This is a genomic window from Polaribacter filamentus (assembly GCF_002943715.1).
GTDB classification, from domain to species: Bacteria; Bacteroidota; Bacteroidia; order Flavobacteriales; family Flavobacteriaceae; genus Polaribacter; species Polaribacter filamentus.
Map to the genome: position 1 here is coordinate 115,343 of NZ_MQUA01000004.1, position 115,343 is coordinate 230,685.

The following is a 115,343-nucleotide window of genomic DNA, read 5'->3' on the forward strand; positions in this document are numbered from 1 at the left end:
TCTCACCAAATTCTAATTGATCGCAAGCATGCATTACTTTATTGAAATTTTCAGAGAAAATAGAGGACGTTAAACCAAATTCACTATCATTAGACAAAGCAATAGCTTCATCTAAAGTTCCAAATTTTAAAACAGGCAAAACAGGTCCAAAAACTTCTTCTTGTACGATTTGCATATACTGTTTAACATTTGTTAATAGTGTTGGTTGGTAATAAAACCCTTTATCAAAATTAGTTGAACGACCACCTCCAAGAACAACTTCAGCGCCTTCTTTCTTAGCAAATTCAACCATTTCTGCCACTTTATCTAATTGATCTTTTGAAACCATACTGCTCATATCTGGATTGTTTTTAGAAAAAGCATCTTCAACCTTAACTTCAGACATTTTTTTTGCAAGTTTATCTAGAAATTCGTCGTAAATTGAATCTTCAACATAAACACGTTCAGCACAATTACATACTTGTCCGCTATAAATAACTCTTGAAGAAACTATGGCATTTACCGCTAACTCCAAATTGGCATCTGCACAAACAATAGCCGGTGCCTTTCCTCCTAATTCTAAGGATACTTTAGTTATGTTTTCTGCAGCAGCTTCCATTATTTTTTGACCAGCAAAAACACTGCCTGTTAAGCTAATAATACCCGTAATTGGGCTTTTAGTTAAAGCATTCCCGACAATGGTTCCTTCTCCGCAAACAAAATTCAATACGCCAGGAGCCAATCCAATATTTTCAATCAATTTAGCAAATTCCATAATCGTATTAGGAGCAATACAGCTTGGTTTAATAACGCAAGTATTGCCGGTTACCAAAGACGGTGCTATTTTGCGAGCCGCCACAAAAAATGGAAAATTCCATGGGCAAATACCAACCGCTACGCCAATAGGGGCTTTATGTAAAAAAATATGTTCTTTTTTACGATCACTTTGAATTATTTCGCCTTCTATTCTTCTTGCCCATCCAGCATTATAATCAAAATAATCTGCTGTTACATCAATTTCTACTTGAGCTAAGCCTATTACTTTTGCCTGTTCTTTAGCTAAAGTTTCAGCTAAAAAAAACCTATTTTCTCTAATGATAGTAGCCATTTTATGTAAATAACTTGCTCTTTCTATGGCTGTTAAAGATTTCCAAGCGTGTTTTGCAGCTTGTGCAGCTTCTAAGGCATTATTTGCATCGGCAACAGAGCCTTTAGGAATAAGCGACAAAACTTCTTCGGTACATGGATTTAAAACCTCTGTCATTTCTGTAGATGTTGACTTAACAAACCTTCCGTTAATGTAATGGCTAAATTCTTTCATAATTAATGTTGTTAGTTTTTAGTACTTTCTCAACCAGTTGTAATAAAAACTACTGATTTAATTTTATAAATTCATATAGATTCAAAAACACTTATTCAAACTCTTAAAAGTGATAATGATTTTAATATAACAAATTTAAAGACTAAGGTGAAGATTGTATTTATCCATAACAACCTACTTTATGTATAATTCAAACACGAATGAATTTTTTTACAGTTTTTTGTAGAGCGCGCCGATACTAAAAAACATATTCAAACTCGATTGAATTATTTTTAACCAAACTAAATTATTAATAGAATACGGGAATAATTTTAAGTGAACTTTCCAGATTTATATACAGCCGGACTAACTTCAATAATAGATTTAAATACCCTTGAAAAATGATAACGGTCTGAAAAGCCTAACTTATCAGAAATATTCTCTATTGTTTCATTAGAATATTCCAATAACTCACAAGCTTTAGCTATTTTCTTTTTTTGAATGAAATTGTGTAAAGTAATGTTCATCTCCTCTTTAAAAAGCCTAGCGAATGAATTTGGAGCCATATTTACAATACCTGCTAACTCAGGATTACTCAATTTCTGATTGATCCTTGTTTCAATATAACGGTGAACGGTTAATACCCTATCATCAATATTTATTGTTTTCCATAATTCTGGTCCAATATTAGAAATAGCTTCTTTTATAAAAGATTGCAACTTTAAATTAAAAGTCATCTTAAAATCTTTATTTTCAATTTTCAATCTTTCGGTTAAGTATATTAATTGCTCTTTAAGATAATCTGTTACTTCAATTTTAAAAATTCCTGGCAACACATTGTCAAAATGAGTTCCAAGATTAAAGTGTGTAAAAAAATGCATTAAATAGTTATTATTATAATAGGCCTCATCATGTTTATCTGTTAAATTATTTCCAGAAACATGGATACCCGAATTATAATTATGATGTTTTGCAAATTGCGTAGAAAAAGAGGTGAAAGGAGAGATAATATATAAATAATCAGGAGTCATTTTATAAATTTCTTCTTTGAATTTTATCTCTCCTCCTTCATTTTTATTCCAATATAATCTCCAGAAAGGAAATACCATATCATGACAATCCCATAAGTTTAAATACCAATACCTACAACATAAAAACTTTAAGTTAATGTCAATAAAATTTTGCTTAAAAGAAGCTGGGTCACCTAATTCAAGAGAATTAACAAATTTCATTTTGATTTATATGTTTAAATTATACACAAATATAGAGATTTTAAATATCTCATTAAAAAACATAGCATCTATTTTTACAAAATAAAAAAATATAATATTTATGAGCAATCTTAAACTCTCTGCTGCGGTAGAAAAAGAGTTAAAAAAAATTTCTGAAGTTGCAGGCTATTTGTGGCAAAGAGAATGGGCAGAAAGAAATGCCGGAAATATATCCATGAACTTAACTTCTTACTTTAATATCGATGACGTAAAAAGTAAAACTAAAAATAGTAAATTCGTTTCATTTGATTTTCCGAAAGGCACAGGTGGATTTATTTTATTTATAACAGGCACAGGGTGTTACTTAAGAGGTTTAATAGATAACATTGAACACGCTTCATGTATTTTGTACATCAATGAAGACGCCACAGGGTACTCTATTATTTGGGGAGGTAAAAGCGCCAATTTTGGACCTACTTGCGAGTTAATTTCACATTCAAGTATTCACTTATTTAATAGCATTCACCACCCAGAAAATTTAGCAGTGGTGCACACACATCCTTTGGAATTAATTTGTATGAGCCATCATGAATTATTTGACAATGAAGAAGAATTAAACAGACAAATTTGGATGATGTGTCCAGAGGTAAAAGTATTTGTTCCAAAAGGAATTCACTGTACACCTTACGCTTTATCTAGTACAGCGGAGTTAGCTAAAGTAACTATTGAAGCTTTTAAAACAAGAAATGTTTCACTTTGGGAAAAACATGGAGCAACTTCTACAGCACCAGATGTTATGAAAGCGTGGGATTTTTTAGATGTGGCAAACAAAGGTGCAAAAATGTTAATGATGTGTTGGACAGCAGGTTTTAAACCTGCAGGATTATCTAATGAACAATTAACAGAATTAGAGCAATTTATTTAATAGAAAAAAATAAAGTTTATGAACAGACTTATAGGTAGATTACCAAAAGTAGGAATTCGTCCAGTAATTGATGGACGTGAAGCAGGTGTTAGAGAATCATTGGAAGACCAATGTATGGATATGGCTAGAGCTGCTGCCAAATTAATAGAAGAAACATTACGTTTTCCTAGTGGAGAAAAAGTAGAATGTGTCATTGCAGATACCACAATTGGTGGAGTTGCAGATGCTGCTGCTTGCGCAGATAAATTTAAAAGAGAAGGTGTGGAAGTTTCTTTAACGGTAACTCCTTGTTGGTGCTACGGAACCGAAGTTATGGACACAGACCCATTATTGCCAAAAGCGGTTTGGGGTTTTAATGGAACAGAAAGACCAGGTGCAGTTTATTTGGCTGCAGCTTTAGCAGGATATTCTCAAAAAGGATTGCCAGCTTTTGGAATTTATGGCAAAGAAGTTCAAGATGCTGGAGATATGAGTATTCCTGCAGATGTTGAAGAAAAATTATTACGTTTCACAAAAGCAGCGTTAGCAGTTGCTCAAATGAATGGTAAGTCATATTTATCAATAGGTTACAGTTCTATGGGAATTTCTGGTTCTATGGTAGATGTTAATTTTTTACAGGATTATTTTGGGATTAGAGCAGAATTTGTAGAATCTATTGAATTGTTGCGAAGAATAGATGAAGGCATTTATGATAAAGATGAATTTGAAAAAGCATTAGCATGGACCAAGGAAAACTGCAAAGAAGGTAAAGACTATAACAATCCTGAAGCTCAAAAATCTGCTGAAGTAAAAGAAAAAGAATGGGAAAAAGTGGTTAAAATGACGCTTATTTGTCGTGATTTAATGATTGGAAATTCTAAATTAAAAAAACTAGGTTTTGGTGAAGAATCTAAAGGACGTAATGCAATAATAGGAGGTTTCCAAGGGCAACGCCAATGGACAGATTACCAACCAAATGCCGATTTTACGGAATCTATTTTAAACTCATCTTTTGATTGGAACGGCATTCGTCAAGCCTTTGTTTTTGCAACAGAAAACGATTGTTTAAACGCTGTATCTATGTTGTTTGGGCATTTATTAACCAATACAGCCCAAATATTCTCGGATGTAAGAACGTATTGGAGTCCAGAATCTGTTGAACGTGTCACAGGAAAAAAATTAACAGGCATTGCTAAAGATGGTATCATTCATTTAATCAATTCTGGTTCTACCACATTAGATGCTACGGCACAACAATCTGATGCTAAAGGCAATCCAACTATGAAACCATATTGGGATATCACTGAAGATGAAGTTCAAAAATGTTTAGCCAATACAAAATGGCCAGCTGCCATTGGTGAATATTTTAGAGGTGGTGGTTTTTCATCTCAATTTAAAACCAAGGGTACCATGCCATTAACCATGTGCAGAATAAATCTTGTGAAAGGCATAGGCCCTGTATTGCAACTTGTTGAAGGATGGTCTGTAGAATTGCCAGAAGACATTCATACCATTTTAGACGAAAGAACAAACCCTACATGGCCAACAACATGGTTTGTGCCAAGACTAACTGGCCAAGGATTCTTTAAAGATGTGTATACGGTAATGGCGCAATGGGGAGCAAACCATGGTGCAATTTCTCACGGACATATTGGTGCCGATTTAATTTCATTAGCTTCAATTTTAAGAATTCCTGTAAACATGCATAATGTGTCTGATGAAGATGTTTTCCGTCCAAGCGCATGGTCTGCTTTTGGAGAAAATTTGGAATCTGCAGATTATAGAGCGTGTGCTACATATGGTCCACTTTACGGATTTAAACAGTAAAACATTATTATAGATTAGGATCAATGGAAGTTTTTGTTTGAGTTATCTTTTTATTGTTATTTAAATTCTTTTTTATAATAGCTTGATTTAGTTTTCCCTTAAATTGTTGTAAAACATAGAAAGGGAAGACTTTATCTTATCAATTTTTTTTAAGAAATGCAAAAAGTAATCGCTGTTTTTGATATTGGAAAAACCAATAAAAAGATATTTTTATTCAATAAGGATTTTGAGGTTGTATATACAAACTCCATTCGTTTTGAAGAAGTTTTAGATGATGATAATTACCCTTGTGATGATATAGAATCTATTGAAGCCTGGATAAAAAATGAAATTAAAACCATTCAAAAAAATAATGAATTTACCATAAAAGCCATTAACTTTTCTACTCATGGTGCTACTTTGGTCTATTTAGATAAAGAAGGTAATAGAATTACACCGCTTTATAATTACTTAAAACCATTGTATTTTGACTTCACACCATTTTACAATGCTCATGGTGGCATTGAAGAATTTTCCAGAAAAACAGCTTCGCCAGCATATGGAATGTTAAATGCCGGTTTACAAATGTATTGGTTGAAAAACAAAAAATCACATTTTTGGAAATCTGTAGCCTTCATTTTACATTACCCACAATATCTAAGTTATTTATTTACAAATAAAGTAACGGCCGATTTCACATCGATTGGTGCTCATACGGCTACTTGGGACTTTGATACTATGAATTACCATAGTTGGTTGGCCGAAGAAAATATTAGTTTACCCGAACCATCAAACGGGAAGGAAGCTATAATTGCGAATGTTAATGGTGAAGCTATCGCAATAGGTTCTGGTTTACACGATAGTTCTTCTTCAATAATACCATTGTTAAAAATAAATCATGGAAATGAGTTTATTTTGTTGTCTACAGGAACTTGGATTATCTGTATGAACCCATTCAGCAGGGAAACCTTAACATCTTATCAATTAAAAAATGATGTTCTTTGTTTTATGACACCAGATAAAAAACAAATAAAATCATCTATGCAATTTTTAGGACGTATTCATGAAGTTAATGCCATAGCTTTAAGCAAATACTTTGGCGTTGAAAAAAACCATTATTTAGAATTAAAGTTGAATAAAAAAAATTGCTCAGATATTTTATCGAAAAGTGAGTCAATATTTCTATCAAATACTAATGCTGAAGGTTTTAAAGGCAATTTAGAGAAGCTTGACAACTTTAAAAGTTATGAACTCGCCTATTATCAGCTTATTTTTGAGATTACAGAACGTGTTCATCAAGGCATGCATTGTATTTTAGATTCTAAAAATAATCTAAAGAATGTTTACATATCTGGTGGCTTCAATAAAAATGTTATTTTTATTGAATATCTGCGTCAAATGATGCCAAAACAAAACATTCAATTTCCAGAAGGAAAAAATGCCAGTGCTTTAGGCGCTGCTTTGTTAATGAAAGATTATTTAAAAGAGTAAAAAACCATATAAAATAAGTTATAATGTTAAAAGGTATATCCCCATTAGTTAGCCCAGAATTATTAAAAGTTTTATCCGAGATGGGCCATGGGGACGAAATTGTTTTTTCGGATGCACATTTTCCTGCAAAATCATTTAATGCTAATGTATTGCGCTTAGATGGTGTTAAGATTTCGGAATTACTATTAGGTGTTTTACCCTTATTTGAACTTGATAGCTATGACCCTGCTCCACTAATAATGATGGCAGCTGTTGAAGGTGACACCTTAGATCCTGCGGTTAAAGAAAGCTATTTAAAAAGTATACGCAAAATCTACCCAAATTATTCCCCTATAATAAATATAGACCGCAATACCTTTTATGAAAGAGCGACCAAAGCTTTTGCAATAGTCGTTACTGGAGAAACAGTTAAATATGGTAATATTATATTAAAAAAAGGTGTAACACCTATTTCTTGAAAATAATAATAGAATATTTAATGGTATATAAAAAAATCAATTTGCGAAGTAGAGAGAATTTCAGTAAACCAAAATTATAATTAACTAACTACTGATATTTATAAATTTAAATCCATTTTATCCAAATATTGATACAATTTAGGACATAGCGTTATGAATTTTTATAATAAAACATAAAAGTCATTATCTATTGTTCTAATTATTAAATATTTGAATTATACATAAAATAACCTGTTTTAAATATCTCATTATAATTCATATTTTCATTAATTTGTAAATAGAACGACTTAATTCATGTAAATCTAAATATTGCAAAACAAAAGAATTAATAATATTAAACAAATTAATTATGAATTTAAAATTATCTTTTCTCGATTTAAAAAAGCAATGGCTTATCCTAATATTGCTATTTGGTTTCTTTCAATTTTCATATTCTAATGATTTAACGTCTAAAAAATTAAGGCAGCAAAAAGATGTTCATGGTACCATAACAGATAGTAATAATGTGTCACATTGGACTCCAAAAGATCAACAACAATATACACATAGAGCTAATTATGTTTTTAATGGGCAAAAAGCTGATATATATGAAGGAGGGCATCATATACCATACATTGCAAAATGGCCTACAAAAATAAAGCCAGGTTCAAGTTCAAATCAGATTATGTGTACAACGGATCTTTTAGCAACGCTTTCTGGTATCACAGGGAAGTCATTAACAAAAGGTGCAAGAGAAGACAGTTATAATATGCTTCTGCTTATTTGAGTACCAATAATAATCAACAAATTCGCGATTATACCGTTCATCATTCATTAAATGGTTTTTTCTCCATCCGAAAAGGAAAATGGAAATTAACTACACAATTAGGATCTGGGGGCTTTAGTATACCTTCTGAAATATCTGTAGAAACAGTACAAACAATGGGGACTTTATTTGACATGAAAAACGATATTGAATAAATAAATAATCTATATAACGCAAATCCTAAAATTGTTAAGGAACTAACTAGTATACTAAATGAAGTGAAATTAACCAAGGACTAAATTTGATATTCTAAAAATAGAAACATTAATTAATAAATAATTTAATATTAGCAAATATACAAAACTTACTAAAAATAAATAGTTTGAAGAATAGAATAATTATACTTTTCAGCATCATTTCATTCCTTAGTTATACCAAGGAAAAAAGCAATCAGGACTTGAGACCGAACTTCGTAATCATAATGGCGGATGATTTGGGTTATGGAGATTTATCTTGTTACAATAGTGCTTCAAGTATTCATACTCCTAATTTAGATTTATTAGTAGCAGAAGGTATGATGTTTACAGATTTTCATTCTAATGGTAGCATTTGTAGCCCAACACGAGCAGCATTGATGACAGGGAAATACCAGCAGCGTACAGGTGTAGAGGGTGTGATTACTGCCAAAACACATAGGGATGTTGGATTAAGTTTAAGTGAAATTACAATAGCCGAGGAATTTAAGAGGCAGAATTACAACTGCGGAATGTTCGGAAAATGGCACTTGGGTTACTCGAAAAAGCACAACCCTATATTACAAGGGTTTGATACGTTTGAAGGATTTGTTAGTGGTAATATTGATTACCACGCTCACATTGACCAAGAAGGCTATCTTGACTGGTGGAAAGGGACTGAAATTCACAACGTAAAAGGGTATACAACCGATTTAATCACAGAAAATGGAGTAAAATACATCACGGAAAATAATCCTAAAAAAACAGGTAAGCCTTTCTTCTTATATCTAGCACATGAGGCGCCTCATTATCCCTATCAAAAACGAATTGATAAAATTTTAAGAGAAGTTGGTATCAGGGGCGGAACATCTGTTAATAAAGATAGTATCCGATCTATCTATAAGGAAATGGTCGAAGTAATGGATGAAGGAATAGGTAAAATAATACAAACTCTTAAAGAAACAGGGCAGTATAATAATACAGTGCTAATTTTCTTATCTGATAACGGATCCAGTAAATATGGAAGTAATGGCGGTTTAAGAGGGTTTAAAGGGGGCTTATGAAGGAGGGAGCCGTGTCCCTGCTATCATAAGTTACCCAAATAAGATAAAAAAAGGAGTGGTTAATAACCAAACTATACTTACAATGGATATTTTACCGACACTTCTTGATTTTATTGGTAAAAAGCCTAAAGGGGAAAACATAGATGGAATAAGTATAAAAAATAATTTATTACATCAAACTAACTTACCCAAAAGAGATGTGTTTTTCTCTTTTAAAAATCGCAGTTTTATAAGAAGTGGAAAGTGGAAAATGATTAGTATAAAAAATCAGGATAGATTTGAACTTTATGATTTATCTATTGATGTTAAAGAAAGTAATGACGTTTCGTTAGATAATGAGGATTTAATAAATGGGTTTAAGTCGAAACTAATATCGTGGGAAAAAGAAGTAAGAAAAGAGGTGGATATCATATCGAAATAGATCTGCTTTAATAAAAAACTGAGACTGTAAAATAAAGGATCATGATTAAAAGTTGTGTGAATTAATAACTACTTTATTAATGAGGTAAAGTAAAGAACAACGTTGCCAAATATTAAATAAATGAATAATGAAAGAAATAAAACAAAGTAATATGAGTTTTAGAATGATGATTCAATCGTTAATAATAGTTTTCTTTTTATCAGCATGTAATAAAGATAATCATGATGGCAAAAATCCGGACAATAATTTGTGGTATCAACAACCCGCTCAATCCTGGTTTGAAGCTTTACCCCTTGGAAATGGAAAAATTGGAGCCATGGTTCACGGGACTCCCGAAAAAGAAAAGCTTCAGTTAAATGAAGAAACTCTGTGGGCAGGTTACCCAGAGGAACCAATACCTGCCAATGCAAAGAAACATTATGCCAAATTTCAGCAACTTAGCTTAGAGGGTAAATTTGATCAAGCCAATGATTATGCTATGGAAAATCTTGCAATTTCTCCTACCGGCATAAGATCTTATCAGACACTGGGGATTTATTTATATCTTTTGATAAGCACCTTGATGTTGATGATTATAGACGAAACCTTAACCTTCAAACAGGTATTAACACGACACAATATACCATCAATGGCAAAAGGTTTATCAGAGAATCCTTTGTTTCTGTTGAGTACAACACTTTGTTCTATCATTTTAAAAGCCTGGATAATGAAACGGTTAGAAGTAAAATAAGTTTTGAAAGACCAAAAGATATTACCCAGCACCTTAATAACAATACACTAATTATAGATGGGCAGATTTTCGATGATGCCGAAGGCTATGATGACAATCCGGGAGGATCTGGCAAAGCAGGCTATCATATGAAGTTTGCTGCAAATATTTATGTAAAAAACACCTCAGGTGAGCTCAAATCAAAAGGGAATGAATTCATTATTAAGAATTCTGACGAATTTACAGTGATGCTAACAGCGGCTACCGACTACAATATAGATAGAATGAACTTTGATCGGCATATCAAGCCGTTAGATATTTGCGAACAGACAATTAAGAAGGTTTCAACATTGGATTATGAATCTGTTAAAGCTGAACATATTGCATCTCATTCTAAAATAATGAACAGGGTTAAGTTTGATATTACACCTAATAGTTTAAACATTATCCCAACGGATGTAAGAATATCAAACCTCAAAAACAAGAGAGAAGACAAACACTTAACAGAACTTTTTTTTCAATATGGAAGGTATTTGTTGCTCTCAAGTTCAGGAGGTAATTCGGTACTTCCAGCTAATTTACAAGGCATCTGGAATAAGGACATGTGGGCTGCATGGGAATCAGATTTTCATTTAAACATTAACCTGCAAATGAATTATTGGCCAGCCGATATTACTAACCTAAGTGAAACTGTTCAGCCATTGTCTGTTTTTATGAAAAACTTGGCAGAAAATGGACAAGTGACTGCTTCTGAGTTTATAAATACTGGGGGTTGGCTGGCACCTCATGCTACAAATGCATTTGGCAGAACAACGCCTAGCGGTTCTACCAAGCTTTCTCAGGTAAATAATGGCTATTATTTCCCTTTGGGTGGTGCCTGGATGTCTTTAACTTTATGGAGACATTATGAGTTTGTGCAAGACCAAACCTATCTAAAAAACGAAGCGTATCCATTAATAAGTGGAGCAGCAAGGTTTATACTGGATTTTTTGGTAGAAAATGAAAAGGGTGAATTGGTTACGGTTCCTTCCTATTCTCCAGAAAACAGTTACATCGACCCACAATCGGGGAAAAAATTGAGGAACACCGTAGCATCAGCTCTTGAAATACAAATCATACGAGATGTATTTCATGCCTGTTTAGAATCAGAAAAAATATTGAATCAAGAGACCGAACTGACAGCAATGATCACCGATGCTTTACAAAAACTCCCGGAAACTAAAATTGGAAAAAATGGCACGATTCAGGAATGGTATGAAGATTTTGAGGAAGTTGATGCTGGTCACAGACATATATCCCATCTTTACGCGTTATACCCATCAAATCAAATCAATGTGAATACGCCTAAACTTTTTGAAGCTGCCAAAAAAACACTTGAAAGACGTTTATCCTCAGGTGGGGGTCAAACAGGATGGAGCCGTGCCTGGATGATAAATTTCTACGCTCGCCTTCATAATGGTGATGAGTGTACTAAACATATTTCTCAGCTTATATCAGAACAAGTATCCCCCAACCTTTTTGATTTACACCCTCCTCGTATTTTCCAAATTGATGGTAACCTTGCTGCAACAGCAGGTATTGCTGAAATGCTTATACAAAGCCATACTGGGGAAATAATTTTATTGCCTGCTTTACCTTCTTCTTGGAATGATGGAGAAGTAAATGGATTACTTGCCAGAGGTGGCTTCGAGTTAAATATGAAGTGGGAAAAAGGAAAACTAATTAAAGCTTCTTTGTATTCAAAATCTGGAAATAAGGTTAAAGTAAGGTATGGAGACAAAGTGCTTGAATTAGAGACTATAAAAGGCGAAATGTATTCATTAGAGTTTTGATCTAATGCTGCGGAAGCTAGAGTTTGATGTATATGGTGAATCCAGATTTCTCTGCGAAAAGCCCTGAAAAAGGCAATAAAAACCTTGTAAATAGTTGATTTACAGGATTTTTAAGTTATTAGGCGAGTTACATAAGTTTTGATTTCGTTTCGCTGTCTGTCTATATTGACACAACGATCATTATCTGGAGTGGTATGAATATAAAACCGAAAAACACTAGAATTTAATTCTGAGTCAAAAACCTTATCTATATGTCTTCTGAACTCAGCGTGATTGCAATCAGGAGCTTCAATAACATTATGACCTGGAGCCAAAACGTTATTGATGTCTTCGTATGTGTTACCTGGTCCGTTGGCATCTAATATTACTTGACCTATCGTTAGTTGGGTAACTGAAAAAAACATTAAGAATGCAAAAAAAATATCTTTTCACAATTTTATTTAGTGTATTATAATTTGAAACATTTTTTAGTTGTAAAAAATCTATTAAATATAATCTATCGAACCCTAATTATATCAAACCGAACTGTCTCGGTAACCAGAGTGTCAATTCTGGGAAATATGTGATAATCAAAAGCACAACAATCATCACCAAAAATAATGGTAACAAGGGTTTGACTACTTGCTGAATTTTTAAACCCGCAACACTACAACCTACAAAGAGCACCGAGCCAACTGGCGGTGTGCACAAACCAATACACAAATTCATAATCATAACAATTCCGAAATGAATTGGATCCATTCCTAAACTGGTCACAATTGGTAAAAAGATAGGTGTAAATATTAAAACTGCTGGTGTCATGTCCATAAAAACACCTACAAACAATAATATTAAGTTGATAATTATTAAAATAACAATCGGGTTATCGCTGATTGATAATAACGTATTACTAATTTCTTGCGGAATGTTTTCATAACTCATCACCCAAGACATGGCAATAGAAGTCGCAATTAATAACAACACAATTGCCGAGGTTTTAATTGTTTCTAACAAGATTGGAGAAATATCTTTCATCGAAATTTCTTTATATGCAAAACCTAAAATTAAGGTATAAATTACAGCAATCGCAGATGCTTCTGTTGCTGTAAAGATACCAGCAACAATGCCACCAATAACAACCACCAACAGCATTAAACTAGGGAAAGCTGCAATAAATCTTCTAAAAAATTCTCTAAATCCAACTACTTTATCTGTTGGATATTTTTTGATGATAGAATAAATTAGAGCCACGACCATTAACGCAAAACCGATTAATAAACCTGGCACATAACCTGCAATAAATAAGGCTGCAATAGAAACACCACCACTTGCTAAAGAATAAACAATTAATACATTACTAGGTGGAATGATCAACCCTGTAGTTGCACTTGTAATATTTACCGCGGCACTAAAAGATTTATCATAACCGTCTTTTTCCATCATCGGGTTCATAAAGCCTCCAATTGCAGATGCTGCAGCAACTGCAGATCCAGAAATTGCGCCAAAAAGCATACAAGAAATAATGTTTACAAAAGCCAAACCTCCTGGAAGTGGACCAACGATTGCCTTCGCAAAATTAATTAATCGGACGGCGATTCCACCACGATTCATAATTTGACCTGCCAATATAAAAAACGGAATTGCAGACAGTGTAAAACTATCCAACGAAGTTGCCATTCTTTGCGCCAATGTAGTTACAGAAGGTAAAAAAGGCATGGCGCTTAATAAGGTAAATAATGCTGCTAAACCAATAGCATAAGCAATTGGCACTCTTAGTGATAAGAAAACTAAAAAGCTGGTAACTAAAATTAGTACTTCAATTAAATTCATAATTTTATGCTTTATGTAATTTTCTATTAGTGATAAAAGTGTCTAAACTGTAATAACAAATTAAAATTCCGGAAATAGGAAGTACCATATAAATAAATCCTAAAGGAATCTCTAATGTGGCTGATGTTTGCCCGAATTGAAAACTTAATTGACACAATCGTATTCCGCCAATAACCATCACTAAAAAAGCGAAAGCAGTTACTGATAAATAGACAATTCCATCAAATAAATTTTGTTTTTTTGCCACTACTTTTTCTGGGATGAGATCAATTGCTAAATGCAAATGTTGCCCTGTTGCGTAGGCTGCGCCTAACAAACCTAACCAAATTAATGAGAAACTTGAAATCTCATCAGTAATAGTACTTGGGTTTCTTATAATAAATCTTGAAAATACTTGCCAAATAACACTAAACAACATTAATACCAACACAAAAAGTACTGACTTTTCTAATATACTATCAATTTTCGCTCTCATTATTGTTTGTTTTTGATGGAAAGTATTAAAGACTGCATTACTTCATCATCTTTAAATAGATCTAAAATGCCTTTGGTTTGTTCTTCAAAAGGTTTTTTATCTGGATAAACCACGGTGACTCCTGCCTTTTTTACAGCTGCTAAAGATTCCGTTTCAGATGCAGCCCATAATTTTCTTTGCACAATTTTACTTTGTTCTACAGCTTCATTTAACCATTTCTTTTGTTGGTCATTTAATCTTGCATAAGTATCCGTTCCAATTAACAAAACATCGGGCACAGCTGTATGTTCGTCCAAACTATAATATTTACAAACCTCATAATGCTTTGAAGTAAAAAAACTTGGTGGGTTATTTTCTGCTCCGTCTACAACTCCTTGTTGCAACGCAGTGTATAATTCTCCAAATGAAATTGGCGTTGGTGATCCTCCTAAATCATTCACCATGGCAACTGCCATATTACTTTTTTGAACTCTTATTTTTTTTCCTTTTAAATCTGAAGGTGAATTAATCGGATTATCTTTCATGTAAAAACTTCTACTTCCAGCATCATAGAAAGTCAAACCCCTTAATCTAAATTTTTCTCCTTGAAGTAATAATTTTTCACCAATTTCACTATCAAAAACACTAAATGTATGTGCTTTGTTTCTAAACATATAAGGAATACTAAACACTTTATATTCAGGTATAAAGTTCTCTAAAACCGCAGCAGAAACTTTGGTAATGTCTAAACTACCAATTTGCAATAGCTCTAAACACTCTCTTTCTCCGCCTAATTGACTACTCGGATAAATATTTAAAAGTAACTTTCCGCCAGAGCGTTCTTTTAATTCTTCACTTAAAAGAACCATTGCTTTGTGTACGGGATGTTGGGTATCTAAACTGTGCCCTAATCGTAAAATTTTAGTGGTTTTTTCTGATGTACATCCCGATAAAAACAAGGCAAAAGTAATTGCAAAAACACTAAGAAATGGATACTTTTTTATCATTATATTTCTAAATTTAGTTTTGAGTTACTAGGAACGGATTTTTAATTTTGATTGCAAAATCTCTTAAATAAGATTCCCATTCTTGTTGTGATTTAAATTGGTTGCTTTTCTTCCAACCGAAACCTGCATAATAAATTACTTTATTATTTACAACGCGCAAGTTTGCATAGAAATTACTCTCATCTTTTTTAGAAGTAACATACTTTTCAGAACTCATAAAATAAGCATTATTTGCCACCAAACCTTGCCCTAATTCTGAATCATCAAAAGGTTCCCAATAACTAATCCAGTTTTTATCTTCAGATGTTATTCCATCTTTTTTATGCAATGTTAAACCTGCAGAAATAGTATCTGTCTCTGAAATATGGATTTCAAATCTTGATAAATTTTGTCCGTAATCTAAAGAAATATGTTTGCTTTCTTCAATTTGTTTGCCGTTCGCATCCCAAGCTTCATAATTTAAAACAAAACTTGTTCTAATAGGGCCATTTGTTATGGTTTTGTAATCAGTAAAATTTTTAGAATATTGATAGGTTGTATCTGTTTTTATAGCAATTCCACCAACCCCACGGCTAACGCCTACATGAAAATTATCTAAACCTTCGCCTGTATCTTCATGATAAGTACCTTTACCTTCCGTGGTTTCTTTATACCATTTATTGATAATTGGATATTCCACACGTTTTAACCAAGCATCCATTCCGCTTGATAAAGTACCGCCTTTTACGCCATCTTCCACCATTTTTTGTGCAACTGGTCCATACGTTCTAAACGCTACTCTATTATTTTCCCAGGCATAATCGTCTGTTCTTTCTGGCACAAAACGAGCATAACAATAAGTGGTTACTGAATCTTGTATTTTAGTTGAAATTGATAAATTATATTTATTTGTCGAATTTGCTTTAATTTTTGGTTGAAACAATAAAACATTATCTTTTCCATCTGAATTAGTATCAACCAATTGAAAAATGATTTTTTCTTCTGAATTTTCTTTAGAAATAACATAATTATCAGCTGTGAAATTTGAAACATCAATTTCTACAGTTTCAAATTCTCTATCCATATTTAGTGTGTTTCTCACTTCAATAGTGGAAAGGATTGCTACTTTTTTATCACAATTGATAAAACAGGTTGTGGTAAGAAAGAGGAAGATTATTTTTTTCATTTTGGTTGATTTGACTTTCTTTTCCTGCAAGGTCTGTTTTTGACCTTTCAGGTATGATTACTTATGTATACCTACAAAACTTTTGAAACCTTGCAGGATGTTTTGAAACTGAAACAAGCTCAACATATAAACCTTGCGAATTATTTATTTATTTATTCTTCATTTGAAGGTTTACCAATCGTTGCTAGAATTCCACCATCAACATATAAAATATGTCCGTTTACAAAATCACTTGCTTTAGAGGATAAGAAAATTGCTGCTCCTGCTAAATCATTTGGGTCTCCCCATTTTTTTGCTGGTGTTCTGTTCACAATAAAATCGTTAAATGGATGGCCTTCTACTCTAATTGGAGCTGTTTGTGAAGTTGCAAAATAACCAGGACCAATTCCGTTTACTTGAATATTAAAACGTGCCCATTCTGTTGCCATATTCTTGGTTAACATCACCAATCCTCCTTTTGCTGCTGCATACGCACCAACCGTATTTCTACCTAATTGGCTCATCATCGAACAAATATTGATGATTTTTCCTGATTTGCGCTCCATCATTCCTTTTACAACATGTTTTGACACAATAAAAGGACTTATCAAGTCGATATCAATCACTTGTTTAAAATCGGCAACTTCCATTTCCGCCAATGGCGTTCTTTTGATGATCCCTGCATTATTAATTAAAATATCAATCACACCAACTTCGTTTTCAATCTTTTTGATAGCAGCAATTACCTGCGCTTCATCAGCAACATTAAATTTATAACCAACAGCGTTAACTCCTTCCTTTTTATAAGCAGCAACTGCGTTGTCTATTTTTTCTTGTGATGAATTTCCGTTCACAACAATCGTTGCACCCGCTTTTCCCAGACCCATTGCCATAGACATTCCTAAACCATGGGTAGAACCCGTAACTAAAGCAACTTTTCCTTGAATATCAAATAATGTTTGTGACATATTTTTTATCTTAAATCTGTAATTTTTGCAACATCCATGTCGTTATAATCTAAATTCTCTCCTGCCATTCCCCAAATAAAGGTATAGCTTGAAGTTCCTGAACCCGAGTGAATTGACCAAGGTGGTGAAATTACAGCTTGATGATTGTGCATCCAAATATGACGCGTTTCTTGCGGTTGACCCATAAAATGACAAACTGCTTGTTCTTGTGGTATGTCTAAATAATAATACACTTCCATTCTTCTATCATGCACATGTGCAGGCATTGTGTTCCAAACAGAACCTGTTTTTAACTCTGTCATTCCCATTTGTAATTGACAAGTTGTTACAATTCCGCCAATAATCATTTGGTTTACAGTTCTATGATTGGCAGTTTCTAAACTTCCTAATTCAATTTTATTAGCAGCCTCTTTTGTAACATGTTTTGTTGGATATGCAGTATGCGCTGGGGCCGAATTGATATAAAATTTAGAAGGATTCTTTCCATCATCACTTGTAAAAACTACTTCTTTTGCACCTTTACCAATGTATAATGCATCTTTATGATTCATTTTAAAAATTGCACCATCCACAGAAATACTTCCACTTCCGCCAGCATTAATGATTCCCATTTCTCTTCTTTCTAAAAAATAATCTGCTTTTAAAGGAGCAATCGTTTCTAAAGTTAAAGGAGTCTTTGGTACAGCTCCTCCAGCAATATATCTATCATAATGTGTATAGGTCAATTTTATTTTTCCTGCTTCCATTAAGTCAGGAATTAAAAACTCATCTCTTAATTCTTGTGTATCTAATTTTTTAACTTCTTGCGGACTTGAAGCATATCTTGTTTCGAAACTTGTTGACATATTTTTTATTTTTGTTAATTTATAATGAACGTCTAATACCAAGCTCTAAACCCCGTAACTCGGCTAATCCCCGCAAACGTCCAATCCCTGAATATCCAGGATTTGTTTTCTTTTGTAAATCATCTAACATCTTGTGACCATGATCTGGTCTAAATGGCATTCTAAAATCTTGTCTTCCAGCAGCAATTCGTTTTTGCTGTTCTAAAACTAGTGCTTTCATTACGGAATACATATCCACATCACCATCTAAATGATCTGCTTCGTGGAAGTTCCCTTCTGCGTCACTTTTAGTACTGCGTAAATGTATAAAGTGAATTCGATCGCCTAAACGTTCTACCATTCCTGGTAAATCATTATCTGCTCTAACTCCAAAAGAACCAGTACAGAATGTTAATCCATTATTAGGACTTTTTACAGCCTCATACAAATCGACAATATCTTGTTCTGTACTCACAACTCTTGGCAAACCAAGAATTGGAAATGGTGGATCATCTGGATGTATACACATTAAAATTCCAGCCTTTTCAGCTGAAGGAATAATTTCCGAGAGAAATGAAAACAGGTTCGCTTTTAGTTCTTTAGGTCCTATGTTGTTATAGGTTGCTAAAACGGTATTGAATTCTTTTAGAGTATAGCCTTCTTCAGCACCAGGTAAACCAGCTATAATATTTTTTATTATTATTTTTTGTTCTAAATCTGATGTATTTTTTAAATAGTTTTTTGCGGCTTCTTTTTGTTCGTGCGTGTAATCATTTTCTGCATCGGTGCGCTTTAATAGTAACAAATCAAAAGCAGCAAATGCATTCGCTTCAAAACGTAATGCAGTAGATTTATCGTCGACCTCATAATCAAGATTAGTACGTGTCCAATCTAAAACTGGCATAAAGTTATAGCATACAATATCAATTCCACATTTTCCAAGATTAGTTAACGTTTGCTTGTAATTATCTATGTACAATTGACAATCTCCAGATTTCGTCTTAATATTTTCATGAATTGGCACAGATTCTACTACAGACCATGTTAATCCAATGTTTTCTATAATATCTTTTCTCTTTTGAATTTCTTCAACGGTCCAAATTTCTCCATTTGGAATATGATGTAACGCAGAAACTACACCCGTAGCGCCAGATTGTTTTACATCTAATAGGGAAACTGGATCTTTTGGTCCATACCAACGCCAAGTTTGTTCTAAATTTCCTCTCATTTTATTTCTTTTTTATACGCCACTATATGCTGCAAATCCACCATCAATTGGCACTACAACTCCTGTTACAAATTTTGCTCCTTCGCCACATAACCACAAAGTGGTACCTACTAAATCTTCTGGCTCTCCATAACGCCCCATAGGGGTTTGATCTATAATCTGTTGACCACGCTGGGTTAGACTGCTATCTTCATTTGTTAATAAAGTACGGTTCTGATCTGTTAAGAAAAAACCAGGCGCCAGAGCATTAACACGAATTCCTACTTTAGAAAAGTGAACGGCTAACCATTGTGTAAAATTAGAAACAGCTGCTTTTGCACCACTATAAGCTGGGATTTTAGTTAAAGGTGTGAACGCATTCATGGATGAAATATTTAAAATATTACATCCTTCTCTTCCAACCATATCTGTTGCAAAAACTTGCGTTGGCAACAAGGTCCCTATAAAATTTAAGTTGAATGTAAACTGAATTCCGTTTACATCTAAATCAAAAAAAGTTTTAAAACCTTCTGTTTTATTCGCTAAATCTGCAGCCTCTAAATACGGATTGGACGTTGTGCCTAAAGGATGGTTTCCTCCTGCGCCATTTACTAAAATATCAACCTTACCAAAAGCATCATTTATTACTTTTTTTGCTGCGAGTAAAGAGTCTTTTTCTAACACATTTGCAGCAACACCAATTGCTTGGCCGCCTGCTTTATTAATTTTATCTGCTACTTTATCTGCGGCATCTTTTCTTAAATCTAAAACAGCAACCTTGTTCCTTTGTTTTGCAAATGCCAGCGCTAAAGTGCTACATAAAACGCCTCCTGCTCCTGTTAATACGATTGTTTTATTCATAATTATAATACCTATTTTGTTAATTTCGTGTACGCAAACGTAAATATATAAATAAAAATAGTGTACGCACACTATTTTTATTTATTTTTATTGCTTTATTATTTTTCGAGTAAACTAAATAAATAACATGTTAAGAATAAAAGATATTGCCTTAGAAGCAAATGTATCTGAAGGAACGGTTGATAGAGTGCTACATAACAGAGGTGGTGTTTCGAAAAAAACGGAAGAAAAAATTAAGAAAATTTTACAAGAAAGAAATTTTATTCAAAATCCAGTTGCCAGTGCATTGGCGATGCAAACTAATTTTAGCATTGGCGTTTTAATTCCAGAATTTACAGACGAAGATATATTTTGGAAATCTCCATACTTTGGAATTCTAAAAGCAAGCAGTGAAGTTAAAAATACTGGTATACGGGTAGATCACTATTCGTTTAAACCATCTGAACCTAGTTCATATATTGATGCTTTTACTAAATTAATTGCTACAAAACCAAGCGCTGTTTTATTAGTTCCTTTTTTTATTGAAAAAACAAAAAAAATACTAAATCAATTAAAAGCATTAGACATTGAATGTTATTTTTTGAACATAGAACCTTTAGGCTTTGATGATGTTCGTTTTATAGGTCAAGATGCTTACAATGCTGGATTTATAGCTGGGAAATTAATGAATTTAAGCATTCCAGAAAACAGATCAACCTTAATAATTAAAACTAAAAATCAAGTAAAAAATCAAACAATTTCTTCTAGAATTCAAGGTTACGAAAACTATTTTACAGAAAATAAATTAAAGAATACCGTTACAAAATTAACGATAGATAATTTTGCGGATGTAAGTTCTAATAGAAAAATAATCAAAACTTTTTTAGAAAAAAACAAGTCTATAAAAGGTATTTTTGTGCCATCAAGTAGAATTTCGAAAATTGTAGCATGTTTCTCCGAAGAGCAATTAAAAGATTTAAAATTGATTGGTTTTGATAATATTGATAAAAATATTGAATTGCTAAAAGACGATTCTATTGCCTTTTTAATTTCTCAAAAACCTTTTGAACAAGGCTACGAAGCCATTCGTTTAATTGCAGATCAACTAAAGTTTAAAAAAAATATAGCTGCTAAAATTTACCTTCCTATTGATATTCTCATAAAAGAAAATGTAATTTATCCTGATTTAAATCAAAAGTTGTTTGAGAACGAAAACTATCCTAAATAATATAAAACAGACGATAGTAGACTTATTTTGAACTATAAGCACCTTCTTTATTTCTATTTTTACGCAGTACACACCTTTTAAATAAATAGAAATTAATCCATTATGAATTATAAAAAATCATTTCTTTTTACTGTACTAATTTTAAATTTCCTCGGCTTTTTAAACGCTCAAGAAATTCCAAAAATAATTTCTGAGAGAGAAACTATAACAAAAAATTATATGCCAGATTTTAGCTATGCTGGATATCAATTTGGGAAAAAGAAATTCCGGTTACTACTGGTAAAGTAATTTTAGCAACCGATTATGGAGTCATTGCTAATGATCTTTTAGATGATTCTAAAAATTTAATAAAAGCAATAAACGCAGCAAATAAAGTGGTAGGAAATGTAATTTTACAATTGCCAGTTGGTAGAATTATTTTAAGTGAAATTATTTATATAGAGAGAAGCAATTTTGTTTTACGCGGCGCTGGAACGGGTAAATTGGGTTCTGAAATTTATTTTCCAAGACCTTTAATGTATGCTAAAGATCCTAAAAGTTTACAAGAACTACGAGAATACTTGATTCAATTTGACAAAAGGCAACGTGAAAAAGAAAATAATATTGATTTGCCTTTTTCGCAATATGCTTGGTCTGGTGGTTTTATTTGGACGCGAATTCCTGGAGTTCGTGTAAAGTCTTATCTTCAAAAATATGAAAAGCCTTACAACGTTTTAGCCAATGTTTTAGAGGGTAAAAAAGGAGCATTTACATTGAAAGTTAAAAATGTAAAAGGACTTAAAAAAGGGGATGTTGTTGTGCTACAATTATTTAATAAAGATGGAGAAACTGCTGAAATTATTAAAGAGATGTACAAAGGTGCTGATGTGAAAATTGGTGCTCATCATTGGAATTTCCCGGATTTACCTTTGGTGAATCAACAAGTGGTCGTTACTTCTGTTAAAAATAATATTGTTACCATAAAATCGCCTTTAACTATAGATATTAAACCAACCTATAAAGCACAAATTACTGAATGGAAACATTTAGAAGAAGTAGGTATAGAGCATCTAAAGTTAACGTTTCCTGAAAGTCCGAGAGTGGCGCATCACGTAGAGCCTGGGAATAACGGAATTTTTTTAACACGTATTTTTAATAGTTGGGTAAAAGATGTAGTGATTGAAAATGCAGATAGCGGAATTTTAACCGAAGAAATTGCCAACGTAACCATCAAAAATATTACAACACAAGGCACAAATTTTGCACATTACACGGTTGCAATGGCTGGGGTCCATAATGTTTTAGCAGAAAATATTAAAGTGTATAATGAGGCTGAACATCCGTTGAGTTTTAATACGTTTTCTACTAAAAATGTGTATTTAAATTGCGAAGTTTTTGTAAAGCCTGTTTTAGATCAACATTCTGGCGCAAATCAACAAAATTTATTTGATAATATTACAGTGCATTTAACCCCAAATGAAGATAGAAGTTATCCTCTTTTTACTTGTGGTAGTCCAGGATACTGGAAACCTCCCCATGCTTCTTATAGTGCTTTTTGGAACATTAATGTTAATTTGTTAAGTGGTTTAGAAAACAGAGCTCCTGTGCTTTTAAACGGAATGAAAGATGGTCCTTTTGCAAGGTTAATTGGTGTTCATGGTAATCATACTTTTAAAATTGAATATGGTCCAAGTCCTTATATTGAGATGACAAATACTAAATTAAAAGACATTCCGTCATTATAAATCTATCAATTAAATAAAAGATTAAAAAAATAGTTATCTTTTAACGCTCTAATTTTTACGATTCCTCTTTTATGAATTTAAAACAATTCTTCTTACTAATCTTTTGTGTTGCTAGTTATAACGCTGTCTTTTCTCAAGCACCAGAAATTCAATTTAATCATGTTTCTACTTCAAAAGGATTGTCTCAAAGCTCTGTAATTGCAATTCAGCAAGATAAATTGGGCCAAATGTGGTTTGGAACTAGAGATGGTTTAAATAAATATGATGGCAATTCTTTTACTATTTATAGAAATATTGCAGAGGATAAAACTTCTATAAGTAACAATGATATTTTATCAATTTTAGAAGATAAAGATGGGTTTATTTGGGTTGGAACTTATAATGGATTGAATAAATACGACCCAAAGACAAATACGTTTACCAACTATTTTCATAACAACAAAAGTAATTCTTTAAGCAATAATACCATTTGGGCAATTAAAGAAATGTCTAATGGAGAAATCTGGATTGGAACTTCAAACGGACTTTCCATTTATAATAAAACCAAAGACTCTTTCACTAATGTTTTTCATCAAATAAAGAGTTCGCAAAGCATTTCTGGAAATCATATTCTATCTATTTTAGAAACGAAAGATCAAACAATCTGGATTGGTACCACCTCTGGTTTAAGTAAATTTAGTAACAATAAAAACGGTTATTATGTTTTTAAAAATTACACCACTTTAAATGATAATTTCTCTCCTTTAAGCATTCAAGACTTATCAGAAAGTAGAGGGAACAAACTCTTAATTGCATCAAAAAATAATGGTGTCTTATTTTTTAACACTACCAAAAATAAAATTGAAAAATATTTGCCAGAAAACCTTCAAAATGAAGTTTCAAAAGATATAAGACAACTTGTTTTTGATGATAAAGAGGCACTTTGGATTGGAACTTATAATGGATTACATATTCTTGATAAAAAGAAAAAATTACGCACTTTAAAAAATCAAAAAAATAACTCTAAAAGTTTAAGTAAAAATAGTATAAAATCTATTTTGAAGGATAAAAAAGGTTCTATTTGGATTGGTACTTATTATGGAGGACTTAATATTTGGGATGATGAAAATGTAAACTTCATAAATTTTTCTGAAGCTGGTAACACAAAGAAATTAAGTTATAATGTTGTAAGTTCTATAGAAAATTACGAAAAAAAACTTTTCATAGGTACCGAGGGAAAAGGAATAAATATTTTTGACACCAAAACGAATGAGCTAAAATATTTACTTCCAGACACCAATGTAAAATCACTTTTTGTTAACAAAAGTGAACTTTGGATTGGAACTTTTAATAAAGGAATTGCAATTTTTGATATAGAAAATAATACCTTTAAAAATGATAAGGAAACAAAAAAATTCGTGAATTATTAAGTGAAACAGGAGTTTATTCTATAGAAAAAGATCAAGAAAATACACTTTGGATTGGAACTTTTGGTTTAGGAGTAATTCACTATAACCCCTTAGAAAAAACGTTTAGAATTATTGAAAATAATAAAATAGATGATAATTCTTTGTCAAATAACTTAGTAAGATCAATTACCATAGATTCTAAAAACAATGTTTGGGTAAGTACACAAATAGGTTTAAATAAAATATCCAAAAACAACGAAATTAAACGGTATTTTTATGAAAATAATGTGGAATCTGGTGATGATATTACTGGTGTTTTTGAAGATACAAATAACGCTATCTGGGCAGGTACTAAAGCAAAAGGACTCCATAAATTAGATGGAGAAATATTTCTTAAGGTACCTCTTACAGATAAAAAAAACCCCGTTTCTAATATTCATAGCATTCTAGAAGATGCCAACAAAAACTTATGGATAAGCACTAATGAAGGAATTATTAAATACAGTATTGAACAAAAAAATAGCATTATTTACAACGAAAAAGACGGCTTAATTAGTAATGAATTTAATGACAACGCGAGTTTAAAAATTAAAGATTCTCAATTTTATTTTGGTGGCCCAAATGGAATTACTTCTTTTAATACCAATAATTTCACCATAAACAAATATGCTCCACAAGTTTTAATTACAGATTTCAAGATAAAGAATAAATCTCTAAAATTAAATAGTGTAAACCCTATTTTAGAAAAAACTATTGGATTTACAGATAATATTTCCTTAAATTATGAAGAAGGAAATTTCTCTATTACATTCGCAATTCCAAGTTTTATAAATTCAGAAAATAATTCGTATCAATTTCGGTTAAAAGGATTAGAAGAAGAATGGACTTACACCTCAGAAAATACTGCGAATTATACAATTCAGAATTCGGGAGACTATACTTTCGAAGTAAAAGGTGCTAATAGTCATGGTGTTTGGAACGAGACACCAACCACTTTAAAAATAAAAGTGCATCCTGCGCCTTGGCGCAGTTGGTGGGCTTTTCTATTGTATTCGCTTGCAATAGGTACTGCAATTAAATTTTTAATTTCAATTCAAAAATCGAAAGCACGTTTAAAGCATGAGTTAGATTTAGAATATTTAGAAAGTAAAAAAATAGAAGAAAATAACAAAGCAAAACTAGAGTTTTTTACCAATATTTCTCACGAATTTAGAACTCCATTAACATTAATACTAGGGCCATTACAACAGATTTTAACAGACTACAATGGCAGTAGTAAAATGTATAAAAAATTATTAATTGTAGATAATAGTGCAAAATATTTATTACAATTAATTAATAGGTTGATGGATTTTAGAAAGTTAGAAGAAAATCTTTTTAAACTAGAAGCTGCCGAAGGAAACATTGTAAAGTTTTTAAGAGAAATCTTTCTCTCATTTACAGAATTTGCAAAATATGGGGGTTATGAATATAATTTTCATACAGCAGAAGATGAAATTTTAGTCTATTATGATCGCTATAAATTAGAACGTGTTTTCTATAATTTAATATCAAATGCATTTAGATATACGCCTAAAAACGGGGTCATAAACTTTAGAGTAGCACAAGAAAATGGAGCAATTATAATTTCTGTTGAAGATGCTGGTATTGGAATTTCAAAAGAAAATCAAGAGAAAATATTTGATCGATTTTTTGAAATAAATAGCAGCAATAATAAATCAGACAGTTACAATAAAGGCACAGGAATTGGTCTGTCTATTGCAAAAAATATTGTTAAATTACATAAAGGACAAATTGAAGTACAAAATAATGAAAATGATATAGGCTCTGTTTTTAATGTTATACTTCCTTTAGGAAAAGAACATTTAAACGAAGATGAAATTATAAAAGATTTTAAATTTAGTGATGACATTTCTCAATATGTAAATCAACAAAATCTAACTCCTGTAATAATTGAAGATGAATTGACAGATAAAATAATAGATGCTGAAAAAGCGACCATTATTTTGGTAGAAGACAACAAACCGCTTCGTAAATTTATGAAAGGTTTGTTAAAAGAAAATTACAATATCTTAGAAGCTGAGAATGGTAAAATTGGCTTAAAAATGGCAATTAAACATTTACCAAACCTTATTGTTAGTGATGTTGTGATGCCTGTTATGGTGGGTACAGAATTGTGTTCAGAAATTAAAAATAACATTAAAACCAGTCATATTCCTATTATATTATTAACATCTAGATCTTCCTTAATATACAAATTAGAAGGTTTAGAAAGTGGTGCAGATGATTATATTAGTAAACCTTTTAACATAACCGAATTTAAAATAAGAATACAGAACTTACTTAAATCATCTAACAGATTAAAAGAAAAATTTAGTGGAGAAGAGGCTATCTTTTCTAATGAAGTAATTATTTCTTCTTTAGATGAGAAACTATATAAAAAAGCACTAAGTATTATTGAAGATAATATTTCTAATGAAGAATTCAATATTCCTTTCTTCTGTTCAGAATTAGGTGTTAGTAGAACCATGTTGTTCATTAAAATAAAAGCATGGAATAACTTTACACCGAATGATTTTATTCAACATTTTAGAATGAAACGGGCTGCACAATTATTAGAACAAGGAAAAATAAACATTTCTGAAGTGAGTTATAAGGTTGGTTTCAAAAGCCCTAAATATTTCAGCAAATGCTTCTTTAAAAAATATGGAGAAACACCTTCTCAATATTCTAATAAGTTTTCAGACTTCTAAAAAAAAAATAAACACTTCTCATTATAGTCAATCGTGTAAAGGATCTGGATGATTTTACCCCTTTTTTAGGACTTCTAGTTTTAACGGTTAAGCTACATTTGAACAATGAAAAATAAAATTAAAAGCTTCTTAATAGAGATTATTCTTATTTCGATAATTATAATTTCATTTTTAGCTATTATTTACTTTAGTTAACGCAGAATATAAATAACCAAAAACTTTAGAACATTAACTTGATTAAAATTAAACATTTATAATGATAGCGTTTATGGTTCTCCATACACAAATGGAAAAATCAGAGGTACTGGTTATATGTTCGCAACACTGCAGTGTTAAAAAAACAGGAATAGATGAGGAATTTATTCCTAAAACATGGAAGCCATTGTTGAAATGTGTGAAAAAATAAAACAGAACACAGAAATTTACCCATTAGTGATACCAATGAAGACAGCTATTGGCATACGGAATACCTGGATTTCACTAGCAGGTGCTATCAAAACTGATCAGTTTTTTGATTATCAGAAAGGACGGTTTGCAATTGATAATCCAGATTTAATTCAAGCTTTTAATTTTATTAAGAAACTTTATGACCTCAATCTGGTTATGCCGGGTTTTTATGATAATGCCAAAGCCAGAAGGGAGTTTGGCACTGGTAATGCTGCTTTTATATTTGATAGTAGTTATTTTCCTAATGTACTCAAATCCAAGATGAACCTGAATACAGATTCCATACAAATTAGCCGTCCGCCCTATCCTGATCATAAACCTCATGGGGCTATTTCGAATAGAAATACCGAAAATAAAATATGGATCAGCAGCCAGACAAAACACCTAAAAGAGGCCCGTTTATTCATCGAATGGATGACCAGACCAGGGGGCTATTACGCATTAGAATATATGAAAAGAAGCCTGGGCATATTGGCTTTTTGCGATCATGAAAAATACAGAGACCAACTTCCTTTTCAATTAATCCAGTTAATTGAGGCCTCCGAAGGTCTTAAATTAAACGATCCAGAACCCCTTGAAAAATGTTCGGATTTATCAAAATCTAAAGCATTTCAGGCAGCTGAAGAGTTCCATCCAGGCTGGGAATGGGACGTAATTTACAAAGGGTTATTTGGTAATGAGAATTTTGTGTCTCTGGTAAATGAACTAACAAAAAAGAAAAATAACGTTTTTAAAAAGACCCTTTTACTGGAAAAAGAAGAGGGATCGGACATCTCAAAAGAGTGCTATCAATTTCCAGATTGGAAACTCAAAAAAACTAAATCTTATTAATAGTATATAAAAATTGACTTTTATGAACCGTATAGAAATTAAACAGATGATCTGGATAACTCTCTTCGTAGTTATGGTAGGATGCTCAGCAAAGCTTAAAGAACACTCGAAAGTTGATCAACCAAAGTACCCTTTGGAAGAGGCTTTGGTAAGGTTATCAAACAGCTTTACAATTGAACCGGATTCTCTGGGTTTCCCAAGATGTTTAGAACCTAATGGAGAGATTAGAGGAGTTCCGTCAAAAGATTGGACAAGCGGTTTTTACCCTGGAAGCCTTTGGTTGGCATATGGGGTTAGTAAAGATGCAAAATATAAAGAATTAGCACAGAAATGGTTGGTCTTTTCGGAAAAAGAAAAATGGAACGACCGTACTCATGACATGGGCTTTAAAATAAACTGTAGTTTCGGTAACGCCTATAAATTTGATAAAAAGGATGCTTATAAAGATGTTATTATTCAATCGGCTAAAACGCTGCTAACGAGATATAATGAAACAGTTGGTAGCCTCAGATCTTGGGATCATGGTTCTTGGGAGTTTCCTGTAATTATTGATAATATGATGAATCTTGAACTGCTTTTTCTTGCTACAGAATTGTCTGGAGATTCAATATACTATGAAGTGGCACTGCAACATGCACTCACTACTTTAAAGAACCATTTCAGAAAAGATCTTAGCAGTTATCATGTAGTTAACTATGATACTATAACTGGTAAGGTAATTGCTAAAGAGACACATCAAGGATTCTCAGACGAATCTTCTTGGGCAAGAGGTCAGGCATGGGGACTATATGGTTTTACCTTGTGTTATCGTGAGACAGGTAATGTGCTTTTCAAAAAACAAGCAGAGAAGATTGCCAAATTTATAATGTCGAATCCCCAAATGCCTAAAGACAAAATTCCTTATTGGGATTACAATGCACCCGACATACCCAATGCACCAAGAGATGCTTCTGCGGCTGCGATTACCGCTTCGGCTTTGTATGAACTACAAAACTATTCAAAAGATGGCATAGCGTATACAACTTTTGCAGATGCTATTATCTCATCGCTGAGTTCAGAAAAATATATCATTGAACAAAACTCAAAACACCCCTTTATTTTGAACCACAGCACAGGTAATATGCCTAAGAATGATGAGGTAGATGTGCCAATTTCGTATGCCGATTACTACTACCTAGAAGCATTGATTAGAAAAGAAAACATTAACAACAATACAAAAGACAAATTATAAACGAATGAAAAAAGTACTCATAGTTACCCTTATTTTATTAATTAATTTCACTCGCGTTTACGGACAATCCACATTGAGTGAGAGAAAAGTAGTTAATTTGAATGAAAATTGGTTTTATTTAGAAGATAACAATCCGAAGGTTTCAGAAATCCAAACATCCAATTTATGGCTCCCGATTACGCTTCCACATTCTTGGAATAGTTTTGACGCTACAGATGTGGTTCCTGGATATCGAAGAGATGCAAGTTGGTACAAGAAAAATTTAGAAATTAAAAATCTAGATACATCCAAAAGATATGTACTCTATTTTGAAGGTTCTAATATTACCACAAAAGTCTATGTCAACGAACAGTTTGCAGGAGAACATGTGGGCGGATACCTTGGATTTGATATTGAAATTACTAAATTCCTGAAAATCCAAGGCAAGAACGAAATTTTGGTGAGGGTTGATAATGCATACGACCGAGAAATTATTCCATCTCAAAAAGCAGACTTTTTCATTTTTGGAGGAATCACCAGAGATGTTTGGCTTAAAACACTATCAAAAGAGTACATCGAGAAAGTTCATGTAAATACACCTAGTGTAACAGATCAATCAGCAACTACAGAGGTGTCGATTCAAGTAAATGGAGAAATAGCGCAATTAATAGGTAAAAAAATAAAAATCACTTTGCTGAACCCTAAAGGGGAAAAAGTTACAAGTAAAACTGAAACAATTGACAAGAATAATCTCAATGGATCTAACCTGTTGATTTCACTTAAGACGGTTAAAAAACCTTTTTTATGGTCCATTGAAAACCCACAACTCTATACAATACAAGTTGAGTTATTAGAAGGAAAGGCTTCATTGGATAGTCAATCGGAAAGATTTGGTTTCCGATGGTTTGAGTTTAAAGATCACGGCGCATTTTATCTTAATGGAAAACGCGTATTGCTAAGAGGTACACATCGTCATGAAGAGCATGCAGGATATGGTGCTGCTATGCCCAATGAATTGCACAGAAAAGACATGGAGCTTATTAAGGGTATGGGTGCCAATTTTGTTAGGTTAGCTCATTATCCACAAGATCCTGAAATATACAAAGCATGTGATGAACTCGGAATTTTAGTTTGGGACGAATTGTCTTGGTGTCGTGGAGGAATCGGTAACGAAAAATGGAAACAAAATACCACACGTCTTTTAAAAGAAATGATTTTACAAAACAAAAATCACCCAAGTATTATTTTATGGTCTTTAGGAAATGAAATATATTGGTTACCAGATTTTGAAAACGGAGATGATACAGAAAAAATCAATGAATATCTAACTGAACTTAACAACCTAAGCCATCAATTAGACCCAAGTAGACCAACAGGTATTCGAAAGTACTACGAAGGTGCCGATATTGTAGATGTGTTTTCTCCATCTATTTGGGCAGGGTGGTATTCTGGGGCTTACACCAATTACGAGAAAGCGGTGGATAAGGCAATGAAGGAATACAAAAGTTTTTTACATTTGGAATATGGTGGCTCCAGTATGGTTGGAAGACATACAGAAAAACCTATAGATGGAAAAGGGCAAGTGAACCCGAATGAATGGGAGGAAGCCGTTAATCAAGTGGATGTTAAGAATATTGCTAAATTTGGAGATTGGAGTGAAAACTATATCGTAGATTTATTCGATTGGCATCTGCGCATTTCTGAAACAACTGAAAATTTTGTAGGAAATGCACAATGGGCTATCAAGGATTTTGGCACACCACTTAGACCTACGAATGATATTCCATATATCAATCAAAAAGGATTGGTTGATAGAGACGGTAACCCTAAGGATGCATTTTATGTATTTAAAAGTTATTGGTCTAATGATCCGTTTTGCTACATAGAATCTCACACTTGGACAGAACGATCAGGCCCTAAAGATTTAGCACGAAATATTAGTGTGTATAGTAATTGTGAAGAAGTACAATTTATTCATAACGGAAAAAAATTAGAGAAGAAGACAAAAGATATTAACGATTTTCCAGCCTCTGGATTAAATTGGGATATCAATTTTGAAAAAGGTGAGAATGAATTGATTTCTCTGGGGTATAAGAACGGAAAGTTAATAGCAACAGATACCTTAAAAGTTAATTACTCATTTGAACAAAACGAGGCGCCAAAAGAACTAGTTCTTAGTCATAGTTTGTTAGAAAATGGAAATGTTCTTATAGAAGCTTTGGCTATGGATAAAAAAGGACAAAGATGTTTGGATTATGAAGATCGCGTTTATTTTCAGTGCTTACAAGGAGGAAAGACATTGGTAAGTTATGGAACACCTACGAGGAGTGAATCAATTAAAATGGCAAATGGTAGAGCGGCTATTGAAGTAGTTCCTGACGCTACCAATATGGATTTAATCATGGAAATAAGAAATCAGGATTTTAAAGGAAGTTATTTAACCATCCAGAAAAAGGAGTTGTCAGTAATTAAATAGTAATCACATGAAATTTAACATTTCAAAATTAAAAGTAGTTTTCAAAGCACATCTAAGGTCCTTTATGATCTTTTCTTGCTTGCTAGTATCCCTTATTGCTCAAGGGCAGCACGTACCTAATATTTTGTCAAATAAACTTGTTAAAAGTGAAAATTATTTACCCGATTTCTCATACGCTGGATATCATTTTAGTGAGGTAGACATTCCATTTGAATCAACCGATACCGCACTGAACGTTGAAGATTTTGGAGCGATCCCTAATGATGGATTAGACGATAGCAAGGCTATTTTAGAGGCTATGAAAGTTGTAAATGGTACAAAAGGGAATGCCGTACTTCAGTTTCCTGCAGGAAGATTTATATTAAGTGAGATTCTCTATATCTCTAGAAGTAATTTTACCCTGAGAGGTGCAGGTAGCGGTCTTGGTGGCACCACACTTTATTACCCGAGACCCCTTAAGTTTTTTTCTGACCCTCCTGAATTGAAAGAATTAAGAGAGTATTTGGTAGAACTCAACAAAATTCAAAAGGAACCAGTAAATAACCTAACCCTACCTTTTTCTCAATATGCATGGTCTGGAGGAATGATTTGGACTATGGTGCCAGGGGAAAGAGTGAAGTCTTACCTAGATAAATATGATAAAGCACCAGTAGTATTGACCAAATTGGTAGATGGAAACAGAGGAGAACATGATATCACAGTGGAATCTGTTGATAAATTGAAAGTTGGTGATGTACTTCAAATTCAATGGTTCAATAAGGAAGGAGAGAACGGTTCGTTTTTATACTCTCTTTACGACAACAATAATTTAAAAGCTTTAAAGTTAGGGTCACACCATTGGAAATACCCCAATCACGCATTGGTATCCCAAAAAGTATTGGTTACACAAATAAAAGGAAAGAAAATACGCATTAAAGATCCGTTACTGCATGACATCAAGGAAGCATGGGCACCTGTATTAGCTGAATGGAAGCATCTTGAGGAAGTTGGAATAGAACATTTCAATATTGAATTTCCGATGGCGCCTAATATTGCGCATCATGTAGAAGATGGATATAATGCGATGTATTTAACTCGTTTGTACAATGGATGGGTAAAGGATGTGAAAATTAAAAATGCAGACAGTGGTATATTGACCGATGAAATTAGCAACGTCACGATTCAGGATATTGAAACATCTGGTCTTAAGAAGGCTCATTATTCAGTGGCCATGGGTAGTGTGCACAATGTACTTGTTCAGAATCTAGTAGTAAAGAATAAAGTCACCCATCCCCTTAGTATTAATACGATGTCTACTAAGAGTGTTTATAAAGATTGTAAGGTTTACCAAGACCCCATATTAGATCAACATTCTGGGGCTAACCACCAAAACCTATTTGACAATATCGAAGTTTGGGTCTCGTTGGATGAAAATAAATTTGAATATCCGCTTTTTGCAGGAGGAGGTGCCGGCTATTGGAAACCATCACATGGGGCGTTCAGTACATTTTGGAATATCCGAGTGAATTTTACAAATTACCATGATAATGATAAAGTAGTCTTATTAAATGGTATGAAAGATGGCCCATCGGCAAGACTAATTGGAGTATATGCTAATAAGGAAATTGACATTGAATACGCCCCTAATCCATATATAGAAGAAACAAATAAACGATTGGTAAATATCCCTTCTTTATTCAATTATCAATTAATATCAAGAAAGAATAATAAATAAATTCAAAAAAGTAATTTAAGCTTTAATATATGATTCCATTAAGAAAATTAGTATTAGTATTTGGGCTATTTATCATGTTAACAACATTATATTCTTTCCAATCTAACATAAATGAAAAAAAAGAAAAACAAAATTACAATGTACTTTTTATTGCCATAGATGACTTGCGAACTGAATTGAACTGCTATGGTGCTAGCCATATTAAGTCACCAAATATAGACAAATTAGCAGCTGATGGTATCATGTTCAAACAAGCACATGTACAACAAGCAATATGTATGGTATCAAGAGCCTCTATTATGTCAGGAATAAGACCTGAGAAAAAAGGTATATATACAGGTAAGGCTGTTCAGGATTTATTGCCTGATGTATTGACTATGAATAAATTCTTTAAGCAGAACGGTTACAACATCGCTTCTTGTGGTAAGATATATCATCATGGATTAGATACTAAAAATCAGTTCGGTGATGATGAAATGACACCAAAATCTACTTGGACAGGTAAAGGATATGTTACCCCAGAAGCAATTGAAAAAATAGCACTCAATACAGAGTTTCACAGAGGCCCAGCTTATGAGTTTGCTGATGTTCATGATACTATTTATAAGGACGGACTAAATACCCTTAATGCAATGCGTAAAATGGAAGTATTGAGTAAGGACGACAAACCTTTCTTTTTAGCGGTAGGTCTTTCAAAACCTCACCTGCCTTTTACAGCACCCAAAAAATATTGGGATATGTACCCAGCGGCTTCTATTCATTTATCTGATTTAAAGAAAAGACCAGAAAATTCATATAGACAAGCGATACGAACTAGAGGCGAACTAAACAGTTATTACAATATACCTCAGCAGTATGATGAAATAGATGATGCTACAGCGCTAAATCTTCGAAGAGCATATTACGCATGTGTTTCTTATGTAGACGCACAGGTTGGAAACTTAATGAATCAGTTAGACAAACTAGGTCTTAGAGAAAATACCATTGTAGTGTTATGGGGAGATCATGGCTACAAATTAGGAGATTATAACAGCTGGTGTAAATGGACAAATATGAATATAGACACCAACGTACCATTCATTTTTAATACGCCGAATGGTAAAAAAGGACTTGTTTCTGAGTCACCTGTTGAGGCACTTGATATCTATCCTACTTTGGCTGAGTTGTGTGGTTTAGAAATCCCTTTACATGTGGATGGGCAAAGTATCGTGCCACTCTTTGATGACCCAACGTTGAATATGGACAGAATTGTATATACCCAGTGGCCAATTACGAGACAAGATTACGACAGAACTATTATGGGCTATTCAGCAAAATCATCACGATTTAACTATGTTGAATGGGTCAAACTAAGCACAGGAAAAGTTGTTGCAACTGAATTGTTCGATCACGAAATAGATCCTATGGAAACCAAAAATGTAGTAGGAGATCTATCATATAAAAAGGAAATTAAATTTCTTTCTGAAAAATTATCTAAAAGAATTAAGACTACTGATCATGACCATAAATTCAAGAAAATAGATTAATAAAACTTATACATCATGGATAAAAATCAGTTAAAAAGGAAAACGTCTTTTATAGCTTCTATTTTTGCATTCATTGGTTTTCTTATTCCGATGAATCTACAAGCACAAGATTTTAAGGATCCGATTATTGAAGCCTTGAAAGAAACTGAAATTGCACGCGCAAAAGCATATTTAAGTGCAGTTCCTGTAACTGTAACCGATGCTCATTGTGAACGTAGTACTGGAGGAATAAACGATTTTTATTCTGAAGGTGACTATTGGTGGCCGAACCCTGAAAATCCAGGTGGGCCCTACCAACAAAGAGATGGTCAGACGAATCCTGATAATTTCACGGCACACCGATATGCAATGATCAGACTGAGTGAGATTACCGCTACATTAACCTCAGCATGGTTGCTAACGGAAGATAAAGTTTATGCAGACAAGGCACTGGAGCATTTAAATGCCTGGTTTGTAGACACTTATACTAAGATGAACCCTCATTTACTATATGCGCAAGCTATTTATGGGAAAGTAACGGGTCGTGGCATTGGATTGATAGACGCATACCATTTTGTTGAAGTCGCTCGATCGGTAAAAGTTCTTTCTGACAAGGGAGGTATTTCACCTCTACAAGCAGAAAAAATAAAAGCTTGGTTTGGCGCGTTTTTAGAGTGGATGACCACACATGAATATGGTATATCTGAAATGAATTGGAAGAACAATCATGGCACTTGCTGGGCAGCAACTGCAGCTTCAATGGCAGTATTGACTGATAATGACGAAATCAAAAAACTTTGCGTAGATCGATTCAAAAACATACTCCTTCCTAACCAAATGGCTGCTAATGGTAGTTTTCCGCTTGAGTTAAAAAGAACCAAACCTTATGGCTATTCGCTGTTTAATATCGATGCTTTTTTCAACGTTGCTCAAATATTATCTACTCCTGAGGATAATTTGTTTGAATTCGAAACCAAAGATGGAAAGTCATTAAAAAAAGGGCTTGATTTTATCTATCCGTACATTGAAGATAAGACTAAGTGGCCATACAAAAAGGATATTTACATTTGGAACGAATGGCCTGTATGTCATCCAGCTTTGTTATTTGGAGCAATAGCATACAATAATTCAAAGTATTTGGATACGTATCTTGCATTACCTGCTTATCCAATCCCTGCGGAAGTAATTAGAAATCTACCAGTCAGGCATCCACTGATATGGATATTAGAGTGAAAAATACTTCCTCACAAGAAATGATAGGCAATAAGTATCAATATTAAAAAAATCTTACAAAAATTAAATCATTATGAGAATCACGTTTTATTTAATGATCATTGGCCTGGTAATATTAAGTGCTGGCCATTCCTATGCTCAGGGATATAGCAAAGAAGTAATTGAACTTTGGGAAGAGGGCAAGGTCCCTTTCAATAAGAAGAATATTGAATTAGAAGAAAAAATTGATTCGGAAAACAAACGATTTACACAGATTTCAAACCCTGTGATTTATCTCTATCGTAAGAAGGGTGTTAAAAATATTGGACCTGCACTACTGTATTGTCCCGGAGGTGGTTATGGAACTGTTTCTATAAAGGTAGATCGGGGTGAATCGTATGCCAGATTATTCTTCGAAATGGGATTTAATGTGGTTGCAGTCCTTAAATACAGGTTGCCTGATAGCAGAATTGTTAATGAACAGGAAAAAGTGCCCTTGTGCGATGCTCAAAAAGCATTGGCTTTGATGCATCAAAGCGCAAATCAATGGCAGATCGATGAAAGTAAAATTGTTGTTATGGGTAGTTCTGCAGGAGGGCATTTGGCTGCATCTCTGGCGAATTTAAAATCTGATATAGTTGCTCCGGGAGTAAAACTTGAGGATTTAGCTCAAGCGGCATCAATTTTAATGTACCCTGTAGTATCATTCAACTTGCCATATAGGCATCGAGGTTCTTATAAAAGATTATTGATCGATAAGGCTTCAGACCAGGTCTTGTTGGATTACTACTCCATGGAAAATCAGGTGAGCTCGAGTACTCCTCCAACTTTTATCATTCATGCTATCGATGACCTTTCTGTAAATTATCAAAACAGTGTGATTTATACAGAACAATTAAAAAAACACAAGATCCCTTATAAATATGTCCAACTCAATAAAGGAGGACATGGATTCGGTTTACACCGTTCAAGAGTAGATCGGGACTGGATTCCAGACTTAAAAGAATGGTTGAATAAGGTATTGATGGAGTAGTTATGGAGATAATTTTCATCTAATTATAGAGGACAGTTTTTATTTGCCAAGCATCCACTGATATAGATCATAAAAAAGTGATCAACTTCTTTTAATAAATTTTATTTCACTCTTTTCTCTTTTAAACTAAAATAATAAACCAAATCTCGAAATATGACAAACAAAGAAAAAGCAAAAGCCTATTGGAAAGAAAATATTAGGTATGTTATAATTCTATTAGCTATATGGTTTATAGTCTCCTTTGCGGCAGGGATTCTATTTAAAGACGAGTTAAATTCTATTAGAATGGGAGGTTTTAAATTAGGGTTTTGGTTTGCACAACAAGGTTCTATGTATGTCTTTGTTGTTTTAATATTTGTATACGTTAGCTTAATGAATAAACTTGATAAAAAATACGGTTATGATGCATAGTTTTTTAATTGAAGGCATTGGCGTTCAGAACTGGACATACATTATAGTAGGCATTACATTTACTATATATATTGGTATTGCCATATGGGCACGTGCAGGGTCTACAAAAGAATTTTATGTTGCTGGAGGCGGTGTTTCGCCTTTAGCAAATGGAATGGCCACGGCAGCAGATTGGATGAGTGCTGCTTCGTTTATATCTATGGCAGGTATCATCTCTTTTAAAGGTTATGATGGTGCTGTATATTTAATGGGTTGGACTGGTGGTTATGTGCTTTTAGCATTACTACTAGCACCATACTTGCGTAAGTTTGGAAAGTTTACGGTTCCTGATTTTATTGGTGATCGTTACTATTCTAATACAGCACGTTTAGTAGGTGTTATTTGTGCCCTTATAGTGTCGTTTACATATGTAGCGGGGCAAATGCGTGGGGTAGGATTGGTGTTCTCTCGTTTTTTAGAAGTCGATATCAATACGGGGGTAATCATAGGCATGATTATCGTTTTGTTTTATGCCGTCCTTGGAGGTATGAAAGGTATTACCTATACACAGGTAGCGCAATATTGTGTATTGATATTTGCGTTTATGGTGCCTGCTGTTTTTATTTCCATTCAAATGACAGGTAACCCAATTCCTCAATTAGGATTTGGAAGCACATTGTCTGATGGTTCTGGAACCTATATACTGGATAAATTAGATGGATTAAGTGCCGAACTTGGTTTTAACGAATACACTGAAGGTTCTAAATCGGTGATTGATATGTTTGCCATTACATTAGCATTAATGGTTGGAACGGCCGGATTACCTCATGTTATTATACGATTTTTTACAGTAAAATGTGTTAAAGATGCTCGTAAATCGGCCGGAATAGCATTGTTACTTATAGCAATTTTATTTACGACAGCTCCTGCCGTTGCTGTTTTTGCACGAATGAATTTGATTGAAACTGTTTCTAATCAGCCGTATGCAAACGTTCCTGAATGGTTTAAAAAATGGGAAACCACTGGACTAATTACATTTAATGATAAAAATAATGATGGCCTTATTCAATATGTTGCAGATAAATCTAAAAATGAATTAGTTGTAGATAATGATATTATGGTTTTGGCTAACCCAGAAATTGCAAATTTACCAGATTGGGTTATTGCATTGGTAGCAGCAGGCGCATTGGCTGCAGCATTATCAACAGCTGCTGGATTATTATTAGTTATTTCTGCCTCTGTTTCTCACGATTTAATAAAGAAAATGGTGAATCCAAAAATTTCAGAAAAAGGTGAATTAATAGCAGCCCGCTTATCTGCAGTTGTTGCTGTATGTGTAGCAGGTTATTTTGGTATTAATCCGCCAGGGTTTGTTGCCGCAACCGTAGCCTTAGCATTTGGTTTAGCAGCCGCATCTTTTTTTCCAGCCATTATTTTAGGTATTTTCTATAAAAAAATGAATAAAGAAGGTGCTATCGCTGGTATGGTGGTAGGTATTTTGGCGATGCTATTTTACATGACCAAATTCAAGTTTGGCTGGTTTGGTGGTGGTGAAAAAGCCGATTGGTGGTTTGGTATCTCGCCAGAAGGCTTTGGCACAATAGCAATGACTTTGAATTTTGTAGTTTCTATTGTGATCATGAAATTCACACCAGAACCTCCTCAAGATGTTCAAGATATTGTAGAGAATATTAGAATACCAAGTGACGCAGGAGAGGCATCAGATCATTAAATAGTTAATAATTTATCTATTTTGGGATTAACCAAATAAGGTCATAATCAAATCAACAGTAAATATTTAGATGAGTAACTATCACATAAAACATTTAGAAGAATACTATCAAGTTTATAGAAAATCGGTTAGCGAACCCGAAAATTTCTGGGAGGAAATAGCCGAAGAACATTTTATGTGGCGTAAAAAATGGGATAAGGTATTAAGTTGGGATTTCTCAAAACCTGAAATAAAGTGGTTTGAAGGCGCAAAACTTAATATAACAGAAAATTGCATAGACCGGCATTTAGCAACAAGAGGCCAAAAAACGGCGATTATTTTTGAACCCAACGACCCAAAAGAAGCAGCCGAACATATTACTTATAATCATTTACACAAACGTGTCAATCAATTTGCCAATGTGTTAAAAAGCCAAGGGGTTAAAAAAGGCGATAGGGTATGTGTTTACCTTCCTATGATTCCTGAATTGGCTATTTCTGTTTTGGCTTGTGCCAGAATAGGAGCAATACATTCTGTGGTGTTTGCAGGGTTTTCAGCGACAGCCTTATCAACAAGAATTAATGATTCCGATTGTAAAATAGTGATTACCAGTGATGGTTCATATCGTGGAGCAAAAACCATCGACTTAAAAGGTATTGTAGATGAAGCCTTAGAAAGTTGTGAAGGCGTAGCCTCTGTTTTAGTAGTCAAGCGCATACACTCAGATATTCATATGGAATCTGGTCGCGACCATTGGTTACAACCCCTCTTAGATGGCGCTTCAACCGCTTGTGACCCTGAAATTATGGATGCTGAAGATCCGTTGTTTATTTTATATACATCGGGATCAACAGGCAAACCAAAAGGGATGGTGCATACTACCGCAGGTTATATGGTTTATACGGCATATACCTTCAAAAATGTATTTCAATATAAAGAAAATGATGTGTATTGGTGTACTGCCGATATTGGTTGGATTACAGGACATAGTTACATTGTATACGGGCCATTAGCTAACGGCGCAACCACCGTAATGTTCGAAGGTGTTCCAAGTTATCCAGATTTCGGACGGTTTTGGGAAGTAGTTGAAAAACATAAAGTTACCCAGTTTTATACCGCACCAACAGCCATTAGAGCCTTGGCAAAACAAGGAATGGGTTTTGTTGAAAAATATGATTTAACCTCGTTAAAAGTATTAGGATCCGTAGGCGAACCCATAAATGAAGGAGCATGGCATTGGTATAATGATAATATAGGAAAGAAGAAAAGCCCTATTGTAGATACCTGGTGGCAAACTGAAACGGGAGGTATTATGATTACGCCCATTCCGTTTGTAACACCAACAAAACCGACCTACGCGACTTTGCCTTTTATAGGTATTCAACCTACTTTAATGGATGAGAACGGTAAAGAAATAACAGGTAATCAGGTAGAAGGACGTTTGTGTATTATATTTCCGTGGCCAAGTATGGCGCGAACCATTTGGGGAAATCATCAGCGTTATAAAGACACCTATTTTTCAGCTTATGAAAACAAATATTTTACGGGTGATGGAGCGTTGAGAGATGAAGTTGGCTATTACCGCATAACAGGTCGCGTAGATGATGTAATTATAGTATCTGGTCATAATTTAGGAACCGCTACTATAGAAGACGCTGTAAATGAACACCCAGCAGTAGCAGAATCTGCCATTGTAGGTTTTCCACATGATATAAAAGGGAATGCCTTGTATGGTTATGTTATTTTAAAAGATACGGGAGAAAGCAGAGACCAAAATAACCTACGTAAAGAAATTAATCAGATTATTACAGAGCATATTGGACCAATTGCGAAGTTGGATAAAATTCAGTTTACAAGTGGCTTACCAAAAACCCGCTCAGGAAAAATAATGCGACGTATTTTAAGAAAGATAGCCCATAAAGACACCAGTAACTTAGGAGATACGAGTACACTTCTGAATCCTGAAGTTTTAAAAGATATTATGGAGAATGTACCGTAGTATATTTAAAAAATATAATCTAAAACATATATTGAAAATCAAAAATTTATAATGACACATAAATAAAGCCTGATAAAAACTATTTAAGCAAATTAATTATCCTTCTAATTTCTTGACGTAATGAATAAATGAATATATGTTATTATGATTAGTCCTTAATACTGATAGAAAGATGTGTATTCAATTAACTAAACTGTATATTATGAAAACCAAAACTATTACCCAATTAACTAAACTGTATATTATGAAAACCAAAACTATTACCCAATTATTTCTATTCATGTTAGGCGTCAACTTTACATGTATTTCTCAAACCAATATGCCCTCTTTTTTCTCGAATAATATGATTTTACAGCAACAAGAGAATGTTGCTATTTGGGGAACGGATGCACCTGGCACTATAATCGAGGTCCACACTTCCTGGGGTGCTGAAAAAGTTGTTAAAACGAAGGCAAATGGTAAATGGGAAACTAATATTCTTACAAAGGAAGCTTCTTTTGAAAAACAAGAAATCACGGTTCAGGGCAGTTCAAAAATAGTACTTCATAATATTTTAATAGGAGAAGTATGGTTCTGTTCAGGCCAATCTAATATGGAATGGCCAATGGATGGTTGGAAAAAATCTCCTGTAAATAATGCAGAAGAATTAATAGCTACCTCTAGTAACGCCAATATTCGCTTATTTAATACTGAACGTAGCGCTAGCTTGTCTTTAAAAGATAATGTTATTGGTAGTTGGGCAGAGGCTACCTCTGAGTCTGTGCAAGACTTTAGTGCCGTAGGTTATTTATTTGCGAGAAAATTGTTTGAAGAATTACAAATCCCTATCGGCATTATAGAAGCCTCATGGGGGGGTACAAACATTGAATCTTGGTTACCCAAAGACCATATTGAAAAATATACAAATATAAAAATCCCTGATAGCTTATCTAAAGATCAAAACAAAAATAAACGACCAACATTGCTATATAATGCAATGATTCATCCTTTTAAAAATTACAATATAAAAGGATTCTTATGGTATCAAGGCGAGTCAAATCGTAATTATCCAAAGCCCTATAAAGACTATATACATACTTTAATAAATTCTTGGCGAGCGCAATGGAAGCAAAAAAATCTACCGTTTTATTCTGTTCAGATTGCACCGTATAGTTATCATGAGATAAGAGATACTCCAATTATGAATGCTAATTTAATTCGAGAAGCACAAAGTTTAGTAGTCCAAGAAATTCCTAATACCGGTGTTGTAATAACAAATGATATTGGTCAATGTGATAATATTCATCCTCCAGAAAAGAATATTTTGGCCAAGAGATTGGCTAATTTGGCTTTGGCAGAGCAGTATAGTTTTAAAAACATTCCATACAGAAGTCCAGAGTATAAGTCAATGAAGATCCGAAAAAACAAAGTCATTATAGCTTTTAATTTTTACGGAAAAAATAAAGACAACCAAATTTTTGATAGTACAAGGGCATTGAAAAATTTTGTTATAGCAGGTGCTGATCATATTTTTTATCCTGCAAAAGTAAAAATAAATAAAAACCAAAAGTTAACAATTTACAGTGACAAGGTTAAAAAACCAGTAGCAGTGCGTTACGGATTTGAAGATTGCTTAGAAGGTTCTTTGTTTAGTAAATCTGGTTTACCTGTTTCTCTTTTTAGAACAGATACTTGGGGAAACTAAAACCATAATGTAATAGTTTATACAAAAGCCGTACGGTTATACTCTTTTTTTGTACAATACACCGCCAAAAAGAGGTGTGTAATCTTTAAAATTGCAGATGCTTAATAAGATAAATGTTAAATAAAAATATGATTTATGATATTATTTAGTACTATTAAAAACCAATACAAAATTAACTTTTTTATAAGTTGTTTATGTTTATTGGTATATCAAAATACAGAAGCACAAATACCACCTTCGTGGCAAAATTATTTAGATGCACAAACAACAGGAGCACAACCCATACTACCCAACTTTTCATTCTCTGGCTATCGTTTTTCCGAGGAGAGTCTGCCAGATACTTCGTCTTGGGCTGTTTTCGATGTTACAAATTATGGTGCTGTCGCAAATGATGGTAATTATGATGAAGTGGCAATACAAAGTGCAATAAACGCTGCGCAAGCATCTAATGGACCTGCTGTTGTCTATTTTCCTTCAGGGAGGTTTAGAATTAGTAGCGATAACGATATAACCAAAAGTATTCAAGTAAATAGAAGTAATATTGTTTTAAAAGGAAGTGGCAGTGGAGCAGGTGGAACCGAAATTTTTTCAGATAAATCGCGCGATAGAGCTTGGCAATTCAAATTTATGCCATCGACAACAAACGCGAGTGTCTTGGCAACAATTGCTAGCCCAGTTTTAAGAAACGATTACGCCATAAAGGTTTCTCCTGGCCATACTTTACAGGTTGGTCAATATGTTTCTGTAACGCATAAAAGTCAGGAATTCGCAACTGCTTATTATGATAATTTATTTATCCCATTTGATGTCTGGTTTCGCCTTAAAAACAACTATTCTGAAAAAGGAGTGGCAAAGAATGGTGGAGGCATGTCTTTATTTGAAAACCATTTAGTTACGGCAATAGATGGTAATGTGGTGACTTTTAAAAACCCAATACAAATAGATTTGCCTGCGATACCAGGAAAGTCTTATACCCTCAGAAATTTAACAACGATTGACGAGGTTGGGGTAGAAGATATTCGTTTTACAGGAAACTGGCCAAGTGTTGGAGAGACTTTTGTACATCATAAAAATAAGTTGCATGATTATGCTTGGAATGCGTTGCAATTGTCAAATGTAAGTAATGCCTGGGTTAAAAATTGTGAATTTCAAGATTGGAGTCAAGTAATGAGCATTGCACATTCTATAGCTGTTACAGTTCAAAATGTGGTTATAACAGGTAAAAAGGCACATGCTTCTTTCGTTAATAAACGATCTTATGGCCTATTATTTAAAGATTGTGAAGATAAAGCAGGGATGCATCATGGTCCAGGTGTTGGGTATAGTGGTGTAAATACGGTTTATTTGAGATATAAAATGAAAAATGGTCAAAGAATTGATTCACATAGCGGATCGCCATACGCTACCTTATTAGACGATGTAAGAGGAGGTGGAGTTTTGAGTGGAAATGGTGGGCCTCATCAGAGTTATCCTCACCACGGAAGGCATTTTGTTTTTTGGAACTTTAAGCATAGTAGTAATTCAACATATAATTACGATTTTTGGAAAACATCAAGTAGGAGTAGTCATACATTCGCCGAGCCATATTTTATTGGACTTCAATCTGGGAGTAGTACTGTGAATTTTACAAATGAAGGTTTAGACGAACTCCGTGGACAACAAGTGGAGCCTAGCTCTTTATTTGAAGCGCAGTTAAAACTTAGACTTATTACTAAGGTTTCTAAAAAGTAACGATAGTTCGTTTATTGACCAATTAGCGTAAATTACTATATATAAATTAAGCAGATTTATGTATGATACCAAATAAGATGAAGGGTCTTGTGTATTACGATATTTATAAATAAATTATACAGAATATCCAGAAGACTTATCGTCATACTTACAAAATATATTTATAGTATTAGAATTCCAAATGGCGTAAAGAAGGTCAGATCCATTAAATTAAACTACTTTTTTCAAAGTAGATTATAATAAAGTATTTTTAAAAGGAATCTATGTAATTTTTTATGAGGTTCCTTCATTTCCTGAAGTTTTTTAAATTATAAATAAAACATTTAATACGGCGTTAACAGAGTATAGTTTTGACTCGAAAGTATTAAAAACTAGATATTTGGGACTTTTAAGCCCCTATTTATGAATTTTTAAAAAGTTTATTTAGTATAATTTCGGCACAATATAAATTGTACTAAATAAAACCATAAACCATGATGCTAACTAAAACTTTTAAAAATCAATACAAAATTAAAATTTTTAAACTGTTCTTTATTCCTTTTTAGTTTAATCTTAAGCTGTAGTTCAGAGTCAACAGAAGAGCTAATTATTGAGGACAGTTTTTATTTGCCAAGCATCCACGGATATAGATGATAAAATAAAACGATTGAGTTAGTCATTTAATTTCCATATATTATAACCTTTAAAACAAGAGATATGGAACAATTTGAAGGTCAAGATATACTAAACTTTATAAAAGAATTACCAAATGATGCTGCGTGTAAAGCATATTTAGCCAAAATAAAATGGCAAGATGGATTTACTTGTATGAAATGTGGTCATACCAAAGGCTGTGAAAAAGTAGATTATAGATACCATTGTTATAACTGTCAACACGTAGAAAGCGCCACTGCAAACACCTTATTTCATAAAGTTAAATTTGGATTGCAAAAAGCCTTTTGTGTGGTTTTTGAAATGAGTACAAGTAGTAAAAGTATTTCAAGTATTCAAATGGGAAAACGTTTTAGCATTCGCCAAGGAACAGCGTGGTATTTCATGCAAAAAGTGCGTAAAGCAATGAAAAGCAGTCAAAAATATCCTTTAGAGAAATTAATCCATGTTGATGAATTTACTGTTGGAGGGAAAGAAGAAGGCAAACAAGGAAGAAGTTATGATACGAAAAAGAAAAAGGCTGTTATCGCAGTAGAATTAACAGATGGCAATAAAGTTAAAAGAGTTTATATCAGATCCATCAAAGACTATTCTGCAAAATCATTAACCCCGATATTTGAAGAGCATATAAGCACATCTGCTAAAATAGTAACTGATAAATGGAGAGGTTACCAACCTTTAAAACAGATGTATGACATTGACCAAATATATAGTAATAATGGTGCTAATTTCAAACAATTACACATTGTGATTATGCAAGTTAAGTCATGGTTGAGAGCAATACCAACTCATGTAAGTAAATGGCATATTCAAGCATACTTTGATGAGTTTTGTTTTAGAATTAATCGCTCTCAATTTAAAACCAGCATATTTCATAAAACGATTAATAGAATGGTAGAAAGTAAACCAATATATCAAAATCAAATAAAACAGACGCTAAGCGTATAACTCAATAAAACGATTTAAAACTAAATTTCAGATAAATAATGAAGACAAAGAAAATATTTCTAGGATTAATAGTCTCTAAACTTTTAATATGCCAATCGTTTTCCATGCCAATTTCTAGGATTTACTGACATATTTGAGCATAACCACGGTTACCTTTCCGGTTTTACCGGCAAGGTTTGAGGACCTGGGGATTCCAAAGTAAACGGAAGAAAAAGAAAACTGGATAATAAGCAAAATCCATCTGCAACAAATAAAACAAACAATTATAAAACGATGAAATATTCAATAACTATTTTATTAGCAGCAACGCTCTTATCAGGGTGTGCAGAAAAGAAACAACATCGGGATACTGTATTATGGTATGACAAGCCGGCTACCGATTGGTACGAAGCTCTTCCCATTGGAAATGGTACTTTGGGAGCCATGGTTTACGGAGGCGTATCCAACGAAACTTTACAATTAAATGAGAATACCCTGTATTCGGGAGAACCCGGAGACAGGCACGTTGATCTTGATTTTACCAAAAGCTTGCCGAAGGTAAAAGAGTTGGTAAAAGAAGGTAAACTGGTAGAGGTAGAGCAAATAATTGGTTCCCAATGGATGGGAAGGGCGCAGGATTGTTATCAGCCCTTTGGACACCTATACATTGATTTTGACCACGGTGAGAACATAGAAAATTACCGCAGGGATTTAAATTTGGAAACTGCAGTATGCAGAACAGATTACCAAATTGGGAATGTGTCTTATCAGCGTGAAGTATTTGCAAGCCATCCAGATCAAGTCATAGTTCTGGGCGTTCAAGCAAGTAAAAACAAAAGCATTTCCTGTCGCATACGGCTTGAAGGTGCCCATCCAACTGCAGTTAGCACTGCACAAAACAACACCTTAATTATGAATGGACAAGCCCCGGCCTTGGCACTACGTCGATCAATTTCGAAAATAAAAGGCTGGAATCAAGAATGGATGTACCCTGAACTTTTTGATGAAAAAGGAAATGTAATCCCCGGTCGCAGTAACGTTATGTATGGCGATCAGCTTGATGGCAAAGGAACATTTTACGAAGGTCGCGTTGGTGTTGAATTACAAGGAGGTACACTTACCATTGAAGGTGATGAATTAATCGTAAAAAATGCTGATAAGATAAAGGTTGTTTTATCCGGAGACACCAGTTTTAATGGTTTTGATAAAAGCCCGAGTAAGGAGGGTGTTGACCCATCGATAGTGGCTACAGCCAACCTGCAAAAAGCACTTGCTAAGGATTTCGATGACCTGAAAGAAGATCATGTGAGTGATTATCAGTCCTTGTTTAATAGGCTAAATTTTTCACTGGGTGATTTAACAGCGCAAAGCCTTTTACCGACCAACGAAAGAATAGTCGCATTTACCAATGGAAAGGATCCATCATTCAGTGCGCTGTTCATGCAATATGCCCGTTATTTAACGATTGCCGCATCCCGTGAAGGCGGACAACCCATCAATCTACAAGGAATTTGGAATAAAGATATCATTCCTCCTTGGGCCAGTGCCTATACCATGAATATCAACACTCAAATATATTATTGGATGACCGAGGCAGCTAACCTAAGTGAATGTTCAGAACCTAATCTTCGGTTCACAAAAGAGCTATCGGTGGATGGTACTCGTCATGCCCGGGAAGCATTTGGATTAGATGGTTGGACAGCACACCACAATACAGCCATTTGGCGTGGTGCCGAACCTGTTGATTATTACAATTGTTCATTTTGGCCCTTTTCAGGAGCTTGGCTCTGTCAGCAAATAATGACACATTATAACTATAACCAAGATACAGCATTTTTAAAAGAAAACTGGCTCGTATTAAAAGGAGCTGCTGAATTTATGAGTGGATGGTTGGTACTATCCGAAAACGGGTATTACACCACTCCTGTAGGTTCATCGCCTGAAAACAGGTTTTATCCTGAAGGAAGCACAGGAAAGGGACCAGAAAAAGATACTGACGCTGTTTTAGCATCTTCTTTTGGTGGGGATGGAGCAAGTGCTTTTAGTGAAGGTCCGACGATGGATATTATGCTGATAAAAGAGTTGTTTACCAACTGTATTAAAATTGCTGCAATTTTAGAGATCGACACTGAATTTGTAAAAACGATAAAGGAACAAAGGGATAATCTTCAACCGTACCAAATAGGAAGCCAGGGGCAACTACTGGAATGGGACAAAGAGTATAAAGAAAAATACCCGGAACACCGACATATCTCACATTTGTATGGGCTAAGTCCCGGTAATGAAATTACAAAAGACAAAACCCCTGAATTATTTAATGCAGTAAAACGCTCATTAGAAATCAGGGGAGACGAAGGAACAGGTTGGGCAATGGCATGGAAATCAAGTTGCTGGGCAAGACTAAAGGATGGAAATCATGCCTATACTATTTTAAGTAATTTATTTGCTCCCGGTAGTTATAAGGAACCAGGGCTCATTCCAAATATGCTGGCATCATGCCCACCATTTAATATAGATGGGAATTTTGGTGGTGGTGCAGCCATAATAGAGATGCTTTTACAAAGCCATGAAACAAAAAATATTGATGGTGAAGAAATTCCAATCATAGACTTACTTCCTGCTCTTCCCGATGTTTGGGACAAAGGCGAAATAAATGGCTTACGGGCTGCAAATGGTTTTGAGGTTGATATTGAATGGAACGAAGGGACTTTAGTTCAGGCAAGGATACGATCATTGTTTGGATACAAAGTGGTACTGAGGTATAAAGGCAAGGATATCACCCTTGATTTGCAAAAGGGGGAAGAATTCATCTATAAAATTTAAGCCTTTTAAAAGAAAGTTTAACAATGCCTGATGTCGAAATGGGCAAAATGGTAACCTTTTTTAAGTTCGAATTAGAATAAAATTACCAGAAGATTACAAAGCCGATGGAGAGAATATAAGTTCTATATTTGAGAACATCCCCCTTAAAAGGTTAAAACCTTTATTTTGGGAATGGGGATTTCCTAAGGTAAACGACAATCCGAATCAGGCAAATTGATGGTCAACGGCTGCGGTTCGATTGGAAGATTGGAAATTATTACATAATGAATCTATTCAACGCACCGAATTATACAACGAAATAAGATTACATTTATCTTTAGACTATAAAACACCAAATATGGTATATAAATTATCAGCTTAATTCAATTTTTATCTGTAGCCATATTTCAGGACAAGACATACTCAAAAAGAGATAAGCATCATACTATTTGATATTAAGAGAAGTGAAAATATAATAAACTGATTAAATTTAAGGAAAGAAATTATGAGAATACGAAAGACACTATTATTGTCAATTACTTTGGTGTTGATAACATTTAGTACTCGTGCTGAAAATATTGAACCGAATCAAGTATTGCTATACAAAGTGATAAATGGAGATAGTCTAAGTTTACATATATTTAAACCTCCTACATCCATAGAACCAACTGCTGCTATCGTATTCTTCTTTGGCGGAGGTTGGACAGGCGGTCATCCTCGACAATTTTATCAGCAAAGTAAATATTTGGCTTCAAGGGGGATATTAGCCATAAGCGCAGAGTATCGGATAAAGGGCAAGCACGGTACCACTCCATTTGATTGTGTAGAAGATGGCAAATCTGCTATTCGCTGGGTGCGTCAACATGCTAAAGAGTTAAATATCGACCCGAATAAAATTGTAGCAAGTGGTGCTTCCGCCGGGGGACATGTTGCCATATGTACCGCAATCATTGATGGATATGAAAATCCTGACGAAAACCTGACGATTAGTTCTATGCCTAATGCTGTCATTGGATATAATCCAGTCTTCGACACAACAGATAAGGGATATGGTAGTGAGAAAGTAAAAGGGCGTGAAAAAGAAATATCTCCTTGTCATCAGATAAAGACAAACCTACCACCTATGATTAATTTTCATGGAAATAAAGACACAACGGTACCAATTGAAAATGCAAAGCGTTTTACACAGCTCATGAAAGAAGTGGGTAATAAGTGTGAACTAATAACCATAGAAAATGTTGGTCACGGTTTTTTCAATGGCGACTACTTTAGGAAAGGTATAGGAGATAAATATTTTAATTTAACCATGTATGATACCGATGTTTTTTTAACAAATTTGGGTTACTTACGAGGAAACCCTACTATTAGTCGAAACTTAAAACTTTTAGCTTGTTCTGGCGATAGCAATACGCAAAATAAATATCCTCAATTCTTGCAACAAGAATTAGGCAATGCCTATCAGGTAAAGAATTTTGGTAAAGGTGCAGCAACCATTATTGACGGTAGTTATTTCCCCTATCACAAGACACCTCAATACAAAGATGCACTTAAATTTTCTCCTGATATTGTATTAATAATGTTTGGGACTAATGATGCTAATCCTAAATGGTGTAAAGATAAAACCAGAAAAACCGATTTTATGGGGACGCCCAAAGAAGAATTCAAAAGAGGATACATTCAACTTATTAATGACTTTAAAAACAAGAATCCGCAAGTGGAGATTTATGTAATAACACCTTTACCCGTTTGGGCAAAAAAGAAACCTAAGAACAAAAATCTTCTGGGACGTAAAGAACAACTTAATGAATGGGTAATCCCAACTATCAAGGAGATTGCTAAAGAACAGAACCTTCATCTTATAAATATCCATAAAATGATGAAAAAGAAGTACCAATACACAACTGATGGAGTCCATATTAATAACGAAGGATACAAAATTTTAGCGCAGAAGATTGCCAAGAAAATAAAATGATCTTATTTTCAATGATTTTAATTAAAAGAATCCTTTTAGTTAGGTGCAATTCTAATTAGTAATTGGTTTGAGTAAAGTACAAAAGCTAATCGAGTATACGGCTGTCTGCCAAAAGATAGACAGTGCGCCTCTCACATCACTGTACCTAAGGGGCTCGTATACGGCGGTTCACCAAATTGAAGTTTGCTGCTTATTTATGTAATCTGTCGTTGGCTCATAGCCTTTTCTTTTAAGTATAGAAAGGGCAATTGTAGTTTTAAGTATAGGGCTTTGGGCTACTGCCCACCATCCCATTCTTGTTCTACTCCAAGCATAAGCTTGTCCTTGCTCTATGCCTGCTTGAATGAGGTTTTTACGTTTTCTTTCTAGCTTTTTCCAATCGTGCCAAAAGCAATATCGTAACCTATTTCGCAACCATTCATCCAACTTTTTAAGTTTAGCATAAATGTTTGTTAATCGGTAATTATTCATCCAGCCCCTGCAGTGGATAGGGCGGTCAAAGTGAGCCACCTCGGGCGGATTAAACTGAGCAGTGTAAAGGAGGTACTAAAAGTTGATTCATTTGTGGTATAAGTTTAATGATTTTTTCTTAATTTTTTCCCATAGATTCTCCTTTTATATCTATTCTATGAGCAGAGTGAACTAACCTATCTAAAATGGCATCTGCAATAGTTTGTTCTCCTATAATTTAATACCAAGCTTCCACAGGTAACTAAGAGGCTATAATGGCGTGCACTATATAACCATAGGAACCACTTTTGATCAAGACTTTGTTTGGGAAACATACAACGACTTATTAAAAAGAGCCATAATCGTTGTCGAAGATAATATGCGAAATGAACAATTTGATATTGCTTTATTTTGTTCAGAATTAGGGGTAAGTAGAGCAAAGTTGTTTCTTAAGATTAAAGAATGGTCTAACTGTACCCATAACGAGTTTATCTTATATTTTAGAATGAAAAGAACATCAGAACTATTAATGCAAAGGACAATTAATAGTTCGCAAATAAGTCAGGAAGTTGGTTTTAAGAACCCTAAATATTTTAGTAAATACTTTAAAAAGAAATTTGGGCTGACACCTTTAGAATATTCTAATAAATTTATTTTTAGTTAAATAGTACTTTAGGAAATTAAATATAGATAAAAGAAGCTTACTAATTTGTAAGCTTTTTATTATTATATACAGACTATAAAATAATAATAAAAAAGGGTTATAACTTAACCAGTACTTGTTTAGTTGTCGAAAATCCGTTATTAGGGGTTCAAAAGTACATCTTTAGGATTTTTAGTTTCAAAAAAACTAAAAATGTTTGACTCCTGTAATAGCTAATAAAAAGATCAACGAAACTAAAACTGATAGAGCATCAGTAGTTTTAGTCTAACTCCTGCTATATGTTAATAGAACTAACAATATGCCAAATGTTTGAATTATACACAAATATGAAGGTTTTAAGTATAACAAATAACAGTAACTTACCGTTACTTTACAGTAAATAAAAATCCTCTAAAAAAAATGTAATTGATATACATTTCTCAAAGAGAAAAGAACTGTTAATAAGCAGTAAATTTCAAAAAAAAAATAGTCACAAAAACAAAAAAAATGTTCAAAATAATTAGAATTATAGTATTAATTTCTTTTTTAAGTTTTTCTAAAGGTGTTATTTCTCAAAATAATACTTCACAATTAAATGCTACACATCGTACGTATGAAATTTGGGATGATCAACCCGCCCCAAATCGAGGTAAAGACTATTCTCGAATTCAAGCGAGAGGCTATCCTACAGATTCGGATTGGGAAGCACATTCTTACCCCATTGGTAACGGATACATGGGTGCTAATATTTTTGGCAGAACGGATATGGAACGCATTCAAATAACGGATAAAACATTAACCAACGGTGCGCCTTATGGACATGGGGGGCTGACCAATTTTGGAGAGGTTTTTCTGGAATTCGACCATTATGAGGTGAAAAATTACAAGCGCTCGCTTAATCTTAATGAAGCAATTTTAAATGTGAGTTATGAATATGAAGGTGTAAAATATACAAGGGAATATCTTGCGAATTATCCGCAGAACGTTATAGCGATAAAGCTTAAAGCAAGCAAAAAAGCAAAGCTATCTTTAACGGTAAGTGCTGTTGTTCCTTATTTAAGAAGTGCAGATGCATATAACCATTCAGGAGAAACTATAGAAAATATTGCAAAGTATGCCAATACAACAGCTCAAGATAATTTAATCACATTCGCTGGCAACGTTCCATCTTTCAGTCTTAATTTTGAAGGACAGGTTAAAATAATTAACGAGGGTGGAAAGCTTATAGCAAATAACGAGAATGGATCTAACGAGATTAGAATTATTGATGCCAATTCAGCAACTATATTGATTTCAACAGGAACCAATTACGAATTAAATGAGGATATTTTCCTACAAGATAGTACAGAATTAAAGTTAAATTCGAAAATATTTCCTCATAAAAAAGTAACAGAAATAATTGAGAATGCTAGTCTTCTGGGGTATAAAAAATTAAAAGAATCGCATCTCAAAGATTACCAAAATCTATTCTCTAGGGTTAATTTAGAAGTATCCCCTTCTGTTCCTAATATTCCTACTAAAACACTGGTGGAAAATTACAAGCAAGATGCCTCTGATATTTATTTGGAAGAATTAATGTTCCACTTTGGAAGATACTTGTTGATTGCTAGCTCTAGAAAAGGAACACTGCCAAGCACTTTACAAGGTGTTTGGAGTCAGTACCATGTCACCCCATGGTCTGGTGGTTATTGGCACAATATTAATGTGCAAATGAATTATTGGGGTGCATTTAACACGAATCTGGCAGAAACTTTTACTGGATATCAAGAATACTTTAACGCGTTCACACCAAAGACATATCAACATGCAAATACCTATATAAAGAAGTGGCATCCCAGTGCTTTTGTTGACAGTGAAAAAGGAAATGGTTGGGCTATCGGAACAGGCTCAAACGCTTATCATGTTAACGGATCAAGTGGTCATTCTGGTCCTGGCACGGGAGGTTTTACAACAAAACTTTTCTGGGATCGATTCGAATTTACCCAAGATACCACCTACCTTCGAGAACAAGTGTATCCTGCTTTGTTAGGTATGAGTACCTTTTTATCGAAAACATTATTAGCTACTGAAGATGGTAAATTATTAGTAGATCGTTCTGCATCTCCAGAGCAAAGACACAACGGCGTGCACTATATGACCATAGGAACTACTTTTGATCAAGGCTTTGTTTGGGAAACATACAACGACTTATTAAAAAGTGCTAAAATCTTAGGAACCAACGACCCTTTTTTGGAAATAGTTAGAAATCAAATAGATAAATTAGACCCTATTATTATTGGAGAATCAGGACAGATAAAAGAATATAGAGAAGAAAAGAAATATGGAGATATTGGAGATCCAAAACACCGACATATTTCGCATTTATGCGGCCTCTACCCAGGAACCCTAATTGACTCTAAAAAGCCAGAATGGATGGAAGCCGCTAGTACAGTATTAGATTTTAGAGGTAACAAAACTACAGGTTGGGCAATGGCGCATAGAATGAACCTTCGTGCAAGAACCAAGGAAGCAGAAAAAGCGTATGAAGTATATTCTGAATTTTTAAGAGAGCGTACACTTCCTAATTTATGGACTGTTCATCCGCCATTTCAAATAGATGGAAACTTAGGCACAATGGCAGGTGTGGCTGAAATGTTGATCCAAAGTCATGAAGGTTTTATTGAGCTACTGCCAGCACTTCCCAAAGCTTGGCAAACAGGTTCATTTGATAGATTAGTAGCAAGAGGTAATTTTGAGGTATCATTACGCTGGAAAAATAGTAAGATATCCTCCGTTAAAATCCTCTCAAAAAGTGGTGGAAAATGCAGTATCAAATTGCCTAACACTAAAGGTGTTCAATTAAAAGATCGTATGGGTAAACAAATAGTCTATAAAATTACCGACGAAGATATTATTGAATTTAATACTAAAAAATCAGGGAAATATTTTATTACAATTAAATAGTCGGTAAATTATCTGTTTGAAAATAACTCAGAATATAAATAACCAAAAACTTTAGAATATGAACTCAATTAGAAACGAACCTTTAAATAAAAATTATGACATAAAATCTACAGCACTTCAAAAAAATAAACCCAAAAAAAAGGGAAGCTTTTTTGGCTTTGTAAAACAATCAATTAAATGTAGTTATAACATAACTAATTAACTGCAAAAAGATAAATAAAGTTGTCATATTTATTAGAAATCATAGTGGTACAAGGGAATATATTAGATATAAATAATACCATTTCGGTTGGTTTTCCAGACAGTTAAGTCTCCTTAAAATAAAACCAAGAATACAAGTAGGAGCAATTTGTTTTACTTTAGATTATTTTCCAACCATAACAAAAAACAAATTTGATTCATAAATATCCAAAAAAAGCAAATACGCTTCATATAAAATTAAAAAACATGCTAATAGGAACCAATGCGTCTATGCCAGAACCAAATCTTGACTATAAAAACACAACAAAATGAAAAATCTAATTAACAATACTTTATTTTTAATTTTGAGCCTAGTGATAGTATCGTGCTCATCTACACAGAAAAAAAATGCTTCTGAGAAAATAACATCAAAGAAAAAACCAAACATCATTTACATTCTAGCGGATGATTTAGGCTATGGGGATTTGTCTAGTTTTAATGAGAATGGAAAAATAAAAACCCCCAATTTAGACGCTATGGCTTCTGAAGGGATGATGTTTACAGATGCACATACCTCATCATCTGTATGCACACCAACTCGATACGGTATTTTAACTGGGCGTTATAATTGGCGTTCTAGATTAAAAAGGAGTGTGTTGAGGGGTACATCGAAAGCATTAATACCTAATGATAGAAGTACACTTGCCTCTATTTTAAAAGCATCGGGCTATCAAACGGCTTTCATTGGAAAATGGCATTTAGGCTGGGATTGGGCAAAAAATGAAAATAATGAAATAGATTTTAGCAAAGAGGTTACCAATACACCCAACGATTTAGGTTTCGATTATGCATATGGGCATTGCGGTTCTTTAGACATGGCACCTTATGTATATGTTGAGAATGGTTTTGCCACTCAAATACCTACGGAATTAACTGAAAGTAAATCAAAATACGGTTGGTGGAGAAATGGATTAACATCTGCTGATTTTGTACATGAAGATGTGACTCCTAATTTTTTTAGACGCGGTATTAAGTATGTACAAGAACAAGCTACAGCAGAAAAGCCTTTTTTTTTATACTTACCCTTACCCTCGCCACATACACCCATTTTACCTACCGAAGAATGGCAAAATAAAAGTGGCTTAAACCCTTATGGTGATTTTGTAATGATGTTTGATGATTATGTAGGGCAATTGCTAAAAGCAGTAAAAGATGCCGGAATCGAAGAAAACACCTTAATTGTTTTTACTAGTGATAATGGATGTTCACCTGCTGCAAAGATTGATGAATTAACTGCAAAAAACCATTCTCCTAGTTATACTTTTAGAGGCCATAAAGCAGATATTTTTGAAGGCGGACATCGGGTTCCTTTTATCGTTAAATGGCCCGCATCTGTAAAGGCAGGTTCAGTAAGCAATCAAACCATTTGTACTACCGATTTTTTTGCTACCAGTGCTGAGATCGTAAACTATAAAATGAAAGCTAGTGATGGTGAAGACAGTTTTAGTATGATGCCTTTGTTAGAAGGAAAAGATAGGAGTACAAGAGAAGCTACCATTCATCATTCTATCAATGGTAATTTTGCTATCCGTAAAGGCGATTGGAAATTAATAATGACACCAGATTCTGGCGGGTGGAGTTACCCTAACCCTAAGAAAGATAAAGACTATATTAAAACACTTCCAAAAATTCAATTGTATAATCTAGATACAGATATTGCAGAAGCAACTAATGTACAGGCTGATTACCCAGAAAAAGTAAGTGAATTAAAACAACTATTAACGCAACAAATTCTAAAAGGAAGAAGTACCCCAGGCCTAGATCAGAAAAATGATACTGGCAATACTTGGAAACAACTTTCATGGATGAATTAATGAAAACTAGTAAAATGGAATATACAACATTTTCAGTATTATTTAACGAGCAAGTACCCGGGTATTAATCTAAATTTTTAATATTCAAAGAAAGACAATCTTCGATTGTACATTAAATTTATATCGTATTATTTGAATTAGTTTGTTGAGAATGAGAAGAGCTAGTTTATCTTCTCATTTTCAATATTAAAGAATACTGCCATAGTTAAAAATAATAAATGCATACTAAAGCATTATTTTATCAAGGTTACTTCGTTTAATGAGAAATTACTTAAAAAAAGCTTTACAGATTGTTGCGTTAAATATTTCAAATAAACAATTTGATGTTAATATGTTTGCTAGAGAGTTGGGCGTGAGCCGAACATTACTATTCACGAAAATTAAAGCTTGGGCAAATAAAGACCGTTGCAAAAAGCAAACTTAATTATTTTTACTTTTTAGAATTCCCTTTTTTTTAGCTACAACATCGATTATGCTATTTTTTTTCTATTTTAAGTGAGTAAATTCCTTTTTTAGGCTTCATTTTTCCTTAATTTTTACAATTAGACGCAAATATCCCTGGACTTCGATATAAATTGTAGCACATTTCCTCCATCAAATTTTGTGTATGCATTTTTTTCATTCCTCTATATCTTGCAATTCCAACTTTAAACCATAATTTTATTCCTCCAAAAGTACGTTCTACTTTAAACCTTGTTTTTCCTATTAATTCATTGAATCTAGTTTCTCATTTTGTTAATGGTTTATTTTTTACTACTTTTTTAAGGAGGTGATTCTTTAAATTACGCTTATTTAAAATTTTACTATTTTTATTTGATTGATACCTTTTATCTGCCTTTAGAGGGATGTCTTTTGGCAATACCACATTTACAGTTTCTAGAACTTCTTCCAAATTTGCAATCTCATTTTTGCTGGCAGTTGTAGTTAGTACCCTTAGAACAAGACCTTCGTTATCGGTTACATGGTGCTTTTTAAACCCAAAATGGTACGTTCCTCTTTTCTTTAACCATGTACCCTCTTTATCGACACTATCTGGATATTCTTTGTGTACTTCTACTTGGTCTGCAAAGCGGTCTTCGGTTACCTTAAAGTTTGTTTTTCCTTTTGGTCTAAGTGGAGTCTCTGTTACACTAGCGTCTATTCTTAAACCTGTTTTTACAATAATATTATGTATTTCTAGCTGTTTATTTATGGAAGCAAATAATTTTTCGAAGGTTTGTGTTTAGGTTAATGCGTTTCTAAATCTACTTAAAGTGCTATAATCTAGAGCAACCTGCTCAATGGTCATACCACAAGAATAACTAAAGGATAGACTGTCATTTATTCGATCTTCAACTTTAGAATCGCTTAATCCATACCAACTTTGTAAAAGACACATTTTAAAAAGCAATAACCCATCATAAGAAGGCTTGCCAGTGGCACTTTTTCCTTTTGAATAGTCTTTATTTATTAGGATAGAAATCGTATCCCAATCGATAAGGGTGTTTATTTGAGTAAAAAATGTCTTTTTAATTTTTCTTGCTCGTAAATCGAAAATCCGTTATTAGGGGTTCAAAAGTACATCTTTAGGATTTTTAGTTTCAAAAAAACTAAAAATGTTTGACTCCTGTAATAGCTAATAAAAAGATCAACGAAACTAAAACTGATAGAGCATCAGTAGTTTTAGTCTCACCCCTGCTAAATGTTAATAGAACTAACAATATGCCAAATGTTTGAATTATACACAAATATGAGTATTTTAAGTATCATAAGTAACAGTAACTTACCCTTAACTTTACAGTAAAGTAATATCCTCTAAAAAACATGAAACATGAAACATGAAACAAAATTACAAAAGAAAAACAAAACCTTAAATATGAAAAAACTAGTACTTTTAGTCTTATTTTTTGCAATTGTATTTGTTACAAATGCTCAAGTATCTGTGAACTCTGTAAGTGAGTTTAACACGGCCCAAAGCAGCGCTTCTTCAGGAGATACCATTATCTGGGAAGACGGAAACTACAGCAATGTAGATTTAACATTAAGTAAGAATGGAATTACTCTAAAAGCTGAAACTCCCGGAGGAGTAGTTTTTTCAGGAAATTCAAAAGCTAGAATTTCAGGCGATTATATTACCTTCTCAGGGTTCCAATATAGAGAATGTAGTGAAATGAGTGTTAGATTTGCTGGGGATCACAATCTGGCAACACATATCAATATGGTTGATAATACTGGCTACAGAGCTATGCAGATAGACGATAATACACAATACAATGAGATTTCTTATTGTAATATCGAAAATGTTAGAGGTGGTAGTGCTCTTATTCAGATTAATGTATCAGACTCGCAACCTGGATATCATAAGGTGAGGTACACCTCATTTCTAAATTTACCTGGCGAGGGAGGTGATTATGGACGTGAACCCATCAGAATAGGATATTATGCAACTCGCTTATATACTTCTCGCACTACTGTTGAGTATTGTTACTTTAATAACACCCAAGACGCTGATAATGAAACGATGTCTATAAAATCTCTTGAAAATGTATTAAGGTATAACACTTTTGAGAATAATGGAGGTGGTGAGTTGGTTTTTAGGCATGGAAGCAGAAATCAGGCTTACGGCAATTTTTTCATAAATACGGGTAGAGGTATTAGAGTAAAAGAGGGGCAAAATCATTTTATTTATAATAATTATTTTTCCACAAGAGAGAAACCTTTACGGATAGTATATTCAGGTATTGATCCTGTTGATAGCGTTCATATTCTACATAATACATTTTATGAGTCTGGAACACTTGATATAGATGATGATAGGATTAATAATATTGTTTTTGCTAATAATATTTTTAAAAGATCCAGTGGATCCATTGTTAATTATAGTCGTACTTTTATAAACAATATTATTGATGGGAGTTTTGGCGTGCCAGTGCCAGATGGGAATTTGCAAACAGACCCGCTGTTAGAGGTTAATGGTGATGGATATTATGGTTTATCCAGTTCCAGTCCTGCAATAGATGCATCAAGCGCAGATTACACTGCTATTCCTAACATTCCAGGCATTGATAATGACTACAACCTTCTTAAGGATATAAGCAGACAACCAAGACCATTAAATAAAACCTCAAAGGATATCGGTTCTGATGAATTTACAAGCGGAACCATCACCAACCGACCTTTAAGCTTGTCTGATGTTGGACCATCTTATATTTCACGACTAACTATTTGTGGTGTTACAGCAAGTAACGACGATGGTAATGTGATAGAAAACGTACTTGATGGCTATTCTAATACACACTGGTCATCAAACGTAAATGGTGTTGAAGCAATTTTTGATTTATGCGAAATATACAATGTAAAAGATTTAAGCATAGCTTGGTTAAATGGGGATATAAGATCGTCATTATTTGATATAGAGGTTTCTACAGATAATTTGAACTGGACGAATGTATTCTCTGGACAATCAGGTGGAGCTTCTGTTGAATTAGAAGATATTGACATTGCTGATTCAGATGCCAGATATGTGAAATATATTGGTAATGGAAACACGGTTAATGCCTGGAATTCAATAACAGAGCTACAAATATATGGTGATCCAATATATGGTGATCCAATAGAAAACGGAAGCCTTCTCTCTATAGACGATTCATATGTACGAGGAGATTCTGGTGCAAATGTTAATTATAATGGTCAAAAATTAGTGATCAAGCTTGGTACATTAGGGGAAGGAACTATACGGGAATCATTTCTAAAATTTAATGTATCTAGTTTACCATCTAATACAGGCTCTGCAAAGTTAAGAGTAACTGTTACTGATACTGATTTAAATAATTTTGAAGCCCTTCTAGTATCTGATAATAGTTGGTCAGAAACGTTAATAACTTGGGACAATAAGCCACTTGCTACTACAACTTCATTTGGTATTCAATCTAAAACCACATCAAGCAGTCAAACCTTAGAATGGGACATCACCACGGCAGCATTAGCACAATCAGAGGTTGATGGGTTTATTACTATAAAAATAGTAGGTAAAATTGCAGATGTTCAGAGCGATATTGCTAGTAAAGAAACGGCAACTAGTGATGCGGAAAAACCGGCCATTGTTTATGAAGAAATATCACCATCACTTTCGATTTGCGTTGCTACAGCAAGTAATGACGACGGTAATGTAATAGAAAACGTACTTGATGGCTATTATAATACACGCTGGTCATCAAACGTACATGGTGTTGAAGCGGTTTTTGATTTATGCGAAATATACAATGTAAAAGATTTAAGCATAGCTTGGTTTAATGGGGATATAAGATCGGCATTATTTGATATAGAGGTTTCTACAGATAATTTGAACTGGACGAATGTATTTTCTGGACAATCAGGTGGAGCTTCTGTTGAATTAGAAGATATTGACATTGCTGATTCAGATGCCAGATATGTGAAATATATTGGTAATGGAAACACGGTTAATGCCTGGAATTCAATAACAGAGCTACAAATATATGGTGATCCAATAGAAAACGGAAGCCTTCTCTCTATAGACGATTCATATGTACGAGGAGATTCTGGTGCAAATGTTAATTATAATGGTCAAAAATTAGTGATCAAGCTTGGTACATTAGGGGAAGGAACTATACGGGAATCATTTCTAAAATTTGATGTATCTAGTTTACCATCTAATACAGGCTCTGCAAAGTTAAGAGTAACTGTTACTGATACTGATTTAAATAATTTTGAAGCCCTTCTAGTATCTGATGATAGTTGGTCAGAAACGTTAATAACTTGGGACAATAAGCCACTTGCTACTACAACTTCATTTGGTATTCAATCTAAAACCACATCAAGCAGTCAAACCTTAGAATGGGACATCACCACGGCAGCATTAGCACAATCAGGGGGTGATGGGTTTATCACTATAAAAATAGTAGGTAAAATTGCAGATGTTCAGAGCGATATTCATAGTAAAGAAACGGCAAACAGTGATGCGGAAAAACCTACAATTATATATGGGTCAAGTTTAGGTAGTCAAAAGCAGGTTTTAGAAGTGCTAGACAACACTGCTGAAAATATATTAAAAGACCTACTTGTGTATCCAAACCCATTTAACGATAAGATTTTTATTAAAAACCTACAAAATGGGATGGATGTTAAAATATTCAATTCAATGGGACAATTAATGATGGAAACTGTGTATAAAGATTATCTCAATATTTCTTCATTGCATTCGGGTATGTATTTTTTAAAAATCACAGATGAAGTGAATGCCCAAAGTAGAACTATAAAAGTTATTAAGAATTGACAAAGGTTTATTATAAAAAGAGAAACTAATATGAACTACTAAAAACCACGATGCATATGATTTAGAAGTTTACAAGAACATCAATTGAATAAAATTCAGCATCTTTTTATTCTTTTAATAAAATATTGAAAATAAAAAACCAGAAAAGGCGGACACATTTCCCGACTTATAATGATGCTATTATTAATCAAAGATTATTAACCACAATTAAAAATAACAAAGTATGAAAAAACTTCTTAATAAAAAGAGAAGCCTACATCGTCAATCTATAAAATTTGATTTAAAGATGAAGCTTAGTACACTATTTATGTTTGTCGCAGTATTTGCACTGCAAGCAAACACTACATATACTCAAAAGACGAAAGTCTCTTTGAACTTGATAAATGTCCCTGTTAGACAGGTTATTGAAGAGATTGAAAGTAAAACAGATTTTAAATTTGTTTACAAAATCAAGGATGTAAATTTAAATAGAAAAATTACTGTAAATGCCAATAAAAAACTGGTAACTAGTGTGTTAGAAAATATTTTTTCAGGCACAAATACTACTTATAGAATATTGGATACACAGATATCTCTAGTTGAAAAAGATATTATTGAAGCCTATAAAGATATTGACAACGTAAGCGTTCAACAGAGTAAAATTTCTGGATCAGTTACTGATACGTATGGAAATCCAATACCTGGTGTATCTATTCTAATTAAAAAGAGCACTAGAGGAACCGTATCAGATTTTGATGGGAAATTTACTCTTTTAATGAGCCCAGGGGATAAAACTTTAGTTTTTTCTTCTATCGGATTTAAAACAAAAGAGGTTGAAGTAGGTAATCAAACTACTATTTCTGTGGTTCTAAAAGATGATACTGAAGGGCTGGATGAAGTTGTAGTTATTGGATATGCAGCAGTAAGTAGAGATAAAATTCTAGGAGCATTAGGAACTGTAAAAGCAGAAGAAATAGTACAAGCTACCCCAACTAGTCCTTTTGATGCAGTTCAAGGTAGATTGTCTGGTGTTCAAATATTATCAAACGGTGGCCCTGGAGCAGGTTTTGATATAAAGATTAGAGGTACATCTACATTTTCTGCAGGTGGTACAGAACCACTTTATGTAGTTGATGGGCAACAGTTAGACAACATCGATAATATAGACCCTAGTGATATAGCTTCTTTAGAAATTTTAAAAGATGGAGCTACAGCTGCTATATATGGATCTAGAGCAGCAAATGGAGTTGTACTTATTACAACCAAAACCGGAAAAAGTGGTGAATTCAGTTTAGATGTAAACGCAACTACAGCCGTTACCAATTTAATAGGTGGCTTAGCACTACCAAACTCAAATGAAAGGCGTTTATATGAAAGACTAAGAACAAATCCTGATAATCTTAGAACTGCAGATCTTGACTCTTTAAGTCTTTTACAGAGAAACTCTATTAACTCGCAAGACTTAATTACTAGAATGGGTGTAAGACAACTATTTAATGTCGCTTTAAGTGGTGGTGGTGAAAAAAGTAAATTTTACTGGAACACGAGTATTTTAGAAGAGGAAGGTGTTATTGTAAACAGTTCTTACAAACGTATAAGCAGTTTATTAAAGATAGATCTTACCCCTTCTAAAAAATTCAAAGTAGGCACAAAAATAAACCTAACATATGAAGAACAGAAAGGGTTAAATGAGTCTAATGTTTTCAACTCATTGATATCAACTGTTCCTACTTTTCCTATTTTTGAACCAGATGGATCTTACTCTCCAAGATTAGGAGGGCGCCGTAATGCAGTAGCTGAAGCCAATTTAGGGAAACGTAATACTAGAAACTTTAGAGCGCAACTATTTAATTATGCGCAATATAATTTTTTTCCTACACTGTCTATCAAATCAACTTTAGGTATTAATTATAGGTATAATCAGTTTGATGGTTTTCGGCCTACAATTTTAGAGAGAGAATTTCCGCGAGGTGAAAGAGATACTCGTTTAAGCTATGACATACAACAAGAAAATTTTATAAATTACAAAGAAGATTTTGGTAAACACACGCTAAGTGCTTTTGCAGGGATGCAAATTCAGAAATATTCTAGGGAAGAATTTGATGTAAGATCTAATTTTGTGTCTGACGATATTCAAACATTTAACAATATTGATCCTACCACGTTTTCTTTAGATGTAGGAGAAAATAGCAAAAATAATTTGTTTTCCTTATTTGGAGGAATTAATTATGACTTTGATAACAAATATTTATTTGCTGCAACGGTCCGTAGAGATGGATCTTCTAGATTTGGAGATAATAAAGAATATGGTTTTTTTCCTTCAGCATCCGTAGGATGGAGAGTAAGTAGTGAAAATTTTATGGAAGGTGTTGATTTTATCGACAACTTACTGTTAAGTGCTAATTACGGAGTAACAGGAAACGAACGAATTGGAAACTACGAGTTTGGTGGCGCGTACTCGCCTGGAGCTATATACAATGGAATAAGTGGGGTTGTACCAACACGATTAGGAAACCCTGATTTAGGTTGGGAAAGTACGACACAGACAAATATTGGCATAACCTTAAATATGTTTAAAAAACGCTTAAACTTTAATGCAGACTTTTGGAGAAAGGATACTTCAGATCTTCTGGCTAGTGTGCCTTTACCTGAAGAAACTGGATTCTCGGGAATTAGACAAAATATTGGTGCCATAAGAAATGAAGGTATCGATTTGAGTCTTAGCGGTACGTTAATAAAAAATGAAAATTTTTCGTGGAAAAGTGCATTCAATATTACCTTTTTAAGAAATGAAGTATTAGAACTTGCAGGAGGCACCTCGTTTCAATCGGGTGATTATATAATTGAAGAAGGAGAATCTTTAGGTAACATTTATGGGTTTAAAAACCTAGGGGTGTATCAATATGACGAATCAAATGCTTATACAGATACTGGTATACGGTTAACACCAAATTTCGATGGTGATGGTGCCTTTGTAGATTATTCGCTTAACGGTCAAGATTATACTGGTTCAGTAACTCAATTAAGAAATGCTGGACGAACACTTGAAGGTGGAGATATTATATGGGATGATATAGATGGCGATTTTGATATAACAGCCACAGACCGTCAAGTAATAGGTAATGGTGTAGCAACTATGTTTGGAGGTTTTTCAAATGATTTCAAATACAAAAATTTTGGGATGAGCATTTTGTTCGATTATAGTTTTGGTCAAGATATTTGGAGACGTTATGATGAACTCCGTAACGATTTAAATTCTGGTAACGAAACCCCAGGACCAGACAGAATAAATGGTTCATGGCGTGAACAAGGAGATATAACAGTATACCCCAGAATGAACAGGGTGCCACAAAACAGAGAAAGACCTAATAGCTTTTTTGTAACTTCCGGGGACTTTATAAAATTAAGATTTGTAAACTTCACTTATGATATGCCCAAAACCTTTACGCAAAAAGTTAATTGGCTTAAAACTATGTCTTTAAACCTTTCATTCAATAACATTGCTACTTGGACTAATTATATCGGCTATAACCCAGAATTAGGCTCTAGAGGTAATCCTTTACAGCCAGGGGTAGATAATTTAAGGTATCCTAATAAAACGGATATCATACTTGGATTAAGAGTTAAATTTTAAGAATTAAAAAAGAATAAAAATGAAAAAATATACTATAAAATTTAAATATGCTTTCTTATTACTATTAGTAATAAGTATGTCTTGTGATAACCTTGTTGATGAACAACCAATAAGTGAAATTGGGTTTACTGAATTTTGGAAAACGCCTAATGATGCAGAAAATGGTGTTGCTGGTGCCTATGACCGCATGCAGAAATCGTTTAAAGCCAATCATTACTTTTGGGGAGAAATGAGAGCTGACAATTTTCATGAAGGTTCAGGCGGTGCTACTGCTAATAATTTAGAGTTAGTTTTTAATGATTTAACTTCTGGTAACGATTATTTCAGATGGAACAATCTGTATAACCTAATTAATCAGGCGAATTTAGCCATAAAATACCTCCCAGAAATTCAAGGTGTCAATCGAAGTTTATTAGGAGAGGCATACGCATTAAGGGCTTTTGCCTATTTCCATGCAATACGCGTTTGGGGAAGTGTTCCTGTTTTTACAGATCCAATAGAAAACCAAAACCAAGAATTACAGCGCCCAAGAACAAATGGTACAACTATAATGAATGAGGTAATAATACCTGATATCATAGCTGCCGAAGGTTTTATGGAACAATTTGCGAATCCATATCGGTTTTCAAAATCAAGTATATTCTGCTTACAAGCAGAAGTGTATATGCATTTACAAGATTATAATAAGGCTAAAGAAGCTTTAGATAAATTCGAAGCACTTAACGAATTTACTTTGACAAATTCAGTACAAGGATGGCAAAATTTATTTTTAAATGATATTGGAGAGAAAATACCGAGCGGTATAACAACAATAAATGGCCCTGAACTTGAGCTTAGAGGTACTGGAAAAATACAAAGTGGTTCAGAATTAATTCTTTCTATCAACTTTGATTTGTTAGATACTGATAGAGCTGCCATATACGCAATATTTATGACAGGAATCCCATCGTTTTATATATCACCAGCATTGGAAAATAAATGGAGAACTAAATTCCCAATAGATTCAACAACTTGGGTAAATAAATACCCAACAGTTGCTCCCCAATTAACACAAAAAGTTTCTTATACAGACAATGGTGTCTTATTAGATTCACTAGCACCTGTTTATGGCGACTGGCGTTACTTTTTATGTCGCGAGGGGGATATAGACGTATTGTCACAAGAAATTGGTGAAGCAAGATCGACAAAGTATCAAAAAACTAATGCTGGTCTTGGTTTTGACGATAGCGACATTGTACTATACCGTTACTCTGGCATGAAACTTTTGTTGGCAGAAGCTGAAAACAGGTTAGGAAATACAACTAAAGCGCTAGAGCTTGTAAACGAGATAAGAACCGCTAGAATGTTGCCAATGGTTACACTTACAGAATTTGGAGCAACTATTGATGACAGAGAAAATTACATTTTAGATGAAAGGCAATTAGAGCTCCTTGGAGAAGGTAAAAGATGGTGGGATTTAATGAGAACAGGTAAAACAATAGAAGTTATGAATCCTATCTTAAATACTGTACCAAATGGAATACCATTGACACCACAAAGGATTTTTTCTCCAATTTTTGATGACCATTTAATTGAAAACCCATTACTGGAACAAACACTAGGCTATAACTAATAATAAAAGAAATATGAAAAAATTAATAAAATTTAAAGGCGTTATTACTTTGTTAGCAATTACCATGCTAGTGTTTGGATGCGATTTAGAACTAAACCCAAGTTATGAGTTTGATACAACACAAAATTTAGAAGATCCTTTTGACGAGATTACTGCGTGGGAATGGATACAAACTAGAACTGCGTTAAATGATGAAGGCAACTTTAGTGGTGATGAAATGAACTATTTTATAGAAGCTATAAAAGCAGCTGGAATGGTTGACGAATACAACCAAATGGATACTACAGACAGAACGTACTTGCTTTTAAGTAACAATGCGTTTACAGGGGGCGGAGATATTATTCAATTAGTAACTGGTTCTAGGAATGTTCCAGATGGGGAAACTCCTGCTGAAACAATGGCTAGAGCTAATCTTGATAAGCTTAGAACTATTTTAAAATACCATATCGTTACTACATATGTAAATCAGGTGCCGGTGTTGTTTCAAGCAGAACTTGATTATGTCTTTCAAACATTAATACCTGGTGATGATGGTCGTATTGCTTTTTGGAGAGATGCACGTTACAATGTTACTATTAATCGCAATTCAGCACCTCTTCCATCATCAGCAACATCTCAAAATGAGAGAATAAGTCGTTATAATTATATTTTTAATAATGGCATTGGCCATGTAATTAATGATCCAGTGAGAAATAAGCCTTATTAATTTAAGGTAATGGTCGATGATAGAATTTAGTTTATTTGAATTCGTTATTTAGTTTATTTTAAAATCCTCTTTTGTAGATTCTAGTTTGCAATAGAGGATTTTTATTTGTATATCCACTTAATGTCCATTGACTGTAATGCTTGCTATAACTAGCCTGTCAAAGATTTGTTCTCCAAAATACCTTCGATTAAGTTTATACACAAACTCATTGAGGTATAATTGTAAATACTTTTTCTTGATTTTATGATATGTGCCTACGAAATTTCTTTTGGCATTACTTATGGCAATATGCACCCATTTAAGAGTTTCTTTAGTGGGATGTTCATACCCCTTTAAAAGCAAAAAAAGAAGTGGTAGAAAAGTACAAGAAAAAAGGGGAGACATGGCCAGATAAATCTAAAAAATGGAATCCTACCTATGTTGCTATGATTGAAGTTATGGACAACAGTGTGGGTGTTTTAAGAGCCAAACTAAAAGAACTTAACTTGGATGAAAACACAGTATTTATGGTAGTATCCGATAATGGTAATGTGGGAAATGTTACAACAAATTCTCCGTTAAGAGGAGCCAAAGGCGCTATGTACGAAGGTGGAATAAGAACCTTTGGTACAGCTGTATGGCCTGGAAAAATAGCAGCAGGCAGCACGACTGACTATCCTATAACAGGAGTCGATTTATTGCCTACTTTTGCAGAAATTGCTGGAGCAGAACTGCCAAAAGATCAAACTTTTGATGGGCAATCTTTTGTAGAACTTCTAAAAACAGGAAAAAACATAAAAGAGCGTGCCATCTTTTGGCATTATCTTATGTACCTTAAAGGAGGGAGATCAAATAAAGGTTGGGAAGGAGATAATGTATTACCCATTTACAGGACAGATAGAATGTATTGGCGTGCGGCACCTTCATCAACAATTATGCAAGGCGATTGGAAACTTATCTATTTTTATGAATATGAAAAATACGAACTCTATAATGTTGCTACTGACATTAGTGAAGAACATGATTTATCAAAATCTATTCCTGAAATATCCAAAAAGTTATATGATAAACTAATGACTTGGGTAAAAGAAACAGAAGCAGATGCACCAACAAAAGTTAATCCAGATTTTGTTAAAAAATTGCATTCACTTTTATATGAAACATTCATGATTAAAGTTTCGATACACAACGAAATGACTATGTGGATATCACATAAATAAACGAAGTATTGGTATTGAATGAAGTCTAAATTTGATTATTTAAAAATATAAACAGATGAAAATAATAAGTAATCGTGCATTGGTAGTAATTCTGATTTTGATGGTAGTATCATGCTCATCAGTAACAAAAAAGAATACAACGAAGAAAAAACCAAATATAGTCTACATTCTAGCTGATGATTTAGGCTATGGCGATGTAGGTTGTTTATGGGCAAGAAGTTATAAAAACTCCTAATATGGATCGTTTAGCAAAAGAAGGAATGCTTTTTACAGATCATTATTCTGGGAGTACTGTATGTGCACCGTCAAGAGCTGTATTATTGACGGATTTGCACTCGGGTCGTGCTTTTATTCGTTCAAATGGAAATGATTTACAATTACGTAAAGATCCTGAAGATTTAACCATTGGTAAGTATATGCAAGATGCAGGTTATGCAACAGCTATGATTGGTAAAGGCAGTTCCGGTTGTGACAATACCGTTGGACATATAAACGATAAAGGCTTTGATTATTTTTATGGATATTTAGGTCATGGACAAGCCCATTCGTTTTTTCCAAAATTTTTACATAGAAATAAGGAACAAATAGATTTCCCTAACAATGGAGGCAGCCAAACCTGGAGAGGTGAGGTTTATAGTGCAGATTTAATTTTGGATGAAGCTTTAGGCTACATCGAAGATAAAAAGGAAGAACCTTTCTTTTTGATGTATGCTTCTACATTACCACATGCTCAAATGTGGGTTCCTGAAAAATATAAAGAAGGCTATAAAGGGCAATTTGAAGAAACACCATTTACAAGTAAAAACCAGGGAAAAAATATCCTCATTATGGCGTAGCTGAAGATCCAAATGCTACTACAGCAGGTATGATTAGTCGTTTAGATTGGGAAGTTGGCGAGATTGTAAAAAAATTAGAAGCGCAAGGGCTTGCTGAGAATACTATTATTATGTTTTCTAGTGATAATGGTCCTCATAAAGAAGGTGGCAGGAACCCAGAATATTTTAAAAGTTCAGGTCCGTTTAGAGGTATAAAACGTGATTTATATGAAGGTGGTATTCGTATGCCTTTTATTGTAAAATGGCCAGGTGTAGTAAAAGAAGTTACCAAGCTGCAGATTTAAGTTCTAAATCCATCATTTCTTTGGGCGTTTTAGACCCTGTAATTTTCCGAGGTCTGTTGTTCAATTTTTCTTGAATAATTTGGAGTTGATTTATGTGAATTTCGTTAAAATGTGGATTATCAGTAGTTTTAGTCTAACTCCTGCTATATGTTAATAGAACTAACAATATGCCAAATGTTTGAATTATACACAAATATGAAGGTTTTAAGTATAACAAATAACAGTAACTTACCGTTACTTTACAGTAAATAAAAATCCTCTAAAAAAAATGTAATTGATATACATTTCTCAAAGAGAAAAGAACTGTTAATAAGCAGTAAATTTCAAAAAAAAAATAGTCACAAAAACAAAAAAAATGTTCAAAATAATTAGAATTATAGTATTAATTTCTTTTTTAAGTTTTTCTAAAGGTGTTATTTCTCAAAATAATACTTCACAATTAAATGCTACACATCGTACGTATGAAATTTGGGATGATCAACCCGCCCCAAATCGAGGTAAAGACTATTCTCGAATTCAAGCGAGAGGCTATCCTACAGATTCGGATTGGGAAGCACATTCTTACCCCATTGGTAACGGATACATGGGTGCTAATATTTTTGGCAGAACGGATATGGAACGCATTCAAATAACGGATAAAACATTAACCAACGGTGCGCCTTATGGACATGGGGGGCTGACCAATTTTGGAGAGGTTTTTCTGGAATTCGACCATTATGAGGTGAAAAATTACAAGCGCTCGCTTAATCTTAATGAAGCAATTTTAAATGTGAGTTATGAATATGAAGGTGTAAAATATACAAGGGAATATCTTGCGAATTATCCGCAGAACGTTATAGCGATAAAGCTTAAAGCAAGCAAAAAAGCAAAGCTATCTTTAACGGTAAGTGCTGTTGTTCCTTATTTAAGAAGTGCAGATGCATATAACCATTCAGGAGAAACTATAGAAAATATTGCAAAGTATGCCAATACAACAGCTCAAGATAATTTAATCACATTCGCTGGCAACGTTCCATCTTTCAGTCTTAATTTTGAAGGACAGGTTAAAATAATTAACGAGGGTGGAAAGCTTATAGCAAATAACGAGAATGGATCTAACGAGATTAGAATTATTGATGCCAATTCAGCAACTATATTGATTTCAACAGGAACCAATTACGAATTAAATGAGGATATTTTCCTACAAGATAGTACAGAATTAAAGTTAAATTCGAAAATATTTCCTCATAAAAAAGTAACAGAAATAATTGAGAATGCTAGTCTTCTGGGGTATAAAAAATTAAAAGAATCGCATCTCAAAGATTACCAAAATCTATTCTCTAGGGTTAATTTAGAAGTATCCCCTTCTGTTCCTAATATTCCTACTAAAACACTGGTGGAAAATTACAAGCAAGATGCCTCTGATATTTATTTGGAAGAATTAATGTTCCACTTTGGAAGATACTTGTTGATTGCTAGCTCTAGAAAAGGAACACTGCCAAGCACTTTACAAGGTGTTTGGAGTCAGTACCATGTCACCCCATGGTCTGGTGGTTATTGGCACAATATTAATGTGCAAATGAATTATTGGGGTGCATTTAACACGAATCTGGCAGAAACTTTTACTGGATATCAAGAATACTTTAACGCGTTCACACCAAAGACATATCAACATGCAAATACCTATATAAAGAAGTGGCATCCCAGTGCTTTTGTTGACAGTGAAAAAGGAAATGGTTGGGCTATCGGAACAGGCTCAAACGCTTATCATGTTAACGGATCAAGTGGTCATTCTGGTCCTGGCACGGGAGGTTTTACAACAAAACTTTTCTGGGATCGATTCGAATTTACCCAAGATACCACCTACCTTCGAGAACAAGCGTATCCTGCTTTGTTAGGTATGAGTACCTTTTTATCGAAAACATTATTAGCTACTGAAGATGGTAAATTATTAGTAGATCGTTCTGCATCTCCAGAGCAAAGACACAACGGCGTGCACTATATGACCATAGGAACTACTTTTGATCAAGGCTTTGTTTGGGAAACATACAACGACTTATTAAAAAGTGCTAAAATCTTAGGAACCAACGACCCTTTTTTGGAAATAGTTAGAAATCAAATAGATAAATTAGACCCTATTATTATTGGAGAATCAGGACAGATAAAAGAATATAGAGAGGAAAAGAAATATGGAGATATTGGAGATCCAAAACACCGACATATTTCGCATTTATGCGGCCTCTACCCAGGAACCCTAATTGACTCTAAAAAGCCAGAATGGATGGAAGCCGCTAGTACAGTATTAGATTTTAGAGGTAACAAAACTACAGGTTGGGCAATGGCGCATAGAATGAACATTCGTGCAAGAACCAAGGAAGCAGAAAAAGCGTATGAAGTATATTCTGAATTTTTAAGAGAGCGTACATCTCCTAATTTATGGACTGTTCATCCGCCATTTCAAATAGATGGAAACTTAGGCACAATGGCAGGTGTGGCTGAAATGTTGATCCAAAGTCATGAAGGTTTTATTGAGCTACTGCCAGCACTTCCCAAAGCTTGGCAAACAGGTTCATTTGATAGATTAGTAGCAAGAGGTAATTTTGAGGTATCATTACGCTGGAAAAATAGTAAGATATCCTCCGTTAAAATCCTCTCAAAAAGTGGTGGAAAATGCAGTATCAAATTGCCTAACACTAAAGGTGTTCAATTAAAAGATCGTATGGGTAAACAAATAGTCTATAAAATTACCGACGAAGATATTATTGAATTTAATACTAAAAAATCAGGGAAATATTTTATTACAATTAAATAGACGGTAAATTATCTGTTTGAAAATAACTCAGAATATAAATAACCAAAAACTTTAGAATATGAACTCAATTAGAAACGAACCTTTAAATAAAAATTATGACATAAAATCTACAGCACTTCAAAAAAATAAACCCAAAAAAAAGGGAAGCTTTTTTGGCTTTGTAAAACAATCAATTAAATGTAGTTATAACATAACTAATTAACTGCAAAAAGATAAATAAAGTTGTCATATTTATTAGAAATCATAGTGGTACAAGGGAATATATTAGATATAAATAATACCATTTCGGTTGGTTTTCCAGACAGTTAAGTCTCCTTAAAATAAAACCAAGAATACAAGTAGGAGCAATTTGTTTTACTTTAGATTATTTTCCAACCATAACAAAAAACAAATTTGATTCATAAACATCCAAAAAAAGCAAATACGCTTCATATAAAATTAAAAAACATGCTAATAGAAACCAATGCGTCTATGCCAGAACCAAATCTTGACTATAAAAACACAACAAAATGAAAAATCTAATTAACAATACTTTATTTTTAATTTTGAGCCTAGTGATAGTATCGTGCTCATCTACACAGAAAAAAAATGCTTCTGAGAAAATAACATCAAAGAAAAAACCAAACATCATTTACATTCTAGCGGATGATTTAGGCTATGGGGATTTGTCTAGTTTTAATGAGAATGGAAAAATAAAAACCCCCAATTTAGACGCTATGGCTTCTGAAGGGATGATGTTTACAGATGCACATACCTCATCATCTGTATGCACACCAACTCGATACGGTATTTTAACTGGGCGTTATAATTGGCGTTCTAGATTAAAAAGGAGTGTGTTGAGGGGTACATCGAAAGCATTAATACCTAATGATAGAAGTACACTTGCCTCTATTTTAAAAGCATCGGGCTATCAAACGGCTTTCATTGGAAAATGGCATTTAGGCTGGGATTGGGCAAAAAATGAAAATAATGAAATAGATTTTAGCAAAGAGGTTACCAATACACCCAACGATTTAGGTTTCGATTATGCATATGGGCATTGCGGTTCTTTAGACATGGCACCTTATGTATATGTTGAGAATGGTTTTGCCACTCAAATACCTACGGAATTAACTGAAAGTAAATCAAAATACGGTTGGTGGAGAAATGGATTAACATCTGCTGATTTTGTACATGAAGATGTGACTCCTAATTTTTTTAGACGCGGTATTAAGTATGTACAAGAACAAGCTACAGCAGAAAAGCCTTTTTTTTTATACTTACCCTTACCCTCGCCACATACACCCATTTTACCTACCGAAGAATGGCAAAATAAAAGTGGCTTAAACCCTTATGGTGATTTTGTAATGATGTTTGATGATTATGTAGGGCAATTGCTAAAAGCAGTAAAAGATGCCGGAATCGAAGAAAACACCTTAATTGTTTTTACTAGTGATAATGGATGTTCACCTGCTGCAAAGATTGATGAATTAACTGCAAAAAACCATTCTCCTAGTTATACTTTTAGAGGCCATAAAGCAGATATTTTTGAAGGCGGACATCGGGTTCCTTTTATCGTTAAATGGCCCGCATCTGTAAAGGCAGGTTCAGTAAGCAATCAAACCATTTGTACTACCGATTTTTTTGCTACCAGTGCTGAGATCGTAAACTATAAAATGAAAGCTAGTGATGGTGAAGACAGTTTTAGTATGATGCCTTTGTTAGAAGGAAAAGATAGGAGTACAAGAGAAGCTACCATTCATCATTCTATCAATGGTAATTTTGCTATCCGTAAAGGCGATTGGAAATTAATAATGACACCAGATTCTGGCGGGTGGAGTTACCCTAACCCTAAGAAAGATAAAGACTATATTAAAACACTTCCAAAAATTCAATTGTATAATCTAGATACAGATATTGCAGAAGCAACTAATGTACAGGCTGATTACCCAGAAAAAGTAAGTGAATTAAAACAACTATTAACGCAACAAATTCTAAAAGGAAGAAGTACCCCAGGCCTAGATCAGAAAAATGATACTGGCAATACTTGGAAAGAACTTTCATGGATGAATTAATGAAAACTAGTAAAATGGAATATACAACACTTTCAATATTACTTAACGAGCAAGTACCCGGGTATTAATCTAAATTTTTAATATTCAAAGAAAGACAATCTTCGATTGTACATTAAATTTATATCGTATTATTTGAATTAGTTTGTTGAGAATGAGAAGAGCTAGTTTATCTTCTCATTTTCAATATTAAAGAATACTGCCATAGTTAAAAATAATAAATGCATACTAAAGCATTATTTTATCAAGGTTACTTCGTTTAATGAGAAATTACTTAAAAAAAGCTTTACAGATTGTTGCGTTAAATATTTCAAATAAACAATTTGATGTTAATATGTTTGCTAGAGAGTTGGGCGTGAGCCAAACATTACTATTTACGAAAATTAAAGCTTGGGCAAATAAAGACCGTTGCAAAAAGCAAACTTAATTATTTTTACTTTTTAGAATTCCCTTTTTTTTAGCTACAACATCGATTATGCTATTTTTTTCTATTTTAAGTGAGTAAATGCCTTTTTTAGGCTTCATTTTTCCTTAATTTTTACAATTAGACGCAAATATCCCTGGACTTCGATATAAATTGTAGCACATTGCCTCCATCAAATTTTGTGTATGCATTTTTTTCATTCCTCTATATCTTGCAATTCCAACTTTAAACCATAATTTTATTCCTCCAAAAGTACGTTCTACTTTAAACCTTGTTTTTCCTATTAATTCATTGAATCTAGTTTCTCATTTTGTTAACGGTTTATTTTTTACCGCCTTTTTAAGGATATGATTCTTTAAATTATGCTTCTTTAAAATCGCAACATTTTTCTTTGATTGGTACCCTTTATCTGCCTTTAGAGGGATGTCTTTTGGCAATACCACATTTACAGTTTCTAGAACTTCTTCCAAATTTGTAATCTCATTTTTGCTGGTGGTTGTAGTTAGTACGCTTAGAACAAGACCTTCGTTATCGGTTACATGGTGCTTTTTAAACCCAAAATGGTACGTTCCTCTTTTCTTTAACCATGTACCCTCTTTATCGACACTATCTGGATATTCTTTGTGTACTTCTGCTTGGTCTGCACAGCAGTCTTCGGTTACCTTAAAGTTTGTTTTTCCTTTTGGTCTAAGTGGAGTCTCTGTTACACTAGCGTCTATTCTTAAACCTGTTTTTACAATAATATTCTGTATTTCTAGCTGTTTATTTATGGAAGCAAATAATTTTTCGAAGGTTTGTGTTTTGGTTAATGCGGTTCTAAACCTACTTAAAGTACTATAATCTGGAGCAACCTGCTCAATGGTCATACCACAAGAATAACTAAAGGATAGACTGTCATTTATTCGATCTTCAACTTTAGAATCGTTTAATCCATACCAACTTTGTAAAAGACACATTTTAAAAAGCAATAACCCATCATAAGAAGGATTGCCAGTGGCACTTTTTCCTTTTGAATAGTCTTTATTTATTAGGATAGAAATCGTATCCCAATCGATAAGGGTGTTTATTTGAGTAAAAAATGTCTTTTTAATTTTTCTTGCTCGTAAATCGAAAATCCGTTATTAGGGGTTCAAAAGTACATCTTTAGGATTTTTAGTTTCAAAAGAACTTAAAATGTTTGATTATTGTAAAAGCTAATAAAAAGAACAACTAAACTAAAACTTACAAAGTATCAGTAGTTTTAGTCTAACCCCTGCTAAATGTTAATAGAACTAACAATATGCTAAATGTTTGAATTACAAATAAATATGAGTATTTTAAGTATCACAAGTAACAGTAACGTACCCTTTCTTTACAGTATAGAAAAATTTTAATAAAAAGTGAGACCGTAAAATAAATCAAACGAACCTTTAAATAAAAATTATGACTTAAAATCTACAGCACTTCAAAAAAATAAACCCAAAAAAAAGGAAAGCTTTTTTGGGTTTGTAAAACAATTAATTAAATGCTTTAAAACATAACTAATTAACTACAAAAATATGAAAAAAATAATTAGAGGAATTATCATAAACGGTCATATTCCTAATTCCAATGTAAAAATAAGACTAATATCATTTTTGCTCTTATTTTGCCTATATAACGGTTACGCAATCGATACTGTTAATAAAATTGACGATATAGATATTACTGTACAAGACTTTAATTTAAAAGGTATGGTTACCGATATTAATGGCCAACCCTTGCCAGGTGTAACTATAGTTGAAAAAGGTACAACAAATGGGGTTGCCACAGATTTTGATGGGAATTACACCATTAATATATTAAATAAAGATGCAGTACTGGTTATCAGTTATTTAGGTTTTATAACTCAAGAAATTATAGTTGCAGGTAAAACCAATATTAATATAGCTTTAAAGGAAGATTCACAAATCCTTGATGAGATAGTTGTAATAGGTTATTCGTCTTCTAGAAAAGGTGATTTAACAGGTGCAATATCAACAGTTTCAGGTAAAGATTTTGATAGAGTAGCCGCTACGTCTCCTTTACAAATATTGCAAGGTCGGGCGCCTGGACTTAACATTACAAGTGCTTCTGGTCTGCCTGGATCAGGAAGCAATGTGCAAATAAGAGGTGTAGGGTCTATAAATGGAACTAGTGCTCCAATTTATGTTGTAGATGGTGTTATTAAGACATCAATAGATAATCTTAATCCAAATGTTATAAAGTCAGTTTCTGTATTGAAGGATGCTTCAGCAGCTGCTATTTATGGTGCCAGAGCGGCCAATGGTGTTATTATTGTAACTACAAAAAGGGGGAAAGGTAAAAATGCTCCTGAAATTAATTTTAATGCCTTTTATAGTGTTCAAAACGAAAGTAATTTGAGATTAAATCTTTTGAATGCGGAACAATTTTTGACAGTTTGGACAGAATCCCATGAAAATATTGGTTTAACTCCTAATTGGACACAAGCTGATCTAGTTGCAGTTGCAGGTGTGGATACAAACTGGCGAGACGAAATGCTTCAAACAGGGATGATTTCTAATTACGACTTATCTGTTTCTGGTGGAAACGAAAACTCTAATTACTTTGTAGCTCTTAATTCTTTAAGTCAAGAAGGTATGTCTATAGGAACGGGATTTCAAAAATTAAACTTAACATTAAACTCTGACCATAAAATTAATAAGTGGTTAACCTTCGGGAATTCTATTCTACTTTATTCCTCCAAAAAGGAAGGTACTGGAAGTCCTTATAACCTCGCAACACGTAAATCTCCATTTACTCGAGTATATGAAGATGATGGTGGTTGGGGTATAATTAGGTCACAAGCGTTAGAGCATATATCTGCAAACCCTGTTTGGCAAGCCAAAAATTTTCAGAATGATACCGAAAGAAGAGGATTACAGGGTAATATATATCTTACTTTAAAGTTGCTTAAAGGGTTAGAATTTACTACCAGAGGAAGTATGGATTATGAAGCTAGATATTCAACCGATTTTAGTCCTGCCGTGCCAGATCCTACGATATATTCTTGGGAAGGAACAACAGTTAACTCGCTTGCAAAGAGGGCTGACGATACAACGCATTGGATAGCAGATTTTTTATTAAATTACAATTTAACTTTAAATGAAAATCATAAAATAAGTGCCTTATTGGGGTATTCTATGGAAGAAAATAAATTTGAAAGTTTGACTGGAAGTATTTTAGGTACACCAAACAATAGTATACGATTTTTAAATGCTGGAGATCCTGAAACGCAATTAAATAGTAATAGATTTACCGATTGGAGTTTTTCTTCAATATTTTCTAGAGTAGGCTATACTTATAAAAACAAATATTCTGTTAACGGTACTATTAGACGAGATGGAACATCTAGATTGACTGAAGAAAATAGATATGGGGTGTTCACTGCGGCTTCCTTAGGATGGACAATAAGTGAAGAAGATTTTTTTAATAAAGAAGGACTTGTCAATAACTTAAAGCTAAGAGCTAGTATAGGTACATTAGGTAATGTATTAAGTCTTGGTAATTACCCTACAACGTCTATATTAAGTAGCCAAGGAACGGTTTTAAATCAAGGTATATCTCAAGGTTACACCCAAACGGCGGCTATAAATCAAGATATAACATGGGAAAGAGCTACAAAAAGTAATTTTGGTATAGATGCCCTATTGGCTAGTGGGAACATTTATACTTCTTTGGATTATTTTGTAGAAGAAACTACTGATCAACTTTTTGTTCAGCCTATTCCACAATCGAACGGATTTTCTTCAAATCCAAGAATTAATTCTGGAGCAGTAAAAAATTCAGGTTTTGAGTTACAGTTAGGGTTTAGAGATAACACAGCTAAAGATTGGTCTTATGATGTTAATTTTAACTTAGCTACTGTAAAAAATGAAGTTTCAGACCTTGGTGGACGTGATGATGAATTTTTAGCAAATGGTCTTAAAGTAGGAGAGCCTGTAAATTCATTTTTCGGCTTTCAAACTAATGGATTAATTACCGATGCAAGTCAATTAACAAAATACCAGGAAGGTCCTTTTCGTTCAAAAGATATTGGAGATATTGATATTGTGGATACTAACATGGATGGTTTAATAAATGGGGAAGACAGAACTATTATAGGAAATAGATTTCCAAACCTTACATATGGTATGATTAGTACCGTTAATTACAAAAACTGGAGTTTTCAAGTACAAGTACAAGGTGTTCAAGGTAGAGATATATACATCGGATCTAGAAATTCAACGGATTTAACGGTGCTTATGTCTTCATGGGCAAGAAATGAAGATGCCAGAGTTTTTAATAGATTTCACCCAGTTAATAACCCAAATGGTACCTGGCCAAGGGTAACGAAAGATGATAGAGGATCAAATACAGAAATTTCAGATTTTTGGTTAGAGGATGCATCGTTTTTGCGTATAAACAATATCTATTTATCTTATAACCTACCAACAGAAGTGCTAAGTAAAATAGGAATAGGTGGTTTAAGTATTTATGGCAGTATAAACAACGCTTATACCTTTACTAAATATGATGGCCCCGAAGTGGATACTACTTCAGGCGATCGAGGAACTATCAATGCATTGTCTAGTGTACCAAACCCAAGAACTTTTACTTTGGGTATAAAAGCTTCATTTTAATTAATTTTAATATACTAATTATGAAAAATATAAAAAAAATATTGAATACAAGAATAATTCTCCTTGTAGCTATGCTTTCTGTTTTAGGGGCTTGTACTAATGAGGATTTTCTTAATCGTTCTCCGTTAGATAGTCCTAGTCCAGAAAACTTTTTTATAGATGCGGTATCTGCTAGATCTGCCGTTAATGCAAGTTACCGTCCATGGACATCAAGTCCACATACCTATGGACGAGATTTAACAATAACATTAGATGCTATGACAGATGATAGTTATTGGCGTCCAGCAAGGCGTCTATCAATAGCAGCGGAAAGATGGGATTTTACACCAACTAATGATATTATTGGAGCTTATTGGACACAAGCTTACAGGTCTATTAATGCAGCAAATTTTGCAATAGAGCGTATTCCTACATCAAGCAATGAAAATTTCACACCTGAAGAGCAAGCCCCTTTTATTGCGGAAGCAAGGTTTGTAAGAGCTTGGTCTTATCTGTTTTTAACATCTTTATTTGGAAATGTACCGCTTCATACAGAGACCAGTATAGTTTCTAAACCAAGGTCTTCAAGAGCAGATGTTTTAGCACAAGTCGTAGAAGATTTAGAGTATGCTAGTAATAACTTATTAACAAGTCCGCCAGAAGCAGGAGTTCCTGCAGCAGCAGCAGCTACTGGTTTTTTAGCTAAAGCATACCTTTGGTTAAATGATTTGGAAAAAGCGGAGGTAGCAGCAAGAAAAGCAATATCACAAGCAGAAGGAGCAGGTTTTGGTTTGGTAGATGATTACTTATCTATTTGGGACATTGAAGAGAATAGAGAACTATTATTTGCTTTACAATTTAAAAGTAATGATCCTCAATATGGACAAAATGCGACAGTGCAGCGTTTGGTAAGAGATATACCAACGGCATTAAGAGCAGTAGAACCAGGTAATGGTTGGGGATATTGTCTGCCACAGCGGGATTTATATGATGCTTTTGAGGATGGAGATCCTAGAAGAGGTTATACAATGTATGCACATGGTGATGATTATGGTATGTATCCTGCTTCTGATGACTTTGTTTATTCGTATGATACCTACAACGCTTTAGGTGATGTAATATCAGAGACGGTAACATATCAAACGGGAGATATGGTAACATATAATCATAACTGGTCTCCATCTGGTCTCAATGTAAAAAAAATGACTAGAAAAGTATCTGATCTAGGAAATGAAAGGTGGAGCGGTATGGATATTCCAATTTTACGTATGTCTGAATTGTATTTAATTTTAGCTGAAGCTTTAGCAGAACAAGGAAGTGTCGAGGCCTTAACATGGGTAAATTTAGTGCGTCAAAGAGCATCTGTTAATATGCCAGATAAAACTACTGCTGATGGTGATTTAATAGATTTGGTAAGACATGAGCGAAGAGTTGAATTAGCAATGGAAGGAGTAAGACTTTTTGATTTGGTTAGATGGGGCACTTTGTCTGAAGTTTTTGGAGACGGTACTAAAGTTAAAAGACATTTTTTCTCTGATTTTATTCCAGGTTCTAATATTGTAAAATATGATGCTCCTGTGGGTGATCTTACATTATTTTCACTATTACCAACGCCCCAAATTGAAATTGATCAAAACCCTGAGATAAACGAGCAAGTACCCGGGTATTAATCTAAATTTTTAATATTCAAAGAAAGACAATCTTCGATTGTACATTAAATTTATATCGTATTATTTGAATTAGTTTGTTGAGAATGAGAAGAGTTAGTTTATCTTCTCATTTTCAATATTAAAGAATTTTGATATAGTTAAAAATAATAATAAATGCATACTAAAGCATTACTTTATCAAGGTTACTTCGTTGTACTTTCCTGAAATAGGTTGACTAAAAATTAAACACTTAATGATAGTCACTTATGAAAACACAAAAAGAACCCTGGCGTAAAAAAACATACGAAAAAGTAACTTTAGAACTTAAATTATTCGTCGTTGACCAAATCCAAAATGGTCATATTTCTACTAATTTTGCTTCTAAAAAATATGATGTTCCTAGAACAACTATTTCCTATTGGTTGAAAAAATACAGTACTTTAGTGCAACAAAACACAGGTATGAGTAAACTAGATGAGATTAAAAAACTAAAGGAACGTATTGAAGAACTAGAGTTTGTAAAAGACTTTCAGCAAGATGTTATTGCAGATATGGAACTCATTACTGGAGTCGATATGTCAAAAAAGTCGCTGCCCAAAATAGTAGCAAAAGAGATAGCGCTAAAAAAGAAACACCGTTTAAAAGAAAATGGTTCTATCAGTGTTTTGGGATTAGTAAACAAGCCTTCTACAAAAGATGTAAATCACAAGAAAAAAAACAACTAAACGATGAGAAAATTATCATAATGATTCAAGATTATCGTAAAGTAGTTGGGCAGAGAACTGGTGGTATTAAGCTTTATGCAGAACTTAAACAAGGTTTTATAAATCAGGACATTAAAATTGGTAGAGATAAACTATACGATATATTGAGACTGCACAATCTTTTAGTTCCTAAGCTTAAAAACTACGTGACAACCACGAACTCTAATCACTTATTTAGAAAGTATAAAAACCTGATTAAAGATCAAGTACCCAATAGACCAGAACAGCTATGGGTGAGTGATATAACCTATATAAAAACAGATAAAGGGCATAATTATCTAGCAATTGTAACAGATGCCTATTCAAAGCAAATTATGGGCTATAAATTAGATAACAACATGAAAACATCACTTTGTACAGAAGCGTTGTCTATGGCTATTAAAAACAGGAAATACCCTAATGAAAAACTAATTCATCATTCCGATAGCCGTTTTCAGTATTGCAATCCAAAATATACAGAATTTGCCGAAAGTAATGGCATCATGATGAGTATGACAGAACAATACGACCCATACGAAAATGCAATTGCAGAAAGGATTAATAGAACTTTAAAATATGAATATGGACTTAGAAACTGCATTAAAAATACCGACATTGCTCAGCAAATAACAAAACAAGCAGTATCTATTTACAATAATTTAAGAACCCATTTTAGCCTCGGTTTAAGAAAACCTGCCGAAGTCCATTTGAATCCGAATATAAAATATAAATCGTATCGAAGAAATAATGTAAATTTGACTGAACTAAAAATTTAAAACTAAAACTTGTTCAAGATATTTTTTGCATTCTAAACACCTTAAAAAAATAGCTTTGAACGGTATAAATTAAACCTAAAAAAGGTCAACCTATATCAGTATAATACAAATAAACTTTAGATATATGAATCATAATACAGTACAAATAATGAATTGCATGAAATCACTAACAATTTCACTACTAATCGTGTTAACATTTACAAGTTGTTCGAAAGTAGAACGTAATTCTCCGAATATTGTAATTATCTATGCAGATGATATGGGGTATGGCGACCTTAATTGCCAAAATCCGAATTCGAAAATTCCGACTCCAAATCTCGACAAGCTTGCTTCAGAAGGTATGCGTTTTACCGATGCACACAGCTCGTCAGGGATTTGCTCCCCTAGTCGATTTGCATTACTTACTGGGTCCTATCACTGGCGCAGGCAACATGGAATCGTTGGCTCCTTTGGTAAACCATTTTTCAAGGACTCGGATATCACTTTGCCACAATTATTAAAAACAAAGGGATACACCACTGCTTGCATTGGCAAATGGCATTTGGGATGGGATTGGGATTTTATCAACAAAGAACCTTCTAGTTCTAGAAATTATTGGCGTAACGACCGCAAAATGTATGACCTCCAAGATATAAATTGGGAGGCTCCTATAACCGGTGGCCCTTTGGATCGTGGTTTTGATTACTACTATGGTGATGGGACAATAAACTTTCCTCCCTATGCTTGGGTTGAAAATGATCGTTTTGTTGAAATCCCCAACGACATATTCGAATTCAATCAGTTTGAGAGAGAAGTAAAAGAGGCAGATTGGGATTCTCGTCCAGGGCCAAAAGTGAAAGGCTGGGATCCCTATAAAGTTTTACCAACACTTACAAAAAAAACTATTGAATGGATAAATAGGCAAGATGAAAACAAACCTTTCTTTCTCTATTTTGCCCTGCCTTCACCGCACGCACCCATCATTCCAAACGATGAATTCGACGGAAAGTCTCAGGCAGGTGGGTATGGTGATTTCATGGTTGAAACCGACTGGGTAGCTGGTCAAGTTCTAAAAGCACTTAAAGAAAAAGGACTGGAAGACAATACCATCATTATTTTCAGTTCCGATAATGGTCCAGAATCCTATGCATGGCAACGTGCTGAAAAATATGGGCATTATAGCATGAACGGTTTTCGTGGGCTTAAACGAGATGTATGGGAAGGAGGACATCATGTGCCTTTTATAGTTAAATGGCCGGGTCTAATTGAGGCAGGTTCAGTTTCAAATGAAGTTATTTCACAAGTTGATATTATGGCAACCTTAGCAAGTATAACGGGAATAGATTTGGCTGAAGACTCAGCTCCAGATAGCTATAATTTTAAATCTGTTATTCTGGGAAAAGAATATAAATCACCTATTCGAGAAGCAACTGTTCATAATACATATAAATCTATTTGGGGCATCAGAAAAGGAGATTGGCTTTATATCAATGATTCAACCGGAGGACACAGAAAATTACCAGAATCGTTCAAAGAACTAACCGGATATACAGATTTTAATACAAAAGGTCTTCTTTTCAATATGGTGGATGATTCTGAACAGCGTGTTAATCTTTATGAGAAATATCCGGAAAAAATCATTGAAATGGAGAAATTACTTAAAGGATATCGTGAAAGAGGATATTCCGTAAGGCGAAGTAAGCAAGATTAAAGGAATTAATTCCAGCCAAACTTTTTTCTAAAAATTGGGAAAACAACAAAATGCTAACAAAGTATATAGTTTATGGCGGGTGAAGTTCTAAATAAAAGCACATTACATAAAATAAACACCTGTATAAATTGAAAGATTTGTGTTTCAAAACCGCCACAAAACCATATACAAACCGTTGCCAGTAATCTAAAAAAAATATCGTGAACCCAATTTACCTAGACACACATATACACACTTCCGAAAATCCTCGCGGATTTTCTTGGTTCGTGTTTTATTTACTAAATTTATTGCTTAAACTACGCAACTTTCCTTACACAAACACGTTGTGTGTAATTTAACGCATGTACCCTCCATTCAATAACTTAACGCAACAAATCTAAAATTATAGATTTGTAAAATGGAAGTAAAAAACATACGAAAAAGTAACTTTAGAACTTAAATTATTCGTCGTTGACCAAATCCAAAATGGTCATATTTCTACTAATTTTGCTTCTAAAAAATATGATGTTCCTAGAACAACTATTTCCTATTGGTTGAAAAAATACAGTACTTTAGTGCAACAAAACACAGGTATGAGTAAACTAGATGAGATTAAAAAACTAAAGGAACGTATTGAAGAACTAGAGTTTGTAAAAGACTTTCAGCAAGATGTTATTGCAGATATGGAACTCATTACTGGAGTCGATATGTCAAAAAAGTCGCTGCCCAAAATAGTAGCAAAAGAGATAGCGCTAAAAAAGAAACACCGTTTAAAAGAAAATGGTTCTATCAGTGTTTTGGGATTAGTAAACAAGCCTTCTACAAAAGATGTAAATCACAAGAAAAAAACAACTAAACGATGAGAAAATTATCATAATGATTCAAGATTATCGTAAAGTAGTTGGGCAGAGAACTGGTGGTATTAAGCTTTATGCAGAACTTAAACAAGGTTTTATAAATCAGGACATTAAAATTGGTAGAGATAAACTATACGATATATTGAGACTGCACAACCTTTTAGTTCCTAAGCTTAAAAACTACGTGACAACCACGAACTCTAATCACTTATTTAGAAAGTATAAAAACCTGATTAAAGATCAAGTACCCAATAGACCAGAACAGCTATGGGTGAGTGATATAACCTATATAAAAACAGATAAAGGGCATAATTATCTAGCAATTGTAACAGATGCCTATTCAAAGCAAATTATGGGCTATAAATTAGATAACAACATGAAAACATCACTTTGTACAGAAGCGTTGTCTATGGCTATTAAAAACAGGAAATACCCTAATGAAAAACTAATTCATCATTCCGATAGCCGTTTTCAGTATTGCAATCCAAAATATACAGAATTTGCCGAAAGTAATGGCATCATGATGAGTATGACAGAACAATACGACCCATACGAAAATGCAATTGCAGAAAGGATTAATAGAACTTTAAAATATGAATATGGACTTAGAAACTGCATTAAAAATACCGACATTGCTCAGCAAATAACAAAACAAGCAGTATCTATTTACAATAATTTAAGAACCCATTTTAGCCTCGGTTTAAGAAAACCTGCCGAAGTCCATTTGAATCCGAATATAAAATATAAATCGTATCGAAGAAATAATGTAAATTTGACTGAACTAAAAATTTAAAACTAAAACTTGTTCAAGATATTTTTTGCATTCTAAACACCTTAAAAAAATAGCTTTGAACGGTATAAATTAAACCTAAAAAAGGTCAACCTATATCAGTATAATACACGTTTAATGAGAAATTACTTAAAAAAAGCTTTACAGATTGTTGCGTTAAATATCTCAAATAACCAATTTGATGTTAATATGTTTGCTAGAGAGTTGGGCGTGAGCCAAACATTACTATTCACGAAAATTAAAGCTTGGGCAAATATTACTCCTAACGAATTTATTATTGAAATGCGAATGAAAAGGGCTATTCAGCTGTTAGAACAAAGTGAAATAAATATTTCTGAAGTTAGCGATAGAGTCGGGTTTAAAGACCCAAAGTACTTTAGAAAAATAAATCAATTATTACCAACTCAATTTACGAGTCAGTTTTTAAAAAGAAATACGATTTAATCTAAAGGAATTAAGGAGTTCATACTGTATTATTGTACACTATGTTGGTACTTCTGTACCCTAAAAAAATCGATTAGGGTTTTACCTTTACAAAATATGTAATCAAGGGTTCTATTTGTTATTAAACTTTAAATAAAGCATATAGGGTCAATCGCAAAGTTGGATAAAATTCAATTTACAAGTGGTTTGCCTAAAGCCCGCTCAGGAAGAATAATGCGACGCATTTTAAGCAAAATAGCAGATAAGGATACAAGTAATTTGGGAGATATCAGTACACTTTTAAATCCTGAAGTAGTTCAGGATATTATGGATAATGTACTGTAATATTTTTTTATTTATTACATAAACTAGAATAGTTCCGTGTAATTAGAGATGTTAATTATACTATTATTTTATAAAATCAAAGAATTCTATACTTATTTTAAATTATTCTAACAGAAACGATTTCGTTATTTTTTTTAAAAAATGTATAATCTAAAGTAAATATTAAAAAAACAATAATTTCTGATTCCAGATAAAAAAAGACCTGATGAAAAACTATTTAGCCATTTTAATTATACTTCTATTTTGTGGTTGTCAAGAATCCACAAACACGAACCATTTTGCGATTCAGCTTGAAAAAAAAAGAGTGCTTAAGGAGGTTAAAAAATATTTTAATATTGAACCTATAACGATTACATCTTTTTTTGCAGAACGTAGTGCAGGAACAAAAAATGATTTTTATTCTGAAGGTGATTATTGGTGGCCTAATCCAAAATATCCTGATAGCTCCTATATTAGAAAGGATGGGTTGAGTAATCCTAATAATTTTGTTGCTCATAGAAGAGCTATGGTTATGTTGAGTCAAATTTCTGGAGCACTAGCCTCAGCTTATCTTGTAACTAAAGATAAAAAATACATTAAAGACTTAATTAATCATTTAAATGCTTGGTTTGTTAATAGTGATACAAAGATGAATCCTAATTTACTCTACGCTCAAGCTATAAAAGGACGTGTAACGGGAAGAGGTATTGGTATTATAGATACTATACATCTTATAGAAGTAGCGAAAGCTGTTGAAGTTGTTGAAGCGTCAAATATGATGTCAAAGGAAGAACTTATGAAAATAAAACATTGGTTTTTAGATTATTCAATTTGGCTAACAACTCATGAATATGGAGTTAAAGAACGTGATCATGGAAATAACCACAGTACCTATTGGACAATGCAAGTAGCTGCTTTTGCTAAACTTAATGACAATGAAGAACTACTCGACTTTTGTAGAACGTTTTTTAAAGAAACACTATTGCCAAATCAAATGGCAGAAGATGGGGGTTTTCCTGATGAACTATCTAGAACAAAACCCTACAGCTACTCTAGGTTTAATTTAGATGGCTTTTTTGGATTAGCGCAGATAATTTCGACAGAAAAAAATAATATGTTTATTTATAAAACTGAAGATGGTAAAAGTTTAAAACTAGGATTGGAATTTATGTACCCTTATTTAAAAAACAAAAATGATTGGCCTTATAAAAAAGACGTAACTCATTGGGAAGATTGGCCAGCAAAACACACAGCATTATTATTTGGTGGTTTAAATTTTAAAAATGAAGATTATATAAATTTATGGGCAAAACTACCAGAGCCTTCTTCTGATAAATATGAATTAATGCGAGTTACATCAATTAGATATCCATTATTGTGGATATCTGAAAACTAAAGGTTAAAAAAATGAGAGAAGAAATAGAACGGTATTAATAATATACTTTTCTTTAAATTTAATTTTCAGTAATGAATACCTGTTAATTTTTATTTTTTAATACTTAGCAGTTATGTCTTATGCTAATTATGTTTTAAAAATGACTTCATTTTTTATATTATTAAATAGAGGTTTTCAAGAAACTTTATACAAAAAATGAACATACTTACAATTATTAGGAACGATGATTATAAGTGAACAAAAATTGCCCTAAATCTTATCTAGTAAACAAAAGAAGTAACCAATTATTATCATTAATCACTTCTAACTAGATTATTAAATATTTATATAAAGAGATATAACCCCAATAAAGGGGTTTAAAAGTTCATATTACATCTTCAATGTTTTTTATGCTTTTTTTTTCTTTTTCTTGTGAAGATTAATAGCTATTTCAAAATGCTTCTTCTTGAGAACAAAGGCAGTATAAATGAAATACAAAACCATTAAATTATGAAAAACTTTAACTCATGTCTTTTAATCCTAATTATTTTAACATGTTGTAATTCAATGTTTTCGCAAACATCAAATTGGTGGCATCTTAAAGAACAAGAAAATATGCCATGGTTAACAGGAACTGCTTATTGGCCGTTTAAAGATTTTTCGACTCCAACAAGACCAGATAATCCTGTGCCTTATGTGAATCAAAAAGGTGTTATTGAAAGAGATTTCACAAAAAAAGAAAGTTTTTTTGTATTTCAATCTTATTGGACAGAAAAGCCAATGGTTCATATTTACGGTCAGACTTGGCCAACAAGATGGGGCGATAAAGATGAAAAAAAAATGATTAAGGTGTATTCTAATTGCGCAAATGTAGAACTGATTGTAAATGGTAAAAGTTATGGTTCTAAAAAAAGAAACAGCCAAAATTATCCAGCTGCTGGATTAAGATGGCTAGTAGCATTAAAAGAAGGCAAAAACTATATAAAAGCTATTGGTAAAAAATCAAAAACCGTAATTACAGATGAAATATGGGTAGATTACCAAACCGAAATATGGGGAAATCCTAAAGAACTTACTTTGAATGTAAAGAGACAAGCGGGGGATACTATTTGGTTTCAAGCGCAGGTTTTTGACGCCAAAGGTGTTAAATGTTTAGATGCTAAAAATGTGATTGATTTTGATGTGGCAGGAGATGGTGAACTCATTATAAACCAGGGTACATCTAGGGGGTGTTCAAAACTACAATTATACAATGGCAGAGCTTTAATAGGATTATTACACAATAATGGAAAAAGCACGGTATCTGCAAAAAGTAATGGGCTAAAGACTGCGTTTAATTCGATTGATATAAAATCTGAAACCTTGACAAAACACGATTCTTTTCTAAATGAATTTAATGCCTCAGACGTACTCACAAAGATTTCAAATAAGTATAAAGATCTAGCAGCCAAAACAAAAATCGATTCAACGCATATCCCTAGAACTATTAAAGAAGATGGGAGCTTGAAAGGCGTAAATAGTAGAGACTGGACTAGTGGTTTCTTCTCCGGCATGTTATGGTACTTGTATGAATATTCAAAATACCCTGAATTAAAATCAGAAGCTATCGAAATCACATCTTTTGTAGAAAAAGAACAGTATAATGGTGTAACTCATGATATGGGATTTAAAATTGGTTCTAGCGTAGGTAACGGTTATAGACTTATGAATGATATTCACTATAAAGATATATTAGTAAAAAGCGCTGAAACATTAATTACTCGGTTCAATCCTACTGTAGGTTGTATTCGATCATGGGATCACAGCGATGATAAATGGGGTTATCCAGTTATTATCGATAATATGATGAATCTTGAGCTCTTGTTTGAGGCTTATAAATTAACAGGAAATAAAAAGTTCTATGATGTTGCCCTCTCGCATGCAGATGTGACTATGAAAAATCATTTTAGAAAAGATAATAGCTCGTATCATGTTATCGATTATAACCCTGTAAACGGTAATGTTGTAAAAAAGAATACACATCAAGGATATAGCCATGAATCTATATGGGCTCGTGGTCAAGCATGGGGATTATACGGTTATACTCTTATGTATAGAGAAACTAAGGATGTAAAATATTTGGAGCAAGCTAATAAAATTGCAGCTTTGATATTTAAACATGAAAATATGCCAAATGATTTGATACCCTACTGGGATTATTTAGCACCTAACCTTTATGAGCAGCCTAGAGATGTGTCAGCTGCTGCCATAACAGCTTCTGCATTATTAGAACTTCAAGGATATATCACTAATGATAAATTGAAGAAAGAATATACAGAAAATGCCAAAAAAATAATAGAAATACTATCATCTGATCAATTTTCTGAAAAGAGGAATGAGTATTTTATACTAAATCAATCGACAGGAAGTTTTCCGAGTAATTCAGAGGTTAATGTTCCATTAGTTTATGCAGATTATTATTTTGTAGAGGCTTTACTCAGATTAATAAAAATAAATAATTAATTAAATCAATGATGAAAAGAATTTTAATAATGTTTGTTTGCTTGTTTTTTAATTGTAAAAATGTTTAGTAGATTTCAGTATTGGTTTCTTTAAAGGTTTTAAAGCAAAAGAATTAAACTCAATAAAAGATTGAAGTTAATAACACAACAAAAGGTTTCACAGATTAAATAGTAGAAGGAAATCAGTTTAAGTTAACTAATTGCATTAAATTCTACCCAAAATAATTTGATTTAACGAACTATGAAAAATATTAAATAATGAACTCTCAAAAAAAAATCATCTTTATTTTTATAATTTTAATATCAATTTCTGCTTGTAAGAAAGAAGAAAATATAAGTAATAAAACTACGAATAATAAAGAATTAAATGTACCTAAAGGGATGGTTTGGGTAAACGGTAAGACCTTTTTACAAGGAGCCAAACAGTCAGATAATTTTGCAATGCCAAGGGAAAAACCTGCTCATGAAGTTATGGTTGATGGTTTTTTTATAGACGCTACAGAAGTAACAAACAAACAATTTAAAAAGTTTGTTACTGCAACAAAATATATTACAGTTGCAGAAAGAAAGATCGATTGGAAAGAAATGAAAACCCAACTTCCTAAAAACACACCAAAACCGCACGATTCTATTTTACAACCTGGAAGTTTAATTTTTAATAAAAATATAAATGCGGTTGTAAATATGAACAATTATTTTCAATGGTGGGTATGGAAAATTGGCGCGAACTGGAAACATCCAGAAGGACCAGATTCTACAATTAAAGATAAAGATAACATCCCTGTTGTTCATATTGCTTTAGAAGACGCCCTGGCTTATTGTAAATGGGCAAATAGACGCTTGCCAACAGAAGCAGAATGGGAAGCTGCAGCGCAAGGAACAAATAATAGCGCCATTTTTACTTGGGGAGATAACCCCGCTATTTTAAACTCAAATGCAAACACTTGGCAAGGTGTTTTTCCTACAAAAAACGAATCTATAGATGGTTTTAAGTTAATTGCACCCGTAAAATCATACCCAGCAAACAGCATTGGCATCTATGATATGGCGGGAAATGTTTGGGAACTTACAGCAGACTTATTTAATGTGAACCACTATAAAGAATTAGATATTTCTAAGGTAATTAAGAATCCTACAGGGTCTAAAAAATCATACAGTCCAGCGAATCCTAATCAAATAGAATACGTAATGAAAGGTGGTTCTTTTTTATGTCATGAATCGTATTGTGCTAGTTTTAGGATTTCTTCAAAAATGGGTGTCACTATAGACTCAGGCTCAGACCACATGGGCTTTAGAACCGTTGCCACTGTAGATATGATTTCGAATTAAACCTTTTATAATAATTAGAGTCTTATAGTTATAATTTACTTAAGAATGAAACAACAACATATTCAACATTTATATTGGCGAGTAGGATTTGGTATAAGTATTAGTGAATTAGAGAACCTTAAATCAGATTCTAAATCAAACATAATCACTAGCATATTTTCCAAGTCCAAGGATGTTAATTTATTACAACTTGATCTTTCAGAACTTAATCCTATAAAAAGCACAAATCCAAAAGTATTAATGACGGAGATGGGTGAGGCTACTTTTCAAAAGTTGATACAAAAAGGCCAGCAAAAAGTAAAGGACTTAAATCATGCTTGGATTGATAGATTGTCAGAACCAACTTCTATATTACGTGAAAAAATGACATTATTTTGGGCAAATACATTTGTTTGTAGAGATAATAATATTTTTCATATTCAACATTACAATAATACGTTAAGAAAACATGCCTTAGGCGATTTTAGAAATTTTGTAAAAGCGATTGCAAAAGAAGCATCTATGAGCAAATATCTTAATAATAGACAAAATGTGAAGGAAAGCCCAAACGAGAATTTTGCAAGAGAATTGATGGAGCTTTTTACTTTAGGGGTTGGAAATTATACAGAAAAAGATATCAAAGAGTCAGCAAGAGCCTTTTCGGGTTGGTCGTTTAAAAACAATGGCGATTTTTTCTTGCGAAAACAAAAACATGATTATGAGGAGAAGACGTTTTTTGGAAAGACAGGTCACTTTAATGGAGATGATATTATTGATATCATTCTAGAACAAAAACAATGTGCAAAATTTATTTGTGCCAAAGTTTATAAATATTTTGTGAATCCTAATGTTGATCAGGATAGACTTGAGGAAATCACAACGCTATTCTACAAAGAGTATAACATTGAAAAATTAATGCAACATATATTTACTTCAGATTGGTTTTATAATGAAGAAAATATTGGTGCTAAAATAAAATCGCCAATAGAATTATTAGTTGGTATTCATAGAGTTGTTCCAGTAACTTTCAATAAAAAAAAGCAGCTTCATTATTTACAAAAAATGATGGGACAAGTTTTATTATATCCTGATAATGTTTCTGGTTGGAAGGGTGATAAAAATTGGATTGATTCTAATACCTTAATGTTTAGAATGAAATTACCGTCTTTATTATTGAACAACGCTATTATTAATTTAGAAGAAAAAGGTGCTTTTGAAGATTCTTTTGAAGCTTATTACAAAAAAGAAAAAAATAGAAATAAATTTTTAAATGTAACTCAAAAATGGGCGCAATTTGAAAAAGAATATGGGCATTTAAAGCCAGATGAATTAAGAAAAATAATTATTATCCCGAAAATAGATAAGGATACAAAAGATTTAATATCTAATTTAAAAGTTAAGTCAAATAAGGATTATTGCATTCAGTTAATGTCTATCCCTGAATATCAACTATGTTAAATCTGAGCAGATGAAAAGAAGAAATTTTTTAAGGCAAAGTACATTGGCAAGTAGTCTGTTTTTTGTGCCAAATTTTGTGAAGGCTTTTGAGCAGGTTGCCAAAGCATCTTTAGGGTATAAAAAACTTGTTATCGTTCAATTATCCGGTGGTAATGATGGATTGAATACCATTGTTCCTTTTACTAATGACATTTATTATGAAAATAGACAAGGAATTTCGATTCCAAAAAATGATCTTATAAAAGTAACAGACGACCTTGGTTTTAATAAAAGTTTAGCGCCATTAAAAAATCTTTACGATCAAGGATATTTGTCAATTATTAATAATGTTGGTTATCCAAATCCCAATAGGTCTCATTTTAGATCTACAGATATATGGCAAACGGCCAGTAGTGCAAATGAATATTTAGATTCAGGATGGTTAGGACGTTATATAGATCGTTATGGTAAAATGCCATATTCAGGAATAGAAATAGACGATAGTTTATCTTTAATTATGAAAGGCGAAACCATGAATGGAATTGCTACTAAGAACCCAAGAATACTCTTTGACAATACCCAAACACCTTATTTCAAAAAAGTGTTAAGTCACCAAAGTGATCAGCATTTAAGTGAGCATAATTTGGGGTATTTATATAAAACGATGATTGAAGCAAAATCATCAGCAAAGTATATTTATGAAACTTCCAAAACGTATAAAAGTAGGCAAGAATACCCTAACAACGCATTTGGAAAGCAGTTGAAAACAACAGCAGAATTTATAAACTCAAACATACAAAGCAAAGTATATTATGTGTCTATGGGTGGTTTTGATACGCATGCAAATCAAGCAGATAGACAAAAACGTTTATTAAGTACTTATAGTGAATCTATGGAAGTATTTGTAAATGAGTTAAAACAAAACGATACGTTTAAGGATACACTTATTTTAACCTTTTCTGAATTCGGTAGACGTGTGCAACAAAACGCAGCAGGAGGTACAGATCATGGAGCAGCTAATAACGTATTTATTATTGGGGAGAATCTTAAATCAAAAGGGTTTTATAATGAATTACCTGATCTCGCTAATTTGGATGCTAATGGAGATATTATTCATACCGTAGACTTTAGATCTGTGTATGCCACTATTTTGGAAAAATGGCTTCAAGTAGACGATGCGGTTATCCTAAATAAGTCTTTTAGCAAGCTAGATTTCATAAATTAATATTTGGTTCAAGTTTAATTAAAAAATCAACAATCTAAATTCTATGTTATGAATTATGGTTATGTTACATTAACCCGTTGTGCATTTTAAATAATGCTAATTTTAATATTGTTTATATTTCTATTAAATATCATTAGTGTCCGATAAAACTACAAATTTTAATTAAACCCATTTTTGAGCCCAGTAAACACGTTCTATATTTTTCTTTTTGAGTTAGCAAGGTGTCTATTTAAAAAGTTGCAGTTGTATATCTGGAGGTTTTGATGTGAGTTCCCACCATTGTTTGTTTGGGTTTTCGAGAAATTTAAACAGATCAATGTAGGTCATCAGATGAAATCTCATCACAGAAACCATATTTGAATATGCCCATTTTCGTTTGATTTTTCTTTGTATCACAAGCATGATGAGTTGAATGATTAATGCTGACCATATCTGAATCTCTATTGCATTTTGATTATCTCCAAGAAAATATTTAAGGGGAAAGTTCTGCTTGAGTCTTTTAAACATCGTTTCAATCTGCCATCTGTGTTTGTATATATCTGCTACTTGGTCTGGAGATATTTCTGCATTATTGGTGATAAACTCATATACCTTTTCTTTTGTAGCATCCCAATAAGCAACTCTTCTTATTTGAATAGATTTATCGTCTTTTTCTATCAATATAAGTTCATCTTTTAGTATTGCATCACTTGTTTTGTCTGCTAAATCAAATTCTTTAATGCTTTTATAGACAGCATTGTCTTTTTGGCGAGTTACAAAGTAAATATCATTTAAAGTCCACTCTAAATATTGGAGATAATCATTGTATGCTTTATCAAAAACGACAAAAGAATCTTTCTCTAAATTTAACTCTTTTAAAAAAGTGTGGTCGTGAGTAGCAGCACTGCTAAAACGTATCAGACAAGGTACATCTTCCAAAGCATTTATCATTGTGTGCATCTTTATACCTCCTTTTTTCTTACCTGTAATAGGATTACGACCAACTCCTTTTAAAATATCACTAAATAGGCTGATTGTGGTAGAATCTACAATTTTTAAATTCTTTACAGGAGATTTTAATGGACTGCTGTCCGATAAAAATGGAGCGTAGCGTTTGTATAATTTTGAATAAATTGCTCCAAAGACTTCACTGGTTCTTTTCTTGTTAGCATCTGACAATGTACTTCGCTTAGGGAAATGTTTTAGATTTAAATGGCTGATACGCCCTTCACAAGCTAATAAAACGGTCGACAACTCTCTAAGTGAGGAAACTCCACTCATTGTGGCATAAAGCATCGTGACTAAATGGTCGTAGGTTTTAAACTTTTTGTAGTAGCGGTCACTGTTATAGATTTTGGCTGTCCGAGTAATATCTGCTTGTGGTATATATTTTAAAATCTGTTTAATTATTGGTGTTCCGCTAAAGTGTGTACTTTTGTTCATATCTCAATTTTGTGGTAAAAATCAAGATATAAATAAAGCAGGAAATCCAACTATGGAAATCCTGCTTTTAAAATTATTTATCGGACACTAATGATTAAATATAAATTTATTGATATACTTTATTGTTGTTAAAGATGTTATTTTAGAGAATACCCTTGTTTTAAATCCATCAAAATATTTTGAGTAATTTCGTCTTATCACAAATTCAGCAGTAAGATTTAAGCTATTAAGTTCTAAATCGCTCATTTTGGGTTTTCTCCTTTGATAGGTTAAAAGTTGTTCTTTTGATGTTTTTCTTAAAACTTCCAATATTCTTTCGTAATTTGAATTTAAGTCATTCATTGTAAGTGATTTGTGGTTAAATAAATTTACTGATTTTCAGTAAGATGAGTAACTTTTTTTTCTTAAATCATAATACACAACGGGTGTATACTACAAGTACTATATCTTTTATTGTTGTTGATGTAAGCAATACATAAAGATGATAATAACATAAAAGAGAATAGAGTTTCAATTAATATTTATACTTTTATAATTCTAATAAATTGCTAAGAAAACAATGTCATTATACCAAGCATCAGTATTAAAGAATTATATCAACTTACAAGAAAAGCAAATTGTAGAAAAAGCCTATAAAAAGTACACTAAGTATTTTTTAGATGCTGCCATACAAGAAAATATAAGAAATTCTAAAGAAGAAGAATATCAAGGTATTTTTTTAACAGAATTGTTTGTAAATATTTTAGACTATACTTTAAAACCTAAAGTAGATTTTAATTTAGTAGCAGAATATAAAAACCAAAATAATGCTCGTAAAGCAGATGGTGCAATTTTGCAAAATGATATTGCTGTTGGCGTTATAGAATTAAAAGGAACAAATACTAAAGATTTAGAAAGTATAAGAAAACAAGCCTTTGATTATAAAGCAAATCAAAAAGGATGTGTATATGTAATTACCTCTAATTTCGAGAAGTTACGATTCTATATAAATGATGCTACAGAGTTCGAAGAATTTAATTTATTTGAACTTTCCATAGATCGCTTTGCATTATTATTTCTCTGTCTTCAAAAAGATAATATACTAAACAACGTTCCTTTAAAAATTAAAGAAGCATCCATAGTAAAAGAAGAACAAATAACAAAAGAATTTTACAAAGATTACTCACTTTTTAAAAGAGAATTATACAGAGATTTAGTTAAGAATAATGTAAAACGGTTAAAGTTAGAATCGTCATTGCGTGGCACGAAACAATCTCTTGATGACTTATCTGAAGAACAAAAAACAGAACAACAACAATTAGATAAAAATGTAAAGCTTACTTTATTTAAAAAATCACAAAAATTAATAGACCGTTTTCTATTTATCTTTTTTGCAGAAGATAGAAGTTTATTGCCTGCAAACAGTACAGAACTCATTTTACAAAAATGGAAAGCAGACATCGATTTTGGTGATGAAAGACCACTATACAACCTATTTAAGCAATACTTCACCTTCTTAGACCAAGGAAGACAAGGCACAAAAAGTAGAGGCGAAATATATGCGTATAATGGCGGTTTATTTAAAGAAGACACCTTATTAGATGGTTTAGAAATAGACAACGAGTTATTATACAAACACACCCATAAATTAGCAGGATACGATTTTGAAAGTCAAGTTGATGTAAATATTTTAGGACACATTTTCGAAAACTCATTAAACGAAATTGAAAGCGTAAATGCAGAAATTGAAGGGGCAGATTTTGATAAGCAAACAAGCAAACGTAAAAAAGATGGCGTATTCTACACACCTAAATACATTACCAAATACATTGTAGAAAACACAATAGGTAAACTCTGTACAGAAAAGAAAACGGACTTAGGCATTAAAGAGGAAGAATACTTTAAAGGACGTAAAAACCGAAACAAAGCAACCATAGCTAATTTAGTAGATTTACTAGACACCTATAGAGATTGGCTCTTACAACTAACCATTTGCGACCCAGCCTGTGGTTCTGGCGCATTTTTAAACCAAGCCTTAAATTTCTTAATTGCAGAACACACCTATATAGATGAACTAAAAACAAAAGTGTTAGGAGGTGGTTTACAGTTTTCTGATATTGAAAATACCATTTTAGAAAACAACATTTTTGGGGTAGATTTAAACGAGGAATCTGTAGAAATTGCCAAACTTTCTTTGTGGTTGCGTACAGCTCAACCTCGTAGAAAATTAAACGATTTAAGTAGCAATATTAAATGTGGTAATTCTTTAATTGATAGCAAAGCAGTTGCAGGTGATAAAGCATTTACTTGGGAAACTCAATTTCCACAAGTATTTGAAAAAGGTGGTTTTGATGTGGTGATTGGAAATCCTCCTTATGTCAATTTAGAGCGAATGAAAGAAATTTCTTTAGCTCTCGAAAAACAAGGTTATAAAACATACAATAAAAGAGGTGACTTATATATATTGTTTGTCGAACAAGCATTTAATATTACTAAAAAATGCGGTATTTGTTCTTATATAATGCCTAATAAATGGTTGCAAGCTGGTTATGGTGAGAGTTTAAGAGAGTATTTTTTGACAAAAGAACTTCAAAGATTAATTGACTTTGGAGATATTCAAATTTTTCAAGGAGCAACTACATATCCTTGTATTTTTATTGCTCGGAATAACAATCCAAAAGATAAGGTATTAGTTTCTGTATTAAAAATGTCTAATTCTTTTGATTTTGATTCTAATATTTCAAACACAGAAGAAGTTTTTGATATAACTGATTTTACAAAAGATACGTGGGTAATTTCTTCAAAATCAGAAAAAAATATGTTATCTCGTTTAGAGAAAAATAATACTCTTGATGAATTTGTAAAAGGTGAAGCAAATTATGGAATTAAATTTGGTTTAACAGAAGCATTTCTTATTGATAATAAAAAGAAAGAAGAACTTATAAAAATCGATTTTAATTCTGAAAATTTAATAGGCTCTATTTTAAGAGGTAGAGATTTAACTAGATACGGTAAACCGGTTAAAAAAGAGTTAGATAGTATAATTTTAGCAAGTTTTGGTAGTTACAAGTATATTGAAGAAAAGTATCCAGCAATTTATAATCATTTACTTCAATTTGAAGAAAAACTAAAAAAGAGAGGACAATGTAATGGTAGTAAAATTACTTATGACAAGCAATTTTTAGGGCAACATCATTGGTTAGAATTAGATAATAATCCATCGTTTTCTTATTTATCATTATATGATAAACCCAAAATTATGTATCAAAAATTCCAGGTAAAGCCTTGTTTTATTTTTGATGAACAAAATTTATATTGTAATGATTCAATGTGGATTATACCTTCGGATAATAAATCTTTACTAGGTGTGCTAAATTCAAAAATGGGTTGGTGGTTAATAACAAAATATTGTACTCAAATACAAAATGGTTGTCAATTAATTTGGAAATACTTTGGAAGAATACCTATTCCAAAACTTACAAATTCTTTACTTTCAGAAAAGGTTAATTTAATTATAGAAAATACTAATGTATTACAAATTTTAAATGTAAAATTCCAAAATTACTTAAAACAAAAATTCCAATTAGAAAAACTTACAAGAAAACTTCAAAATTGGCACGATTTAGAATTTGGAGACTTTATAAAAGAGCTAAATAAAGCCATTAAAACAAGCAATAAGCAACGTTTAAAAGATGGCTTACAAGAAGTGCCAGAACTAACAAAAAAAGACGAGTTTGAGTGGTTAGACCTCTTTGAAGAAAACAAACAAAAAGCACAAACCTTACAAACCCAAATAACCCAAACAGACAAAGAAATAGATGCTATGGTGTATGAGTTGTATGGTTTAACTGCGGATGAAATTAAGATTGTGGAGAATAGTTAGAAAGCACCTATTTTATTTAAACCTATTTAAAACAAAAAACCTATGAAAAATAAAAAATTTAAAATATTATCAATTGACGGAGGTGGAATAAAAGGTGTCTTTCCTGCATATTTACTACTGCTAATAGAATCTGAACTTGAAAAAAGGAAAGATGGTAAATCTAAAATATACCAACACTTTGATTTGATAACTGGAACATTGACAGGAGGAATAATTGCACTAGCTCTTTCTTTTGGAATACCTGCAAAAGAAATCTATGAGTTATACTTAAATAATGCTAAAAGTATTTTTGGTAACAAAAAAAGTTTTTTTTGTCAATTATTTTTTGCGTCTCATAAGAGTGATTTTTTAGAAAGCTTAATACAAAATAAATTTAAAGAATATAATAATGGTATAGACCCTAGGCTAAAGGATTGTAAAACTGATGTTTGCATCCCTATATATGACTTAGTTAGAGGGAATCCAAGTGTTTTAAAAACACCGTATCACGAAGCATTCACAAGAGATTTTCATATACCTGCCTATCAAGCCGCAATGGCTACAGCAGCAGCACCTACTTATTTTAGTCCATACTCAAATCAGTATACAGATTTAAATGATGTAAGCAAATCATTTGTCAATAAAGTTGATGGAGGTGTAATGGCAAATAACCCCACTTTGGTTGCTTTTTTGGAAGCTATCAAAGCTTTTAAAGTAGATACTTCTGATTTAGAAATACTATCAATAGGTACTGGTCATAAGAATTTTACTGATATTAATTCTAGAAAAAAATGGGGATTACATTATTGGATGATAAAGGACAAAAGAAAAAGACTGATTGAGTTATTTATGCAGAGTCAATCCCAGTTAGTAGCAAATTATATAAGTCTGTTACACAAAGGAATAGATAGAAGAGAAGATGAAAATTTTATTTACGATAGGATAGATGTCGAGCTAACAGAAGGTAGCCAATTAGAAATGGATGAATGTGATAAAAATTTGATTTCAAATTTTGCAGAATTGGCAGCAATTGAATATCAATACAAAAGAACAGATATATTAAAAAGACATTTTTATTAATAAAGAATTAAAATAATGAGTAATCAAATATTATTACAAATAGCGCAGTATCTAGATATATCGCCTACAGATTATAAAATAGCCCAAGAACGATTTAACGCAGTTAAAAATTGGCTTGACGATGGATCATATAAGTCTGGCTATTTGCTTGATGTATATTTACAAGGCTCATTTAGACTTGGTACAGTTGTAAGACCATATCATAACGATAAAGATGGGAATTTTGATATTGACCAAGTATGTGAATTGACAAAATACAATGAATTAAAATCTTCTGAAATTCTTAAAAATGATGTTGGAGATAGATTAAAAGAAAATAATGATTATGAAAGAATGTTAGATACTGAAGGTAAAAGGTGTTGGACAATTGAATATGCTACTGAAAATAATCGACCAGGTTTTCATATTGATATTTTACCAGCTCTAAAATCTGATGAAGGAACGTTACATAGCATTGATATTACACATAAAGAAGATGACATTTATTCTTGGTCTACCAGTAATCCTAAAGGCTATTATCTTTGGTTTAAATCAAAAAATGCTTACTCTACTAGCTTTATTGAATCTCAGAGAAGTACAATTTTTAATGCTAATAAAGAATTATATGAAATAGAAGAAGAAGTTCCTAAACAACTCTTTAGAACTTCTTTACAACGTGCTATTCAAATTATGAAAAGACATAGAGACGTTCATTTCGTAAATAAAGATTTTAAACCAATATCAATAATTATTACAACTATTACTACACAGGTATATACAGAAAGTAATATAATAGAGATAATAGATGAGTTTATAAATTATACTTTAAGTAGAAACGAATTTTTGATTAAAAATGGATATTTAATTAAAGATGATATCCTAGATTATTCAGATGGCAAATGGTTAATACCTAACCCTGTTGATTATGCAAGACCTGAAGATGAAAGAGAAAATTTTGCTGACCGTTGGAATTTAGAATCTGAATTAGCAAATTCTTTTTTTGAATGGTGTCAACAATTAAAAAGAGATATAAATAGCTTTAAGAAAAGTGGACTTTCAGATAGTTTAAACTTAAAAACTAAATCATTTGGAATAGGAGAGAAAGTTGATGGCATTTTGATAAAGGAAGCAGAGAAAGTAATAGAAAACCGAGTTGGTATATTTTCTTCTAATAATAGAGAGTTATTAGATTTAATTCATCTTTGTATTGAAGGTAAAACCGAATGGGAACCCATTAAAGAATTAGCCGAAAGATATTATCATAAAGCGAATGAAGGAGAAAGTAAAGATGTTGCTAAAGTTAACTATTATCAAATTGCTAGACATAGAGGTAAGTCATTTTCTGATGAAGCAAGAACAGATATTTTGAATGTTTTAAAGAGAAATAGTGATTCTGCCTCTTTTGTTTTATGCTGTAACCTCTTACTTGGCTCTGCTTCTCAAAAGATGATAAGGGACTGTATGAAATATAATAATTATGAAAATATTTTAGAATGGCCTATATTAAGATTGTATAAATACAGATTTATAAATAAATGATATAAATATATTTTCAAGTATAAGTAATTATATAATTTTATTTTAATATCAAAAAATGTCACACTTTTTAAATAGAGAAAAATTCTCAAATAGAAATATTTAGTTAAGAAGAAAGCTATTTATAAATTCAAATAATATATTAAATAAAACAGTAGGTGATTTTATACCATTAGAAGAAATGAATGAATTAAAAAACCTAATAGAAACTTTGGGTAAATAGAAGTTGTAGAAAATAGTTAGTCATTGCCATAACGTGTGTCATTGCGCTTGTTCTGAACTTGTTTCAGAAACTCACGAAGCAATCTCTTAATTGAAAAAGAAAATGTATGAAAAGAAAAAAACAGACAAATACTAGTGTAATATATTACAAAAGTTGTACTTTTGTAGCAACAGTACACACCACGCTACACCATAAGAACAGCGTCCCAGGGTGTGTCTTTTGCTTTTTATACCTTTCCATTTCTTCATTAAAAGGTATATTTTATGTTTAAAAAAACAGCATTTACAATAGAAGAACAGCTACAAAAGCTTAAAGATAGAGGTCTTCTATTTTCAAATGAAAGTATTGCTTTAAAATACTTATCGCATATTAGTTATTATCGTTTAGGCGAGTATTGGTATGTAATGCAAGAAGACAAAGAACAGCATGTTTTTAAACCCAACAGTAAGTTTAACGATGTTATTGCGCTCTACAATTTTGATGCAGAACTGCGTTTACTCCTTTTCGATGTTATAGAAAAAATAGAAATTAGTCTTCGTACCAAATTAATATATCATCCTTCACATGAAATAGATCCCTGGTGGTTTCAAAATTTTGAGTTGTTCTCAGATAGTATGGCATTGACAAAAACATTATCAAACCTTCAAGGAGAATTAGAACGTTCTAAAGACGTTACTATTAAAAATCATTTTAAAAACCATAAAGATGACAAAAGGTTTCCACCTGCTTGGAAATCTTTAGAACAAACAAGTTTTGGCGCACTATCTAAATTATATGGTAATTTAAAACCTACAGTAAAAGCTAAAGACACTATCGCTAAAGAGTTTGGAGCAGTAAATCATACGTTTTTACCAAGTTGGCTACAATCTATTGCACAAATTAGAAATTTTTGCGCACATCATTCAAGATTATGGAATCGCAATTTGCCAAATACCTTTAAGCTATTACCAAAACCACCAAATCCTTGGATAGTTGACAAAGAAAACGTGCCTAAACAGTTCAATAAATTATATGTTCATATGTGTTTAATGAAATATATGTTAAATGAAATACAGCCTAATAATTTATTTACATCAAGATTAGATGCGTTGTTTACCAAGTATCCAAATGTAGACTCCAATGCATTAGATATGAAACCTAATTGGCAACAAGAGCCGCTTTGGCAATAAGTAAAAAGAAAAGTAGTAGAAAACAGAAGAGTTAAAAAGAATTAAAATGCAAAACAACCAACAGAACATCATTATTTATACTACTGCAGATGGCAAAGCATCTGTAAGTTTATATACCAAAGAAGGTACTATTTGGATGAACCAAAGTCAGCTAGCAGAACTTTTTGACACCTCTATACCAAACATCAGCATACATATATCTAACATATTAAAAGAGAAAGAGTTACCGTCAAATTCAGTTATTAAGGATTACTTAACAACTGCCCAAGATGGTAAAGAATACAACGTTACTTTTTATGCCCTAGATATGATTTTGGCAATCGGCTTTAGAGTGCGTAGCAAACGAGGTACACAATTTAGAATTTGGGCAAACCAAAACCTAAAACAATACATGATTAAAGGGTTTGTAATGGATGATGAACGCCTAAAAAACCCAGATGGCAGACCAGATTATTTTGATGAATTATTAGCACGTATTAGAAATGTTAGAGCATCAGAAAAAAGATTCTATCAAAAAGTAAAAGACCTATTTGCATTATGCAGCGATTACGACCCAACAGACAAAGCCACACAAATGTTTTTTGCCGAAACACAAAACAAATTACTATTTGCAGTTACACATAAAACAGCCGCAGAATTAGTAGTAGCAAGAGCCAGTGCAAAAGACCCTACTATGGCACTAACAACTTGGCAAGGCAATGCAGTAAGAAAACAAGACATCTTTATTGCAAAAAACTATCTAAATAAAGATGAACTAGATTCCTTAAACAGATTAGTAGTAATCTTTTTAGAAACAGCAGAATTAAGAGTCAAAAACCGTATCGATATTACAATGAATTTCTGGAAACAAAATGTAGACAGCGTTTTAGAGTTTAATGACCAAAAAGTTTTAAAAGGTTTGGGGTCTATTTCTAACAAACAAATGGAAGAAAAAGTAAGAGAAATATACGTAGAATTCAACACCAATAGAAAATTTGAGGAAGCTAAAAGAGAAGATGCTATGGAGTTAGAAGAAATAGAAAAATTGCTTAAAAACAAAAAATAATGAAGAATGTAGAAAAAGTCTACAATAAACTAATCTTAATAGGTAATGGTTTTGATTTAGCTCTAGACTTAAAAACGTCTTATAATGATTTTTTGTTTTGGTTACTAAAGTCAGAGGTGTTAAAAGCATTAGAGAGTTTTCCTCAAAAGGTAACAAATGAAAAACACACAAAGTATAACGATTTTTTAAGGCAATACGATTTAATAAGCTTTTATGGTTTTGCAAGCAATCCATTATTTGATGTTTTAGTTAAAAAAGCATATTCTACAATACCAACCAGTATTAAAGAATGTGAAACCTTAGCTTCATTAAACGAATTCTTAAAACAGTTTAATATTGAAGTTGTGCCAAAAAACAAACAATCTTTATTTCAAAAAATTTTAGAATTAAGTAAAGTAAATTGGATAGATATAGAAGCAACATACTTCGATTTAGTAAAAGAGTCTTTGTCTCTAAAAAAGAATTTACATAGTATTGATATTTTAAATGATGATTTAGAACAAATATCAGAAAGGCTAAAAGAGTACTTACGTGAAATAGAAATTGATTTAAAAATAAGTGATGCTGATGCATATGTTTCGCAATTCTATGATGTTATTGTAAAAGAAGATATTATAGAAAAGCAACAATCTGACATTAATCCAGAACATATTTATTTTTTAAACTTTAATTATACAGAAAGTCTTAACGTTATTTTAGAGCAAAGTGGTCTAGAACACTCAGATATTACTATTAATCAAATTCATTCAAGTGCTATTTCTGATGAACCTATAATATTTGGTTTTGGTGATGAAATGGATGAAGTTTATAAAAAAATTGAAGAACTAAATGATAATAAATACTTTAAATTTATAAAATCATTCCAATATTTTAAAAGCAATAAATACAGAGAATTACTACGTTTTTTAAATTCACATAATTATCAAGTATGTATTTACGGTCATAGTTGTGGCTTATCAGATAGAGTTATGCTAAATGAAATCTTTGAGCATAAAAATTGTAAATCAATAAAAATTTATTATTATAATCAAGAAGATTTTAATACAAAAACAATGAATATTTCACGTCACTTTAATAGTAATAAACTGATGAGAGAGAAAATAGTTAACTTTAATCCTAAAGATATAATTCCGCAGATTTAAAAAGGTTTAATGAAAAATAAAATAAAAGGTTACATTTCAAATTCTCTTGAAATTTTAGAAGAAGCACAATTAAATCTTAATAATTCTGAAGGTAAAAAAACGATTGTTTTAGATAAAAAATACTTTGACAATATGTTTATGAATGATGCAAGTATTAGTGAATGTATTACAGAAATCAGAGCTTTAAAAGACGTCAAAAAACCTGTTTTATATTGGTTTGAACTCGCTTCTTCTGATGTTAATGAATCAATTAGAGAGAAATTTATTGAAGGCTATAGAGAGCCAGTTAAAAAAGGTTTGAAAACTCCTTATAGAAATACATCTTAAGACCGTTGCAAGGAAGTACCTAATAAAAAGCACAAAAATAACACGTTATTATTTATGTTAAATATATGATTGTAAGTATATTAATCTGTAAATTTAGTGTATGAAAATACAAAAACAACCAACTTTAGCCGATAGCATTTGCGATTTACGAGCAAGAAAAATTAAAAAGACATTTTTCACCCAAATAAACACCCTTATCGATTGGGATACGATCTCTATCCTAATAAATAATGATTATTTAAAAGGAAAAAGTGCCACTGGCAAGCCTTCTTATGATGGGACATTACTTTTTAAAATGTGTCTTTTACAAAGTTGGTATGGTTTAAGCGATTATGAAGTTGAAGACCGAATAAATGACAGTCTTTCCTTTAGTTATTTTTGTGGGATGACCATTGAACAGGTTGCTCCAGATCATAGTACTTTAAGTAGGTTTAGAACCGCATTAACCAAAACACAAACCTTCGAAAAATTATTTACCTCCATAAACAAACAGCTAGAAGCACATAATATCATTGTAAAAACAGGTTTAATAATAGACGCTAGTGTAATAGATACGCCACTTAGACCAAAAGGAAAAACAAATTTTAAGGTAACCGAAGACCGCTGTGCAGACCAAGTAGAAGTACACAAAGAATATCCAGATAGTGTCGATAAAGAGGGTACTTGGTTAAAGAAAAGAGGAAAGTACCATTTTGGGTTTAAAAAGCATCATGTAACGGATAACGAAGGACTCGTTCTAGGAGTACTAACCACAACTGCGAGCAAAAATGAGATTGCAAATTTGGAGGAAGTTCTAGAAACTGTAAATGTGGTATTACCAAAAGACATCCCTCTAAAGGCAGATAAAGGGTACCAATCAAAGAAAAATGTTGCGATTTTAAAGAAGCGTAATTTAAAGAATCATATCCTTAAAAAGGCGGTAAAAAATAAACCGTTAACAAAATGGGAAACTAGATTCAATAAATTAATAGGAAAAACAAGGTTTAAAGTAGAACGTACTTTTGGAGGAATAAAATTATGGTTTAAAGGTGGAATTGCAAGATACAGAGGGATGAAAAAAATGCATACACAAAATTTGATGGAGGCAATGTGCTATAATTTATATCGAAGTCCAGGGATATTTGCGTCTAATTGTAAAAATTAAGGAAAAATGAAGCCTAAAAAAGGCATTTACTCACTTAAAATAGAAAAAAAATAGCATAATCGATGTTGTAGCTAAAAAAAAGGGAACTCTAAAAAGTAAAAATAATTAAGTTCGCTTTTTGCAACGGTCTTATCTTCTTATAAAAAAGGGTATGATGCTAAAAGTAATACATTATATGTTGGCAAAGTAGAAATAGGTTTTTGGGGTAGATTAGTAACTCATTTAGGTTACAGTCAAAGTCCAAAAACAGCAGGCATGCAATTATTTCATTGGTACAAACCAGAGTTATATGGAGACCTTAAACTAAACTATATTGTTTTTGAAGAAAATATGAAACACCTTATAGTTATTTTAGAAAAACAATTAGCAAAAGAGTTACAACCTTTAATTGGTAAATATTAATTAGTAATTACAAGTCACTTATTACAAACCAATAAGTAAGCACTCCAAATATTAGAGCAATTCCTAATCTCTTTACAATTAGATTTAAATTATAATTTAAATCTAATTTTTCACCTATAGGTAAAAAAAGACTTAAGGTTTGATTAACAAATAAATAAGCTAGTAGTTTTTCGAAAAAGTTGGTGCTAGTCATATACTTTTCAAATAAAGTATCTTCAAGTCCTATAGACTTATAAGTGAAATGTAGTATTAAAAAAGAGATTGTTAAAAATAGATACATCAACAAAATCCAAGCGTAAACTATTTTTTTTCTTTTTCTTTTTTCAACTTTCTTTTCTTTCGAGGGTAAGTAGGTAAGGTTGATATTGATAATGTTCTTAGCACTTAAAATAAAAACATCACCAGGTATTTTTTTTCTATCTCTAGTTGGATCATCAATAGCGTTTTCAATAATTAATTCACTATCTATTTTAGGTTTTCTTTTATATCGGTAAGCGTCAAGTAAATATATTTTATCTAGCTGTGTAGTATCATCGCTTTTTAGGTCGTAATCTACAACATACCCAGTATATAATTCTCTAACATCATCTTTTATGTTGACTAAAATATCAGCATAAGTTGTGGAGACTCCATACTTAAAAGGGTCTAGTTTATTAAAAGAAACTTTATTCGCCTCTTTAAACTTCTTCATTGTTAATACTTCTCCACTAAAAATATAATACCATTGATTTTTGAACCTAAAGAATTTATATTTTTTATCCCATTTCCACCATCTAATTATTCTACTTGAAGTATAGCCAATTATCGAAGAGATGATAAAAACAAATAAAGTATAATAAAAGTAAGTAGTTATATGATTGTTAATGAAATCTTTTGTTACGGTTTTAGTTTCTGCAGTTCCGTCTGAAGTAACATCTCTAAAAATTGTAAAAATGTCTAAAAAAGTTGCATTAAAGCCTAGTATTTTATAATAAAAAATAAAGCATATTAATTGCAAAACAATACCTGGTACAATACTAAAAAAAATAGAATGTAAGACAGGGTCTTTTGTATTAAACTGTTTTGAAAATTCACCATAGAAGAAAAAGCGCCTATAAAGTAAACCGGGTATAACTATTGAAATAAAGAAGGCTATGAACCCAATAGTAAGATTCATTAATTATATTATAAAATAGTATTAATTTCTGTTTTAGACCAGTCACCAGTTTCGTGATACTCATCAATTGCTTTTCTTAATCTTATAGCTTCATCAGGGTTTTGAATAGCTTTTAAAGCTTTCTCTGAAATAACATTTGTTTCGGTCTTATTAGCAATAGTCTTAATAGTATTATAGATTATAGCAAATAAGGCTATAACTCCAAATACTCCAATTAAACTATCAAATAAGTTTTTGTTATTATTCATTTAAGCAATACTTTTTTATTAATAATTCAAATACCTTAGCAAATTGAATGCCAAATGTTCTAAAAATATAATACACATCAAATCTACAATATTTATTATAAATGTTTAAAAAACATTAAAGTAAATTCTTATAGTATATATAACTCTTATAGTAATGGTATACATCTACAAAATAAACAAATAAAATAGATTAAAAAATATTTTGTAACTATATAAACAAATAAACGTCTAATATATAAAGTTAGTTATTAGCTTAAGTATAACGCTTACAATACAATAAATAGTATAATAGTTGCTTTAGATAAAGAAATTATCTACTTTTGTAAAGTATTTAAATACATTTTTTAATACACAAAACCATTGGCTAAAAAAATAAACATATCTGATACTTTTCCAAAACAAGCATTTTGGGATATGGATACTAATAAATTGTCTACTCAAAGAGATAGGGCTATTATTATCCCTAGAGTATTAATGACTACAAATGAAGATACTTTTTCTAAAGATATTGAACTTGTAGAAAGTGTTTATAGTGCTAATGAAATCTACACTACTTTAAAAGACACAAAAGAACGTATCAGTAATAACGTTTGTAGATTAGTTTCTAAACGTTATAACAAACCTACTTTTTTACGTTACGATTTTAGTTAAATGAGTGCGGTATCAGAAGTACTCTTACAAACCATTAAAGAATTACAATCCTTACCAAGTTTATCTCAATTTGCATTAGCAGGAGGTACAAATTTAGCATTTCGTTTTAATCATAGAGAATCTCAAGACATCGATTTGTTTTGCCAAGAAATAGTGGGTGTAAAACATTTAGAGGCTATAGAAAATGAAATTATACATTTTTATGGTAAAAAGAATGTTACAGGAATAGAATACCCTGCCGATAAAGTAAGTGAACAACATAGTTTTTTTAGATGTTATATAACAAAACCTTGTGGTGTAAGCATAAAAGTAGAAATCATTCAGAATATGAAAATGATGGATGCTGTTGAGGTAATAGATGATGTGAGGTTAGTAACTGCAAAAGATTTAGGTTTATTTAAATTAGTTAGTGGTTCTAGTAGAGCAGCAAAAAAAGATATTTACGATTTAGATTTCATCACAGAAAAAATACCAATCATAGAATTATTTGAAGCGTTAAAAGTTAAAAAAGCCTTATATAATAATGAAGAGCACAAAAATATTTTTGATTTAGATGAGGATAAATGCCCAACACAATATCCTTTAGAACTTTTAAATTTTGATAGAAATACAAAAAAAAGAAATTCTATAAAACCAAATCATTCTAATGATAATATTACAATGGCAAATAATAGTAAACCTTGGATTCAAACACGTATCAGTTGGGTTTCTAAAATAAGAAAGTTATACAGGCATTTAGGTGTAGAATATCCAGTATACTAAATCCCCACAACCCAAAACCCAATTTTTTGCGAAAAGGCAAAAACCCTCTGTCTTTTGTGTTATCCCGCTCACCACTGCATAGTTGGTTTTGTGTCATAATAGTTGTAGCCAACGCTAAAATGGCACATTGCTTGTTTTATTTAAACCTAGTTATATTTAAAAATTAGAACAATAAAAAAGCAAAGAGCCATTGCCAGCGCTCAAACAACTATTTCTCAAGCTGGCGCGGATTTGGAATCTGTGTCCATTCCAATGATGAAATTGCAATCTATTTTATAATCTCTTTTTTATTTATTTTGTTTGCAGCTTTCATGTGTCGATAAACTATGCGTGCATGGATTGCAAATCCGCGCTAACATTGTCTAAAGAACATATCCGAGCGATCGGGTTTACCAATAAGCCTAAAACAACTTTATTATGGCAAGCTAATTTTAAACTATATGCAACAAAAAAAACAAAAAAATCAGCAGGTAAAATTATTTCAATTACAACAAAAAGCATATCATATACCCGTATTAAACTCACACTGGGTAGAAAATTTTTATGACGAAATAGAGCTTTTAGGTTTTACAATTCAAGATTACTTTTCATTACTTCGGCAAGCTCAAGGTAACATAAAGGAGGTTTTAGCTTAAAATTCAATGTTTTGCAGTGGAGCCTTTAACAGGTTCAAGGTGATATAAGGAAAGGTTATTGTTTTTTGAACTCTAAACTTTAAAGTATACGAAAAAAAGACTCTATACTTTACAGCTCATTTACAATGAACAAATAAGTATAGAGTCTAGTGTTCTAATTTAATAAACAATTAATTTAATACCAACCAAACACCTGTTCTAAATTAGGGTTTAGTATTATTTCTGAAGCCGGTATTGGCCTATAATAATCTTTTGGTTCTGTAAAAACACCACGTTCTGGATTTGCTACAATGTTACCACTAGTACCATTGCTTAAATACACATTTACACTAATGTTACCTACGTTACCAACTTTATAATACATTAATTCTACACCCAGATTGTTAGTTTCTTTTGGGATTGGTATGGCATCAGATTCGACTAAAAGCACAATGTCTTCAATTCCGTCTCCAGTAAGATCGTGTTTACCCAATCCTGAAAAATACATCCCTTTAGGTTCTTTTTCCATTAATTTACCAGCAGCCCAGCGGTTCAGATCATCTAAACGACGCCCTTCTAAAGCCATTTCTACTCTACGCTCTCTTCTAATTTCTAAAAGAATAGGACTAGTTACATTTGGATATTTTGAAGATTGTACAGGATCTGCACCTACAGTTAATAATAAATTTGGCATTCCTGCTCGTTTTCTTAATTCATTAATAGATAAATCTAAATCTTCTTGAGTTAATGTTCCTAGTTCTGCTTTTGCTTCTGTGTAATTTAATAATACTTCCGCATATCTTAATACAGGAATATCTACAGCAGCGCGTACTGCATAAGAAGGATCATTAATAAAACCTTTAATTTGATGATATCCTGTAAAATTCTTTTTAAGTTCTTGTACATAATTTGTGTTACCTGGGCTATAGGTAGAAGTATAATACAATTGCCAACCAGGAAAAGCATAAGTTTGCGATAAGCGGGCATCACGATTTGTAAATTCTTCTACAAAAGAGAGTGTGTTTACGTTGCTTTTAGAGCTAAAATACGATCCGTCGCTCATTAAATAAGCTTCTACTAAATCTTTAGAAGGTCCTGATTCATAACTACCAAATAAATATTGTGGATCTGCACCATCTTTAATGTCTGTTTCGAAAGTATTAGAAAAAATGATTTCTGGATTAGAAGTTAAATCTTGACTTTCGAAAAGCATATGATAATCTTGCGAAGGATTACCGGTATTGTAAATAGAATAAGCTTCACTATCCATAATTTCTTTAGAAACGTTTTCTGCAAGTTGCAAATAGGTATTGCTTGTAGATGCTAAACCTAATTCGTTATGATATTTTCTAAACGTACCTTCATGTAAAGCACTTCTACTATAATACGCAGCAACTACCCATTTATTTACAGTTCCTGTTTCAACACTTTCCATTACATTGTTTAAAGCAAACTGATAATCTTCAAAAATATGATTGATGACAACTTCTCTAGAATCACTTGGTTTGTACAAATCTTCATTAGAAGTACCTAAAACATAATCATACCAAGGTACATTCGAGTATCTTTTTATCTTTTCCATATAAAAATTAGCTCTAAATAAACGAGCAACCCCTATGTAATGATTACGAACGTCTTCGGTAACTTCTGCTTTATCTACGTGTTCTAAAAAGAAATTGATATTTCTTAAAGCGCTCCAATCCCAACCAATGGTAATGTTGGTAGCGTTTGCTTCGGTAGTCATAATCGTTTTTATTTCACGATTACCGGTGGTGTTCATGTTATCAGTAGCTTCATCAGCCGTAAAAATACCATTGCCAGGGAAGTTGTACATACTATAAACGTATGTTATTAAATCGTCTTCTGTATTAAAAAAGTTTTCTGCTCCAATTTCTGTTTCAGGAAATTTTTCTAAATAGTCATCATTACATGCAGCTAGGCAAAAAATACCAAATAACAGTAATACTTTTTTAAAATATGTTTTTATGTCTTTCATTTTTTGTATTATTTATTTAAAAACTAACATTGATACCCAATGAATATCTACGTTGATAAGGGTATTGATATCCACTTGTTTCTGTACGTCCTGGGCTGTATCCGGGGTTCAATCGATTATCGATATCCGAAATAGATTCAGGATCAAAAAAATCAGCCACTTCAGACCATTCAAAAAGGTTATCTCCACTAAAATAGACTCTAAAAGAAGCAATTCCGATTCGATTTGAAAACGTCTT

The 115,343-nt window shown here is 32.6% G+C and carries 86 protein-coding genes and 8 pseudogenes (2 of these 94 running past the window's edge); 69 read left to right on the forward strand and 25 right to left on the reverse strand.

Going from position 1 to position 115,343, the window contains the following annotated elements:
- Nucleotides 1-1,300: the 5' portion of an aldehyde dehydrogenase gene (gene aldA / locus BST83_RS00635; RefSeq protein WP_104808122.1), read on the reverse strand. Its footprint begins 140 nt before the window's first position; 1,300 of the gene's 1,440 nt are visible here — the first part of the coding sequence; its start codon is at nt 1,298-1,300; its stop codon lies off the left edge, out of view.
- A 311-nt stretch (nt 1,301-1,611) separates the two neighbouring features.
- A complete protein-coding gene (locus BST83_RS00640) occupies nt 1,612-2,511 on the reverse strand; it encodes an AraC family transcriptional regulator (RefSeq protein WP_104808123.1) in 900 nt (299 codons plus the stop codon).
- A 100-nt stretch (nt 2,512-2,611) separates the two neighbouring features.
- Here BST83_RS00640 and rhaD point away from each other — a divergent pair, with 100 nt between their 5' ends.
- The 10 genes and pseudogenes from rhaD (at nt 2,612) to BST83_RS21250 (ending at nt 12,153) form a co-directional block, all read left to right on the forward strand.
- Nucleotides 2,612-3,415, forward strand: a complete 804-nt coding sequence (gene rhaD, locus BST83_RS00645; protein ID WP_104808124.1) for a rhamnulose-1-phosphate aldolase — start codon at nt 2,612-2,614, stop codon at nt 3,413-3,415.
- A gap of 18 nt (nt 3,416-3,433) precedes the next feature.
- Nucleotides 3,434-5,221, forward strand: a complete 1,788-nt coding sequence (locus BST83_RS00650; protein WP_104808125.1) for an L-fucose isomerase — start codon at nt 3,434-3,436, stop codon at nt 5,219-5,221.
- 156 nt (nt 5,222-5,377) lie between these two features.
- On the forward strand, nt 5,378-6,691 hold the full coding sequence (locus tag BST83_RS00655) for an FGGY family carbohydrate kinase (protein ID WP_104808126.1): 1,314 nt from the start codon (nt 5,378-5,380) through the stop codon (nt 6,689-6,691).
- A 23-nt stretch (nt 6,692-6,714) separates the two neighbouring features.
- Nucleotides 6,715-7,149: an L-fucose mutarotase gene (fucU, locus tag BST83_RS00660; protein ID WP_104808127.1), complete on the forward strand. Its 435-nt coding sequence runs from the start codon at nt 6,715-6,717 to the stop codon at nt 7,147-7,149.
- Nucleotides 7,150-7,498: 349 nt separating this feature from the next.
- Complete coding sequence (locus BST83_RS00665; RefSeq protein WP_104808128.1) at nt 7,499-7,915, forward strand: alkaline phosphatase family protein; 417 nt, start codon at nt 7,499-7,501, stop codon at nt 7,913-7,915.
- Nucleotides 7,912-8,109, forward strand: a complete 198-nt coding sequence (locus tag BST83_RS00670; RefSeq protein ID WP_104808129.1) for a hypothetical protein — start codon at nt 7,912-7,914, stop codon at nt 8,107-8,109. The genes BST83_RS00665 and BST83_RS00670 overlap by 4 nt, the downstream gene beginning before the upstream one ends.
- A 242-nt stretch (nt 8,110-8,351) precedes the next feature.
- Nucleotides 8,352-9,191: a sulfatase-like hydrolase/transferase gene (locus BST83_RS00675; RefSeq protein ID WP_205853530.1), complete on the forward strand. Its 840-nt coding sequence runs from the start codon at nt 8,352-8,354 to the stop codon at nt 9,189-9,191.
- 55 nt (nt 9,192-9,246) lie between these two features.
- The gene (locus BST83_RS20085; protein ID WP_367889113.1) at nt 9,247-9,612 is read left to right on the forward strand and encodes an alkaline phosphatase family protein; all 366 of its coding nucleotides are present in this window, start codon (nt 9,247-9,249) and stop codon (nt 9,610-9,612) included.
- Between the two features lie 166 nt (nt 9,613-9,778).
- A pseudogene (locus tag BST83_RS21650) lies at nt 9,779-11,901 on the forward strand (glycoside hydrolase family 95 protein); the annotation flags it as partial.
- 6 nt (nt 11,902-11,907) lie between these two features.
- Nucleotides 11,908-12,153, forward strand: coding sequence for a glycoside hydrolase family 95-like protein (locus tag BST83_RS21250; RefSeq protein WP_367889118.1), 246 nt, complete (start codon nt 11,908-11,910; stop codon nt 12,151-12,153).
- Nucleotides 12,154-12,663: 510 nt separating this feature from the next.
- Here BST83_RS21250 and BST83_RS00695 read toward each other — a convergent pair.
- The 8 genes from BST83_RS00695 to BST83_RS00730 all read right to left on the reverse strand — a co-directional run bounded on the left by BST83_RS00695 (nt 12,664) and on the right by BST83_RS00730 (nt 20,427).
- Complete coding sequence (locus tag BST83_RS00695) at nt 12,664-13,962, reverse strand: TRAP transporter large permease (RefSeq protein ID WP_104808133.1); 1,299 nt, start codon at nt 13,960-13,962, stop codon at nt 12,664-12,666.
- 4 nt (nt 13,963-13,966) lie between these two features.
- Entirely contained in the window at nt 13,967-14,437 is a 471-nt protein-coding gene (locus BST83_RS00700; RefSeq protein WP_240614580.1) for a TRAP transporter small permease, read from the reverse strand.
- Complete coding sequence (locus BST83_RS00705) at nt 14,437-15,423, reverse strand: TRAP transporter substrate-binding protein (protein WP_104808134.1); 987 nt, start codon at nt 15,421-15,423, stop codon at nt 14,437-14,439. Before BST83_RS00705 ends, BST83_RS00700 begins: the two co-directional genes overlap by 1 nt.
- A 13-nt stretch (nt 15,424-15,436) precedes the next feature.
- Nucleotides 15,437-16,588, reverse strand: coding sequence for a BT3233 family polysaccharide utilization protein (locus tag BST83_RS00710; protein ID WP_104808135.1), 1,152 nt, complete (start codon nt 16,586-16,588; stop codon nt 15,437-15,439).
- A gap of 152 nt (nt 16,589-16,740) precedes the next feature.
- Nucleotides 16,741-17,535, reverse strand: coding sequence for a gluconate 5-dehydrogenase (locus BST83_RS00715; RefSeq protein ID WP_104808136.1), 795 nt, complete (start codon nt 17,533-17,535; stop codon nt 16,741-16,743).
- A 5-nt stretch (nt 17,536-17,540) separates the two neighbouring features.
- On the reverse strand, nt 17,541-18,380 hold the full coding sequence (gene kduI, locus BST83_RS00720) for a 5-dehydro-4-deoxy-D-glucuronate isomerase (protein ID WP_104808294.1): 840 nt from the start codon (nt 18,378-18,380) through the stop codon (nt 17,541-17,543).
- Nucleotides 18,381-18,399: 19 nt separating this feature from the next.
- Complete coding sequence (uxuA, locus tag BST83_RS00725; RefSeq protein WP_104808137.1) at nt 18,400-19,587, reverse strand: mannonate dehydratase; 1,188 nt, start codon at nt 19,585-19,587, stop codon at nt 18,400-18,402.
- A gap of 12 nt (nt 19,588-19,599) precedes the next feature.
- Nucleotides 19,600-20,427 carry an SDR family oxidoreductase gene (locus BST83_RS00730; RefSeq protein WP_104808138.1) on the reverse strand — a complete coding sequence of 276 codons (828 nt, stop codon included), beginning with the start codon at nt 20,425-20,427 and terminating at the stop codon, nt 19,600-19,602.
- Nucleotides 20,428-20,554: 127 nt separating this feature from the next.
- On the opposite strand from BST83_RS00730, the gene BST83_RS00735 reads away from it, so the two are divergent.
- The 19 genes from BST83_RS00735 (at nt 20,555) to BST83_RS00820 (ending at nt 51,794) form a co-directional block, all read left to right on the forward strand.
- On the forward strand, nt 20,555-21,634 hold the full coding sequence (locus BST83_RS00735) for a substrate-binding domain-containing protein (protein ID WP_104808139.1): 1,080 nt from the start codon (nt 20,555-20,557) through the stop codon (nt 21,632-21,634).
- A 374-nt stretch (nt 21,635-22,008) separates the two neighbouring features.
- Nucleotides 22,009-23,358, forward strand: coding sequence for a hypothetical protein (locus tag BST83_RS00740; protein WP_240614581.1), 1,350 nt, complete (start codon nt 22,009-22,011; stop codon nt 23,356-23,358).
- Between the two features lie 71 nt (nt 23,359-23,429).
- Nucleotides 23,430-24,767, forward strand: a complete 1,338-nt coding sequence (locus BST83_RS20245) for a ligand-binding sensor domain-containing protein (protein WP_240614582.1) — start codon at nt 23,430-23,432, stop codon at nt 24,765-24,767.
- Between the two features lie 140 nt (nt 24,768-24,907).
- On the forward strand, nt 24,908-27,499 hold the full coding sequence (locus BST83_RS20250) for a hybrid sensor histidine kinase/response regulator transcription factor (protein WP_240614583.1): 2,592 nt from the start codon (nt 24,908-24,910) through the stop codon (nt 27,497-27,499).
- Between the two features lie 372 nt (nt 27,500-27,871).
- The gene (locus BST83_RS00750; protein ID WP_104808140.1) at nt 27,872-28,777 is read left to right on the forward strand and encodes an ABC transporter substrate-binding protein; all 906 of its coding nucleotides are present in this window, start codon (nt 27,872-27,874) and stop codon (nt 28,775-28,777) included.
- A 22-nt stretch (nt 28,778-28,799) separates the two neighbouring features.
- Nucleotides 28,800-30,008 carry a glycoside hydrolase family 88 protein gene (locus tag BST83_RS00755; RefSeq protein WP_104808141.1) on the forward strand — a complete coding sequence of 403 codons (1,209 nt, stop codon included), beginning with the start codon at nt 28,800-28,802 and terminating at the stop codon, nt 30,006-30,008.
- A 4-nt stretch (nt 30,009-30,012) separates the two neighbouring features.
- Nucleotides 30,013-32,463, forward strand: coding sequence for a glycoside hydrolase family 2 protein (locus BST83_RS00760; RefSeq protein WP_104808142.1), 2,451 nt, complete (start codon nt 30,013-30,015; stop codon nt 32,461-32,463).
- A gap of 7 nt (nt 32,464-32,470) precedes the next feature.
- Nucleotides 32,471-34,177 (forward strand): glycosyl hydrolase family 28-related protein, encoded by a 1,707-nt coding sequence (locus tag BST83_RS00765; protein WP_240614584.1) that lies wholly within the window; start codon nt 32,471-32,473, stop codon nt 34,175-34,177.
- A 74-nt stretch (nt 34,178-34,251) separates the two neighbouring features.
- Nucleotides 34,252-35,703 (forward strand): sulfatase, encoded by a 1,452-nt coding sequence (locus tag BST83_RS00770; protein ID WP_240614597.1) that lies wholly within the window; start codon nt 34,252-34,254, stop codon nt 35,701-35,703.
- A gap of 15 nt (nt 35,704-35,718) precedes the next feature.
- Entirely contained in the window at nt 35,719-36,915 is a 1,197-nt protein-coding gene (locus BST83_RS00775) for an alginate lyase family protein (protein WP_170062697.1), read from the forward strand.
- Nucleotides 36,916-36,988: 73 nt separating this feature from the next.
- On the forward strand, nt 36,989-37,927 hold the full coding sequence (locus BST83_RS00780) for an alpha/beta hydrolase (protein WP_104808145.1): 939 nt from the start codon (nt 36,989-36,991) through the stop codon (nt 37,925-37,927).
- 153 nt (nt 37,928-38,080) lie between these two features.
- A complete protein-coding gene (locus tag BST83_RS00785) occupies nt 38,081-38,338 on the forward strand; it encodes a DUF4212 domain-containing protein (protein WP_104808146.1) in 258 nt (85 codons plus the stop codon).
- A 16-nt stretch (nt 38,339-38,354) separates the two neighbouring features.
- Nucleotides 38,355-40,049: a sodium:solute symporter family protein gene (locus BST83_RS00790; protein WP_104808296.1), complete on the forward strand. Its 1,695-nt coding sequence runs from the start codon at nt 38,355-38,357 to the stop codon at nt 40,047-40,049.
- 70 nt (nt 40,050-40,119) lie between these two features.
- Nucleotides 40,120-42,027 carry an acetate--CoA ligase gene (gene acs / locus BST83_RS00795; protein ID WP_104808147.1) on the forward strand — a complete coding sequence of 636 codons (1,908 nt, stop codon included), beginning with the start codon at nt 40,120-40,122 and terminating at the stop codon, nt 42,025-42,027.
- Between the two features lie 244 nt (nt 42,028-42,271).
- Complete coding sequence (locus BST83_RS00800; RefSeq protein WP_170062698.1) at nt 42,272-43,711, forward strand: sialate O-acetylesterase; 1,440 nt, start codon at nt 42,272-42,274, stop codon at nt 43,709-43,711.
- A gap of 135 nt (nt 43,712-43,846) precedes the next feature.
- The gene (locus BST83_RS00805) at nt 43,847-45,442 is read left to right on the forward strand and encodes a DUF4955 domain-containing protein (RefSeq protein WP_104808149.1); all 1,596 of its coding nucleotides are present in this window, start codon (nt 43,847-43,849) and stop codon (nt 45,440-45,442) included.
- A gap of 696 nt (nt 45,443-46,138) precedes the next feature.
- Nucleotides 46,139-47,041: an IS1595 family transposase gene (locus BST83_RS00810; protein ID WP_104808150.1), complete on the forward strand. Its 903-nt coding sequence runs from the start codon at nt 46,139-46,141 to the stop codon at nt 47,039-47,041.
- Nucleotides 47,042-47,314: 273 nt separating this feature from the next.
- Nucleotides 47,315-49,843 (forward strand): glycoside hydrolase family 95 protein, encoded by a 2,529-nt coding sequence (locus BST83_RS00815; protein WP_104808151.1) that lies wholly within the window; start codon nt 47,315-47,317, stop codon nt 49,841-49,843.
- Between the two features lie 526 nt (nt 49,844-50,369).
- Entirely contained in the window at nt 50,370-51,794 is a 1,425-nt protein-coding gene (locus BST83_RS00820) for a DUF459 domain-containing protein (protein ID WP_205853532.1), read from the forward strand.
- A gap of 168 nt (nt 51,795-51,962) precedes the next feature.
- Here BST83_RS00820 and BST83_RS00825 read toward each other — a convergent pair whose 3' ends face one another.
- Together BST83_RS00825 and BST83_RS20255 are read right to left on the reverse strand one after the other, a co-directional pair.
- Complete coding sequence (locus tag BST83_RS00825; RefSeq protein WP_437438448.1) at nt 51,963-52,304, reverse strand: group II intron maturase-specific domain-containing protein; 342 nt, start codon at nt 52,302-52,304, stop codon at nt 51,963-51,965.
- Nucleotides 52,305-52,383: 79 nt separating this feature from the next.
- A pseudogene (locus BST83_RS20255) lies at nt 52,384-52,506 on the reverse strand (ATP-binding protein); the annotation flags it as partial.
- 18 nt (nt 52,507-52,524) lie between these two features.
- Here BST83_RS20255 and BST83_RS00835 point away from each other — a divergent pair.
- The 3 genes from BST83_RS00835 (at nt 52,525) to BST83_RS00845 (ending at nt 57,884) form a co-directional block, all read left to right on the forward strand.
- On the forward strand, nt 52,525-52,908 hold the full coding sequence (locus tag BST83_RS00835) for a helix-turn-helix domain-containing protein (protein ID WP_146092077.1): 384 nt from the start codon (nt 52,525-52,527) through the stop codon (nt 52,906-52,908).
- Between the two features lie 486 nt (nt 52,909-53,394).
- Nucleotides 53,395-55,830 carry a glycosyl hydrolase family 95 catalytic domain-containing protein gene (locus BST83_RS00840; RefSeq protein ID WP_104808154.1) on the forward strand — a complete coding sequence of 812 codons (2,436 nt, stop codon included), beginning with the start codon at nt 53,395-53,397 and terminating at the stop codon, nt 55,828-55,830.
- A 509-nt stretch (nt 55,831-56,339) separates the two neighbouring features.
- Nucleotides 56,340-57,884 carry a sulfatase family protein gene (locus tag BST83_RS00845; RefSeq protein ID WP_104808155.1) on the forward strand — a complete coding sequence of 515 codons (1,545 nt, stop codon included), beginning with the start codon at nt 56,340-56,342 and terminating at the stop codon, nt 57,882-57,884.
- A gap of 727 nt (nt 57,885-58,611) precedes the next feature.
- Here BST83_RS00845 and BST83_RS20260 read toward each other — a convergent pair.
- Together BST83_RS20260 and BST83_RS19520 are read right to left on the reverse strand one after the other, a co-directional pair.
- Nucleotides 58,612-59,076, reverse strand: a complete 465-nt coding sequence (locus BST83_RS20260) for a transposase (protein ID WP_146092078.1) — start codon at nt 59,074-59,076, stop codon at nt 58,612-58,614.
- A gap of 30 nt (nt 59,077-59,106) precedes the next feature.
- Nucleotides 59,107-59,421, reverse strand: coding sequence for a transposase (locus tag BST83_RS19520; protein WP_367889119.1), 315 nt, complete (start codon nt 59,419-59,421; stop codon nt 59,107-59,109).
- Between the two features lie 273 nt (nt 59,422-59,694).
- Between BST83_RS19520 and BST83_RS00855 the strand changes: the two genes are divergently transcribed.
- The 4 genes from BST83_RS00855 (at nt 59,695) to BST83_RS00870 (ending at nt 69,087) form a co-directional block, all read left to right on the forward strand.
- Entirely contained in the window at nt 59,695-63,156 is a 3,462-nt protein-coding gene (locus tag BST83_RS00855; RefSeq protein ID WP_104808156.1) for a CBM96 family carbohydrate-binding protein, read from the forward strand.
- Between the two features lie 223 nt (nt 63,157-63,379).
- Nucleotides 63,380-66,769: a SusC/RagA family TonB-linked outer membrane protein gene (locus tag BST83_RS00860; RefSeq protein ID WP_104808157.1), complete on the forward strand. Its 3,390-nt coding sequence runs from the start codon at nt 63,380-63,382 to the stop codon at nt 66,767-66,769.
- Between the two features lie 19 nt (nt 66,770-66,788).
- A complete protein-coding gene (locus tag BST83_RS00865; protein WP_104808158.1) occupies nt 66,789-68,381 on the forward strand; it encodes a RagB/SusD family nutrient uptake outer membrane protein in 1,593 nt (530 codons plus the stop codon).
- Between the two features lie 13 nt (nt 68,382-68,394).
- Nucleotides 68,395-69,087, forward strand: coding sequence for a fasciclin domain-containing protein (locus tag BST83_RS00870; protein WP_104808159.1), 693 nt, complete (start codon nt 68,395-68,397; stop codon nt 69,085-69,087).
- Nucleotides 69,088-69,204: 117 nt separating this feature from the next.
- On the opposite strand, the pseudogene BST83_RS00875 reads toward BST83_RS00870, so the two are convergent.
- Nucleotides 69,205-69,405 (reverse strand): annotated as a pseudogene (locus tag BST83_RS00875) (transposase); the annotation flags it as partial.
- 32 nt (nt 69,406-69,437) lie between these two features.
- On the opposite strand from BST83_RS00875, the gene BST83_RS00880 reads away from it, so the two are divergent.
- From BST83_RS00880 to BST83_RS21015, 4 genes are all read left to right on the forward strand, one after another.
- Nucleotides 69,438-70,286, forward strand: a complete 849-nt coding sequence (locus tag BST83_RS00880; RefSeq protein WP_104808160.1) for a sulfatase/phosphatase domain-containing protein — start codon at nt 69,438-69,440, stop codon at nt 70,284-70,286.
- Nucleotides 70,287-70,383: 97 nt separating this feature from the next.
- Nucleotides 70,384-70,521, forward strand: coding sequence for a hypothetical protein (locus BST83_RS20090; protein ID WP_205853533.1), 138 nt, complete (start codon nt 70,384-70,386; stop codon nt 70,519-70,521).
- Nucleotide 70,522: 1 nt separating this feature from the next.
- Nucleotides 70,523-71,122, forward strand: coding sequence for a sulfatase-like hydrolase/transferase (locus BST83_RS00885; protein ID WP_104808161.1), 600 nt, complete (start codon nt 70,523-70,525; stop codon nt 71,120-71,122).
- Nucleotides 71,123-71,151: 29 nt separating this feature from the next.
- Nucleotides 71,152-71,406 (forward strand): sulfatase-like hydrolase/transferase, encoded by a 255-nt coding sequence (locus tag BST83_RS21015; protein ID WP_104808162.1) that lies wholly within the window; start codon nt 71,152-71,154, stop codon nt 71,404-71,406.
- Here the strand turns inward: BST83_RS21015 and BST83_RS21660 are convergent.
- Nucleotides 71,387-71,518: pseudogene (locus BST83_RS21660) on the reverse strand (IS30 family transposase); the annotation flags it as partial. The gene BST83_RS21015 and the pseudogene BST83_RS21660 overlap by 20 nt on opposite strands.
- Before the next feature lie 243 nt (nt 71,519-71,761).
- Here BST83_RS21660 and BST83_RS00895 point away from each other — a divergent pair.
- The 3 genes from BST83_RS00895 (at nt 71,762) to BST83_RS19715 (ending at nt 76,675) form a co-directional block, all read left to right on the forward strand.
- Nucleotides 71,762-74,197, forward strand: a complete 2,436-nt coding sequence (locus BST83_RS00895; RefSeq protein WP_104808163.1) for a glycosyl hydrolase family 95 catalytic domain-containing protein — start codon at nt 71,762-71,764, stop codon at nt 74,195-74,197.
- A 509-nt stretch (nt 74,198-74,706) separates the two neighbouring features.
- On the forward strand, nt 74,707-76,251 hold the full coding sequence (locus tag BST83_RS00900; protein WP_104808164.1) for a sulfatase family protein: 1,545 nt from the start codon (nt 74,707-74,709) through the stop codon (nt 76,249-76,251).
- 259 nt (nt 76,252-76,510) lie between these two features.
- Complete coding sequence (locus BST83_RS19715) at nt 76,511-76,675, forward strand: hypothetical protein (protein ID WP_170062700.1); 165 nt, start codon at nt 76,511-76,513, stop codon at nt 76,673-76,675.
- Nucleotides 76,676-76,779: 104 nt separating this feature from the next.
- Here BST83_RS19715 and BST83_RS21255 read toward each other — a convergent pair whose 3' ends face one another.
- Nucleotides 76,780-76,956, reverse strand: a complete 177-nt coding sequence (locus tag BST83_RS21255) for a transposase (protein ID WP_146092091.1) — start codon at nt 76,954-76,956, stop codon at nt 76,780-76,782.
- A 21-nt stretch (nt 76,957-76,977) separates the two neighbouring features.
- Complete coding sequence (locus BST83_RS00905) at nt 76,978-77,787, reverse strand: IS5 family transposase (protein WP_146092080.1); 810 nt, start codon at nt 77,785-77,787, stop codon at nt 76,978-76,980.
- A gap of 423 nt (nt 77,788-78,210) precedes the next feature.
- On the opposite strand from BST83_RS00905, the gene BST83_RS00910 reads away from it, so the two are divergent.
- The 14 genes and pseudogenes from BST83_RS00910 to BST83_RS00975 all read left to right on the forward strand — a co-directional run bounded on the left by BST83_RS00910 (nt 78,211) and on the right by BST83_RS00975 (nt 96,368).
- Nucleotides 78,211-81,312 carry a SusC/RagA family TonB-linked outer membrane protein gene (locus BST83_RS00910; protein WP_104808165.1) on the forward strand — a complete coding sequence of 1,034 codons (3,102 nt, stop codon included), beginning with the start codon at nt 78,211-78,213 and terminating at the stop codon, nt 81,310-81,312.
- A 20-nt stretch (nt 81,313-81,332) separates the two neighbouring features.
- Nucleotides 81,333-82,961 carry a RagB/SusD family nutrient uptake outer membrane protein gene (locus BST83_RS00915; RefSeq protein ID WP_205853534.1) on the forward strand — a complete coding sequence of 543 codons (1,629 nt, stop codon included), beginning with the start codon at nt 81,333-81,335 and terminating at the stop codon, nt 82,959-82,961.
- A gap of 245 nt (nt 82,962-83,206) precedes the next feature.
- The gene (locus BST83_RS00920) at nt 83,207-83,665 is read left to right on the forward strand and encodes a helix-turn-helix domain-containing protein (protein ID WP_240614585.1); all 459 of its coding nucleotides are present in this window, start codon (nt 83,207-83,209) and stop codon (nt 83,663-83,665) included.
- Nucleotides 83,599-84,459: pseudogene (locus tag BST83_RS00925) on the forward strand (IS3 family transposase); the annotation flags it as partial. The gene BST83_RS00920 and the pseudogene BST83_RS00925, both read left to right, overlap by 67 nt.
- 157 nt (nt 84,460-84,616) lie before the next feature.
- Entirely contained in the window at nt 84,617-86,149 is a 1,533-nt protein-coding gene (locus tag BST83_RS00930; RefSeq protein ID WP_104808298.1) for a sulfatase family protein, read from the forward strand.
- A 572-nt stretch (nt 86,150-86,721) separates the two neighbouring features.
- The gene (locus BST83_RS00935) at nt 86,722-86,991 is read left to right on the forward strand and encodes a hypothetical protein (RefSeq protein ID WP_240614586.1); all 270 of its coding nucleotides are present in this window, start codon (nt 86,722-86,724) and stop codon (nt 86,989-86,991) included.
- 13 nt (nt 86,992-87,004) lie between these two features.
- The gene (locus tag BST83_RS00940) at nt 87,005-87,778 is read left to right on the forward strand and encodes an IS3 family transposase (protein WP_104808166.1); all 774 of its coding nucleotides are present in this window, start codon (nt 87,005-87,007) and stop codon (nt 87,776-87,778) included.
- A gap of 114 nt (nt 87,779-87,892) precedes the next feature.
- A complete protein-coding gene (locus BST83_RS00945) occupies nt 87,893-88,219 on the forward strand; it encodes a helix-turn-helix domain-containing protein (RefSeq protein WP_104808168.1) in 327 nt (108 codons plus the stop codon).
- Between the two features lie 135 nt (nt 88,220-88,354).
- Nucleotides 88,355-88,543 (forward strand): annotated as a pseudogene (locus tag BST83_RS00950) (hypothetical protein); the annotation flags it as partial.
- Nucleotides 88,544-88,748: 205 nt separating this feature from the next.
- Nucleotides 88,749-89,918: an alginate lyase family protein gene (locus tag BST83_RS00955; protein WP_104808169.1), complete on the forward strand. Its 1,170-nt coding sequence runs from the start codon at nt 88,749-88,751 to the stop codon at nt 89,916-89,918.
- 546 nt (nt 89,919-90,464) lie between these two features.
- Nucleotides 90,465-92,399, forward strand: a complete 1,935-nt coding sequence (locus BST83_RS20095) for a glycoside hydrolase family 88 protein (RefSeq protein WP_205853535.1) — start codon at nt 90,465-90,467, stop codon at nt 92,397-92,399.
- A 257-nt stretch (nt 92,400-92,656) separates the two neighbouring features.
- Nucleotides 92,657-93,727, forward strand: coding sequence for a formylglycine-generating enzyme family protein (locus tag BST83_RS00965; protein ID WP_205853536.1), 1,071 nt, complete (start codon nt 92,657-92,659; stop codon nt 93,725-93,727).
- A 45-nt stretch (nt 93,728-93,772) separates the two neighbouring features.
- Nucleotides 93,773-95,164, forward strand: coding sequence for a DUF1800 domain-containing protein (locus BST83_RS00970; protein ID WP_104808172.1), 1,392 nt, complete (start codon nt 93,773-93,775; stop codon nt 95,162-95,164).
- 10 nt (nt 95,165-95,174) lie between these two features.
- Nucleotides 95,175-96,368 (forward strand): DUF1501 domain-containing protein, encoded by a 1,194-nt coding sequence (locus tag BST83_RS00975; protein ID WP_104808173.1) that lies wholly within the window; start codon nt 95,175-95,177, stop codon nt 96,366-96,368.
- Nucleotides 96,369-96,593: 225 nt separating this feature from the next.
- Here BST83_RS00975 and BST83_RS00980 read toward each other — a convergent pair whose 3' ends face one another.
- From BST83_RS00980 to BST83_RS21665, 3 genes and pseudogenes are all read right to left on the reverse strand, one after another.
- Nucleotides 96,594-97,790 carry an IS4 family transposase gene (locus BST83_RS00980; protein ID WP_104808119.1) on the reverse strand — a complete coding sequence of 399 codons (1,197 nt, stop codon included), beginning with the start codon at nt 97,788-97,790 and terminating at the stop codon, nt 96,594-96,596.
- Nucleotides 97,791-97,877: 87 nt separating this feature from the next.
- Nucleotides 97,878-97,997 (reverse strand): annotated as a pseudogene (locus tag BST83_RS20270) (IS982 family transposase); the annotation flags it as partial.
- Nucleotides 97,989-98,132: pseudogene (locus BST83_RS21665) on the reverse strand (IS982 family transposase); the annotation flags it as partial. The pseudogenes BST83_RS20270 and BST83_RS21665, both read right to left, overlap by 9 nt.
- 217 nt (nt 98,133-98,349) lie before the next feature.
- Here BST83_RS21665 and BST83_RS00990 point away from each other — a divergent pair.
- The 9 genes from BST83_RS00990 (at nt 98,350) to BST83_RS19725 (ending at nt 109,678) form a co-directional block, all read left to right on the forward strand.
- On the forward strand, nt 98,350-101,652 hold the full coding sequence (locus BST83_RS00990; RefSeq protein WP_104808175.1) for an Eco57I restriction-modification methylase domain-containing protein: 3,303 nt from the start codon (nt 98,350-98,352) through the stop codon (nt 101,650-101,652).
- Nucleotides 101,653-101,694: 42 nt separating this feature from the next.
- A complete protein-coding gene (locus tag BST83_RS00995) occupies nt 101,695-102,711 on the forward strand; it encodes a CBASS cGAMP-activated phospholipase (protein ID WP_104808176.1) in 1,017 nt (338 codons plus the stop codon).
- 15 nt (nt 102,712-102,726) lie between these two features.
- On the forward strand, nt 102,727-104,229 hold the full coding sequence (locus tag BST83_RS01000) for a nucleotidyltransferase domain-containing protein (protein ID WP_104808177.1): 1,503 nt from the start codon (nt 102,727-102,729) through the stop codon (nt 104,227-104,229).
- Between the two features lie 483 nt (nt 104,230-104,712).
- Complete coding sequence (locus BST83_RS01005; RefSeq protein ID WP_104808178.1) at nt 104,713-105,618, forward strand: Abi family protein; 906 nt, start codon at nt 104,713-104,715, stop codon at nt 105,616-105,618.
- Between the two features lie 46 nt (nt 105,619-105,664).
- Complete coding sequence (locus BST83_RS01010; protein WP_104808179.1) at nt 105,665-106,663, forward strand: virulence RhuM family protein; 999 nt, start codon at nt 105,665-105,667, stop codon at nt 106,661-106,663.
- Nucleotides 106,663-107,805, forward strand: coding sequence for an AbiH family protein (locus tag BST83_RS01015; protein ID WP_104808180.1), 1,143 nt, complete (start codon nt 106,663-106,665; stop codon nt 107,803-107,805). The genes BST83_RS01010 and BST83_RS01015 overlap by 1 nt, the downstream gene beginning before the upstream one ends.
- Nucleotides 107,806-107,814: 9 nt before the next feature.
- Nucleotides 107,815-108,132: a hypothetical protein gene (locus BST83_RS01020; protein WP_104808181.1), complete on the forward strand. Its 318-nt coding sequence runs from the start codon at nt 107,815-107,817 to the stop codon at nt 108,130-108,132.
- Nucleotides 108,133-108,232: 100 nt separating this feature from the next.
- Complete coding sequence (locus BST83_RS01025; RefSeq protein WP_104808182.1) at nt 108,233-109,276, forward strand: IS5 family transposase; 1,044 nt, start codon at nt 108,233-108,235, stop codon at nt 109,274-109,276.
- Between the two features lie 255 nt (nt 109,277-109,531).
- Nucleotides 109,532-109,678, forward strand: a complete 147-nt coding sequence (locus BST83_RS19725; protein ID WP_170062701.1) for a hypothetical protein — start codon at nt 109,532-109,534, stop codon at nt 109,676-109,678.
- A gap of 7 nt (nt 109,679-109,685) precedes the next feature.
- Here the strand turns inward: BST83_RS19725 and BST83_RS20100 are convergent, their stop codons facing one another.
- The gene (locus BST83_RS20100) at nt 109,686-110,369 is read right to left on the reverse strand and encodes a hypothetical protein (protein ID WP_205853537.1); all 684 of its coding nucleotides are present in this window, start codon (nt 110,367-110,369) and stop codon (nt 109,686-109,688) included.
- Between the two features lie 473 nt (nt 110,370-110,842).
- Nucleotides 110,843-111,082, reverse strand: coding sequence for a hypothetical protein (locus BST83_RS01035; protein ID WP_104808184.1), 240 nt, complete (start codon nt 111,080-111,082; stop codon nt 110,843-110,845).
- 360 nt (nt 111,083-111,442) lie between these two features.
- Here BST83_RS01035 and BST83_RS01040 point away from each other — a divergent pair, with 360 nt between their 5' ends.
- The 3 genes from BST83_RS01040 (at nt 111,443) to BST83_RS01050 (ending at nt 113,130) form a co-directional block, all read left to right on the forward strand.
- Nucleotides 111,443-111,733, forward strand: a complete 291-nt coding sequence (locus BST83_RS01040) for a DUF6922 domain-containing protein (RefSeq protein WP_104808185.1) — start codon at nt 111,443-111,445, stop codon at nt 111,731-111,733.
- A complete protein-coding gene (locus BST83_RS01045) occupies nt 111,734-112,495 on the forward strand; it encodes a nucleotidyl transferase AbiEii/AbiGii toxin family protein (protein WP_104808186.1) in 762 nt (253 codons plus the stop codon).
- Between the two features lie 440 nt (nt 112,496-112,935).
- Nucleotides 112,936-113,130 (forward strand): hypothetical protein, encoded by a 195-nt coding sequence (locus BST83_RS01050; protein ID WP_104808187.1) that lies wholly within the window; start codon nt 112,936-112,938, stop codon nt 113,128-113,130.
- A gap of 175 nt (nt 113,131-113,305) precedes the next feature.
- On the opposite strand, the gene BST83_RS01055 is transcribed toward BST83_RS01050, so the two are convergent.
- Complete coding sequence (locus BST83_RS01055) at nt 113,306-115,105, reverse strand: RagB/SusD family nutrient uptake outer membrane protein (protein ID WP_104808188.1); 1,800 nt, start codon at nt 115,103-115,105, stop codon at nt 113,306-113,308.
- A 16-nt stretch (nt 115,106-115,121) separates the two neighbouring features.
- Nucleotides 115,122-115,343 carry the 3' end of a SusC/RagA family TonB-linked outer membrane protein gene (locus tag BST83_RS01060; RefSeq protein WP_104808189.1) on the reverse strand. The gene runs 3,009 nt beyond the window's last position, so only the last 222 of its 3,231 coding nucleotides appear in the window; its start codon lies beyond the right edge, outside the window; its stop codon occupies nt 115,122-115,124.

Excerpts from the sequence above, each read along its gene's own strand:
- BST83_RS00640 (WP_104808123.1), bottom strand. The coding sequence starts at position 2,511 with ATGAAATTTGTTAATTCTCTTGAATTAGGTGACCCAGCTTCTTTTAAG.
- rhaD (WP_104808124.1), top strand. The coding sequence starts at position 2,612 with ATGAGCAATCTTAAACTCTCTGCTGCGGTAGAAAAAGAGTTAAAAAAA.
- BST83_RS00650 (WP_104808125.1), top strand. The coding sequence starts at position 3,434 with ATGAACAGACTTATAGGTAGATTACCAAAAGTAGGAATTCGTCCAGTA.
- BST83_RS00655 (WP_104808126.1), top strand. The coding sequence starts at position 5,378 with ATGCAAAAAGTAATCGCTGTTTTTGATATTGGAAAAACCAATAAAAAG.
- fucU (WP_104808127.1), top strand. The coding sequence starts at position 6,715 with ATGTTAAAAGGTATATCCCCATTAGTTAGCCCAGAATTATTAAAAGTT.
- BST83_RS00665 (WP_104808128.1), top strand. The coding sequence starts at position 7,499 with ATGAATTTAAAATTATCTTTTCTCGATTTAAAAAAGCAATGGCTTATC.
- BST83_RS21250 (WP_367889118.1), top strand. The coding sequence starts at position 11,908 with ATGCTTATACAAAGCCATACTGGGGAAATAATTTTATTGCCTGCTTTA.
- BST83_RS00695 (WP_104808133.1), bottom strand. The coding sequence starts at position 13,962 with ATGAATTTAATTGAAGTACTAATTTTAGTTACCAGCTTTTTAGTTTTC.
- BST83_RS00700 (WP_240614580.1), bottom strand. The coding sequence starts at position 14,437 with ATGAGAGCGAAAATTGATAGTATATTAGAAAAGTCAGTACTTTTTGTG.
- BST83_RS00705 (WP_104808134.1), bottom strand. The coding sequence starts at position 15,423 with ATGATAAAAAAGTATCCATTTCTTAGTGTTTTTGCAATTACTTTTGCC.
- BST83_RS00710 (WP_104808135.1), bottom strand. The coding sequence starts at position 16,588 with ATGAAAAAAATAATCTTCCTCTTTCTTACCACAACCTGTTTTATCAAT.
- BST83_RS00715 (WP_104808136.1), bottom strand. The coding sequence starts at position 17,535 with ATGTCACAAACATTATTTGATATTCAAGGAAAAGTTGCTTTAGTTACG.
- kduI (WP_104808294.1), bottom strand. The coding sequence starts at position 18,380 with ATGTCAACAAGTTTCGAAACAAGATATGCTTCAAGTCCGCAAGAAGTT.
- uxuA (WP_104808137.1), bottom strand. The coding sequence starts at position 19,587 with ATGAGAGGAAATTTAGAACAAACTTGGCGTTGGTATGGACCAAAAGAT.
- BST83_RS00730 (WP_104808138.1), bottom strand. The coding sequence starts at position 20,427 with ATGAATAAAACAATCGTATTAACAGGAGCAGGAGGCGTTTTATGTAGC.
- BST83_RS00735 (WP_104808139.1), top strand. The coding sequence starts at position 20,555 with ATGTTAAGAATAAAAGATATTGCCTTAGAAGCAAATGTATCTGAAGGA.
- BST83_RS20245 (WP_240614582.1), top strand. The coding sequence starts at position 23,430 with ATGAATTTAAAACAATTCTTCTTACTAATCTTTTGTGTTGCTAGTTAT.
- BST83_RS00750 (WP_104808140.1), top strand. The coding sequence starts at position 27,872 with ATGGAAGCCATTGTTGAAATGTGTGAAAAAATAAAACAGAACACAGAA.
- BST83_RS00755 (WP_104808141.1), top strand. The coding sequence starts at position 28,800 with ATGAACCGTATAGAAATTAAACAGATGATCTGGATAACTCTCTTCGTA.
- BST83_RS00760 (WP_104808142.1), top strand. The coding sequence starts at position 30,013 with ATGAAAAAAGTACTCATAGTTACCCTTATTTTATTAATTAATTTCACT.
- BST83_RS00765 (WP_240614584.1), top strand. The coding sequence starts at position 32,471 with ATGAAATTTAACATTTCAAAATTAAAAGTAGTTTTCAAAGCACATCTA.
- BST83_RS00770 (WP_240614597.1), top strand. The coding sequence starts at position 34,252 with ATGTTAACAACATTATATTCTTTCCAATCTAACATAAATGAAAAAAAA.
- BST83_RS00775 (WP_170062697.1), top strand. The coding sequence starts at position 35,719 with ATGGATAAAAATCAGTTAAAAAGGAAAACGTCTTTTATAGCTTCTATT.
- BST83_RS00780 (WP_104808145.1), top strand. The coding sequence starts at position 36,989 with ATGAGAATCACGTTTTATTTAATGATCATTGGCCTGGTAATATTAAGT.
- BST83_RS00785 (WP_104808146.1), top strand. The coding sequence starts at position 38,081 with ATGACAAACAAAGAAAAAGCAAAAGCCTATTGGAAAGAAAATATTAGG.
- acs (WP_104808147.1), top strand. The coding sequence starts at position 40,120 with ATGAGTAACTATCACATAAAACATTTAGAAGAATACTATCAAGTTTAT.
- BST83_RS00800 (WP_170062698.1), top strand. The coding sequence starts at position 42,272 with ATGAAAACCAAAACTATTACCCAATTATTTCTATTCATGTTAGGCGTC.
- BST83_RS00805 (WP_104808149.1), top strand. The coding sequence starts at position 43,847 with ATGATATTATTTAGTACTATTAAAAACCAATACAAAATTAACTTTTTT.
- BST83_RS00810 (WP_104808150.1), top strand. The coding sequence starts at position 46,139 with ATGGAACAATTTGAAGGTCAAGATATACTAAACTTTATAAAAGAATTA.
- BST83_RS00815 (WP_104808151.1), top strand. The coding sequence starts at position 47,315 with ATGAAATATTCAATAACTATTTTATTAGCAGCAACGCTCTTATCAGGG.
- BST83_RS00840 (WP_104808154.1), top strand. The coding sequence starts at position 53,395 with ATGTTCAAAATAATTAGAATTATAGTATTAATTTCTTTTTTAAGTTTT.
- BST83_RS00845 (WP_104808155.1), top strand. The coding sequence starts at position 56,340 with ATGAAAAATCTAATTAACAATACTTTATTTTTAATTTTGAGCCTAGTG.
- BST83_RS00855 (WP_104808156.1), top strand. The coding sequence starts at position 59,695 with ATGAAACATGAAACAAAATTACAAAAGAAAAACAAAACCTTAAATATG.
- BST83_RS00860 (WP_104808157.1), top strand. The coding sequence starts at position 63,380 with ATGAAAAAACTTCTTAATAAAAAGAGAAGCCTACATCGTCAATCTATA.
- BST83_RS00865 (WP_104808158.1), top strand. The coding sequence starts at position 66,789 with ATGAAAAAATATACTATAAAATTTAAATATGCTTTCTTATTACTATTA.
- BST83_RS00870 (WP_104808159.1), top strand. The coding sequence starts at position 68,395 with ATGAAAAAATTAATAAAATTTAAAGGCGTTATTACTTTGTTAGCAATT.
- BST83_RS00885 (WP_104808161.1), top strand. The coding sequence starts at position 70,523 with ATGGATCGTTTAGCAAAAGAAGGAATGCTTTTTACAGATCATTATTCT.
- BST83_RS21015 (WP_104808162.1), top strand. The coding sequence starts at position 71,152 with ATGATTAGTCGTTTAGATTGGGAAGTTGGCGAGATTGTAAAAAAATTA.
- BST83_RS00895 (WP_104808163.1), top strand. The coding sequence starts at position 71,762 with ATGTTCAAAATAATTAGAATTATAGTATTAATTTCTTTTTTAAGTTTT.
- BST83_RS00900 (WP_104808164.1), top strand. The coding sequence starts at position 74,707 with ATGAAAAATCTAATTAACAATACTTTATTTTTAATTTTGAGCCTAGTG.
- BST83_RS19715 (WP_170062700.1), top strand. The coding sequence starts at position 76,511 with ATGAGAAATTACTTAAAAAAAGCTTTACAGATTGTTGCGTTAAATATT.
- BST83_RS00910 (WP_104808165.1), top strand. The coding sequence starts at position 78,211 with ATGAAAAAAATAATTAGAGGAATTATCATAAACGGTCATATTCCTAAT.
- BST83_RS00915 (WP_205853534.1), top strand. The coding sequence starts at position 81,333 with ATGAAAAATATAAAAAAAATATTGAATACAAGAATAATTCTCCTTGTA.
- BST83_RS00920 (WP_240614585.1), top strand. The coding sequence starts at position 83,207 with ATGAAAACACAAAAAGAACCCTGGCGTAAAAAAACATACGAAAAAGTA.
- BST83_RS00930 (WP_104808298.1), top strand. The coding sequence starts at position 84,617 with ATGAAATCACTAACAATTTCACTACTAATCGTGTTAACATTTACAAGT.
- BST83_RS00935 (WP_240614586.1), top strand. The coding sequence starts at position 86,722 with ATGAGTAAACTAGATGAGATTAAAAAACTAAAGGAACGTATTGAAGAA.
- BST83_RS00940 (WP_104808166.1), top strand. The coding sequence starts at position 87,005 with ATGATTCAAGATTATCGTAAAGTAGTTGGGCAGAGAACTGGTGGTATT.
- BST83_RS00945 (WP_104808168.1), top strand. The coding sequence starts at position 87,893 with ATGAGAAATTACTTAAAAAAAGCTTTACAGATTGTTGCGTTAAATATC.
- BST83_RS00955 (WP_104808169.1), top strand. The coding sequence starts at position 88,749 with ATGAAAAACTATTTAGCCATTTTAATTATACTTCTATTTTGTGGTTGT.
- BST83_RS20095 (WP_205853535.1), top strand. The coding sequence starts at position 90,465 with ATGTTTTCGCAAACATCAAATTGGTGGCATCTTAAAGAACAAGAAAAT.
- BST83_RS00965 (WP_205853536.1), top strand. The coding sequence starts at position 92,657 with ATGAACTCTCAAAAAAAAATCATCTTTATTTTTATAATTTTAATATCA.
- BST83_RS00970 (WP_104808172.1), top strand. The coding sequence starts at position 93,773 with ATGAAACAACAACATATTCAACATTTATATTGGCGAGTAGGATTTGGT.
- BST83_RS00975 (WP_104808173.1), top strand. The coding sequence starts at position 95,175 with ATGAAAAGAAGAAATTTTTTAAGGCAAAGTACATTGGCAAGTAGTCTG.
- BST83_RS00980 (WP_104808119.1), bottom strand. The coding sequence starts at position 97,790 with ATGAACAAAAGTACACACTTTAGCGGAACACCAATAATTAAACAGATT.
- BST83_RS00990 (WP_104808175.1), top strand. The coding sequence starts at position 98,350 with ATGTCATTATACCAAGCATCAGTATTAAAGAATTATATCAACTTACAA.
- BST83_RS00995 (WP_104808176.1), top strand. The coding sequence starts at position 101,695 with ATGAAAAATAAAAAATTTAAAATATTATCAATTGACGGAGGTGGAATA.
- BST83_RS01000 (WP_104808177.1), top strand. The coding sequence starts at position 102,727 with ATGAGTAATCAAATATTATTACAAATAGCGCAGTATCTAGATATATCG.
- BST83_RS01005 (WP_104808178.1), top strand. The coding sequence starts at position 104,713 with ATGTTTAAAAAAACAGCATTTACAATAGAAGAACAGCTACAAAAGCTT.
- BST83_RS01010 (WP_104808179.1), top strand. The coding sequence starts at position 105,665 with ATGCAAAACAACCAACAGAACATCATTATTTATACTACTGCAGATGGC.
- BST83_RS01015 (WP_104808180.1), top strand. The coding sequence starts at position 106,663 with ATGAAGAATGTAGAAAAAGTCTACAATAAACTAATCTTAATAGGTAAT.
- BST83_RS01020 (WP_104808181.1), top strand. The coding sequence starts at position 107,815 with ATGAAAAATAAAATAAAAGGTTACATTTCAAATTCTCTTGAAATTTTA.
- BST83_RS01025 (WP_104808182.1), top strand. The coding sequence starts at position 108,233 with ATGAAAATACAAAAACAACCAACTTTAGCCGATAGCATTTGCGATTTA.
- BST83_RS19725 (WP_170062701.1), top strand. The coding sequence starts at position 109,532 with ATGCAATTATTTCATTGGTACAAACCAGAGTTATATGGAGACCTTAAA.
- BST83_RS20100 (WP_205853537.1), bottom strand. The coding sequence starts at position 110,369 with ATGAAGAAGTTTAAAGAGGCGAATAAAGTTTCTTTTAATAAACTAGAC.
- BST83_RS01035 (WP_104808184.1), bottom strand. The coding sequence starts at position 111,082 with ATGAATAATAACAAAAACTTATTTGATAGTTTAATTGGAGTATTTGGA.
- BST83_RS01045 (WP_104808186.1), top strand. The coding sequence starts at position 111,734 with ATGAGTGCGGTATCAGAAGTACTCTTACAAACCATTAAAGAATTACAA.
- BST83_RS01050 (WP_104808187.1), top strand. The coding sequence starts at position 112,936 with ATGCAACAAAAAAAACAAAAAAATCAGCAGGTAAAATTATTTCAATTA.
- BST83_RS01055 (WP_104808188.1), bottom strand. The coding sequence starts at position 115,105 with ATGAAAGACATAAAAACATATTTTAAAAAAGTATTACTGTTATTTGGT.